This window comes from Enterobacter sp. 186315, from assembly GCF_053290175.1.
The window spans coordinates 57,672-168,449 of record NZ_JBPTTK010000008.1 but is presented as its reverse complement, the minus strand read 5'-3'; the positions used below and the strand labels follow the sequence as shown (position 1 = coordinate 168,449).

The following is a 110,778-nucleotide window of genomic DNA, read 5'->3' as shown; positions in this document are numbered from 1 at the left end:
GCGACATTGAAGCCATCTTCCACGAAGGCGCGTGCTCTTCCACCACCGAGTGGGACGGCAAGTACATGATGGATAACAACTATCAGTACTCCAAAGAGATCCTGCACTACTGCCTGGAGCGTGAAATTCCGTTCCTGTACGCCTCATCGGCGGCCACTTACGGCGGGCGTACCTCTGACTTCATCGAATCCCGCGAATACGAGCAGCCGCTGAACGTTTACGGCTACTCCAAGTTCCTGTTCGACGAGTATGTGCGTCAGGTCCTGCCAGAAGCGAATTCGCAGATTGTCGGCTTCCGCTACTTCAACGTCTACGGGCCGCGCGAAGGCCATAAAGGCAGCATGGCGAGCGTGGCGTTCCATCTGAACACCCAGCTGAACAACGGCGAAAGCCCGAAACTGTTCGAAGGCAGCGACGGCTTCAAGCGTGACTTCGTCTACGTGGGCGACGTTGCCGCAGTCAACCTGTGGTTCTGGGAAAATGGCGTGTCCGGCATCTTCAACCTGGGCACGGGCCGCGCGGAGTCCTTCCAGGCGGTGGCAGACGCGACGCTGGCATACCACAAAAAAGGCAGCATCGAGTACATTCCGTTCCCTGACAAGCTCAAAGGCCGCTACCAGGCGTTCACTCAGGCCGATCTGACCAATCTGCGCGCAGCAGGTTACGACAAGCCGTTCAAGACCGTTGCCGAAGGCGTAACGGAGTATATGGCCTGGCTGAACCGCGACGCGTAAGGCAGACAACCAATGAGGATACTGGTGATCGGCCCGTCATGGGTGGGCGACATGATGATGTCGCAAAGTCTCTATCGCACGCTCAAGGCGCGCTATCCCCAGGCGATAATCGACGTGATGGCACCCGCATGGTGCCGTCCGCTGCTGTCGCGTATGCCGGAAGTCAACGACGCGATCCCCATGCCGCTCGGCCACGGGGCGCTGGAAATTGGCGAACGCCGCAAGCTCGGCCTTAGCCTGCGCGATAAGCGCTACGACCGCGCGTATGTCCTGCCTAATTCGTTTAAATCCGCGTTAGTCCCTTTCTTTGCGGGCATTCCGCATCGCACCGGCTGGCGCGGCGAAATGCGCTACGGCCTGCTGAACGACGCCCGCGTGCTGGATAAAGAGGCCTGGCCGCTGATGGTGGAGCGCTACGTGGCGCTGGCCTACGACAAAGGCGTGATGCGCAGCGCGAAGGATCTGCCGCAGCCGCTGCTGTGGCCGCAGCTTCAGGTAAACGACGGCGAAAAATCCCAGACCTGCAACGCGTTTGGACTGTCGTCTGAACGCCCGATGATCGGCTTCTGCCCTGGCGCCGAGTTCGGCCCGGCGAAGCGCTGGCCGCACTATCACTACGCCGAGCTGGCGAAGCAGCTGATTGACGAAGGCCATCAGATTGTCCTGTTCGGCTCTGCGAAAGATCACGACGCGGGTAACGAAATCCTGGCCGCGCTGAGTATTGAGCAGCAGGCCTGGTGCCGCAATCTCGCCGGGGAGACCCAGCTGGAGCAGGCGGTCATTCTGATCGGTGCCTGTAAAGCCGTGGTCACCAACGATTCCGGTCTGATGCACGTTGCCGCCGCGCTTAACCGCCCGCTGGTTGCCCTGTATGGCCCTAGCAGCCCGGACTTCACCCCACCGCTGTCGCACAAAGCGCGCGTGATCCGCCTTATCACCGGCTATCACAAGGTGCGTAAAGGGGACGCAGCAGAAGGCTATCATCAGAGCCTGATCGACATCACGCCCGAGCGCGTGCTCGAAGAACTCAACGAACTGCTGTTGAGCGAAGAAGGATAACGGATGCGGGTATTGATCGTTAAAACCTCTTCGATGGGCGATGTTCTGCATACGCTGCCGTCGCTGACGGACGCCATGCGGGCCATCCCCGGCATTCGTTTTGACTGGGTGGTGGAAGAGGGCTTCGCGCAGATCCCCACCTGGCACGACGCGGTCGACCGCGCGATCCCGGTAGCGATCCGCCGCTGGCGCAAAGCCTGGTTCTCCGCCCCGATTAAAGCCGAGCGCAACGCCTTTCGCGAAGCGGTGCAGGCAGAGCGTTACGATGCGATTATCGACGCGCAGGGGCTGGTGAAAAGCGCGGCGCTTGTGACGCGTCTGGCGCACGGCGTAAAGCACGGCATGGACTGGCAAAGCGCCCGCGAACCGCTGGCGAGCCTGTTCTACAACCGCCGTCACCACATTGCAAAGCAGCAGCACGCCGTGGAACGCACCCGGGAGCTGTTTGCCAAAAGCCTCGGCTATGCGAAACCCGAAACCCAGGGCGATTACGCAATATCGCAGCATTTTCTCCACCCTTCGAAGCAAGAAGCCGCGCCTTATCTCATTTTTCTGCACGCCACTACGCGCGACGATAAACACTGGCCGGAAGCCCACTGGCGCGAGCTTATCGGCCTGCTGAGCACGTCTGGCCTGCGCATCAAGCTCCCGTGGGGTGCGCCGCACGAAGAAGCGCGCGCAAAGCGCCTTGCGGAAGGCTTTGATTTCGTGGACGTCCTGCCGCGCATGAAGCTCGACGGCGTGGCGCAGGAGCTGGCTGGCGCAGCGGCAGTAGTCTCTGTCGATACCGGCCTGAGCCACCTGACGGCGGCGCTGGACAGACCTAATATTACGCTTTACGGCCCCACGGACCCGGGCCTTATCGGCGGCTATGGAAAAAATCAATATATCTGCCGCCCGGAACATTCATCGCAGCTGAGCGACCTCAGCGCCGCTGCGGTATTTGCGCAATTAGAGCCTTTGCTGGCAGCAGAGAGAGCCTATGTCTGATTTTTTCTCAGCGGAGCGCCCACCGAAGCGCGTGCTGATTATTAAGCTGCGTCACCACGGTGACGTGTTGCTGACTTCACCGGTGTTTACCGTGCTGAAGAAGAACTGGCCTAACGTTGAGGTCGACGCCCTGGTGTATGACGACACCCAGGCGATGTTGACCAGCCATCCGTATATCGATCAAGTGCATACTATTGGCCGCAACTGGCGCAAGAAGGGCTGGTTCGAGCAGTTCCGTCTGTACCGCGCGCTGGTAAACACCCTGAAAGGCCGTCAGTACGACGTGCTGATCAACCTGACCGAACACTGGCACGGGGCGCGTCTGGCGCGTCGCCTTAAGCCGCGCGTCTCCGTGGGCTTTAAGCCGGACAAACGCGGCGGCCTGGCGCGTCGTCGCTGGGTGAAATCCTTCACCACGCTCTACCCGGCGATTCAGGACAACAGCCGCCATATGGTTGAAGTGAACCTGGACGCCCTGCGCCGCATCGGCATCCATCCGCAGTCCGACGAAGACAAACACACCCTGTTTGTGCCGGGCGAGGCCGCCGAAGCCTCCGTGGCGGAAAAGCTGGCGGCTTTCGGCCTTGCGAGCAAATCCTACATTCTGGTGCATCCGACCTCGCGCTGGATGTTTAAAGCCTGGGATATCAACAAGCTGGCCGCCACGATTGATAATTTAGCGGCACGCGGCCTGCCGATTGTTCTTTCTGCGGCACCGTCGAAAGAAGAGCAGGCCTACATGGACGCGCTGCGCGCTGCGCTCACCCAGCCGGTGTTTGATTTAAGCGGTCAGCTGAACCTGAAAGAGCTGGGCGCCCTGATGAAGCACGCGCGGATTTACTTCGGCGTGGACTCCATGCCGATGCACCTGGCCAGCGCGGTGGGTACGCCGACGGTCGCCATCTTTGGCCCGACCGGAGCGATTAAGTGGGCGCCGTGGGGCGTGAACTATCGCGTCATCACCGCCGGGTTTACCTGCCAGCCCTGCGGTAAAGCGGGCTGCGGCGACAGCGGCGTGTCTGACTGCATCACCGCCATTACCCCGCAGCAGGTATTAAGCGCCATCGACACGCTGCTGCTGGACGCTCCGGCATGAAGCTGGCTATCGTCCGACAGACCTACAACCCCAACGGCGGCGCGGAGCGGTTTGTCTCCCGCGCGCTGAACGTGCTGGCGCAGGATACGTCCCTCGACGTCACGCTGATCGCCCGCCAGTGGGAAGACGCCTCCGGCTGGAAAACCCTGACGGTCAATCCGCCGTTTCGTAACCGCATCGCCCGGGAATCCGGCTTTGCGGCGGAAGCGGCCTCGCATTTTGCGCAGTTCGATATTGTGCAAAGCCACGAGCGCATTCCCGGCGCGACCATCTTCCGCGCGGGCGACGGCGTTCACGCCACCTGGCTTGAGCAGTATGGCCGCATCCTGTCGCCGCTGGCGCGCTGGACGCAGTCCTTCAGCCGCTATCACCGCTACATTTTGCAGGCCGAAGCGCAGATGTTTACCCATCCGCAGCTGCGCACCGTGATCTGCAACTCGAAGATGGTGCGCGACGATATCGCCCGCCGCTTCGCGCTGACGGATGACAGGCTGACGGTGATCTACAACGGCGTGGACACGGCGCATTTCAGCCCCGACGTGCGCGCGCGTTCGCAGCGCAGCGCGCTCGGTATCCTCGAGAGTGCTCCGGTGCTGGCGTATGTCGGCTCTGGTTTTAGCCGTAAAGGCGTTGCCACCGCGCTGCGCGCTATCGTGCCGCACCCGGACGTCTGGCTGCTGGTTGCCGGGCGGGACAAACATGCGCGGAAGTTCGAAAAGCTGGCGCAGACGCTTGGCGTGGCAGCGCGCGTGCGCTTCCTCGGCCCGGTTTCCGACGTGCGCGAGGTGTATGGCACGGCGGACGCGCTGATCCTCCCAACGCTTTACGATCCGTTCCCGAACGTCTGCGTCGAGGCGCTGGCCTGCGGTCTGCCGCTGCTGACCAGCCACGGCTGCGGCGCGGCGGAGTGGATAATCGAGGGAGAAAACGGCTGGGTGCGCGACGCGCTGGACAGCACCGGCTATCAAGATGCGATCGCCAGCTGGCTCAAGGGGCGCAGTGAGGGGGTTAACTATTCAGCCGCCGCGCGCGCAACGGCTGAACCTTATACTCTGGAGCGGATGGCAAAAGAGCTACAGGCGCTTTATCGCGATCTGCTGCGCTGAGCCGCATCGGAGAAAACCTTCTCCATTGCGTCGAGCATACATTCGCGGGTGAAGTGAGTGGTCAGGTAATCGTAACCCTGCTGCGCCAGCGTCTCACGAAGCGCCGCGTCATCACAGAGCGTCACAATCGCATCGTGCAGCGCTTTTTCATCGCGCTGCGCGATCAAGATCCCCGTCTGACCGTTAATCACCGCATCCCCCGTGCCGCCCGCATCGGTGGCAATAGTGGCGATCCGCGACGCCAGCGACTGCAAGACGCCCTGCGGCACCCCTTCCATGTCGTGCGACGGGCTAAGGGCAATATCAAACGCCGGGAACCAGCGCTCCGGATCGGGCTGATGCCCCGCCATCGTCACGCGCTGCTGTAGCCCCAGCGCTGCAATTTCCTGTTCCAGCGTCGCTCTATGCGGGCCTTCCCCGACAATCGCCAGCTTGATCTGCGGATTATCAATCGCCGCCAGAGCACGCAGCAGCACGCTGTGGCCTTTATTTGGGCGCAGATGCGACACCACGCCAAGCCAGATATCGTCCTGCGATAAGCCACAGTGGGCGCGAGCCTCGTGCTTATCCGCCGGATGGAAACGCTGCGTATCGACACCGCTCGGCACCGAGGTGCTCTGGGACATCGGCACGCCGATATTCGCGACCTGATGGCGCAGCGCCTCGCCGGTAGTGACGATATGCGCGCAGGCTTTGCGGAACAGCCAGCGGGTGGTCCAGTTGTTGCGCGGCACGCCGGAAGCGTGACGCGTTCGCACCAGCGGCACCGGGTTCGACAGGGTCAGGTTTGCCAGCGCCACCAGCCAGGTATCGGCGGAGTTATGGCTGTTAATTACATCAATAGACTGGCGGTTGTCCTTCAGCCAGCGGCGCAGCTGTTGCAGGTTTTTGAGATTTTTACGCTTTAACGGCAGGGTGACCACCGTTAATCCGGCACTGCGCGCCATCGCGTTGAGCGGCGCGGTATCCGGGCAAAGTACGGTCACCTGATGGCCACGCTGAATCATCCCTAACGATTCGTTAATAATGCGCAAAGGCTGTCCGCCTTTACCACCGTCTGCTTCAGTGTGAACAATATGCATACATTTCCTGTTAAGAATCTCGCCAGCGTGACGCTAATTTGCCGCCCGACGGGATCTTTGTCCCTCCAGGCATATGTTTTTAGTATCCACCCGATATAATACAGCACGAATGGTATCACCAACATGGGTGGCCTGCCCTGAACACAACGGAGAAAGCATGTCCGACACACCTTTATTGAGCCTTGTCGTCGCCGTATATAACGGTGAAAAATTCCTGAGCGCATTTTTCGACAGCATCAAAGCTCAACATCTGGACAGTCTGGAACTCGTCGTTGTGAACGATGGTTCAAGCGATAACTCCGCTGCCATCATCGCGCAGTACGCCAGTGAATTCCCTTTTTATAAAGTCATCGACCAGGCCAACCAGGGCGTATCTGCCGCGCGTAATACCGGCCTCGCCGTGGCGACCGGCGAATACGTTGCCTTCCCGGACATCGATGATGTGATTTACCCGGGCATGTACCCGCGCCTGCTTGAGATGGCGAAAAAGAACGATCTTGACGTCGCCACCTGTAACGGCACCTACATCTACGATGACGGAAGACCGTCGAAAAAAATCTTCCCGTCTGACAAGCTGCAATCCACCGACGTGCTGGACGGCCCAACCTGGCTGCAACGCGCGCTGGCGTCGCGTAAGTTCCTGCATGTAACCTGGCTGAATATCTATCGCCACGCGTTTATCAAAGAGCAGGGCTTCACCTTTGAACATGGCCTGCGCCATCAGGATATTCCGTGGACCACCGAAGTGCTGCTGACCGCTAAACGCGTGCAGTACACCGACGAAACCTTCTACGACTATCTGATCCATTCAGCCTCGGTTTCCCACACGCCGGGCACGGACGACACGCGTATGCGCAACGCCCGTCATTACATGAAAATCCTCGAAATGCTGGACGCGATTAACAAGCGCCACCCGGACGCCGTACGCCGTGTACCGGCCTGCCAGTGGCAGATTGCCAAAGAGGGTCTGGGCATCCTGCACGCCATCAACAATATCGGCGATCTGAGCAAAAAGCGTGAAATCATCCGCGAACTGTTTGACCGCGGCATCTGGACGCTGATCTGGAAAAACGCCCGCGGGCTGCGCCAGCACTGGCGCCTGGGCCGACGCTATTTCCGTTTGAAGCGGTATCTGGCATAAGAGATAGCTTTACCTGGCCTAAATGCTTAGAATTTGCCCGCCGAAACTAAAAAACGGATAAATCGCTTGGAATTGTTGTATACCGCCCTGCTCTACATCATTCAGCCACTGGTGTGGCTGCGACTGTTGCTTCGTAGCCGTAAAGCGCCTGCGTACCGAAAACGCTGGGCTGAACGCTATGGCTATTGCCGCAACAAAGTCGTGCCGGACGGTATTTTGCTGCACTCCGTTTCTGTTGGCGAAACCCTGGCGGCGATCCCGCTGGTTCGCGCCCTGCGCCACCGTTATCCGTCGCTGCCGATCACCGTCACCACCATGACGCCGACCGGCTCCGAGCGCGCCCTCTCCGCATTCGGCAAAGACGTGCATCACGTCTATCTGCCTTACGATTTGCCCTGCGCCATGAACCGCTTCCTGAACACCGTCAGCCCTAAGCTGGTGATCGTGATGGAAACCGAGCTGTGGCCAAACATGATTTCCGCGCTTCACGCCCGTAAGATCCCGCTGGTTATTGCCAACGCCCGCCTCTCTGAGCGCTCGGCGAAGGGCTACGGCAAGCTGGGCAAATTTATGCGCCGACTGCTCAGCAAGATCACGCTGATTGCCGCACAGAACGAAGAAGACGCCGCGCGCTTTGTGGCGCTTGGCCTGAAGCGCAACCAGCTTGCGGTCACAGGCAGCCTGAAGTTTGATATTTCGGTCACCCCTGAACTCGCTGCCCGCGCGGTCACGCTGCGTCGCCAGTGGGCACCGCGTCGTCAGGTCTGGATCGCGACCAGCACCCACGACGGGGAAGAGGAGATCATCCTCCAGGCCCACCGCAAGCTGCTGGAAAAATTCCCGGATTTACTGCTGATTCTGGTGCCTCGCCACCCGGAGCGTTTTAAAGACGCCCGCGAGATGGTGCAAAAAGGCGGCTTCAGCTTCACCCTGCGTAGCAGCGGTGAAATCCCGTCCGGCAGCACCCAGGTGGTGATTGGCGATACGATGGGCGAGCTGATGCTGCTGTACGGCATTGCGGATCTCGCCTTTGTGGGCGGCAGCCTGGTCGAGCGCGGCGGTCATAACCCGCTGGAGCCAGCGGCACACGCCATCCCGGTGCTGATGGGGCCGCACACGTTTAACTTCAAAGATATCTGCGCTAAATTGCAGCAAGCCGACGGCTTAATTACCGTGACCGACGCGGACTCGGTGGTCAAAGAGGTTTCAACCCTGCTGACCGACGAAGATTACCGCCTGTGGTACGGCCGCCACGCCGTCGAAGTGCTGCACCAGAACCAGGGCGCATTGACCCGTCTGCTGCAACTTCTTCAACCTTATCTGCCTCAGCGGAGCCACTAATGTCTACGCGTCTGTCGGTCGTGATGATCGCCAAAAACGCCACCGACCTGCTTCCCGATTGCCTGGCCTCTGTGGACTGGGCCGACGAAATTGTCCTCCTCGATTCAGGCAGTGAGGACAACACGGTGGAGGTCGCCCGCGCGGCAGGTGTGAAGGTCCACAGTAACACCGACTGGCAGGGTTACGGTATTCAACGCCAGCGCGCCCAGTCCCTGGCCTCCGGCGACTACGTGCTGATGATCGATACCGACGAGCGCGTTACCCCCGAGCTTCGACAGGCCATTCAGACCGCGCTCGCCTCGCCTCAGCCCGGGGCGGTCTACAGCATCGCGCGCCGTAACTATTTCCTGGGCCGCTTTATGCGCCACAGCGGCTGGTATCCGGATCGCGTGATGCGCCTGTATGAGCGCGAACGCTATCAGTACAACGCCAACCTGGTGCATGAATCCCTGGCCTGCGATAACGCGCCGGTGATTGCGCTCTCTGGCGACCTGCTGCACCTCACCTGTCGCGATTTCGCCAGCTTCCAGCGTAAACAGCTCAACTATGCGACCGCATGGGCGCAGGAGCGTCACCAGCGCGGCAAGAAGGCCACGCTGGGCGGGATTTTTACCCATACGCTGGGTGCGTTTCTGAAAACGCTGCTGCTGCGCGGCGGCGTGCTGGACGGGAAACAGGGCTGGTTACTGGCGGTGGTGAATGCCCAGTATACTTTCAACAAATATACCGAGCTGTGGGCGCTTAGCCGCGGCTACTCAGAGAAAACGTGAGCCATGAGCACAAAAGCGATTTATCCGGGTACCTTCGATCCCATCACTAACGGGCATCTTGATATCATCACCCGTGCGGCCAGCATGTTCGATACGGTGATCCTGGCGATTGCCGCCAGCCCGAGCAAAAAACCGATGTTCGATCTCAACGAGCGCGTTGCTCTCGCTACCGAAGCTATCGCCCATCTGCCGAACGTCGAGGTCGTCGGGTTCAGCGATCTGATGGCGAATTTCGCCCGTGCGCAGCAGGCTAATATCCTGATCCGTGGGTTACGCGCGGTGGCAGACTTCGAGTATGAAATGCAGCTGGCGCACATGAACCGCCACCTGATGCCGGAGCTGGAAAGCGTGTTCCTGATGCCGTCAAAAGAGTGGTCGTTTATTTCATCGTCGCTGGTTAAAGAAGTGGCGCGCCATGCCGGCGATGTGACCCATTTCCTGCCGGCAAACGTGCATCAGGCGCTGATGGCAAAGCTTCAGTAAGCGTTTTGATTGCCCGGTGGCGCTGCGCTTACCGGGCCTGCGCCGAGTTATTTCTGGCAGTTACGACAGTAAAACGTGGCGCGCTGGGCGTGCTTCGTGGCAATAATCGGCGTTCCACACACTCTGCACGGCTCGCCTTTACGGCCATAAACCTGTAGCTCCTGGGCAAAATAGCCCGGCTTACCGTCGCTTTGCAGGAAGTCTTTCAGCGTTGTCCCGCCCTGCTCAATCGAGCGCAGCAGCACCGCTTTAATCATTCTCACCAGCAGCTCGCACTCCTGCGCCGACAGCGATGACGCCAGACGGTCAGGATGAATACCGGCCGCAAACAGCGATTCACTGGCGTAGATGTTTCCCACGCCCACCACCAGCTTGTTGTCCATCAGCCAGGGCTTGATCGGGGTTTTCTTCTTCGCGCACTTCGCCTGCAAGTACTGTGCGTTAAACGCCTCTGACAGCGGCTCTGGCCCCAGGTGCGCCAGCACGCTGTGCCCCTCAAGCTCTTTGGTCCACAGCCACGCGCCAAAGCGGCGCGGATCGGTGTAGCGCAGCACTTTGCCATTGCTCATCACCAGATCAACGTGGTCATGCTTTTCTGCGGGCAGCTCCTCCGTGAGAATGCGCAGGCTGCCGGACATCCCCAGGTGGATAATTATCCAGCCGTCGGGCAACTCCAGCAGGAGGTATTTCGCGCGGCGCTGGACGCTGAGGATCGGTTTGTCGCTTAAGGCATGGATCTCATCGGAAACCGGCCAGCGAAGACGACCGTTACGCACGACAGCATGAAGAATGGTCGCACCCACAAGGTGAGGTTCGATACCGCGTCGGCTGGTCTCTACCTCTGGTAATTCAGGCATGGTTCCTCCGTTGAGAAAGTCAGAAAGCAGAATGCAAAAAACCCCGCAGATGCGGGGTTTTTCAATACAAGGAGACTAAAATTATTTGATTTTAGCTTCTTTGTACAGTACGTGCTGGCGTACAACTGGATCGAACTTTTTCAGTTCCAGTTTTTCCGGCTTAGTACGTTTGTTCTTCGTGGTGGTGTAGAAGTGACCTGTACCAGCAGAAGAAACCAGCTTGATTTTCTCGCGAATACCTTTAGCCATGATTTATTTCCTCTTTAAGTACTTAGTACTTTTCGCCACGGGCACGCAGTTCGGACAGAACTGTATCGATGCCTTTCTTATCAATAACACGCATACCTTTAGCAGATACACGCAGGGTGACAAAACGCTTCTCGCTCTCAACCCAGAAACGGTGAGAGTGCAGGTTCGGCAGGAAACGGCGTTTAGTCGCGTTCAGTGCGTGGGAACGGTTGTTACCGGTCACCGGACGCTTGCCAGTAACTTGGCAGACTCGGGACATGTCTATTCTCCAAAAATCAAATTAGCTCGAGCTTCGTATGGGGTATCGGCGCCTCGTCAGGCTTTACAGCCCGGTCATCGCATAGTTCTAAGTGAACTCTCGATTGCCAGGCCCAAATGCCAAACCCGAGATTCTCAAAGGTGGCGTAGTATACGCTGACTCAGCGATGTGCTCAAGTCCCGAACAGACAAAGATCCCGATGGATCGCGTGAAATGGTCTAAATCCAACCATGTTCTGCAAAAGAAACGTACTCACCGCGACCGATTATCAAATGGTCAAGGACACGAATGTCCATGAATTGACAGCATTTGATGATGCGCGCGGTGATCTCTTTGTCGGCTCTGCTCGGTTGCGCACAGCCAGACGGGTGATTATGCGCGAGGATCACGCCCGCTGCATTCACTTTTATCGCTTCCCGCACAATTTCTCGCGGATGCACCTCAACGTGGTTCAGCGTTCCCGAGAACAGATGGCTGTGTTTCAGCACCCGATTTTTATTATCAACAAAGATCACCATAAAGATCTCGCGTTCGGCATCCGTCAGCTGGCTTTGCAGAAAATCGAGCGTCATTTCAGGGGTTAATAGCGGGTTATCCTCCAGCATTCGCACGCTATGAAAACGCCGGGCCAGCTCCGCGATAGCTTTTAGCTGGGTATATTTCGCCACGCCGATGCCCTCGACGTGCTTAAAATCCGCAAGCTCGGCGGTCAACAAGCCCGAGAGCGAACCAAAATGATGCAGTAGCTCGCGCGCCAGCGTAAAGACCGTCTTCCCCGGGCTTCCCGTGCGTAAAAAAAGGGCCAACAGTTCATCATCCCTGAGCGACGTGACGCCAAAGTTAAGCAATTTTTCACGCGGCAGCATCGGTAAAACGCTTTCCATATCCCTGTCTCCTTGTGTCTGCCGTTATGCTGCCACAGCCTACCCCGGCCTTCGACGCGCAGTTTTCATTCTTGCGTAACACCTCGCAAAGTGACCGAAGGACAAAAGCACCCCACATTTTGGATTGTGATAAAATGCCCGCTCTCTGGTGAAACCCAACAGGAAAGAATCATGATGAGCCTGGCCGGTAAAAAAATCGTTCTTGGCGTAAGCGGCGGCATCGCTGCCTATAAGGCGCCGGAGCTGGTACGCCGTTTGCGCGAGCGCGGGGCCGATGTGCGGGTCGCGATAACCGAAGGCGGCAAAGCCTTTATTACTCCACTGAGCCTGCAAGCCGTGTCGGGATACCCGGTATCCGATAGCCTGCTCGATCCCGCTGCCGAAGCCGCCATGGGGCATATTGAGCTCGGCAAGTGGGCCGACTTGGTGATTCTGGCACCGGCAACCGCTGACCTTATCGCCCGCGTTGCCGCCGGTATGGCGAACGACCTGGTCTCGACGATCTGCCTTGCAACGCCCGCGCCGGTCGCGGTTGTGCCTGCTATGAATCAGCAGATGTATCGCAACGCCGCCACCCAGCACAATCTGGACACGCTCGCCTCGCGCGGTCTGCTGATCTGGGGGCCGGACAGCGGCAGCCAGGCCTGTGGCGATGTCGGCCCGGGGCGAATGCTCGATCCGCTGACCATTGTCGACATGGCCGCCGCCCATTTTTCGCCTGTAAACGATCTGCAACATATCAACATCATGATTACCGCGGGCCCAACGCGCGAGCCGCTGGATCCGGTGCGTTACATCACCAATCACAGCTCCGGCAAAATGGGCTTTGCGATCGCGGCGGCGGCGGCGAAACGCGGTGCAAACGTCACGCTGGTGAGCGGCCCGGTTTCATTACCGACACCCCCTTTTGTCCAGCGTATTGACGTCACCACGGCGCTGGAAATGGAAGCAGCGGTACAGGCACACGCGCAAAATCAGTCGATTTTCATCGGCTGTGCGGCGGTTGCTGATTACCGTGCAGAGACCATTGCCGATGCAAAAATTAAAAAGCAAGGCGATGAATTAACGATAAAAATGGTCAAGAACCCGGATATTGTTGCCGGTGTCGCCGCATTAAAAAACCATCGTCCTTACGTTGTTGGGTTTGCCGCAGAAACAAATAATGTGGAAGAATATGCCCGGCAAAAACGTACCCGCAAAAACCTCGATTTGATTTGCGCGAACGATGTATCGCTGTCCACGCAGGGATTTAACAGCGACAGCAACGCACTGCACCTTTTCTGGCAGGATGGAGATAAAGTCTTACCGCTTGAGCGCAAGGAACTCCTGGGCCAACAATTACTGGACGAGATCGTTACCCGTTATGATGAAAAAAATCGACGTTAAGATTCTGGACCCGCGTGTTGGCCAGCAATTCCCGCTGCCAACCTATGCCACCTCCGGCTCTGCCGGTCTTGACCTGCGCGCCTGTCTCGATGACGCCGTAGAGCTGGCGCCGGGTGCGACCACCCTGCTCCCGACCGGCCTGGCAATCCACATTGCTGACCCGTCCCTGGCAGCGGTGATCCTGCCGCGCTCTGGCCTGGGCCATAAGCACGGCATCGTGCTGGGTAACCTGGTCGGCCTGATCGACTCTGACTATCAGGGTCAGCTGATGGTTTCCGTCTGGAACCGCGGTCAGGACAGATTCACCATTGAACCGGGTGAGCGTATCGCACAGATGGTCTTTGTACCTGTCGTGCAGGCAGAATTTAATCTGGTGGAAGAGTTTGATGCCACCGACCGCGGCGAAGGCGGCTTCGGCCACTCCGGGCGTAAATAACCCGCCGATAAACACGCGTTCCACAGCGCCATAATGCAATAACAAACCGCAGACGTCAGTTTGCGGTCGCTGTGTGGATGCCAGCCTGGCAAGTGATTATTTTCAGGGGTATTTTGTAACATGGCAGAAAAACAAACCGCGAAAAGGAACCGTCGCGAAGAAATACTTCAGTCTCTGGCTCTGATGCTTGAATCCAGCGATGGAAGTCAGCGCATCACCACCGCAAAGCTGGCGGCCTCGGTTGGCGTATCTGAAGCGGCGCTCTATCGTCATTTTCCCAGCAAAACCCGCATGTTTGACAGCCTGATCGAGTTCATCGAAGACAGCCTGATCACGCGCATCAATCTGATACTGAAAGACGAAAAGGACACTACCGCTCGTCTGCGCCTGATTGTGCTGTTGATTCTGGGCTTTGGTGAACGTAATCCAGGTTTGACCCGCATCCTCACTGGCCACGCGCTGATGTTTGAACAAGACAGACTTCAGGGCCGCATTAACCAGCTTTTTGAGCGTATTGAAGCGCAGTTGCGCCAGGTGCTGCGCGAGAAAAAAATGCGCGAAGGTGAAGGGTATGTCACTGACGAAACGCTGCTGGCAAGCCAGGTGCTGGCCTTCTGCGAAGGGATGCTCTCCCGCTTTGTGCGCAGCGAATTCAAATATCGTCCAACGGACGATTTTGACGCCCGCTGGCCGTTAGTGGCTGCTCAGTTGCAGTGATCCGTAGGCCCGGTAAGCGCTAGCGCCACCGGGCAAAAAAATTAAACGCCAAACTCTTCCCGATACGCACGCACCGCCGCCAGATGATCCGCCATCTCAGGCTTCTCTTCCAGATAGGCAATCAGGTCTTTCAGGGTGATGATTGAGGTCACTTTGCAGCCGTAGTCACGCTCCACTTCCTGAATTGCCGAGATCTCGCCACGCCCGCGCTCCTGACGATCTAAAGAGATCAGCACACCCGCAAGCGTTGCGCCGTTGGCCTGAATGATCTCCATAGATTCGCGGATTGCCGTGCCTGCGGTGATCACGTCATCCACCAGCATCACGCGCCCTTGCAGCGCGCTGCCCACCAGGTTGCCGCCTTCACCGTGGGTTTTGGCCTCTTTACGGTTAAAGCAGTACGGCACATCGCGATCGTGATGTTCTGCCAGCGCGACCGCCGTGGTGGTCGCAATCGGGATGCCCTTGTAGGCCGGACCAAACAGCAGGTCAAAATCAATCCCTGAATCTACCAGCGCTTCCGCGTAAAAACGGCCTAACAGTGCCAGATCGCGCCCGGTATTAAACAGCCCGGCGTTGAAGAAATAGGGGCTTTTGCGCCCGGATTTCAGCGTAAACTCGCCAAACTTAAGTACCTGCTTGTTAAGCGCAAACTCAATAAACTGGCGCTGATACGATTTCATGGATTTGCTCCTTTGGTTTTTTCTGTCTTACAGGCAAAAAAAAGGCGACTCATCAGTCGCCTTTAAAATCAATTTTCTAACGCCGCCTTCTGCGTCGTTACAATGGATTCGATTCCCCCTCGGGCCAGCGCCAGCAGGGTGAGTAGCTCTTCGTGGGTGAACGGCTCGCCTTCCGCCGTGCCCTGCACTTCAATGATTCGACCGTCTTCGGTCATCACCACGTTCATGTCGGTTTCGGCTGCGGAATCTTCGACATATTCCAGATCGCAAAGCGCTTCGCCGTTAACGATGCCAACAGAAACCGCGGCAACCATCCCTTTCATTGGGTTGGTTTTGAGCTTGCCTGCGGCAACCAGTTTGTTCAGGGCATCGGCCAGCGCAACGCAGGCACCGGTAATAGACGCCGTACGCGTACCGCCGTCAGCCTGAATCACATCGCAGTCCAGGGTAATGGTGAACTCACCCAGCGTTTTCAGATCAACTGCCGCGCGCAGCGCACGGGCGATAAGACGCTGAATTTCCATAGTACGGCCACCCTGCTTACCCTTCGCCGCTTCACGGGCGTTACGGGTATGGGTTGCGCGCGGCAACATGCCATATTCAGCGGTGATCCACCCCTGGCCCTGGCCTTTCAGGAAACGCGGGACGCCTTCTTCAATGGACGCGGTGCAGAGAACTTTGGTATCACCAAATTCAACCAGCACGGAGCCTTCAGCGTGTTTTGTATAGTTACGGGTCAGGGTGACGGGGCGCACCTGATTAGCGCTACGGCCTGCTGGACGCATGATGAATTCTCCGGCTTGAAACGAATGTGGCTGCGCATTATACGGATTAAACGCGCTTATTCCTATCCTGACAAAGCCCTGAAAGCTATAATCCCCCCATCTCTCCTTTAAAAACGGGAATGTCTATGATCCGCAGTATGACCGCCTACGCCCGGCGTGAAATCAAGGGCAGCTGGGGCAGCGCGACCTGGGAAATGCGCTCGGTAAACCAGCGCTACCTGGAAACCTATTTCCGTATGCCGGAGCAGTTCCGCAGCCTTGAGCCTGTTGTGCGCGAGCGTATCCGTACCCGTCTGACGCGCGGCAAAGTGGAATGTAATCTGCGCTTTGAGCCAGATGCCAGCGCGCAGGGCGAGCTGATCCTCAATGAAAAACTGGCAAAACAGCTCGTAAACGCGGCGAACTGGGTCAAAATGCAGAGCGACGAGGGTGAAATTAACCCCGTTGATATTCTGCGCTGGCCTGGCGTTATGGCTGCCGGTGAACAGGATCTGGATGCCATCGCCTCTGAAATTCTTGCCGCGCTCGACGGCACGCTGGATGACTTTATCGTTGCCCGTGAAACTGAAGGTCAGGCTCTGAAAGCCATGATCGAGCAGCGTCTTGAAGGCGTAAGCACCGAAGTCGCGAAAGTGCGTACCCACATGCCAGAAGTGCTGCAATGGCAGCGCGAGCGCCTGGTTGCCAAACTGGAAGAAGCGGAAGTACAGCTGGAAAACACCCGTCTGGAACAAGAGCTGGTGCTGATGGCGCAGCGCGTTGACGTCGCCGAAGAGCTGGATCGTCTGGAAGCGCACGTTAAAGAGACCTACAACATTCTGAAGAAGAAAGAAGCGGTTGGCCGACGCCTCGACTTTATGATGCAGGAGTTCAACCGCGAGTCGAACACCCTGGCGTCCAAGTCGATTAACGCCGAAGTAACCAACTCTGCGATCGAGCTGAAAGTGCTGATTGAGCAGATGCGCGAGCAGATCCAGAACATCGAGTAATGCTTAACGGGTGGTGTCGCTCGATGCCACCCATTATTATTTCTAATCCTCTTTATCCTGAAATTTTTCCTGCTACCGCTAGTCTCAAGCCTCTTCCTGGCGTTATTGATAAAAATTTATAGGGCAAATTGATTCGCCTTAGAAAATCTCAATCGTGATCCTGCGCACAAATCGTTAACCTCCAGCCCTACATACCGGAGGTTATATGCTGCTTCACATTCTTTATCTCATTGGCATTACCGCAGAAGCGATGACCGGGGCGCTGGCTGCCGGACGCCGCCGCATGGATACCTTCGGCGTGATCATCATCGCTACGGCGACCGCACTCGGCGGCGGCTCCGTGCGCGATATGCTGCTGGGCCATTATCCGCTCGGCTGGGTGAAGAACCCTGAATACGTCATCATCGTGGCAACCGCTGCGGTATTAACCACCATTGTGGCACCCGTGATGCCCCATCTGCGTAAGCTATTCCTGGTACTGGATGCGCTGGGGCTTATCGTCTTCTCTATCATCGGCGCGCAAATCGCGCTGGATATGGGTGAAGGCCCGGTTATTGCGACCATCGCCGCCGTGGTCACCGGGGTATTTGGTGGCGTGCTGCGGGATATGTTCTGCAAACGCATCCCGCTGGTTTTTCAGAAAGAGCTGTATGCGGGGATCTCTTTTGCGGCGGCGGTGCTTTACGTTGCGCTACAGCACTATGTCTCTAACCACGATGTCGTGGTTATCTCCACGCTACTGTTCGGCTTTACTGCCAGAATGCTGGCGCTGCGCCTGAAGCTCGGCCTGCCCGTGTTTCATTACAAGCACAACGCCCACTGAGTTAAAACCCGGTAATGCGCTGCTTCGCAAGCCAGTTAGCCAGCGCATCGATCTGTGGCTGATGGATCCAGTGAACGATTTGCTGTGATTTCTCTTCCCCGGTTCCCGGCAGCGCTCGCCAGTCCGTCACATTTTGCCTTCGCATTTCCTGCCATGACATACCCGCCACGGCGTTTAATGAAGCGCGAGCCAGCGGTAGCCCCATCGCTGTCACCCACCGGATAAAGGGTTTATCGCGCGTCAGATTAAAACGATGCCATAGCGCTTCTCCCCGCGCAGGAGAAAACCCCGGAGTCGCCCGTAGCTGAGCCTGCGTTAACAACAGCCACGAGAAAATATGCTCAAAACGGTGCGCCTGATGAAGCGCACGCCAGCCGGACTCCCCCACGCCGTCGATATCCAGCACCTGCTTCGAGCTTAGCCACGTCAGCCGGGCAATAAACTGCTCCATGCATCCAGGTGAGGCATAAAAACAGGTCAGCGAATTGAAGCGCCCCGTGGGTGGCTGCGGCTTTTGTCTGTCCTGCCCCCGCCAGACCACCTTATCGAACCGGGGGATCCCCTGCCCGGCAAGGCTCAGTTGGATCTGATCCCCTGGCGCGATATCCAGCCTCTGCCAGCGTTCGACCGAGCCCAGGCTCACCCGCTGCACGCGCTTATCATCAAGCAGTACCGGCTCGAGCGTAGCCACCACGGATATCTTGCCCGTTCTTCCCACCGTAAATTGAATATCGTTCACCTGTGCGACTTGCGAAACCGGGTCATACTTCCACGCAGCCACCCAGTGCCCTTCACCCGGTAGCCAGCGTTCACCCGATGGCTCGCTCCCAGAGCGAACGATAATGCCATCCGTTGCAAACGGCAGTGGCGATGTCAGCCAGTGCGCGCGCTGTTTCCCGACGCCCTCAACGGAGCGTGCTGGCAACGTATAGCGCACCGTATGGCTGAAACCGGCATTCTCAAAGATTGCAAGGCGCTGCTGCATCGTTGCCGGGCCGTCCGGCCAGGCCCAGATAAACAGACCGATACGGCTCAACAGTGATTTATCCGTTTGCCGCATCATGGCTCCCGCCACTTTCGCGCGGGCGTTCATGCCACCCATTTGCTGCTGGATGTGCCCTTCGCTCAACAGAAAAAGCTCCCCCTGTAATACGCTGTTTGCCAGCGCACCTTGCAGCATTTTGGGGATAGAAGGTATTAAGCGCACCTGTTCGGTCCAGTCTTCGCCCTGAATGCCATTGCCCCGACTCACTGCCCGAGCGAGTGTGCCGTTGCGATACTCCAGCGTCACCGCAACGCCATCGACTTTTGGCTGCATCCACAGATCGCGACGCGCGCGCATCCATTGCGAAAGCGCCACTTTACTGGAAACCTTTTGCACACCCGTATGGGCAACGGGATGCTTTACGCTGCCGGTAAGCGCGGGGATCGCAAGTTCCGGGGACTCGCTGTCAAAGCAGCGCTGCCACTGCTTCAGCCGCGCGTTAAGTCGATCGTAAACGTCGTCATTGACCTCACTCACGCCCTGTTTCCAGTAGGCATCATCCCAGCGCTTGATCTGCGCCCCCAGCATCGCCATCTCTTTTTCTGCTTTTGCCGGTGACCAGACCGGACACACCGCCTGGCTATAGCCGCACCACAACAACATTACTGAGCTTATCCATCGCCACATCGAACACCTCCTTTAACGGACGAGAGGTATAACGCGATGCGCATCAGAGCGCTAACGCCAAAAGCGCAGTTTGCGAGGCGTTATCCAGGGATTATTTTTGTTGCAGCAAAACGGGCGTAAAACCGGAAAACGGTACGCAAAATTCAACAATCCAGGGGAAAAAGTGTGACAAAGGCTACGTCACAGAGCGGCGACGTGTATAATAAACCCGTATGTAAGACTTCTTCGCTAACACATACAAAAGACTCTCATGGCTCAAGGCACGCTTTATATTGTTTCTGCCCCTAGTGGCGCGGGTAAATCCAGCCTGATTCAGGCGCTGTTAAAAACCCAACCGTTGTACGACACACAGGTTTCTGTTTCTCACACCACGCGCGCGCCGCGTCCTGGTGAAGTGCACGGTGAACACTACTTCTTTGTGGATCACGACGAATTTCGGGCGATGATTAACAGAGATGCGTTTCTTGAACATGCCGAAGTGTTCGGTAATTACTACGGCACCTCGCGTGAAACCATCGAGCAGGTTCTGGCGACAGGCGTAAACGTGTTCCTGGATATTGACTGGCAGGGTGCGCAGCAGATTCGCAAGAAAATGCCTGATTCCCGCAGTATCTTTATTTTACCGCCGTCGAAAGACGAGCTGGATCGCCGCCTGCGTGGGCGCGGCCAGGACAGCGAAGAAGTGATTGCAAAGCGTATGGAGCAGGCAGTTGCAGAAATGAGCCATTACGCGGAATATGATTACCTTATTGTGAATGATGATTTTGATGCCGCACTCAGCGATCTCAAAACCATTCTTCGTGCAGAACGTCTGCGTATGAGCCGCCAGAAGCAGCGACATGACGCATTAATCACCAAACTGTTGGCAGACTGAACCCACTTTCAGTATCATGCCCAGTCATTTCTTCACCTGTGGAGCATTTTAAGTATGGCACGCGTAACTGTTCAGGACGCTGTAGAGAAAATTGGTAACCGTTTTGACCTGGTGCTGGTCGCCGCGCGTCGCGCTCGTCAGATGCAGGTAGGCGGCAAAGATCCGCTGGTACCGGAAGAAAACGATAAAACCACCGTTATTGCACTTCGCGAAATCGAAGAAGGTCTGATCAACAATCAGATCCTCGACGTGCGTGAGCGCCAGGAGCAGCAAGAGCAGGAAGCCGCAGAATTGCAGGCCGTCACCGCCATTGCTGAAGGTCGTCGTTAATTAAACCTGCGGGTCGCCCTTGTATCTGTTTGAAAGCCTGAATCAGCTGATTCAAACCTACCTGCCTGAAGACCAGATTAAGCGTCTTCAGCAGGCTTATCTCGTTGCACGTGACGCTCACGAGGGCCAGACACGTTCAAGCGGTGAACCCTATATCACGCACCCGGTAGCGGTGGCCTGTATTCTGGCCGAGATGAAACTCGACTACGAAACGCTGATGGCCGCCCTGCTGCATGACGTGATCGAAGATACCCCCGCCACCTACCAGGATATGGAACAGCTGTTTGGCAAAAGCGTTGCCGAACTGGTGGAAGGGGTCTCTAAGCTTGATAAGCTTAAATTCCGCGACAAGAAAGAGGCGCAGGCCGAAAACTTCCGCAAGATGATTATGGCGATGGTGCAGGATATCCGCGTCATACTCATCAAACTCGCAGACCGTACCCACAACATGCGCACGCTGGGCTCACTTCGCCCGGATAAACGTCGCCGCATTGCCCGTGAAACTCTCGAAATTTACAGCCCGCTGGCACACCGTTTAGGTATTCATCACATTAAAACCGAGCTGGAAGAGCTGGGTTTTGAAGCGCTGTACCCAAACCGCTATCGCGTGATTAAAGAGGTGGTGAAAGCCGCACGAGGCAACCGTAAAGAGATGATTCAAAAGATCCTCTCTGAAATCGAAGGACGTTTACAGGAAGCGGGAATTCCGTGCAGCGTTAGCGGGCGCGAAAAACATCTGTACTCCATCTACTGCAAAATGGTGCTTAAAGAGCAGCGTTTTCACTCGATTATGGATATCTACGCCTTCCGCGTGATCGTCCGTGATTCCGACACCTGCTATCGCGTTCTGGGCCAGATGCACAGCCTGTACAAGCCGCGTCCGGGTCGCGTCAAAGACTACATTGCCATTCCAAAAGCGAACGGCTATCAATCTTTGCACACCTCGATGATCGGTCCTCACGGCGTGCCTGTTGAGGTGCAAATTCGCACCGAAGACATGGACCAGATGGCAGAAATGGGTGTGGCCGCACACTGGGCTTATAAAGAGCACGGTGGCGAGAGCAGTACCACGGCGCAAATCCGTGCGCAGCGCTGGATGCAAAGCCTGCTGGAGCTGCAACAGAGCGCCGGTAGCTCGTTTGAATTTATCGAGAGCGTTAAATCCGATCTCTTCCCGGATGAGATTTACGTTTTCACACCAGAAGGGCGCATTGTCGAGCTGCCTGCTGGTGCAACGCCGGTCGACTTCGCCTACGCGGTGCACACCGATATCGGTCATGCCTGCGTTGGCGCGCGCGTCGACAGACAGCCTTATCCGCTGTCTCAGCCGCTTTTCAGCGGCCAGACGGTCGAAATTATTACCGCGCCGGGCGCCCGTCCGAACGCGGCGTGGCTGAACTTTGTCGTCAGCTCCAAAGCGCGCGCAAAAATTCGTCAGCTGCTGAAAAACCTCAAGCGCGATGATTCCGTCAGCCTGGGGCGTCGTCTGCTCAACCACGCGTTGGGCGGCAGCCGTAAGCTCGCTGAGATCCCAAAAGAGAATATCCAGCACGAGCTGGAGCGCATGAAGCTGGCGTCGCTTGACGATCTGCTTGCTGAAATCGGTCTTGGCAACGCCATGAGCGTGGTGGTAGCGAAGAACTTGCAGCAGGCCGATGCGGCTGCCGTACCGTTGACCGCTCAGGGTCACGGTCATCTGCCGATCAAAGGCGCTGACGGGGTGCTTATCACCTTCGCCAAATGCTGCCGACCTATTCCGGGCGACCCGATTATTGCGCACGTCAGCCCTGGCAAAGGGCTGGTGATCCACCACGAGTCCTGCCGTAACATCCGTGGCTACCAGAAAGAGCCTGAGAAGTTCATGGCGGTTGAGTGGGATAAAGAGACCGCGCAGGAATTTATCACCGAAATCAAGGTGGATATGTTTAACCATCAGGGCGCGCTGGCGAACCTGACGGCGGCGATCAACACGGCGTCTTCCAATATTCAAAGCCTGAACACGGAAGAAAAAGATGGTCGCGTATATAGCGCGTTTATCCGTCTGACCGCCCGTGACCGTGTGCATCTGGCGAACATCATGCGCAAAATCCGCGTCATGCCGGATGTGATTAAAGTCACCCGTAACCGAAACTAGTGCTAAACACAAAATCATTCGAATTGCATCAAGGCGGCAAGCGAATGAATCCCCAGGAGCGTACAGAAGTACGTGACTGGGGTGAATGAGTGCAGCCAACGCCGAGGCAATTTGAAGGATGACGTGTTTATGAATTTAAAACGTTACGAGCGTATCAGTGAAATGCTCGCCAGACGCCAGCCCGATCTGACGGTCTGCATGGAGCAGGTTCATAAGCCTCATAACGTTTCTGCCGTTATCCGTACCGCAGACGCCGTGGGCGTGCATGAAGTCCACGCCGTCTGGTCCGGTCACCGTATGCGTACCATGCTGTCCGCCGCCGCAGGCAGCAACAGCTGGGTATCGGTTAAGTCCCATCAGACCATTGGCGACGCCGTATCGCATCTGAAAGGCCGCGGTATGCAGATCCTCGCGACCCATCTCTCCGACAACGCCGTTGATTTCCGCGAAATAGACTACACCCGCCCGACCTGTATTTTGATGGGTCAGGAGAAAACCGGGATCACCCAGGAAGCGCTGGATCTGGCGGATCGGGACATCATCATCCCGATGATCGGCATGGTGCAGTCGCTGAATGTCTCCGTGGCCTCTGCGCTCATTCTGTATGAAGCGCAGCGCCAGCGTCAGAACGCCGGGATGTACGAACGCAGCAACAGTATGCTGCCGGAAGACGAACAGCAGCGCCTGCTGTTTGAAGGCGGCTACCCGGTGCTGGCTCGCGTGGCGAAGCAGAAACAGCTCCCTTACCCCCACGTCAACGCGCAGGGCGAAATCGAAGCCGATGCCGAGTGGTGGGCCACCATGCAGTACGCAGGGTAATTGATGAAAGGCCGCCTGCTGGATGCCATTCCGCTCAATACGCTGACCGGCGTGGGCGCAGCGCAAAGCAGTAAACTGGCGAAGATTGGCCTGCATACGGTGCAGGATCTCCTGCTCCACCTCCCCCTGCGTTACGAAGACCGCACCCAGCTTTATAAAATTGGCGATCTGCTGCCGGGCATTTATGCCACCGTGGAAGGCGAGGTGCTGAACTGCAACATCACCTTCGGCGGACGCCGGATGATGACCTGCCAGATCAGCGACGGGACCGGCATTCTCACCATGCGCTTTTTCAACTTCAGCGCGGCGATGAAAAATAGCCTGGCGACGGGCCGACGCGTGCTGGCCTATGGCGAAGCCAAGCGCGGCAAATATGGCGCAGAGATTATCCATCCGGAATACCGTGTGCAGGGCGATCTCAGCACCCCGGAGTTGCAGGAAACCCTCACCCCGGTCTACCCGACCACCGAAGGCATCAAGCAGGCGACGCTGCGCAAGTTGACCGATCAGGCGCTTGAGCTGCTGGATACCTGCGCCATCACCGAGCTGCTGCCGCCCGAGCTGGCGCAGGGGATGATGAGCCTGCCGCAGGCCTTGCGCACGCTGCACCGTCCGCCGCCGTCGCTCCAGCTGAGCGATTTAGAAAGCGGCCAGCATCCGGCCCAGCGGCGGCTTATCCTTGAAGAATTACTGGCGCATAACCTGAGTATGCTGGCGCTCCGTGCAGGCGCGCAGCGCTTCCACGCTCAGCCCCTGAGCGTCCGCGATGATTTAAAAGATAAGCTGCTGGCCTCGCTGCCGTTTAAGCCGACCGGCGCGCAGGCGCGCGTGGTTGCAGAAGTGGAACGGGATATGGCGCTGGATGTGCCGATGATGCGCCTGGTGCAGGGCGATGTCGGCTCCGGGAAAACGCTGGTTGCTGCCCTTGCCGCCCTGCGCGCCATTGCCCACGGCAAACAGGTGGCATTGATGGCACCAACGGAACTGCTGGCCGAGCAACACGCCAACAACTTCCGCAGCTGGTTCGCCCCGCTTGGCGTTGAAGTGGGCTGGCTTGCGGGTAAACAAAAGGGTAAGGCGCGGCTGGCGCAGCAGGACGCGATTGCCAGCGGCGCGGTGCAAATGATCGTCGGGACCCACGCCATCTTCCAGGAGCAGGTGCAGTTTAACGGCCTGGCGCTGGTGATTATCGACGAACAGCACCGCTTTGGCGTGCATCAGCGTCTGGCGCTGTGGGAAAAGGGGCTGCAACAGGGCTTCCATCCGCATCAGCTGATCATGACCGCAACCCCGATTCCGCGCACCCTGGCGATGACGGCCTATGCCGATCTGGATACCTCCACCATCGACGAACTGCCGCCGGGCCGAACGCCTGTCACCACCGTTGCCATCCCGGACACGCGCCGCAGCGATATCATCGACCGCGTGCGCAACGCCTGCACGCAGGAAGGACGTCAGGCGTACTGGGTCTGCACGTTGATTGAAGAGTCTGAACTGCTCGAAGCGCAGGCCGCCGAGGCCACGTGGGAAGAGCTCAAACTGGCGCTGCCGGAGCTGAACGTGGGTCTGGTTCACGGGCGCATGAAGCCTGCCGAGAAGCAGGCGGTAATGCAGTCTTTCAAGCAGGGAGAGTTGCATCTGCTGATCGCCACCACGGTGATCGAAGTGGGCGTGGACGTCCCGAACGCCAGCCTGATGATTATCGAGAACCCGGAGCGTCTGGGTCTTGCGCAACTTCACCAGCTGCGCGGTCGCGTCGGGCGCGGTGCGGTGGCCTCCCACTGCGTATTGCTCTATAAAGCTCCGCTGTCAAAAACCGCGCAGATGCGTTTGCAGGTGCTGCGCGACAGCAACGATGGCTTCGTGATTGCGCAAAAAGATCTGGAGATCCGCGGCCCTGGCGAACTGCTCGGCACCCGCCAGACCGGGAATGCGGAATTTAAAGTGGCCGACCTGCTGCGCGATCAGGCCATGATCCCCGAAGTTCAGCGCCTTGCGCGGCATATTCACGAACGCTACCCCGAACAGGCGGCAGCGTTAATTGAACGCTGGATGCCGGAAACCGAACGTTATTCCAACGCCTGATATCAGCCGAAAATCGGCAGCATCAGGTACAGCTTGATCACCAGCGCGTTGACGATATCAATAAAGAACGCGCCGACCATCGGCACCACCAGAAACGCCATATGCGATGGCCCGAAACGTTCAGTGATGGCCTGCATGTTGGCGATAGCCGTTGGCGTCGCCCCCAGACCAAAGCCGCAATGCCCCGCCGCCAGCACCGCCGCATCGTAGTTTTTGCCCATCATCCGCCAGGTGACGAAGATGGCATAGAACGCCATAAACAGCGTCTGCACCGCCAGAATCGCCAGCATCGGCAGCGCCAGTGAAGCCAGCTCCCACAGTTTGAGGCTCATCAGCGCCATTGCCAGGAACAGCGACAGGCAGACGTTACCCAGCACGGACACCGCCCGCTCAAACACGCGGTAAAAGCCCATCAGCGCCAGACCGTTGCTGAGGATCACGCCGATAAACAGCACGCAGACAAAGGTCGGCAGCTCGAAGGCCGTGCCCGCCAGCCATTGCGCAACCAGCTTCCCGACCGTCAGGCAGATGGCAATCATCGCGATGGTTTCAATCAGCACCAGCGAGGTGATCACGCGCCCGACGTCCGGTTTTTCAAAGGCCGTCGGCACCAGCTCATCGTCCGGTCTGCCGTCTGGCGTGGTGGAGTGCTTAACCAGATAGCGCGCTACCGGGCCGCCAATCAGCCCGCCCAGCACCAGGCCAAAGGTGGCGCAGGCCATCGCCACTTCGGTCGCGTTTTCAAAACCGTAGCGCTCGATAAACAGCTTGCTCCACGCAGCGCCCGTACCGTGGCCGCCCGACAAGGTAATTGAGCCGGCCAGCAGACCCATTAACGGATCCAGCCCCAGCAGGGACGCCATGCCGATACCAATAGCGTTTTGCATCAGCAGCAGCCCCACCACCACAATCAGAAACACGCCGAGCACTTTACCGCCGGAGCGCAGGCTCGCGAGGTTGGCGTTCAGGCCGATGGTGGCGAAGAACGCCAGCATCAGCGGGTCTTTCAGGGACATATCAAAATCGATTTCCCAGCCCATGCTCTTTTTCAGCACCAGCAGGGCTAGCGCCACCAGCAGTCCACCGGCGACGGGTTCAGGAATGGTGTATTTCTTCAGAAGGGAAACGCTATGCACCAGCTTGCGGCCAAGCAGCAAGACCAGCGTTGCGGCAACAAGCGTCGACAACGTATCGAGATGAATCATAGAAGGCTCCTTTTATGCGCGTGTTCCATGCACACGCGGCGTTATCCTGGCCGATTTGCGATCGTCATGAACCGTCGGCGCGAAAAGTGTAATTTCTTTTTTTCCCGGATTGTAGAAAACCTGCTCGAAGTGCGGGAATTTGTCGCTTTTTTTGCTGGCAATCGTTTGCTTTTACCAGGTGGTCAGCTAAAATGCCCGCTTTTCACCCTGGGATTGCCGCCGATGTCCGCTAACACCATAGAATCTCCCGATGCGCAACCGATTGCGCAGAAGCATAACAGTGAACTGATTTATCGCCTTGAAGATCGTCCGCCGCTGCCGCAGACGCTTTTTGCTGCCTGCCAGCATTTACTGGCGATGTTTGTGGCGGTGATCACCCCGGCTCTGCTGATCTGCCAGGCGCTCGGTTTACCGGCTCAGGACACGCAGCACATCATCAGCATGTCCCTGTTTGCCTCCGGCGTGGCGTCGATTATCCAGATCAAGGCCTGGGGTCCGGTGGGATCGGGTCTGCTGTCGATTCAGGGCACCAGCTTTAACTTTGTCGCCCCGCTGATTATGGGCGGCACGGCGCTGAAAACCGGCGGGGCGGATGTTCCGACCATGATGGCGGCGCTGTTCGGCACCCTGATGCTGGCAAGCTGCACGGAGATGATTATCTCCCGCGTTCTGCACCTGGCGCGTCGCGTGATCACCCCGCTGGTGTCCGGCGTGGTGGTGATGATTATCGGCCTGTCGCTGATTCAGGTGGGCCTGACCTCTATCGGCGGCGGCTATTCTGCGATGGCAGACCACACCTTCGGCGCGCCGAAAAACCTGCTGCTGGCGGGCGTGGTTTTAGCTCTGATTATTCTGCTTAACCGCCAGCGCAACCCGTACCTGCGCGTTGCCTCGCTGGTGATCGCCATGGCCGCAGGCTATCTGGTGGCGTGGGCGATGGGCATGTTGCCGGAAAACACCGCGCCAGCTAACAGCCCGCTGATTATGGTGCCAACCCCGCTCTATTACGGCCTGGGCATTGACTGGAGCCTGCTGCTGCCGCTGATGCTGGTCTTTATGATCACCTCGCTGGAAACTATCGGCGACATTACGGCGACGTCCGACGTTTCCGAGCAGCCGGTCTCGGGCCCGCTGTATATGAAGCGCCTGAAGGGCGGCGTGCTGGCCAACGGCCTGAACTCGTTTGTTTCGGCGGTGTTCAATACCTTCCCGAACTCCTGCTTCGGCCAGAACAACGGCGTGATCCAGCTGACCGGCGTCGCCAGCCGCTACGTGGGCTTTGTGGTGGCGCTGATGCTGATCGTCCTCGGCCTGTTCCCGGCGGTGAGCGGTTTTGTTCAGCACATCCCTGAGCCGGTACTGGGCGGCGCGACGCTGGTGATGTTCGGCACCATCGCGGCCTCAGGCGTGCGTATTGTCTCTCGCGAGCCGCTGAACCGCCGCGCGATCATGATTATCGCCCTGTCTCTGGCGGTCGGTCTGGGCGTGTCTCAGCAGCCGATGATCCTGCAATTCGCTCCGGACTGGGTGAAAAACCTGCTCTCTTCCGGCATCGCGGCGGGCGGTATCACGGCTATCGTACTGAACCTCGTCTTCCCGCCTGAAAAAAACTGATCCCCATCACGGCAGGCAGTCAATGCCTGCCGTGACATCTAATTACACCATTCCCGCCTTGAGGATTGCGCATAAATCGTGCATAACTCCTTTATGTGCGTTCTACGGGATGGAAGACCATGAAATTTATTGGAAAGCTGCTCGTTTATCTTTTGATAGCCCTGTTGCTTGTCGTTCTGGCATTTTATTTTCTGCTCCAGACCCGCTGGGGCGCGTCGCAGGTCAGTAGCTGGGTCACGGCGAATACCGATTACGAACTCAGTTTCGACCTGATGGATCACCGTTTTTCATCGCCTTCCCACCTTATTCTGGAAAACATCACCTTTGGCCGCGACGGACAACCCGCCACGCTGGTCGCCAAAAAAGTTGATATTGGCCTGAGCAGCCGCCAGATAACCGATCCGCTGCATATGGACACCATTACGCTGGTCGACGGCACGCTTAATCTCTCGCCGCAAACCGCGCCGCTGCCCTTCCAGGCGGATCGGCTCCAGCTCAACAACATGGCGTTTAACAGCCCGAATACCGAATGGGATCTGAGTGCGCAGAAGGTGACGGGCGGCGTCAGCCCGTGGCAGCCGGAAGCGGGCAACGTGCTGGGCAAAAACGCGCGCATTCAGGTGAGCGCAGGCTCCCTGACCCTGAACGGCGTGCCCGCCAGCAACGTGCTGATTGAGGGGCAGCTCAACGGTAAAGAGGTGGTGCTGAACACCATCGGTGCGGACATGGCGCGCGGCTCGCTGACCGGCTCGGCGCTGCGCAACGCTGACGGGAGCTGGGTTATCGACTCCATGCGCCTGAATGAGATCCGTCTGCAAAGCGATAAGTCGCTGCTGGACTTCTTTGCCCCCATCACCACCCTGCCGTCGTTGCAGATTGGCCGTCTGGAAGTGACCGACGCGCGTTTGCAGGGGCCGGACTGGGCGGTGACCGATCTCGATTTAAGCTTGCGCAACCTGACCCTCAGCAAAGGGGACTGGCAGAGCCAGGACGGACGTTTGTCGATGAACGCCAGCGAGTTTATTTACGGTTCGCTGCATCTGTTCGACCCGATCCTGAATGCGGAATTTTCCCCGCAGGGCGTTGCGCTGCGCCAGTTTACCTCGCGCTGGGAGGGCGGCATGGTGCGCACCTCCGGCAACTGGCTGCGCGACGGTAAATCGCTGGTGCTGGACGATGTCGCCATCGCCGGGCTGGAATATACCCTGCCGCAGAACTGGAAAACGCTGTGGATGGATCCTCTGCCGGAGTGGCTTAACAGCGTGACGCTGAAGAAATTCGGCCTGAGCCGCAACCTGGTGATTGATATCGATCCCGCCTTCCCGTGGCAAATCACCTCTCTCGACGGCTACGGCGCGGGATTAAAACTGGTGCAAGACCGCAAATGGGGCGTGTGGGGCGGGAACGCCACCCTGAACGGCGCGGCGGCGACCTTTAACCGCGTGGACGTGCGTCGCCCTTCGCTCTCCCTGAACGCCAACGCCGCCACGGTTAACGTGACCGAGCTGAGCGCCTTTACCGAGAAAGGAATTCTGGAAGCAACGGCGACGGTTTCACAGCTTCCGCAGCGCCAGACCACCGTCAGCCTGAACGGGCGGGGCGTGCCGCTGAACGTTATCCAGCAGTGGGGCTGGCCCGCGCTGCCGATTAGCGGCGATGGCAATCTCCAGCTCACCGCCAGCGGCAGCGTGCAGGCGAATGCGCCGCTCAAACCGACGGTGAACGGCAGGCTGAATGCGGTGAATATGGATAAACAGCAGGTGCAGCAGACGATGGCGGGTGGCGAGGTGAGTACAGTTGCCGCCGCACCAAACCCGCAGGCCCGGTAAGCGCTAGCGCCACCGGGCATCAGACTGCACCGCATCGCCGGGTGGCGGCTATGCCTTACCCGGCCTACGAACCCGTGTAGGCCCGGTAAGCGAAGCGCCACCGGGCAGTTTTTTCCCGCTCAGAGGTGAACCACCACCTCATTCCCCTGCGCTTTCACCACTACGCCCCATTCGCTTCCGGCGTGTGAGCCGCCCTTCACGCCGCTAATCTGCGGCACGTTACGCAGGCACACCGACCAGTCCTGCGCCTCGCCGCTGGCGGTGAGCGTCACGGTATCGCCGCTGCGGGTCGCTTTCAGGGTAAACACCACGGAGCCATCCGCCGCAGGCACCTCGCTGACGGCGGTTGCGCCATCGCTCAGGTTAAACAGCTGGAAGGCCGTCCCCACGTTCCAGGCGTAGTCCGGTTTTTGCGTGTTGTTGCCCAGCGCCAGCAGGGTATTTTCACGCACGTAGACCGGCAGGCTCTGGAAGTCGTGCTGCTGCTTATGCCAGCGGCTGCCCTGGATTTCATCGTTGTGCCACAGGTGCGTCCAGCGCCCTTCCGGCAGATAAAACTGCACGTCGCCGGCTTCGGAAAACACCGGCGCCACCATTAGCGCATCGCCCAGCATGTACTGGCGGTCGAGATAATCACACGCCGGATCGTCCGGGAACTCCAGCATCATGGCGCGCAGCATCGGCGTGCCGACTTCACGGGCCAGCGCCGCCTGGCGATACAGATACGGCATCATCCGGCATTTCAGCTGGGTAAAGTGGCGCACCACGTCACAGGACTCGTCATCGTACGCCCACGGCACACGGTAGGATTTGCTGCCGTGCAGGCGGCTGTGGCTGGAGAACAGTCCGAACGCGCACCAGCGTTTGTAGACGTGCGCCGGGGCGGTGTTTTCGAACCCGCCGATATCGTGGCTCCAGAAACCAAAGCCGGACAGGCCGATCGACAGCCCACCGCGCAGGCTTTCCGCCATCGATTCGTAGTTGGCGTAGCAGTCGCCGCCCCAGTGAACCGGGAACTTTTGCGCGCCCACGGAGGCGGAGCGGGCAAACAGCACCGCCTCGTCTTCGCCGACGGTCTCTTTGAGCACGTTCCACACCAGCTCGTTATAGATGTAGGCGTAGTGGTTGTGCATTTTCTGCGGATCCGAGCCGTCAAACCACTGTACGTCGGTCGGGATACGTTCGCCGAAGTCGGTTTTGAAGCAGTCGACGCCGATATCAACCAGCCCTTTCAGCTTGTCGGCGTACCATTTGCAGGCGTCCGGGTTGGTGAAGTCGTAAATCGCCAGGCCCGGCTGCCATTTATCCCACTGCCACAGCGAGCCGTCCGGACGCTTGAGCAGGTAGCCCTTCTCTTTCAGCTCCTGGAATATCGGCGATTTCTGCCCGATATACGGGTTGATCCACACGCAGACCTTCAGCCCTTTCTCTTTCAGGCGGCGGATCATCCCTTCCGGGTCCGGGAAGGTGACCGGATCCCACTCAAAATCACACCACTGGAAGGCCTTCATCCAGAAGCAGTCGAAGTGGAAGACGTGCAGCGGCAGGTCGCGCTCGGCCATGCCGTCGATAAAGCTGTTAACCGTCGCTTCGTCATAGTTGGTGGTGAACGAGGTGGTGAGCCACAGGCCGAACGACCAGGCTGGCGGCAGCGCTGGGCGCCCGGTGAACCGGGTATAGCGGTTGAGCACCTCTTTCGGCGTCGGGCCGTCGATGACGAAGTACTCAAGGTATTCACCCTCCACGCTGAACTGCACTTTGGAGACTTTTTCGGAGCCGATTTCAAAAGAAACGTTCTCAGGATGGTTCACCAGCACGCCGTAGCCGCGGTTGGTCAGGTAGAACGGGATGTTTTTGTAGGACTGCTCGGTGCTGGTGCCGCCGTCGCGGTTCCAGGTATCGACCGTCTGCCCGTTGCGCACCAGCGCGGTAAAGCGTTCGCCGAGGCCGTAGACCGTTTCCCCGACGCCAAGATCCAGGCGCTCAAACAGGTAGTTGCGCCTGGTGTTGTCGTCCTGCACGTAGCCGTTGTTTTTCAGCTGGCTGCCGGTCATGCGCTGGCCGTTGCGCAGGAAATCGAGCGCCCAGACCTCGCCTTTGGTAACGCGCACGCTGATGTTGCCGCTTTTCAGCTCGGCGAACCCGTCGTTGTTTTCAATCTCAACCTTCACATCCTTCAGCACGTTGAGCGGATAGTGCGGGCCGTTATTAAGCGCGCCCTGGAAGTGCTCGATACGCACCCCGACAATCCCCTCCTGCGGCGCAAACAGGCGCACGGTAAACATCAGGCTGTCGAGCTGCCAGGCGCGTTCACGCACGTCGCGCGGCGCCACGTACACCACCAGGTCGTTGCCCTGCTGCTCCACGTCGAACACCTGCACTGGATAGGTTACGTTCAGACCAGGCTGAATCAGCCAGTTTCCATCACTGATTTTCATCGTATCGTCCTCTTAGTTCTGTAATTCTTTGCTAATCGGCAGGTTCTCAAACTCCTGCTGATTGCGACGCGCACCCTGCGCCAGCTCGCCCATGATTTTGGTCAGGAAGGGGGTTTTGAGCGTGTAATAGCGTTTGGCAATAATGGCGCTGAGCACGTAGCAGACCGCCGGGGCCAGGGTAAACAGGCCAATGATGATGCTGATGGTGGTGCTGTTCTGCGTTTTCGCGGCGGCGTCGTAGCCCCCGCCTGCCAGCATCCAGCCGATGAGCGCGCCGCCCAGCGCCAGGCCCAGCTTGAGCACGAAGAGCGTGCCCGCGAAGCTGATGCCGGTCAGGCGTTTGCCGTTGGTCCATTCGCCGTAATCGACGGTGTCGGACATCATCACCCACTGGATCGGCGTTACCAGCTGGTGCAGCACGCCAATCACAAAGATGAAGATAAACATGGTGACAGTGGCGTGCATCGGCACGAAGAACATCGCCACGCTCGCCACCGCCAGCAGGGCGTTGGTCCACCAGAAGATGCTGACCTTGCACTTCCAGTCGGTGAGCGGTTTCGCCAGCGCCGAGCCGATCAGGTTGCCGACGCAGTAGGTGGTGAGGAAGGCGACGAAAATTTCCGGCGAGCCCATAATCCAGGTGCAGTAGTACATCATCGCGCCGCCGCGCACGCAGACGGCGAGGATATTGAGGATGGTGAGCACCCCGACGATGCGCCACTGGTCGTTTTTCCAGATATCACGCAGATCTTCACGCATGGAGGTGGTGCTCGGCGGCACCTGGATGCGCTCTTTGGTGGTGAAGAAGCAGAACGCCAGCATCAGGAAGGCGACCACCGACAGCACGGCGATACCGCCCTGGAAGCCAAAGGCTTTGTCGTCGCCGCCGATCAGGTTCACCAGCGGCATCATCAGCACCGTAGAGAGCATCCCGCCCGCCGTCGCCAGCACAAAGCGCCAGGACTGTAACGAGATACGCTGCGTCGGGTCGTTGGTGATGACCCCGCCGAGCGCGCAGTACGGGATGTTAACCACGGTATAAAGGAGGGTGAGCAGCGTGTAGGTCACGGCGGCGTAGATCAGCTTGCCGTTATGGCTGAGGTCCGGCGTGGTGTAGGCCAGCACGCAGACGATACCGAACGGGATGGCACCGAAGAGTATCCACGGGCGGAACTTGCCCCAGCGGCTGCGGGTGCGGTCGGCAATCAGCCCCATGCAGGGGTCGGAGATCGCGTCGAGAGCGCGGGCCAGCAGGAACATGGTCCCGACAAACCCGGCGGGAATGCCGAAGATATCGGTGTAGAAAAACATCATGTACAACATAACGTTATCAAAAATGATGTGGCTCGCGGCATCACCCATGCCGTAGCCAATCTTCTCTTTAACGGACAACACTTCGCTTTTCATCGTTTTTATCCTTCACGCTGTAGGGGGCGCTGAGACCGGTTGCAGATGTTGTAAACCATTGATGGGTGGGCGGGTATTCTGATATCTGGTTAGCAGGTTATGTTTCTTCTTTTTTGTGATCGCGTTAAAAGTTGAGGCGCACAAATTGCTAACCTGAGGATTTCCTTAGAGATTAATGGCAAGAGGGGAATGCAGGTCAAAAGAGGAGTGAAAAAAGTGGGTCTGGGTATGTGGTAAATGACTGAAAGTAGCTATAATGCGCCCGCCTCCATGTAGCAATCGAGGCGCGGAAGATCGTCATCTCCGGTGAGGTGGCTGGACTTCAAATCCAGTTGGGGGCGCCAGCGTTCCCGGGCAGGTTCGACTCCTGTGATCTTCCGCCAAAATTTACCACAGATGCTCTTATGACATATTCCCTGACGTCATTCTTATATAGTTTTGCAGCTTGATTAAAAACAATGTGAATTTGATCACTTATTGTATTAAGTGGCAAATGTTATTCTTCTAATTGCTTTAGATAACAGTTAGTTAAGGAAAGACATTGTGGAATGGATTATTGGTGGCATAGTTTTATTAGGTATTATTGGTGCTATATTTAAACCCAGTCGATGTGATATATGTGGCATCTCTTTCAAAAAAAAATATCATACCTGGACTATCGAAGGTAAAAAACAACATTTATGTCCTAACTGCAATGGGAAAATGAACCGTCGGGTTAGCTCTCAGAAATTCAAGGATAAATTTGGCTGACAATAATTGATCCCAATAATAATTAAATACATTGATTAATTAATCATAGCTAATAATAACGTTATTGTTAGCTATACCAACCTTTAATAAAAAAATCACACCAATCTTTAACGTTACTTTTAATTATTCTTTTGAGAGCCGTAATCTACATGCCTCTTTAACCCACTTGCTAAAATTCCCCTTACCCGCAGCTTTCTCAATCTGCTCCAAAAGCTCATCCTCAAATCGAATGTTCTTCATGGTGCTTTTGGTGCGGTCAAAATTTGGTTTCTTTTTCTCTTGCATGGTAGGTACCACTTCGGTTAGTTTATCTGCATGTGGTACCTACCACATGGATTCAGGATTCTACAACGCCCAGAAGTGTTGGAGCACCAAAGGGCGTCTAACCTCACCAACTATCAAGGAGTTGATTATAGCTGATTCGCATTCTACCCCAGACACCGACGAAACCGGAACCGAGCGTTCGTTAATTGTGGGATATCGCCCGAAGGTTCGCGACAAATCCACGCCGAATATCACGCTTTCCGGCAAATGGCTGCGCGCGGCGGGGTTTGAAACCGGGCATCAGGTCACGGTGAAGGTGATGAAAGGCTGCATCGTTCTGATGGCATATAGCGAGACAGAGCAAAAGCTGCTGGAGGAGAACAAACGCGCGCAGGCTTGGTTGCGAGAAATACAGGGGGCACTGGCACATTAGTTATTGAGGAAGGATCTCTGACAAATAACAATATTCAGGCGGCAAAATGAAAACATTGGACGACGCGATTGCATCCCGCTCAGAAGCAAGCCAGCAGCGTGTGAAAAAAATGGCGGATGAATTAATCCAAACTACTGACCGAATACTCAAGCAGGACGAGAGAAAGCCGCAGCAAGAAACGTGTAAGCAAGGCTTACCCGTTCAACCTGAGCCTGAAGGCTAATTATAAAAATCCTTAGTTATGCCAGGTGAGATGCTTGTCCCCTCACCCCAGCCCTCTCCCAAAGTGAGAGGGAGCAAACCCTATTTACCCAACCGCATATGCAGCAACGGAAACGGATTCCCCTGCCCGTCCACTTCTGAGCGGCCGATCTGCTCAAACCCCATGTGCCGATAAAAGGCGACGCCCTGCGGGTTTTGCTCGTTCACGTCCAGTTCATTCGCGCCAAAGTGTTCTACCGCATAATTCAGCAATAATTTACCCACGCCTTTGCCGCGGCTCGCGTCATCGACAAACAGCATTTCAATACGGTTTTCGTCGACGCCTAAAAAGCCGTGAATAACGCCGGATTCATCGCGAGCAATCACAACCTTGAGGTTGGGCAAATACGCGTTGAGCAGCAGCGGACGCAGGGCGGCAATATCGCTTTCCTGCAAGAAGTGGTGAGTGGCGCGAACGGAGGACTCCCAGATCGCGACGAGTCGTTCAAATTGTGAGGGGACTGCGGTTTCTATTTTCATGGTGAAGATGATGATATAAAAATCCGTCTAAATCAAAACACAACCAGCCTAAACCCATACTTCCGGCTCCGCATCTCCCCACCCTCGGTATCGTTACGTCAGTTCTGCAACGTTCGCCATACCCCTGGCGTACAGCCGTACTCGGTCTGAAAATGACGAATAAAGTGGGCGCAGTCGCTAAACCGCATCCGCCTCGCGATATCCGTCACGCTTTGCTGGGAGTTTTTCAGCAGCCAGCAGGCGTAGCGCAGCCTGGCGCTGCGAATAAATTCCCGCGCGGTTTTGCCAAACTCGGCGTGGAACAGGCGGTTAAGCTGCCGTTCGCTCAGCTTAACGTCCTCGGCGAGCCGGGCGGCCGTGAGCGGGTGCGTCAGGTACTGTTCGACAATCGTCACCGCCCTGCGCAGCCGCGAATCGGGGATCAGAGAGATGTTCGCCGGTCGCGGCGTAACGGGAGTATGGGGGGACAGAGAGAGGCGTCGGGAGGTGGTGGTCGCAATGTCGTTACCCGCGTGGTCGCGGATCAGCGCCGTGACCAGCGTCAGCGTCGAGATCCCACCGGGGCAGGTCAGCACGTCGCCTTCATCGATAAAATCGAGGCCCTGCTCGGCGTAAACCAGCGGGAACCGCTGCGTGAAAACGTCGTATTGGTGAGGGTGAATCGAGGCGCGTCGCTCGGTCAGCAAGCCCTCCTCTGCCAGAATAAAGCTGCCGGTGCCAATACCTATCAGGGGGATGTTGTGGCCATGGGCCTTAGCGAGAAACGCTCTGTCGCCGGGATGCCCCCGGTGGAGATGGTCCAGGCTGCCGCCGATCACCGCGACGTAGTCGAAGGCGTCGGGAGGGGCATGGGGGGCCTCCGGCAGCACGCTGATACCAGAACTGCTTACCACCGGCTCGTCAGGGGAAATACTTATCAGGCTGAGCTTAAAGGTTATTTTCTTACTGCGCTTCTGGGCGCTGGAGGCAATGCGTAACGCCTCCAGTAACCCTGCAAAAGCCAGAAGCGAGAACTGGGGCCACAGGAGTAAACCCATATTCAGGGATTTATTCCGCGCAGGCGCCATCCTGCCGCGATCATCAATTAAATTTTTCATTACCTTGCCGAAGAATAATACTTACATTATCGCAACATTATTGCTGCTATTATATTTCTAAGGTATATCTTAGCTATTCAATCAAGCATAAATGACGACGGCAAAAATAAGAAATATTTTTTGCTACTCGTTTTTAGACTTATGGCAGACATAGGTCGGCAGCGTGCCCAGAATAAATAAATAGCTATCATTCTGCTGCGGCTTAATTCGCATATAAATACTCTTATTGGGGTAGATAAAAAATAACGGCTCGTACTTCTCCAGCCAGCTGTTGCTGATGGTGTCATCAGGGAAAGCCATATTACGAACGGACGTCAGGGTATAGACGCTGTCTTTACGCTCCACCTGAAAGAAAATTTTACGATTCAGGACCTTCTCAGGGTCGCTTTTCAACCGACCATTCATACTGAGTATGCCGGTGCTGCCCTCCACCGTGTAGTTCAGCCACAGAGAGAGCGTTTCATCAGGATGATGCTGGATAAAGTTCGCCTGGCAGGCGAAGGGCTGAATGTAATGGCGATGCCAGAGATAATACCCCGCCACCACCGCCCCCATCAGTAGGCACAGACCCAGCGCAAAGAGCATTTGACGGTAGCGAACCATACTAACGATCCTCGATAAAATAATCAGACATACAGCGGTTGGGTTCGGTCATCGGCCTGTCGCAGCGGATCACCGAAGCTCGCGGCAGTAGGGTGTATCCGCTCACGTATACCCAGGGATAGTTCACGCATTGATCCTTGAAGGGTGTGGCGTACGCCAGCGCCTTATCCCGATCGCGCTGGGTTTCAATATCACGGGTTAAATAAAGCCGACATTCGCCCAGCATCGTCGTGAAGCGATACCCGTCGACAAAATAGCTGTCGCGCAGCCGGCTGTGGCTGAGCACGCTTATGCCCGCCAGCACCAGCAATGCCACCAGCGCGCCCGGCAGCCAGAAGCGGCGCGTCGATGCCGCCGGAGCAGGGGCCTCTTCAGCGCTCTCCAGTGCAGCAGGTTCTTCCACCGCGGGGGGGACGTTCTCCGCGGCGTCTGTATTCTGCGGCGGCGTCTGTTTAATAACGATTTTGGTATCGCTTGCGAGCGTCAGTCCAATGCGCGGGATGGTCACGATCGGGTCGTTTTCAAAACCCACTTTCTTTAACCCTTTACGCAGAATAGAAATATTCTGGTAATAGGTATTTGGCGAAACCAGCATCCCCCGACGCTGCCAGACAATATCCATACACTCCTGTTGCGTCACAATGGTTCCGATTCGATCTATTAATAACAACAAACAACGGCCCGCCGGGGAATTTAATACCACCACCCGGTCTGGATTGTTGAGATCGCGTAACGTGCTGGCAGCCGGGTGAAACTCTACCTGGCCATTAATAATGTAATGCTTGTGCATAGATTGGGCTTAATACCTCCGGCCAGCGCCTGTGACTCATGTAGCTTCCCTTTACGGTTAACCGACGTATCCTTTACCTGATTAAGATTAATGTGACGGATTAGTGCGCGACTGTATATCCCGGCACCTGGCGAAAAATCTTAATTTTCTTACGCGTTTCTCAGGCGCTTCTGAAGTTTTCTTAACCGCCATTTCAGCTGTCTTGACACTGACAAAACTCGACAAAAGCCGCCGTTGAACGCCCCAGACATCGCTGTCTGAATTATTCAGAAAGCCTAATTTGTGACTTTTAGCGAAAAGCAGACTTCATGCGCCATGCGGGCGAATTTCAGCATCGTTGCCGTCTTCAAACCGGGTCTCTTAGTTAACAATTTCAACGCTAAACTGTTAGTTACCGTCAGTAACCAGGGCCATCCCATGACGCGATCGGACTATTTCCTTACAAAACATTTATTAACGTTAACTTTTCATTAAAAAGTCCGGGTATGCTTATTTTTAAGCAAATTAGCAAGCGCCGGTTCATTGAAGAGAGTATTCGCCGCGGGTAAATTGCACTTAAAACAAATTAAGATTTATTCAGATTACCTCTTTCACGCCTTTAGTATAGTTAGCTCACAACGTGCAATGCTTAATTGCTTCGAAAATACAGGCATCGTTCTGCCGGACAGGCGTGTCTCATTACAATTATAAATCGAGGGAATAACATGGCGAACACACGCAGCGAACGCCGCCATTTAAATATCGCACTATTGGGCGGAGATCACTTAGCACGCCAGGGGATTACTGCGCTATTAAAAAATATCGCCCCGCATATACAAATAAAAGCGTCTGGCGATGATTACGCGGAGATTGAAACAACGCTGGCGGCAACCTCTTTAGACGTGATTTTTTTGTCCGGCACGGATAAATATCACGCGGGATATGACTGCCTGAAATATATCAGAAAGATGCGCGTTCTCTTTCCCGGCGTGCTTATTTGCATGTATTCCGCACCGGCGAATTCCTGGCTGTGGATCCGGGGAGATATTGACGCCTATATCTCGCTCCAGGAGCCGCTTTATTACTGGCGAGCCACCTTATTAAAAATGGTCGATAACCGCTATCGCCCAGTGAAGAAACCCGCGGCGTTATCGCTGACGCCGGGTGAATGGAGAGTATTGAAGGAACTGCGAAAGGGTCTGGATATGCGTTACATCGCCGAAACAGAGCAGCTTTCTTACCGTCGTGTCAGCGCGTTAAAAAGCTCAGCGATAAGAAAACTGGGGCTCAGGAACAAGACAGATTTGCTGGTCTTTTTAACCAGTTAGGCCTGCTGCTTTCAGAGCAACTCTCGACATAACAACATAATGGAATCAAGACAATGAAAGCTCAATGTACTACCAAAACGCTGCTCGCGGTCGCTATTGCTGCATTACTGCCAGCAGGAACCGCGCTCGCGGCCAGCACCAGCGGCGGAACCGTGAACTTTAGCGGCAAAGTGGTGACCTCCGCCTGCGCCATCAGCGCAGGCAGCGCCAACATTGACGTTGATATGGGTGAAGTCCGTACCGCGACGCTGGCGGCTGCGGGCAGCGAAGCCAGCACGGCAAAAGCCTTTGCCATCACTCTGGAAGAGTGTGAAATCGCCGATACCTCGGCCTCAACGGAAACCAACCCGATTGCCGCCACCACCGTGGCGGTGACCTTCACCGGTACGCCGGATAACGCGGATGCCAACAGCCTGGCCGTTGGGGCAAACGGCGGCGCGAACTCCGCGCAGCACGTGGCGATCCGCCTCTATGACGAACAGGGCAACGTGGTGAAGCTGGGTGAACCGGCTGCGGCCATCCCTCTGCGTAAGGGTGAAAACACCCTGAACTTCAGCGCGAAGTATTACTCGCCGGAGGGCAACGCCACGGCGGGTGATGCCAGCGCTGTCGCCACCTACACCGTGACCTATTCGTAACGTTCAGGCCCGGTAAACGGCCGGGCCTGACCTTTCTTTCAGGAGAAGCACTATGCGCGTAAATACATGGATTTGCCTGGCGGGCGCGTTATGTTCTTCCGCCGCGTATGCCGGCGGCGTGGGGTTGGGCGCGACGCGAATGGTCTACTCCAGCGCCACCACCCAGTCAATGATGCAGGTGAGAAACACCCATCCCGACGCGACGTTCCTGATCCAGTCGTGGATGGAGAACGAGAAAGGGGAACGCACCAACGACTTCGTGATTACGCCGCCGCTGTACGTCATGAAACCCGCCAGCGAAAGCGCGGTGAAAATCATGTTCAACGGTAAGGCGCTGCCCGGGGATCGGGAAACGCTCTACTGGATGACGGTAAAAGCCATCCCGCAGCAGGTGAAAAACGGCGCCGGGAATTCACTACAGTTTGCCTCGGCCAATCGCATCAAGGTCTTTTATCGGCCGGACAACCTCGCAGAAGGCGCAGCGGAAGCCTGGAAAAGCCTGACGGGCGCGTATCGCGCGGGAAGAGTCACGCTCACGAACCCAACGCCGTACTACCTCACCACCATCAACGTCAACATCGACGGTCGGCCCGTGCAGCCGGTGATGGTGCCCCCGAAAAGCAGCGTGACCCTGGCCGAAAGCTTTCGCCACGCGGGCAGCATGAGCTATCAGACAATTAACGATTTTGGGGCATGGACCCCCGCCACGCGCGCGTCGTTGTCCCAATAATAAAAACAGTAAGGCGTGACCACGTGAAAATAAAAATCCTGTGCGCCACGGCGATCTCTCTGGCGATTCAGCAAGCCGTGGCTGCCGAAAGCGAACTGCGGTTTAACCCCGCGTTTCTCAACGGCGAGAGCGCTAACGGCGCCGATCTCGCCTGGGTGACCGCAGGGAGCGCGCTGCCGCCGGGCGATTACAACCTCAACGTGTATATCAATACCCAATACGCGTTCACGGGAAACGTCACGTTCCTTATTGCTGAAGACGGCGCGGGAGAAGCGCTCCCCTGCCTCACCCCTGAACAATTCGCCGCGCTGGGCATCGATAGTCGTCAGGCGAAAGGCGGCGCCCTGCCGTCGACCCAGCGCTGCATCGTCTTGAGCAAGGCGTATGCGGACACGCACTTCGATCTGGACCAGAAGACCCTCACCCTGAGCTTCACCGTGCCCCAAAGCGCAATGCGCAATCTGCCGCGCGGGTACGTCAGCCCGGAAAGCTGGGAAGAGGGCATTCCCGCCGCGTGGCTGAACTATGTGGTGAATGGGTCCAACAATGTCTATCAGGGCGAAACGCGCACGCGGGATCGGCAGCTGTTTGCAAGCCTCAACAGCGCCATCAACCTGGGCGCGTGGCGGCTGCGTGATTTCACCACCTGGACGAAAGAGAGCAATGAACTCACCCACGTGCAAACCTGGCTGCAACGGGACATCCGCATCCTGCGCGCGCAGATGTACGCCGGGGAAACCTATACCTCATCGCAGGTTTTCGACTCCGTAGGCCTGCGCGGTATCGCCCTGAAAACCGATGATAACATGCTCCCGGCCAGCCTTAGCGGGTATGCGCCGGAGGTGCGCGGTATCGCGCGCGGCAACGCCACCGTGACGGTTCGCCAGAACGGCAACATTATCTATCAAACCTCCGTTCCGCCGGGGGCCTTTGTGCTGAAAGATCTCTATCCAACCTCGTCGGGGGGCGATCTGGCGGTCACCATTGAGGAGAACGACGGCAGCAGGACGCAGTACACGCTTCCCTTTGCCAGCGTGCCAAACCTGGTGCGCAACGGGCAGATGAAATATGCCCTGGGCGCCGGGAAATACCGCCCGACGGGCGATCAGGACGCGCCCTCTTTTGCCCAGGGCGAACTCTTTTACGGCTGGCGCTACGGCCTGACGTTTTACGGCGGGGCGCAGTTGGCCGATCGCTATAACGGCTTAGCCTTCGGTTTTGGGCAAAACCTGGGGCGGTTTGGCGCCTACTCCATTGACCTGACCCACGCCCGCAGCCAGCTGGCGGACGATCGGCACTACAGCGGCGATTCGGTGCGCCTGCGCTACAGCAAGCTGCTGAACGACATCGGCACCCGGGTTAACTTCTTCTCGCTGCGCTACTCCACGAAGGGGTTTTATACCCTGAGCGACACCACCTACAGGGGAATGGCGGGCGGAGCGCCGAAGCAGGTTGTGGAGGACGATGGCACCGTCACCACGCACTACGACAAGGTGTATAACCTGCGCATGTCGCGCAAAGCTAAAAACCAGCTGCTGCTCTCGCAGCCGATGGGGCAATACGGCTCGCTGTCGCTGTCGTGGGATCAGCAAACCTACTGGAACACGTCGAAAACCACGCAAAGCCTACAGTTTGCGTGGAATGCCACGTTCCAGAACGTATCGCTTGGCGTGAGCGCTCAGCGCAGCACCAGCCTGTACGACAATAGGAAAGACAACATTGTGGCGCTGTCCGTTTCGGTGCCGTTTGGCAACCCGCAGCTGGCCACCCGCGCCCGGTTTACCACCACCCACGCGGATTCAACCGGCACCACCGCCAGCACGGGCGTGAGCGGTTATCTGCCGGGCGAAGAGAACCTGTATTACAGCGTTAACCAGCGCTACAGCCGACAGCAGCAGTACGGCGGCGATGTCGCGATGCAGTACGAAGGCGCGCGCGGGGACGTTAACCTCGGCTACAGCTATACCCGTGACTCCCGCAACCTTAGCTACGGGTTGAGCGGCGGTGCGGTGCTGCATGAAGACGGCCTGACCCTGAGCCAGCCGCTCGGCAATACCAATATTCTGGTGAAGGCGCCGGGCGCCAGCGACGTTTCCGTGCTTAACCATAAGGGCATCAAAACCGACAGCCGGGGCTACGCGGTGATCCCCTACGCCACGCCGTACCGCGTCAATCAGGTCGCGCTGGACGTTACCACGGTGGGTAACGACGTGGAGCTGGAAAACGCCATCGCCAACAAAACGCCTACCGACGGCGCGCTGGTGCGCGCCACTCTCGTCACGCACAAAGGGGCAAAAGCGATGTTCGTCGTGCGGCACGGCAAGGACGTGCTCCCGTTCGGCACGCTGGTCTCGCTGAATGATGACAAAACCAGCGGCATCGTCGGGGACGGCGGCAGCCTGTATCTGTCCGGCCTGTCCGAAAAGGGCACGCTGAGCGCCGTGTGGGGTCGCAACAGCGGCCAGCGCTGCACCATTCACTACGCGCTGAATAAGCAACACTATAACGCCCGCACCGGCCTTTATTCACAGGAGGCGGTATGTCAGTAGCGCTTCGGACGATCGGCACGGTTTTGCTGCTGGTTTTCACGCTCCCCGTGCGCGGCTACGACGTGCTGGTTTCCGTCACCGGAAATTTAATTGGCAATACCTGCATCGTCGCGGCGGATTCTCAGGAGCAGGACGTTCCGCTGGGCACCATCGGCGCGAAGCAATTCACCCGCCCGGGGGCGGTCAGTAATATCAAAACCCCCTTTGTGCTGACGCTTGAAGAGTGCGGGCCAACCTTCGCGGGGGTAAAAATTCGCTTTAGCGGCACGCCGGACGATGACGATCCGCAGCTGCTGAAAATTGCCGACGGCGGCGCAACCGGCGTGGCGGTGCAGATCCTCGATAAAGACAGCGTGCCGATCCCGCTCGAAACCCAGACCGTCGCCTACGGCTCTGCGGGGGACGGCAGCGTAAAAATGACCTTCTATGCGCGGCTGGCCGCCACGGGCGCGCCAATCAACACCGGAGAGGTTTCGGCAATCGCCACCTGGACCACGGAGTATCAATAATGCGTTTCGCGTTTTTTATTCTCGGATTACTGCTCTGCGCCAGCGTACAGGCGCTGGAATGGAAATCAGACATCACCCTCTCTCCTCAGCCGATGACCTACAGCGGGCCGGCAGATTCGGTCATACCGGGCAATATTATCGGCTCAACGTGGAGCGCCACCGCCAGCGTACAGCAGGTGTTTTGGTGCGGCTGGGTTTTTACCTGCTCCAAAGGCACGCTGGAACCCGGCAGCAGCGCTATTTCAACCGGCATGACGGTCACCCTTGACGGGGTGAACTACACCCTCTTTGAAACCGGGGTGCAGGGGGTGGGCTATATCATTGGGTTGAAGGACTTTAACGGCTCGGCCTGGATACCTCTGCAAAGCGGAATGACGCAAAGCTATCCGGCGGACGGAACCAACGGCTATGCGTCCGATCTGGGCTGGTCTGCCAAGGTGACCTTTATTAAAACCGGCATGCCTTTGAAATCAGGCGTTTATCAAATCCCCGCCATCAACGCCGCCATCCTGACCGCGTATAACAACGAGGTGAAAACGGCACAGGTGATCATCAGCCCAACCACCATTACGGTGACCGCAAGCGGCTGTACGGTGGGCACCAAAAGCGCGAACGTCGAGCTGGGCAATATTGATATTCATACGCTGCCCGCCGTGGGCAGCACGTCCCCGTCGGGATCGTTTAACGTCAGCCTGACCTGCGACGCGAACGTGGCGGTTCACGCGGTGATGACCGATCAGACCACGCCGTCGAATACCTCATCGGTGGTGACGTTAACCGGCGACTCAACCGCGTCCGGCGTAGGGGTGCAGTTCTTTTATAACGGCACCGGGCCACTGATGATGGGGCCAGACAGCTCGGCGGCGGGCACCGCTAACCAGTTCTTTATCCAGAGCACCTCGTCGGCACAAACCCTGTCCCTGCCCTTCCAGGCGAACTATATCCGCACGGGGGAACTGGTGCCCGGCACGGCCAACGCGCTGGCCAGCATCACGTTTTCGTACCAGTAGGGATTACTGTTTCACCCAAATCAGCTTATCGACGTTAAAGCCCAGGCTACGCGCGGTGTTGACGTAATCCTGCTTCACCGATTCCGGGATAGACGGGGTGCGCGACAGGAGCCACAGATAGTCACGGTTCGGGCCGCTGACCAGCGCGTACTGGTACTTATCGTCCAGCTTGATCACGTTATAGCCGCCGTAGAACGGGCCGAAGAACGATACCTTCAGCGCGGCGGTGGTTGGCGCGCCGGTAAAGTAGGCTTTGCCGTCGCTCTCGTTCCACTCCTCTTTCACCGGATCGTAGCCCCGGTTGAGCACGCTGATGCCGCCGTCGCTGCGCTCGCCGTAGGTGGCGGTCACCTGCTCCAGCCCGCGCTCAAAGCGGTTTTCCAGACGCGCGATCTCATACCATTTGCCGAGATAACGGCTGGCGTCAAAACCGGAAATAGGCTCTACGCCCTTCGGCGGCGTGGGGGATTTACAGGCCACCAGCGTGAGTGCAATGGCGACACCGGTCACAACAGGCCATAGCTTCATGAGAATTCCTTTCAATTGTGCGGTTGGATGTTAAGTGTAGTGCACCGCTGCGGCGCGACATCGCGTCCGGGTAAATTCGTAGTATATTGAGACTATTCTTCCCTATCGGAAACTGACATGGCCTACTCGATTGGCGAATTCGCCAGACTCAGCGGGATCACCGCCACCACGCTGCGCGCATGGCAGCGTCGCTACGGATTGCTCAAGCCGCAGCGCACGGAGGGCGGCCATCGTCAGTACAGCGAAGAGGACGTTCAGCAGGCGCTCAAAATCCTCGACTGGGTGAAAAAAGGCGTGCCCATCGGACAGGTAAAATCCCTGCTCGAGCGCCCCGCTTCGGGCCGCACCAACAACTGGCAGACCCTGCAACACACCCTGCTGCAACGGCTCCAGGAGGGCAAAATCGAATCCCTGCGCCAGATGATTTACGACGCGGGGCGCGAGTATCCGCGACCGGAGCTGGTGAAAAACGTCCTGCGCCCGCTGCGCAGCCAGGTGTCGGCTAACGTGCCCGCCGCCATGACCCTGCGCGAGATCCTCGACGGCATTCTCATCGCCTATACCTCGTTTTGCCTTGAAGGCGACAAAAAAGCGCCGGGCGATAACAGCCTGCTCGCGGGCTGGCACCTGAACGACCCGACCGAAATCTGGCTCGAAGCGTTAATGCGCACCGGACAGGGCCACCGTATCGACATACTCCCTACGCCTCCCGCCGCGCTTGCGCCGGAAATTTTCCCGGATCGCAAATGGCTGCTGGTCACCAGCGGCAAGCTGACGGCGGCGCGAAAAAAGCAGGTCGAGCAGTGGCAGCAGCAGGTTTCCCTTGAGGTAATTATCCTCTGATTATTTTCTCCTGCGGGAATGTTCACGAAAAGTTGAATATTTTCTCGCGCCACGAGTGCTAACGTTTTCCTGTGACTGACCACTTAACAGGAAAATGACAATGAAAAAAACGCTCCCTCTGCTGCTGCTGGCCTCTGCGGCCTTTTCCCCTGCTGCGTTTAGCGCCCCTGCCGGTACGCTGAGCGTTCACGTTCTCGACCAGCAAACCGGTACGCCACCGCCGGGCGTGACCGTGACGCTTGAAAAGCAGGACCAGGATAAATGGACCCCGCTTGCCAGCGGCAAAACCGACCAGGACGGACGCATCAAGTCGCTTTATCCACAAGACCAGGATATGCAGCCGGGCGTCTACAAAGTGACCTTCAAAACCGCCGATTACTTCCACGGCAAAAAGCTGGACTCCTTCTTCCCGGAAATCCCGGTGCTGTTCACCGTGACCCGCACCAACGAAAAGCTGCACATCCCGCTTCTGCTTAGCCAGTACGGTTACTCGACCTACAAGGGAAGCTAAATCATATTGATTTAAAAGGACTTTAAAAAATAACGCCTCCAATACTTGGACAAATATGCCATGTTGTGTAAGTTTTAATGATATGAACTGGAGGTACACACCATGACAACGAAACCGGTACTGGGTATTAGCGGATGTTTGACCGGATCCGCCGTTCGCTTCGACGGCGGGCACAAGCGGATGGGCTTTGTCATGGACGACCTGGCCCAGTGGGTGAGCTTTCGCCCGGTGTGTCCTGAAATGGCCATCGGGCTGCCGACGCCGCGTCCGGCCCTGCGCCTGATTAACGCCGCCGACGGCACGACCGAGCTGCGGTTCAGCAAGCCGCCTCACGACGACACCACGCAGAAAATGGCCGACTTTGCGGCAGGTTATCTGCCAAAAACCAGCGATCTGGCCGGGTTTATCGTCTGCGCAAAATCCCCAAGCTGCGGCATGGAGCGCGTGCGCCTGTACGATGAAAAGGGTAATGCAGGCCGCAAGGAGGGTGTCGGGCTGTTCACCGCCGCCCTCCTGAAGGCCAGGCCGTGGCTGCCCGTCGAGGAGGACGGTCGTCTGCATGACCCCGTGCTGCGGGAGAACTTTGTCGAGCGCGTTTTCGCCCTCCACGAGCTGAACACCCTGCGCGCCAACGGCCTGACCCGGCGCGGGCTGATGGAATTTCACACGCGCTACAAATTACAGCTGCTGGCGCACCATCAGGCGGGCTATCGGGCGATTGGGCCGTTTGTAGCCTCTATGCACCAGTGGGACGATCTGGACGCGTTCTTCGTGGTTTATCGCGAAAAGCTGATGGAAATCCTCAAGCAGCCTGCGTCGCGGAAAAACCACACTAACGTGCTGATGCATATACAGGGCTATTTCCGTGACCAGCTCAACAGCCGCCAGCGCGGCGAGCTTCGCGACGTGATCCTGCACTATCGCGACGGGCTGCTGCCGATTCTCGCGCCGCTGACCCTTCTCAAGCACTACATGGCCGAATACCCGGATCGGTATTTGATGACGCAAAACTACTTCGATCCGTACCCTGACACGCTGGCTCTCCGACTGGCCGTTTCGTAAAGGGCAGTATGCAAGGGCCCACATTGACCCACAGAGGCCCAAGGCAGTACCCCGTTTAGACGACACCTCACTGTCGTCTTTTTTTTGCGCTCGGCTTAAAACACTGTAACTATATACAGGCCATATCCCCAAACGCTGAGTACCACGATGATCAAAACCCTGCACATTGATAACTACCGCTCGATCCGCCGGATGTCGCTGGAGCTGGAACAGCTCAACATCGTCTTTGGCCCCAACGGTACAGGAAAATCAAATATCTATAAGGCGATCCACCTGATGCACAGCGCCGCGCAGGGGCAGTTTTCTCAGGCGCTGGCGAACGAAGGCGGGATTTTAAAGGTCTTCTGGGCGGGCAAGACCCGTAGCGACCAGCTGCGGCGCATGAGCCTGGCGGTGGAAACGGAAACCTACGAATACGAATTGCAGGTGGGGTTTGTCGAAAAGCTCCCCTACCCGTCGCAGTTTCAGCTCGACCCGGTGATCAAAGAGGAGTCTATCTGGCTGAGCGGCCAGCACCGCCGCCCCTCGGCGCAGCTAATGAAGCGTAAGAATCAGGCGGTGTTTCTGAACAACGTGCATCACGAAAAGGTGACCCACAGCGGCACGCTGTATGAGAACGAGTCGGTGTTCGGGCAGCTGGGTGAACCGCACCTCTATCCGGAAGTGTCGCAGATGCGCGAGTCGCTGCGTAACTGGCGTTTTTATCATGAGTTTTCGGTGTCATCCGGCTCGGCCATCCGCGCGCCGCAGGTGGGATTTCGCTCCCCGGTGCTGGCCAGCGACGGCGCAAACCTGGCGGCCGCGTTTCAGACCATCGTCGAAATTGGCGACGAACTGCTGCTGATGCGTATCCTCGATCAGGCCTTCCCCGGCTGCGTGTTTTACAGCGACAACACCGGCGGCCGTTTCCGGATGATGATGCAGCGCGAGGGGCTGTCCCGCCCGCTGGAGCCCGCCGAGTTCTCCGACGGCACGTTGCGCTTTTTATGCCTGGCGGTGGCGCTGTTAAGCCCGCGTCCGCCCGCCTTTATCGCCCTCAACGAGCCGGAAAACAGCCTGCATCCGCAGATGCTGCCCGCCCTCGCAAGCCTGATCGCCGAGGCCAGCCGCTACTCGCAAATCTGGCTCACCAGCCACTCGCCGGAGCTGGCGCAGCTTATAGAAAAGCACCGTTCGTTTTCGCTCTACCAGCTGTCGATGGTCGACGGGGAAACGCGGATGGAAAAGCTGGGGTAAACGCCGGGTGGCGCTGCGCTTACCCGGCCTACAAACGAGTCCGAAAGGTCTTGCGCCACTCCGCCGGGCTGACACCAAAGCGCGCCTTAAAGTGCTGTCGCCAGGTGACGGCGGAATTAAACCCTACCAGCTCCGCCACGCTCTCAATCGGCATGTTCCCGGCTTCAAGCAGAAGCTGGCTGCGGCGCAGGCGCTCGGCGGTAAGCCAGTCGGCGACGCTCATCCCCGTGGCTTTAACAAAATGGCGGGTCAGGGTACGGCGGCTCATTGAAACCACCTCCGCCAGCGAGTCCAGGCTATGGGGTTCGGTAATGTGCTGCTGAAGATAGTCGATCAGGCAGTTGATTCGCCCGTCCCGGGTATCTTTCGGCACCGGCTGGGCGATGAACTGTGCCTGCCCGCCCTCGCGATGCGGCGGCACGATCATCCGCCGGGCAATCTGGTTGGCGACCATGCTGCCGAAACGCTGGCGAATGATGTACAGGCAGCAGTCCAGCGCGGCGGCAGTGCCTGCGGAAGTGATGATATTGCCGTCATCTACGTAGAGGGCGTTGATATCCAGCCGCACGTTCGGGAAAAGCGACTGAAACTGGCGTTCGAACTCCCAGTGGGTGGCCGCGCGCTTGCCGTCGAGAATGCCTGCATAGGCCAGCACAAATGACCCCAGGCACAGACCGACGATTTCCGCGCCCTTATCTCTTGCCCGCACCAGGCCGTCGAGCAGCGCCTGGGGCGGACGTTCAAGGACGTGCTGCCAGTAGGGAACGACGACGATATCGGCCCGATCTAAGGCGGAGTAATCCTCTGTTGCGTTGAGGCCAAATCCGTCTTTTGACGTCAGAAAACCGGGCGTTTCGGCGCAGATCGTGACGTTAAAGCGCTTTTCGCCACAGACCGAATCGCCAAACAGAATGCAGGGAACGGAGTAGTGAAACGGGCTGAACCCGTCCACCGCCACAATGGCAACGTTGATTAGCGACATCTGTCCCCTCCCTTCCCTTTAATACGCTCAGAATATAACGGTTTCACCATCCTGGGGAATGCTCACCGCGTCACTCACCTGGTTGGCTTCAACGTATTCACGCAGCGCGCTGCGGGTCAACAGGCAGTGGTTAATGGCCTCCATATGGATCGCCACAATGCTGGCCTGCGGCAGCAGGAAATGGACGTTGAGCACGTCTTCCTGGCCCATGATGATTGGCCCAAAACCAATGACGTGGGCATAGCCGGCGTTCAGAACCACCACGTCCGGCTGGTGCTTTTGCAGATCGGCTGCCACCTCGTCGCGCCAGACGGTATCCCCGGCAAGACAGAGCGTCTTCTCAGCGGGATGGCGCAGCACCACGCCGCAGGCCTCGCCCAGCCGCTCCGCCAGCTCCGGCACGGCGTAAGCGCGGTCGGTGCCGTGCTGGCCGCCGTGGGTTTTGATGATGCGGATATCGCCAAATGCCGTGTCGTCGGTCATCACCGTCAGGTTGGTAAAGCCCTGGCTGCGCAGCAGCGCGGCATCGCGATCGTTTTGCACGTAGATCGGCTTGTCTTTGGCGATCAGATCAATAGCGGTTTGATCCCAGTGATCGTCATGGGTGTGGGTCACAATCACCGCGTCGGCGTCCAGCAGCGTGTTGACGTCAACGGGAAGCTCGACCGTGGGGTTACGAATATCCGCATGTGCCGTGCCGGGGAAACCCGGGTAAGCCCCTTTCGGCGCGAGCATGGGGTCTACTAAAAAACGTTTTCCGGCGTAGGTAATCAGCTGGGTGGCGTTACGAATATGGGTGATGTTCATGGGCTATCCTCCGGTTGGTGTGATAAGGAGGATAGCCCGGTGCCCCGCTTAGCAATGTGGGCTAAAGGGCGATAACCGATGAAATCGGGTCAATCAATAAACCGCTTGCGCACCCGCTCCAGCGGCGCGATCAGCAGGTTGATGAGCGGCTTACGATCGATAACGATATCGGCATTGACCGTCATTCCGCCCATCAGCAGGCGCTTTTTCTTGTCCGGGTCGGTAAACCACGACGGCACCCGCACTTTGGCAAGGTAGTAGTTCTGCCCTTCCTGAAGCGGGATCAGCGCCGAATGGGCGTCGATATTCACCTCGTAAAAATCGGATAACGTGGCCTCTACCGATCCATATTTATCCACCGGCCAGGAGTCAAAGCGCAGCTTCACCTTATCCCCCTTCGCGACCCGGCCGACCCCCGTGGCGGGCACGTAGAGATACCCCTCCATCGAGGCGGCGGTGTTTTTACGGATCACCACCACCACTTCGCTGTTTTGCGTTATGGCCCGGCCCGGCGGGATGTTGATCGCCACCACGTAGCCATCGGCGGGCGCCAGCATGGCCATGGTTGAGCTGCCCCGGCTGGAGAGGTTACGTTCGATTTCGCTGATGCGGTTCTTCACGTACAGCTGCTCCTGGCTCAGGGAGTCAATTTGCGACTGGGTGCTGTCGGTCAGGCTGGTTTTGCGCGCCTCAAGGTCGAGAATGGTGCTCTCTTCCAGGGTCAAATTAAGCTGGGCGTTGAGCACGTCGTTGTGGCTTTTATCCAGATCCACCTTTGAAACATACCCTTTGCCGGATATCGCTTTCCACGCCTCATAGGTGTCGGTGCTGTTTTTGAGCAGCGCGCGCAGCTTTTTCACCTTATCGCGGGAGACCACTATCTGCCGATCGGCAATGTCCAGCTGCTGCGCCAGGTTTTTGCGGTACGCCGCAATCGAATCCTCGATGGTCTGCACGCGCTGCTCGCTGCGCTTTTTCTCCGCCTCCATCTGCTCGCGGTCGAACTGCACCACCGACCCCTGCTTGCCGCCGTAGTCCTGCGAAACGGTAAAAAGCGGGTCATTCTCTTTCACGTACTGGCCCGGACGCACCGCAAAATCCACGATGGTGCCGGACTCTCTGGCGCGGACTTCCACATCGCCCTGGGCCGGGATCAGCACGCCGCGCGCCAGGGTGGTCTCCGAAAAATTAAAGACGATGGAAAAGATCAGCAGGCAGAGAAAAAAGGAGATAAACAGCGTCAGCACGCCCTTCAGGCGCGGGGCGTTGATCTCGTAGCTCTTTGAAAAATGGTGCGGAATTAGCGCCCGACGTTGTCGGTTTCGGTTTTTTAATTTCACGACATGTCATCCATGATAAATCACTGAAAGATCGTCCCATGCACTCCAGAGCGTGGGGGCGTTACGCAGCGCGTTCAGCGTGGCGGTGGCGGCCTGGCGGTAGTCCGCGGGGGCATACGTCTGGCTCTCTAACCCAAACTCCGCCGCGTGCAGCGAGCAGGTGGGCACCAGCGTGCGAACCGCGTATCCGTAGCGCGTTAAAAAACGCGTCGGGACATCCGTTAGCCACGCCTTCTGGTCGCCCGCGCGGGTCATGAACAGCGGCGCATCCGGGAGGCGTTCATCCATCAGCAGCACGGTTACCAGCCGATGCGGCGCGAAAAACGATCCGGCGCGCCGCCCTTCGTGAGCGGCCATCAGCTTGTGCAGCGCGGGATGGCGGGTGACAAACTGAAAGCGCACGTCTTCCGGCGCGGTGGCGAGCAGCGCATCCGCGATCAGGCCAAACCCGGCCCAGCGCATGCCAAGCAGCAGGGTGCGCGGCCGGGCATAGAAATCCTGCTCGCGGGTGAAGTCCGCCACGCGGGCGTGGAGATCGAAGCGCACGTTGCGCCGCCACAGCGCGGGCGGGAAGATCTGCTCCACGAAGTTAAAACCGCTCATCTCCCGGGCGTTCTGGCGCAGGAAATCGGCCGGGACGTCAGCCTCCGGGCAGCGCATAAACTGGCTGTAGTTTTGCGTTATCCGGCCTGCCAGCAGGGTGCGTCCGGCCTGCCGGGCGCAAAGCCGGGCGTAGAGTCGGGGCAGAAACATCATTGCTCACTCTCCCGCAGCGTGCCGTTTTCCATGGTGTAGAGCCGTCCGTGGCAGCCGACCACCTCCGGGGAGTGGGTGACAAACACCAGGCCAATTCCCAGACCGCGCAGGTTCGCCAGCACCTTCTGGGCGGTGGTTTTATCGAGGTTTGCCGTCACTTCATCGCACAGCAGCAGCTTCGGCTGGCTGTAAAGAGCGCGCGCCAGCACCAGGCGCTGCATCTCCCCGGCGGAGAAAAAGGTGTTCCCCGGCAGCAGCTCCGTTTCATAGCCGTGCGGCAGACGCGCCACAACGTGGTCGATCTCCGCCAGGCGGCAGGCGGCAATCACCCGCTCTTTGTCCGGGGCGCTGTCGAAACAGGAGAGGTTATCCAGAATTGATCCGGTAAAGAGAATATCGTCCGCGTGCACGATGCGGATATGCTGGCGCAGCGAGGAGAGATCGCATTCGGTAATGGGGATCGCGTTGATCCGCAGGCTGCCCGAGGTAGAGAGCAGCATCCCGGAGATCAGGCGCAGCAGCGTGGTCTTCCCGGAACCGCTCTGGCCGACAATCACCGCCTCTTCCCCCTGCTTCAGCGTCATGTTGATGTGCTGAAGCGTCGCCTCGCGCCCCGGATAGGCAAAAGAGACATCCTCAAATTCCAGACTGACGGGCGAGGTCACAATCTTCCGGCCAAACTGGCTGGCTTCTGAGGGGGCAAACAGCAGGTCGCCAACGCGATCCAGCGGCCCTTTGAGCGCATTTTTGTCCAGTAGCTTTTGCGCGACCTGCACCATCGCATCGGAGAAATAGCGTTTGTAGCTGATGTAGGCGTAAAGCATCCCGATGCTCATCTGCCCTTCCAGAATCAGCCAGGCGCCGAAGCAGACCACCAGCAGCTGCTCGGCGTTGATCACCAGCAGCGAGGCGACGTCAAAACGGGCGAGCAGGCGCTCTTTGCGCATCAGCCCGGCAATGTGTTCGCGCTGGGATTTGTCCATCACCGCGTCCCGGGCCTGCTCCATATTGTTGGCCTTCAGGGTGATAATCCCCTTCTGCGTTTCCACCAGCAGCGACTCATACTTCGCGGTGCGCTCGATGGAGTCGTCCACCGCGCGCTGGTAAGGGCCAATCAGCGAAAAGCGGATCAGGAAGAATACCCCCATCAGCAGCATCGTCAGTACCGCGATTTTCACGTTATACAGCAGCATAAACAGCAGGCTGGTAAAGGCGATCAGGCTGGAAAAGAGGATCTGCACATAGCCGTTGCTGATGAACTCCGCGCAGGCGTGGAGCGATTTTTCAATCGCCAGCACGATGCCCGGCGGGCGGCTGCGGAACCAGCCGGTCTGGGTGCGCAGCATATAGCGGCGAACCGACTGGCTGAGGTCGTCATAGGCAATGTTGCGCATCAGGATCTCAAGTATCTGCTTGAGGAACTTACCGATGACTTCAAAAATAAAGACGATGGCGAAAATCGCGGTGAGTAAAATCACCAGATCGTTGTCGTTGCGCGAGATGGCCTCGTCCATGATCAGCTGCACGTAGGTGGGGCTGGCCAGCATGGTGATGAGGGTAAAAATCGAGAGCACAAACAGCAGCACCTGCCGCTGGAACAGGCTCGGGGATTTGTTGGCCAGCCGGCCCAGCGTGAGCGTGTCGTCAGGCGATTTTTTGTCGAAACGCGGCGTTGGCTTGAGCTCCAGCACGTAGCCGGAAAAGAGTTTTTGCGCCTCCTTGAGGCTGTAGCGTCGCACGCCGCTGGCCGGGTCGTGAACCGTGACGCTGCGGCCGTCGACCTTCACGATCACCACGAAGTGATTGCCGCGCCAGAAGGCGATGAGCGGCAGTTCGGCGCTTTCAATTTCAGTGATTTCGCCCTTAAGCACCCGACCCGTCATATTTTTATCGCTGGCGAGGGTCATTAACTCCGCCATCGAGGTTCCCGCTTCAGCAGAGACCGACAGTTCCCTGCGCAGCTGGCTGACGGAGACATGGTGTTCATAGTGCCCCAGCACCATCGCCAGGCAGGCCAGCCCGCACTCGGTAAATTCATGCTGGCGAATAACGGGTGTCTTACCCTTTTTTTTATACTGAAAAAGCGAAAACATAATTATCCGTGGCTGAAATAAAAAAATGGCCCGGCAATGCGGGCCATACTTACAACGTTCTACAGACTTATGCGCTGAAGAAACCGCCGATGAAGCCGCCCACCAGGCCAAACACGCCGCCGATGGTGCCGCCCAGCGCGCCTAACATCTGGCTGCCCGCGTTATAGCCAGCGCTTGCGCCCTGAAGCGCAGCAGCGAACGGATCCCAACCACCGATGATGGCCTGTGCTTTTTTGAAATCGATAACTTGCATGATTGTCTTCCTGTTAATCTGAATTAGTTGTAGCTGCCAACCAGCGCGCCCAGGAAGCCCATTGCGCCACCCAGAACTCCGCCAACCACGCCACCTACCATGCCCATGATGCTTGCACCGGTGTCATAACCCAGCTGTGCACCTTTAACGAGGCCAGCGAACGGGTTTAATGCACCACCGATAATGTCTTTCGCTTCTACGAATGAAATTGCTTTCATTTTATTCTCCTGTAGTTGTAAATCTTCAGCTTGCGCCAAAGGTTAATTTCCTTTTATGAAGGAAGCGGTCGTTACGGGCAGCTTGAAAGCGGAATGATTTTATTGCCATAAATAATCATCCGCCTTGCGGGCTGCGCGTAATTGTCTATTTCCAGCCGTTGACCCGGCGGAAGATATTTTGAATCGTTATATTGTGAGCTACATCCCTGCGAGGAGACATATTTAAACCAGGTATTCCCAGTATTACTCACCACCCCGTTGCTAAACGCATAATCAAAATGTCTTGTCCATGGGCGGACAATTAAAATAGCCTCAAGCGAAACCACCACATCCGACTGGATGCGTTGGCCTTTGCTCATTACAACCCGCGCCTGGAGCGGCGTTTCGGTGAATTTAACGCGGTAATAGCGCTCTTTACTGTCGTGCGGACCGGTGTAATAAAACTTAAAACCGGCCCGCTCGCCGCTCTCCAGCGTTAACTGTTTAGGCGAGAACATCACCTCACCATCTTTTATTTCAGTCTCTTTTCCGTGCTCTTTTGGCACATCGACCTGAATAAGCGAAACAGTATAATTCTGCCGGACGCTGGTATCATTTTTTATTGGCTGAAATACAACTTCTTTTTCGGGTAGAAAATCAATATTTAGACTTTCAATAATTAAAGCATTTGCGCTTACGGAAATGAAGTAATTTATTGCGAAAATAGCCAGGAATTTTCCAGTCGTCATTGTTTAATTCCAGGATGCGCTGACGTCAATTCGTCCCTGCGCCGTCACTTCGCCAAACCAGCTATTACCGTCATAGGTTGTTTTCGATACCGGGTTATTCATCACAAACTGTAATACCAGCGGCGTTTTCCACAGCCACATGTCCGTTACGCCGGAGCTTACCTTGTCCCACTCTTCCGCATGGGTGGCGGGAGCGGGAATGGACAGCGCTTCGCCTTTGCAGTTATGCGCCATCAGCGCCTGGCTTTTACCCACCAGCACGTTGCCGGGGATCGGCACGGTGAAGCCGTTGCCGCTAAATGCGCAGTAGTCCACACCGTTCAGGCTCTGCGTCGGCCCGGTGACCTTCACCGTGACCGCAATGGCCGCGTCTTTTTGCGCGCCGCTGTAGGTAATGGTGTAAGGGATCTCAATCGGCGCTTCGCCAATGGTCCCCTTTCCGGAGCCACCGAGGCCGTTAGGGTCAAGCGTGTAGTCCGGGCTATCCGGCACAATCGCAAGCCCTGGCTGGATAGGATTAATGACCAGCCCACCGCCAGGCTGGAAGCAGAAGTCCGCCGCCAGCGAGCTGTTGCCCGGCGTCAGGCACAGGCTGACGATATTGCCAATGTTGCTACCATCCCCCGCCTGCGCCACGCTCAAAATCAGCGCCTTCGGTAAAAAGATTTTCAGGTACGCCTTGCCGCCGTTCTTTTGCGGCGCGGCGAGGAAGGTATTCGCCAGCACGCGGGTGTCGCTCAGGATGCCGCCGGAGATGCTGTACCAGTTGCTCTCGTCAAAGGTGATTTCCGCCGCCAGGCCCGTTCCACCGTTCATGTGCGATTGCAGCACGCCGTTAACGCGGGATGACGTCAGCGCCAGTCCCGGGTTATAGCCGGTGATATCCTCCCCGACAAAGGTATATTCCAGCAGTTCGCAAAGCACGCCCGACACCGTATTACGGGTGTACTTAGTACAGGTCGCCCCGGTGGAACCATCGACAATCGTGACCTCGCCGCTGATGGGGTCGATCCCCAGATCCAGCGCCCGCGAGTTGGTCATGGTCAACGTTCCCACCTTGTGCAGCGTGTTGGTGGTGGTCACCTTATTGATAGAGCTGATCTGCGGCGTTGAGGTAATCGTCACCTCGTTGCCGGGCGCGGCGTTGAGAAGATACTCAAAGAACGGATCCCCCAGCACCCAGCGGCCATAGGAGGTGCCGGGCTCGATGACCGGCGGTTTCACCACCATAGCGGTGTCGCTGTAGCTGGTCGTCGCGGTATAGCCCGTGGTGCCGCAGCTTGAAGAGCACGCGGTGCCTTTAAAGAACGGGGAGGCGCTGGAGCCGGTGACGCTGAAGTTGATGGTCAGCGCGCTGCCCGCGGGGCCGGTAAAGCTGTTGTCCGGAATGTAGGTGGCAATCCCGTTGTTGGTTTTGGCGCTCAGGGTCGGCCACTCTCGCGATCCGTGCAAAAACGCGGTCGAGGTACTGTTCAGACTGAACAGCGCCGCCGTGTTGCCCGTCCCGTTGTTGTCCGGGTTGTTGATCGCGAAGTAGGGCATCTGCTGCGCCTGCGCAGCCGCGCTTAACAGCAGCAGATTAAGAGCGAATATCTTTTTCATCTTCACGTTCCCGTGTTCCTTTTGCTTCCTGCCAGACGAAATCGCCCTTATCGCAGGAGATGTCCCCAAGCCACAGCGCGCCGCGGTTGGACTCGATATCCAGACGCACCTCGCAGACGCTGTCGTCAGGCGTGGCGATGCTGAGCACCGGATTGTTCTTGTCCACGTCAATCACGAAGCGACCGTCGTTTTCCGTGCGCGTCAGCCCGACGTGGTTTTTGATTTGCGTGGCGCTCACCGGGTTGCCGCTGGCATCAACAAGGCGACCAAACAGGGTGACGATTTTTTTCACCTGCGGCTTCATCACCACCGTGTTCCCCGGGTAGACCGTGATATGCCGACGGGCATTCGCGCCGATGTCATAGCTTTCGGTGCCGGTTTCGCTGTTCATCACCTCAAGGTCATACGCCTGGTAGGCCGGCAGCGACAGCCAGGTTTTATCGCCCTTGATGCGCTCCGTGCGGCCGTTCAGCTTCAGCGTGAGCGACTCGTCGGACTTCAGCCCGGTGCTAACAATCACCCCGGCGCTGTCGGTCCCTTTACCCGCCGCAATCGCCTCTTTTGACCAGCCGACGCTGCCGTCGCTGGTCAGCGTGGAGTTCCAGCCTTTGCTGGTGCCGCTCTGCACGCTGAGGATGTTGCTGTTCCACGGCGTGTCGAAGCTCACGCTGCCGCCGCCGCTCACCGTGCGATCCTGGCTGCTGCTAAAGGCTCTTGAAACGTTGGCGGTGACCGACTTCAGGTAATCCCCTTCAAACTGGCGGCTGGCGCTGACGTTGAGCGCCGTGCCGGTATCGCGGTTATGGGACACGCCCACCGACACCGTGTTACCCAGCGGGATCGAGAAGTCGAGCATCACGTAGCGGTCTTTCTCTTCGTAGTACCCTTCGTACTTATTGCGCGACATCCCCACCCGCAGGCGCGCCGTGCCGTAACGACCGGCATAAAGCCCCTGGGAGTAGTCAATCTGATAGCGTTTATAGCGGTAGACGTCGTCTTCCTGACGCATCAGGCTCAGGTTCCCGGCGGAAGGCAGGCCAAACGACGGCAGGCTGAACGACGCGCCCCACGTGTTGCCTTTGTTTTCATAGATATCGAGGAACTTGCCGCTGGAGAGCTGCTCGTGGGAGTACCAGACGGAACCGATATTCCACGGCAGGCTGAGGTTAGCCCCGTAGTTGGCGCGGTACGTGCCGTCAGAGGCGGCCATCGTCTGGGTATTCACCGAGAAATACCCGGTCAGGTTCAGGGAGGCCCACAGTTCGCTGACCACATGTTCGCGCATCATATAGCCGGACGCGTTCCAGTCGACTATCCCGCTGCGCTTGCTGAAGGAGGCGCCCACCAGCGACATGGTGTCTTTATGTTTGGTGTCGTAATCGTAGTAGTAGGTGTTGTCCTGCTCGTTTTTCTTTTTGGCGTACTTCTTATAGTTGACGACGGATTTGTCGCGGCTATAAATACCGCCCCAGGTCTGCCAGCGCAGCGATTCCGACACGTTATTGGTGAACGGTTTATTCACCGTGTACATGCTGCGCGACACGGTGCGGCTGCCGCTGACCACTTCGACTTCCACGCTGTAGATCCCGTAGGGCAGCGCGCTGGTGTCGATTTCGTGGTTACCCACGTCAAAGCGCTGAATGCCGATAAGCTGGCCGTCGCGGCGTATGCGGGCTTCCCCGGCCGTCGGGAAATAGACCACCACCGGCGTCAGGGAGAGGGTGTTGTCCCGCTTGCGCGAGTTGGCCTGGTTCCCCACCGATACGCCGTACACTTCGCCACCGGAAATCCCGCTGACGCTGGCCAGCGACTGCATTGCCCAGCCGTTCAGCATCCCGGCGGCGTAGCGCATCCCCTGGTAGTCACGCTCCCACATCACCGCGTTCATCTGGGTGTCGCTGCTGCTCTCGTTAACATAGCCGGAGCCATCGACCAGCAGGTGATCGACCCCCATAGAGATCCAGCTTTTGGCGTTGAGATAGCCGGATGACCAGCTATTGCCGTAGCCGCTCTCGGTGTGATACGCGCCAAGGTTATAGGAGAACGTGCCGCTCAGATCGTCCGACTCGGGGGCATCGATATCGACCTCGCGCGGACGGATATTGACGCCGTAGTCGCGCCGGGAGAGGTTAAGCAGCAGACGCATCTTTTTCTGATCCAGCTCGAACGCCGATCCGGCGCTCACCGGAATACGCATATGCTCGTCAAACTGTTTGCCGTTGATGCTTTGCAGCAGCGTCCGCATCTCCTTCGACAGACGGATACCGTTGTCAGACTCCTGAACCTGCACGTCGCGCAGCCCGAGCTGGAGATCTTTCGCGTAAATCGTCACGTCGCCAATACGGACATAGTCGCTCACGTCACGCGCGCCGCTCGCCTTTTGCGCTGCATTCGGACGGGTATTAACCAAATAGACAGGGATTTTGATCCCCTGCTCCAGCAGGGCATAGAGCGCGTCGGGAAAACGGTAATTAGCGATAACCACGGAGCTGGAGGCAGCATGCGCATACGCGGGCAGGAGGCCGGATGTGCACGCCATCATCACCGGCAACACTAATTTATTTTTCACCATGCATCCTTACTTAACAGGAATGAACTGTTTCAGGTCCCAAATTCCGAGATGAAAATGGCTGTCCGTAACGTTGATATCCTCGATCGCGCGTGAGGTATCCGGCATCAGGTAAAAGTTTTTGACGCACGGCGTGGTCGGCGATTCCGGATTAGGCTTCAGGCATGTCCCGCTCGCGTTCACGCGAAACGCGGTGTTGCCTTTATTGGTTATTTTTCCGGCTACGTAGACGAAATCGAGGTTCTTCTTGCGGGGCTGTACCACCAGAATGGTGCTCACCACGGCGCGGGTCATGCCTTTGCCATTCTTTTGCGAGCCGTTGTCCCGATCTTCGCTAACCCCTTCATCAATGAAGGTCACGCGGTAGTAGCGCTCCCGGTCATCCTCATTACCGTGGTAGTAAAACTTGACGATATTGCTGGTCCCGGCGGGCATGACCATACGCGTGGGCGTCAGCAACAGTTCGTCTGTTTTCTCCGGATTAATCACCACGCCTTCATCCATCGGGCTGCTGATACGCTGGGCGCTGACGGAAATAATGCGCACGCTGTCCGCTTCGTTTTTTATTTCCTTGGCGATGGAGTCCGCATCGGCTGGAATAATCGTGGTGACTTTGCCCACGTTAATCGCCAGCGCGGAAGAAGAGACAAATAATAAAAAGAAGAAAATGGGTTTGAGGCTAAACATGATATTTCCCTAAACAGGGGCTTACGCCCCTGTAACTGTCAGCTCTTAGCCCCAGGTTGCGCGGAACGCAACGGAGACAGTACCTTCCCACAGGCTGTTGGTCAGGTCTTTGAACTCTTTCGCCGCACCGGTGCTGTCCTGTGCGGAGTCGACGTAGAACACGAATTTGTCCTGACCGGTCACTTCGGTATCCGCCGCCGCACCTGCGCTGGTGGTCAGGTTCCACAGGCCTGAAGAAACGCCAGTGTTGTTGGAAGAGTCAACCAGGGTTGTCCATGCGGTTGATTTCGCACCCACTGTGCCACCGATTGAGCCCAGATCGGTCCCACCAAAGCGCGCGCCCACTTTCAGCTTGGTGGATTCACCGCCAACGCTGAACAGGGTGTTGTCAGAGTCGTCGACAATCGCTTCCAGCTTGAAGCTGGTTGCAGAAGAGTGATCGCCACGAATAACCACATCAAACAGACCGGTGTCGGTGTTAAAGGCTTTCGTATTTGCGCTATAAACAAAGTTAAGCGCACGCGTTGGCGTAATAACCAGATCGGAATCGCTGTCTTTCGTTGCAGAAGCCTGCCAGGTTGCAGAAGCGGTAGTTTCCGCTGCATTAACAGCGCTCAGGGCAGAAAGAGACAGCAGTGAGCCCAGAACGATAGCGTTCAGTTTATTCATTTATTTAGTCCTTCAAAAAAGAATCCAGATGTTTAAAAAAGGGGAGCCCCTTTTTCGGGGTGGAGTATAGGCAGCCGAAAAATAGCGAGGCAATACAGAAAATTTCAGCCCTCTCTGGAGAAAGGATTAAAAATAACAAAACGCGGCCGCATCTTGTTGTTACACAATGAATAAAACGCTCACTTTCCGACTAATCGAAAAACATCTATTTTTATCTTTTGGAGAATATCAGGAGGTCGGCACGGCTACACACATCATTATCGGCAGCACCAGCCCTTTAATTATCCACGCCTGGTTCTTGATTTTAGAAACATAAAAAAAGTCGATGTTATCCAGAAGCAGTTCATTGACGACTCCGTCCGGCGCTTCATCATCTTCAGATTTATTCAGCTTCTTTCCTTTAATATAGTAAATATCACCACCGGCAACTTTCTCAACGTTGAGAACGTAGTTTCGATCAATGAGAAAGCGTTTATCGCCTCGGGTGAATACCCCTTTGTGAATTACCGTGGCAACATCCTTGCTGTTAAAAAGAAACAGCGTCGTTAATGACATACCTGCTGAATTTCCCGTTGAATACGTTTTCCATGCGACCGTATCCGACTGGCAGCCAAATCCCTCTTCCTGGTGTCTTTCAGGGTGGAATAAGAAAAGGCTAACCGCAGAAATCAGTACGACCATGCCCAGTAATAGGCTCAGGTTTATCTTCGACATAATCTTAACTCCCTGTCAGGCTTCGGTAAGAGATGCAATTTTTGTAACTGTCCACGCTATCCTGCAAATAGCAGATAGCCAGAAAGTCATTTTCAAGCTGTGGCTTTTTGAATTTTGAATAGTAGGCATCAGCAGCCTGATGTTTACAGTCGATGTGCTGACGCGCGATGAGCTCTTTTGCCCGGTTAAAGTAAGCCTGCCGCGGCTGATACATGTTGTTGTCGATAAGATAAACCGTACAGCGTTCAATTTTGCCCAGCAGGTGAATATCGTCATCTTTAGATTTGTCGGCAACGCGCGTCATTTGATAGAAAAACAGCGCCGCAATGCCGGCAATCGCGACCAGCGCCATCACGACAGGTGAGGTAAAGCCTCTGTCCCGACGCTGTAAAGGGGCAGGTGCGTCCCGCCGTTGAGTCGCGATATCGGGCACCTCCACCGCGATTTTCTCCGGAGCAGGCGCAACGGGTGGCCTCACCGTGTGATGCTCAATATGCGCGGCCAGGCTAAAACCTTTACCCCGAATCGTTTTAATCAGCAGAGGATCGCGGCCTAAACTGCGAAAAGCTTTCCTGATTTCACTTATGGCAACATTCAGGCTGACCGAGGAGCCGGTATATCCGTGGTCTTCCCATACTTTCTTAATCAGGTCGTCCCTGTCGAGGGTTTTGCCATTATTAATGACAAGTTCATATAACAAACGTGCCGCCTGGCTGGATAACTTAATTGAAGATTCTTCTTCTCCATTAATCATGATCACACCGGCGTCCACTTCGTAAAGCATTGCGAGATCAATAAGATACTTCATATGATTATTACACCATTGTCTTAAAAAGCCGTATTTGCCTCGCAATAATAGGTGTAATGAATGTGTGGTCAAGTCATGAAATATTAATTAAGTACTTTCTATAGAAGACTTCATTAATTAACAATTATTAATCCATTAATAAAAATCACCGGAAGGTGCTCTCTGGATTATGATCTTAAAAATAACATTATAGCAAGATTATAATCTTATAATATCGTGATAACCAAAATAATATTTTGTTATGGGCATTTTTGCTGCAACATAATATCGTCAAGGCTCGTACTCAGGTCGCTATGTACGTTAACTGTTAACAATATGTTGCGCAGCCGGGAAGTATTCTTTTTTCTATATAAAACAAAACATTATGGAGTTTATCATGTTCAAAACGATCATGACCGTATCTGTGCTTAGCGCAGCCATTGCCTCTACTCACGCGATTGCCGCGGATAATTCAGCCGGTGGCGTGATTAATTTCACCGGCGCCATCACCGATACCACCTGTACTATTAATGGCGGTAAAAGCGCCGATATGACCGTCGCGCTCTCTCCTATTTCGGTTAAGGACGCCGGGACCACGGTTGGCCTGATTACAAAGAATAAAAAATCCATTTCGTTAACCTTCTCGGGCTGTACCCCAGCGGCCGGAAATACCGGCACGCCGCTGAAGGTATACTTCTCCAGCGCCGATAATATTTCTACCGACGGTAAATACCTGCTGAACAACAGCGTGAATGAAAACGATGCAAGCGTGGCGCGTAACGTAGGTTTCGCCTTGGTAGAACCGGGTAAATCAACGCCTGTCACGCTTAATCAGGCATACACCACCAGCATTATGGGCACCGCAGCGGCACCTGATTCAGAAACGCTGACCCTGGACGTTTATTACTACAAAACGAACGCCGCTGCCGCAACGGTAGGTGCGCTGAGCTCTAACGTGACGTACACCATTTCCTACCTGTAATTTCAGTTAATCAGGCTTCGTTTCTGCGGAGCCTGTTCTAAAGGTTACCATTATGCGTAAGGTTATTTTGCTGGCATTCCTGCTGCTCAGCGCGGGCAACTCATGGGCCAATATTGTTATTAATGGCACGCGTGTCCTTTATTCTGAGAATAACAAAGAGGTTATTGTTCAGCTAATCAATACGGGAGATGCTCCTGCGCTGGTGCAATCGTGGATCGATGACGGCGATATCAATTCGACGCCGGAAACGGCAAAAGTGCCTTTCCTTTTATCCCCTCCGGTGGTGAAGGTTAACGAACATAATGGTCAGCAGCTGCGGATAAAAAAACTGCCTGCGAATTTGCCCGCCGATCGCGAGTCGGTCTTTTTCCTGAACGTGCTCGATATTCCGCCGAAGCCGGAAAATATGGAAAACCAGAATACCGTTCAGCTGGCGATTAAATCACGCATAAAACTCTTTTATCGCCCGGCCGCATTAACCGGCACGCTGGACGACGCGGCGGGAAAACTGACGCTGATTTCCAGCGGTCAGCAGATCCGTATATTAAATAAGAGCCCTTTCCATATTACCGTGGCCAATATTTCCCAGGGTAAAACCAAATTATTGCAGGAATCACCGATGGTCCCGCCATTTGGTGAGATCACCGTTGCGACCAGGGCAGCGGTTAAACGCGGCCAAACCTACCAGCTGATGTACGTGGACGATTTGGGTGCTTATAAGACCCACACGCTCATCAGCCAGTAACCGGAATGACTCGCCATGAAATTGAAACCAAACAGGCTGTGCCTGCTGGCCGTCTGCTCGCTTCTGCTGTCGCAAAAATCGGGTGCGGTCTCTTTTGATACCTCCCTGCTTGCTGGCGCATCCGGTGAGTCCGATTTGTCGCGCTTTTACGTCAATAACGCCATGCCTGCCGGTCCACAGGAGATGGATATTTACGTCAACGGAGACTGGAAGGGGCGCTATACGGTGACCTACGGCGAACAGCAGGATGACGTGCGCCTTGCGTGGAAAGATGCCCTGATGCTGGGGATCAACACCAAGGCCATTCCGGCGCCCGCCATTGCGCAGGGACAGGTGCAGCTGCGCGACATGGTTCAGGGCGGCGAGGTGAAGACCGACACCGGCACCCTGAGCCTGGCGCTCACCGTGCCGCAGGCCGCCGTGTTGCGCACCGAAGAGGGCTATGTTGCCCCTCAGTTCTGGGATGAAGGGATCCCGGCGCTCATGCTCTCCTGGAATACCACCTGGTACAACACGCGGACGAAGGGCTCAGAAAAAGAGACCAACGACGATGTTTACGCCGGGCTGGATTCCGGTGCCAACCTGCTGGGCTGGCAGTTTCGCGACAGCAGCACCTGGCGCAAATCCGCGAGCGGCGACAGCAGCTGGCAGAACAACACCCGCTACCTGCGCCGTCCGCTGGCGGCGCTGAAATCCAACCTGACGCTGGGCGACTTTTATATTCCAGGCGATCTGTTTGATTCCCTGCGCGTGCGCGGCGTTTCGCTGGCGTCCGATCTGAAAATGCGCCCTAACTCGCAGCAGGGCTTTTCGCCGGTGGTACACGGAGTGGCGCGCACTAACGCCCTGGTAAAAGTGATCCAGAACGGTAACGTGATCTATCAGGAGAACGTGCCGCCAGGACAGTTTACCCTCGACAGCATTCAACCTACCGGGTCGGCAGGCGACCTGCTGGTGGTCGTGCGTGAAGCCGACGGTTCACAGCAATCCTTCACCGTGCCCTTCTCTGCCGTGCCCGGCATGCTTAAAGAGGGCGTGAGCGAATACAGCGTGGTCGCGGGTAAAGTACATCAAAACGCCCTCGAGGCTGAGCCCGCCTTCATGCAGGCCACGCTGCGCTATGGCTTTAATAACCTGATGACCGGCTATACCGGCACCATCGTGAGCGATAACTACCAGGCCGGGCTGATCGGTACGGGCTGGAATTTGCCGTTCGGGGCGGTCTCCGTTGACGTGACCCACGCAAAAACGACGCTACAGGACAGAACCGACAGCGGCCAAAGCTTTCGCGTGTCGTACAGTAAATTTATCGATACCACCGCCACCAACTTCACGCTGGCGGCCTACCGCTATTCCACAAAAGGCTATTACAGCTTTAGCGACGCGCTCTACTCCCGGGAAGGGTATCAGCGCCTGAAAGCGCAGTATGACGACTATAAGGATCGCTTCGGGGTCGCCCCAGAGATGACGATGAGCACCTGGGATGCCCTGCGCGCCGCGCAGCCTAAGAATACCTTCACCCTTAACCTGAACCAGCGCCTGCTCAACAACTGGGGCACGGTCTTTATTTCCGGCACGCAGCGCGACTACTGGAACGCCACGCAAACCTCGCGCGAATATCAGGCTGGCTATTCCAACGCCATCGGCCGGGCCAGCTATACCGTATCCGCCAGCCGGGTGCGCAACAGCGAGCGTGAAGAAGAAACGCGTTTTTACCTCTCCCTCAGCCTGCCGTTCTCAATGTTTGATAACAACGCGTGGATCACCTCCAGCCTGACGGCCAGCGATTCGCACTATGAGCAGAGCAATATCAGCATGAGCGGCAACGCGCTGGAGTCGAACCGCCTGAGCTATACGCTCTCCGGCAGCAATGCCCGGGGCGGAAACAACACGGCCAGCGTGAACACCGCCTACCGCGCGAACGTCGCCACGCTAGGGGGGTCGTTCAGTGAATCCTCCGACTACCGCCAGACCGGGCTGAACGGGCGCGGCAGCCTGGTGGCCGTGCCGTGGCATCTGCTTGCCTCGAACGAAACCGGCACCACCATGACGATTGTGGATGCGCCGCACGCGGAAGGGCTGATGATCAACGGTGATGAAAGCATCGTGACTAACCGTGACGGCGTGGCGCTGGTGCCTTATGCCACGCCGTACCGTAAAAACGCCATCACCCTGTCCGAAACGGCGAACAGCCGCGGGGCAGAAATACGCGGCAACATCGCTAACGTGGCGCCCTACGATGGCGCGGTGAATTACGTCCGCTTCGACACCGACCAGCGCCAGTCCTGGATGCTTCGCGCCTCCCGTCCCGACGGAGCCCCCCTGCCGTTCGGCACCGAGGTGCTGAATGAAGGCGGCGAGTCGGTGGGCTATGTCGGTCAGGCCAGCGTGCTCTACATCCGCGCGGAACAACAGCCACGCGCGCTAAACGTTCATCTGCGCGGCGGTAACTGCACCATCGCCGCACCGGCGTGGGGGCTGGATAGCCCACCTTCTGTTTGCCATTACTAACGGAACATCAACATGATACGGTTACTCACCTTTCTGTTTCTCACCTGCGTCAGCGGCGCAAGCTATGCCACCTGCGCCGGGGGCAGCATATCCTATGGCCCGCCAATCAACGTCGACCTGTCGGATAAGCTCACGCCGGCCACGCCAACCTGGACCGGTAGCTTCACCACCCAGTACAGCGGATCGTTCAACTGCTCAACCGGTGACAGCGAGTTTTCCTACACGCCGATCCTCTCGACCGACAGTAGTTACGCCACCGTTCTGGGCTTCAGCAACGATAAATATAGGGTGCGGGCGGAGATCACCAGCACGCATCCCAACAAGAAGCTGGCCGCCAGCGGTAACCATACGGCCTCGGAGCTGAATACCCCTTTTACAGTGCGCTTTACGCTGGTAAACCAGAGCGGCACTACGCTTACGGGCGACACGGCGAATATGAGCGATGTGATGTTCGTCAGCGATATGAGCGGCATGTCGCTGTGGGAGATCATTACCTGGCCGATAAACCAGCTGGTGAAAATTGTGCAGTGGCTGTTTAACGGCTTTAAGTGGCCATACGATAACCGCGACATGTTTGGCCAGCCGATGACCGTCAAATATGCACCAAAGCTGACGACCTGCTCGTTCGACAACGCCGGGCTAACGGTGGCTCTGCCTACGCTCGGCATTCCCCAGCTTAGCGCCTCTGCGCAGCCGGGGCTGACCCCCTTCACGCTCAACATGAGCTGCCAGAACCTGAGCACCAGCGGCAACTCTGACCGGGCCATCGAGATGTTCCTCTCCAGCAATCAGCTGCTCTCCACCGACAGCTCGGTACTGGTCGATACCAGCAGCAGCGCGGCGCAGGGCGTTGGTCTGCGGCTGATTCAGCGCAACAATCCGCAGCAGCCGGTGGTCTTTTCGACCTCAACAGCCAGCCGCGGCAACGCCACGCTGCTGTTTAGCGTGGCCGCGGGTGGGGCATTGAATAAGACGTTTACCCTGCCAATGGCGGCATCGTATTATGTCTGGGCACCGGCGAAGGTAAGCCAGGGCAAGCTGAATACCTCGGCCACGCTGAATATTATCTATCCATGAGGGGCCTGGTGCGGAACTCAGTCGCTTAATTCCCAATCTTCCCCGCCATCTGTAGGTATTTGATCAGTTCACTGTGGTTGGCGAGGTTGAGCTTCTTCATCGCATTGTGCTTTTGAGTCGCAATGGTACTGACCGAGCGGCTTCGCAGCCGGGCGATTTCGGTCACCGTGTAGCCTTCCACAATAAGATGCAGCACCTCCCATTCCCGCGCGGAAAGCACCGAACGCGAACGCGCGCCGGTGCGCATCATCCCTTTAAGAAAAGATGATATCCGCGGCTTAACGTCCTCCGTTCCCAGCAGCGCCAGTAATTGCCCTCTCAACTCTGCGGGGGTGTCCTGCAAAGAGAGCGTCACCTCATACTTCATTTCCAGAACTTTTTTTAATAACCCGTACTGTAATTCTGGAACAAAAAGAACGCGCTTAACGTTGTGCATATGACATAGCGCATTCAGTCTGTTACTGGTTTGCACTCCCCCCGATCTATGGTTAAAAAGATGACTGAAGTCGACAATCACAATATCAACCTGGTTATCGTCTATTGCATCAAAAAGCTGATCTATTGATTCTGCTATCGATACGCTCAGGGAATATTCAGGCAGTAATTTTTGCAGCGCATCGCCGATCGTCTCGTGCAGAATATTGATTCGATAAAACACAATAACCCTGACGGTTAACTCAGTACAAATCATATAGTTTCATTGTTAAGACGAATAAAGAGGAGTGATAGTAATTTAATACAACCGCGCTCACAACTTATTCCCTCCAGGATTTTAGCGGTAGTAATGATAAAAATCCGTAACTGATAAACGTCACTGTCTTAAATTAAGTTAAACAGGGCCGAAAAATGCATAAAACCCGCCCAAAGCGGCCTGCGAAGCCCTTCTGAACCATAGCAAATATTAAAATCCGCGACTTTCCAGAATAAAACCCTGCCCCTGTCGTTATAATAAGATTAAAGACATTAGTTCTGCCGTTAAAATATCTTTTCAATTTTATTTTTTACCAATAAAAAACATCCTCTTTACTCGATATGTTTCCCTGGCATACATTTTACGCATCATCCCGCCACACAAATAATGGGTGAACACAACATTCAAAGACAGTTTTTCTTACAGGAACATGGTGCTCAGAGAAAGGAGAATGACCATGAAAGAAAAAATATATGTTGCCGTGGTTGATAGTTGTGAATTCACAATGATTGGCCTGCGATATCTTGGCGATCGCGAACCTGACGAGCATCGGGATATTGTTTTTCAGGGATTTAGCAACATTGAAAGTTTTCTTCTCAGCAAACGGACATGGGACGTCGTAATATACGATCCGCTGAACCCTGGCAATTTTATGATTACGCCGAATGAGGACATTCTGCGCATTAAAGAAATACAGCCCGATGCGCGGATTTATATTTACTCATTATCTGCCGGTTTTCTGAAGTTTAAGCATGTAGAGGGGGTCATCAACAAACGCGTTTCGCTGGGAGATATCAAAGCGATGTGGCAAATTCTGATGAGCCAGACGCCCAAATCGTTGAACAATTACAACGTAAGCATCACGACGCAACAGCGCCCTGCAAGACTTTCCAATGAGGAAGCCAGCGTGCTGAGGGGTTACTCATCGAATCTGAAAACCAAGCAAATTGCCCGCCAGCTGGGCTGTAACGTCAGGCTGGTTTACTTCTATAAAAACAGCGCCATGTATAAGCTCAAGGCCGTTCGGGGCCCTTCGTTCTACGAGAGCATTCGCTGGATATTGAATTGACCGTTCGACCGTGTGTCGTTTGCTTTTGTTCCCGCGTCCGCGGGAACCTTTTTTTTGAAGGTCTCGTCATGTATACCGTGCTTCCCTCACCCATACTGCATACCATCACGGGGCTGCGGTTTCAGCCAGTCGTGGACTTTCATTCCGGCCAGGCCGTGGCGCATGAGGTTCTCGTGGAGATCCGCAACGTCAATCTTGATGTGCTCTTCGCCTCGCTGCCCACCCGCTGTGCGCTGCAAATATTTTTCTGGCAGGCCAATACGCTTTTAAAGATGCAGGACCAGGGCCAGTGCTGGCTTAACTTCCCGGCAGATAAGCTGCTCGATCCCAGAGCGATGGAACTGCTGCTTGCGCTACGCCATCAGCGGCGATTAACGATTGAGATTCAGGATCCGCTCACCCTGACCCGTATGAGTAAGCTTGAGCAAGACAGCGTCCATAAAAATCTGCACCGGCTTAAAGCCGCGGGCTGGAAAATCTGGCTGGACGATCTGACCTGTGAGCTGGCAGACGACTATGCGCGGCTTGCCCTGCCGTTTGACGGCATCAAAATCGACCGCTCGGAGCTAAGCCTCCCCGGCCGATTCGACGCGCTCGTTCACTTCGTCAGAGAGAAGATTGCCGGAGCTATCGTTGTTGAAGGGATTGAAACCGCGCAGGATCTACAGCGAGCCTGCGCGTCGGGAGCCCAATTTGGCCAGGGGTTCCTCTGGCCGGAAAGCCGGATAGACGCCGTCGTGACGGCGTAAAATCCGGCGGCATCGGGTTCGCATTTTTACGGTATTACCAGCCCGGTACCGCGCCGCCGTTAAAGATCGTTTCCGCCGCTTTCGCCACTTCCGGCGACTGGTACGACTGAATAAATTCCTTCACGTTTTCCGCGTCTTTATTATCTTCACGCGTCACCACGATGTTGACGTACGGCGAGTCTTTATCCTCGATAAATACGCCATCGTGCACCGGCGACAGCCCGGTCTGTTGGAGATAGGTGGTGCTGATGATCGCCACGTCGACTTTCGGGTCGTCCAGCACGCGCGGCAGCTGCGCCCCTTCAAGCTCCATGATGTTCAGCTTTTTCGGGTTCGCGGTGATATCCAGCGAGGTTGGCAGCAGTCCCACGTTCGGCTTCAGTTCGATCAGCTTCTGCTTTTGCAGGAGCAGCAGCGCGCGACCGAGGTTGGTCGGGTCGTTTGGTATGGCAATGGTGGCGCCGTCTTTTAGCTCGGACACGGATTTAATCTTGCGGGAGTAGCCGGCCATCGGGAAGACAAAGGTGTTGGCGACCGCCACCAGCCTGTAGCCGTGGGCCTTGTTATCTTCCGCGAGGAACGGACGATGCTGGAAGACGTTCGCATCCAGCTCACCGTGACTTGTGGCGTCGTTCGGCAGCAGAGAGCCGCTAAAGCCCACCAGCTCTACGTCGAGACCGTATTTCTCTTTTGCCACTTTTTTAGCGACTTCGGCGACATCCTGCTCCGCGCCGTTGATGACCCCGACTTTAATGTGTTTGGCATCGCTGCCGTTCTGGTCACAGCCCGCCAGCAGCAGGCCCGCGAGAACCAGAGCACCCAATCGACATTTCACAAGACAGTTCCTTTTGATAAATGATGTAGTGACTATATCGACAACGAGACGCTGAAATAAAAACCGAAAAAGAATCAATAAGAAGGATAAGTTATATGCGGTCTGTTGCCGGGTGGCGCTGCGCTTACCCGGCCTACATCACTAAAGCCCTTCCAGAGGATTTCTCGTGGTATAGCTCTGATTTCGCTCCTCCTTACTCAGAAATGAATCCGGAACATGTGTAGTTTTCAGTAAGCGCAAAAAGTTATCCCGGTGGCGTTCTTTCTCCGATCTTGCCGTCAAAACCACATTCCCCGCTTCATCCCGCCTGATGTAGACGCTCTCAGCATCAAACGCGAACTCATCAGGCAGTATCACTGCCTGTTTTTTTCCCTTTTTAAACAGTTTTGCCGTGCGTTCCATTGCTACCTCTGTCGTTTTATTGACCAGGCCGCATCATGCGTCAGCGGCGCGCTGCAAGACAAGCGCCGCCGCTGAAAATCGGAAAGCGACTCGCAATAAATAGGGGAACCGCTACTCTCTGGCCTCGCCCCTGCGCAGCGGCGCTTCGCGTAAAAACCACGACAGCACAAACGCCAGCACCATGATGGCGGCCGCAAGGATGAACACGGCGTGGATAGCCGAACCAAACGCGTCGAGATAATCGAGGCGCAGGGCGTCGGGCAGATGGTGGATCGCCGTTGGGTTCAGCTCGCGCGGCAGCTCAGCCCCCTCGGGTAACCGTGCGATCAGGCCCGATTGCAGAACGTGCGTGAAGACCGCGCCGAACAGCGCAACGCCAATCGCGCCGCCGATGGAGCGGAACAGCGTGACCCCGGAGGTCGCCACGCCGTATTGATCCGCCGATACGCTGTTTTGCACCGCCAGCACCAGCACCTGCATCACCAGCCCAAGCCCCATGCCCAGCACGCCGGTAAACAGGTATAGCTGCCAGGTCGGGGAGTGGATCGAAATACGCGTCAGCAGGAACATCCCCACCACGCCCAGCAGCGTTCCGAGGATCGGGAACAGGCGGTAGCGCCCGGTATGGCTGATGATGCGTCCGCTGATAATCGAGGTCAGCAGCAGGCCGCCCATCAGCGGGATCAGCTGCAACCCGGCCTGGGTCGGCGTGGCGTCTTTCACCACCTGCAAATAGAGCGGCAGGAAGGTCACCGAGCCAAACAGCGACATGCCGATAATAAAACCGATCAGGCTACAGAGCAGGAAGCTGCGGTCGCGGAACAGCGACAGCGGGATTATCGGCTCCCAGGCTAAACGCTCCTCGTAGATAAACCCGGCGATCCCCGTCAGACCAAAGGCCAGAATGCACCACAGCTGCGGGTCGCTCCACGGGCGGATCGTCCCGCCTTCGGTGGTGAACAAAATGATGCACAGCAGCGCCATGCTGAGGTAAATCGCCCCCAGATAGTCGATTTCATGCTCGCTGCGCCGGGCGCTGCCGCGGAATACCGCACCGATAACCAGCAGCGCAAACAGGCCGAGCGGCAGGTTAATGTAAAAAATCCAGCGCCAGGAGGCGTGCTGCACGATAAAGCCGCCAATCAGCGGGCCGATCACCGTCGCCAGCCCAAACACGCCGCCAAACAGTCCCTGATAGCGACCGCGATCCGCTGGCGGGATAACGTCTGCCACCGCCGCCATGCTGATCACCATCAGCCCGCCGCCGCCCAGCCCCTGAAGGGCGCGCATCAGCACCAGCTGCGTCATGTTTTGCGCCAGCCCGCAGAGCACGGAGCCTGCCAGGAACAGCACGATCGCGATTTGCAGCACGATTTTGCGGCCAAACAGATCGCCGAATTTACCGTACAGCGGCACCACGATGGTGGAGCTAAGAATATAGGCCGTCACCACCCAGGAGAGCTTATCCAGCCCGCCCAGCTCGCCGACGATGGTCGGCAACGCGGTGGAGACAATGGTCTGGTCGAGCGCCGAGAGCAGCATTACCAGCAGCAACGCGCTAAACAGCAGTTTGATCGACGGCGCTTTTTTCTCCGCCGTCGCTTGAGGTTGAGTCATCAGGTCGGACTCCATAAGACATCACTTGAAATTAATTAATCACATAATTAATATTTGTGTAAGTGATGAATAAGATCAAGAGAAACCGCCGCCATGTCAGCACAAAAAGATAATTCTGAACCGCGCCGTCCCGGCCGCCCGCGCGGTGGAAAACGCGTCACCGCCAGCCGTGAACAGCTGCTGGATCTCGCTCTCGACCTCTTCTCCCGTCAGGGGATTGCCCGCACGTCCCTCAACGCCATTGCCAAAGAGGCGGGCGTGACGCCCGCGATGCTGCACTACTATTTCAACTCCCGGGAACAGCTGCTGGACGCGATGATTGAGGAGCGCTTCCTGCCGCTTCGCAACAGGATCGGTGCGATTTTCGCGGAGAACCCGGATTCGCCGGTGACGGCGCTGACGCAAATGGTGGAAGTGCTCGCAGACCTGGCGCAGCAGCACCACTGGTTTGCGCCGCTGTGGATGCAGGAGGTGATCGGTGAAATGCCGGTGCTGCGCACCCATCTGCACGCGCGCTTTGGCGAAGATAAGTATCAGGCAACGCTGGCGACGGTTAAACGATGGCAGCAGGAAGGGAAGCTCAATCCTGAGCTTGCCCCCGAGCTGCTGTTCACCACTCTGCTGAGCCTGGTGCTGGTGCCCTTCTCGCGCATGCGCAACGACGAACGGCTCCATACCCTCTCGCGGGAGAGCGTGGTCCGCCACGTCTTAGCGGTGATCGGCCACGGGATTGGGGCTTAAAGCGCGCGGGCCAGATAGTGTCTCTGCATGCCCTGCAACGGATAGTCTTGCAGGGAAAACTGTAGCTGATAGCCCTGCTTTTCATAGAACGGACGCGCCTGGAAGCTGGCGGTGTCGACCAGCGCGTGCTTACAGCCCTGGCGTCTGGCTTCCTCCTCGGCGGCCCTGATGAGCTGGCTGCCCACGCCCGAACCCCGCACGGTGTCGCTGACCCACAGAAAATCGATATTCAGCCATTCCCCTTTGCGGGTGCCAATTAACCCGCCCAGCATCACGCCCTCTTCGTTGCGCACGTAAACGCCGATATCACAGCTAAACGTCGCCAAATCCAGGAACTGCGCGTTGAACGATCTCAGCCCCACTAAAAGCTCTTCTTTTTCTTCCGGTGTGACCTTATGGGTAATATTAAGCTGCATATTTTTCTCCTTATTTTTCAGCAATCCTACTATCGCACAGCCTCGTCAGGAGATGCACATAAGCAATATGAATAAATTCATACTTTCGGCTGGCGTCGCCACACTGAATGTAACGATATATTTCAGGGGAAAGACGTGTCTTTTAAACGGGGGTTTCAATGAAATTTGCACACCTTTTTTGCCTGGTCGTCTGTCTGCTGGTTGCCGCGTTCGTTCATGCTCAGGATGAGGAGAGCCCGGCAAAGGACGCACAAATTAAACAGCAGGTTATGAAAGATCTGAAAAAAGTCTGTACGCCGCAAAAAAAGCAGAGCGATAAGCAATGGCAGACTATGATTTTGTCGTCGGAAGCTAATCAGCTGCTGATCAAAAATGCGATCACAGCGATGAAGCGCGACAACCTGGATGGCTACTGGGATGCGGTGAGTCAGGTAGATTGTATGGAAGATTACTGAGTTTCACGTCAATTGCCTCCCCGTGTATAGCGACCTTAGCCACCTTAATCCTGGGCGTTAACTGTGCCCACTATCCCTATTTTTTCGCCAGATAACCGTGATTAACAATGAGGTTTTCCTTATACGTTCCATTGATGAGGTCAATTGTACGAGCGGCCCGGCGAGGCGTAGGGTTCTCCTTAGCCGGACGGAAAAGCATCAGCCCTTCAGGTGCTTTTCTCCACTGACTGGAACGTAATCCGGCTATTTCAGGACGATAAATACAGGAGTAATTGTTATGGCATTTGTAACCACAACCGACGGTGTTCATATTTTCTATAAGGACTGGGGCGATAAATCGGCTCAACCTATCGTGTTTCATCATGGATGGCCTTTAAGCGCGGATGACTGGGATAACCAGATGTTGTTCTTCCTGGCTCAGGGCTATCGCGTGATCGCCACTGACCGACGCGGTCACGGGCGCTCGGACCAGGTGAGTGAAGGGCACGATATGGATCACTACGCGGCGGACGTGAACGCAGTGGTTGAACACCTGGATCTGAAAAATGCTATCCACGTTGGGCACTCAACCGGTGGCGGACAGGTCGCGCGCTACGTTGCCCGCTACGGCCAGCCTCAGGGGCGCGTGGCGAAAGCGGTACTGATCAGCTCTGTTCCCCCGCTGATGGTCAAAACCGACAGCAACCCGGGCGGCACTCCCATCTCCGTATTCGACGGATTCCGCAAGGCGCTGGCCGCTAACCGCGCGCAGTTTTACCTGGACGTCGCCTCCGGCCCGTTCTACGGCTTTAACCGCGAGGGCGCTGAAGTTTCTCAGGGCACCATTCAGAACTGGTGGCGTCAGGGGATGATCGGCGGCGCGCTGGCCCAGTACGAAGGGATTAAAGCGTTTTCAGAAACGGACCAGACTGACGATCTCAAAGCGATAACCGTACCGGTTCTGGTAATGCAGGGGGATGACGATCAGGTTGTTCCGTATAAAAATGCGGCCATCCTGCAAGATAAACTGCTCAGCAACAGCACGCTGCGCATTTATCCGGGCTATCCGCACGGGATGCATACCACCCATGCAGACGCGATCAACGCGGATATCCTGACGTTTATCCGTAGCTAATCGCTCGTCAATACAGGCAGGGTAACGCGCAGTTACCCTGCTTTTTTTATCGCTTACGCATATCCGGGATAATTAAATCCCCGCGCAGAACGTACGACCCCAGCATCTGCGTTTTCTCATTCAGCCAGGTCACAATTCTTGCGGCCATAGCGTCCATCGAATACTCAATCGCCGGGATGACCGGAATGCCCGGCAGTTGCAGCGATCCGGCCAGGCTAAAGACCATAATGTCGTCCGGCACCGATTTATTAAACGCCTGAAGCTGCGGGATCACCCGCTGGGCTTCCTGTTCGTCGGCCACCAGCAGGGCGTTGAAGTTCAGGGTGCTCGCATTGTTGAGCAGCTCCTGCAAGGCAACCGACGAGGAGGTGGCGTCCATAAACACCAGGCTGCGGTTAAACGGCAGGAAATTCTTCTCCAGCGCGTGCTTATAGCCCAGCAGCACCTGGTCAGCGAAACCGCTGCCGTGCGGGTGGATCAGCGCAATCTGGCGTCGCCCCTGGCTGGTGAGGTAGTTACAGGCGGTTTCGGCGGCAAAGGCGTGATCGAACTGGATGCTGTTGGCGTTATCCGACTCCATGCAGTCGACCAGAATGACGTTTTCCATATCGATATCGAGCGGGAAACGCGCGCCGATCACCAGGATGTCGTCGCATAAACCGCAGGAGAGTTCATCGAGGGCGTTCATCACTTCCGCTTTGGTATTGGCGAACCGCAGCAGCAGATGCTTTTGATGCTGGCTGAGCTGTTTTTCCAGCGCGTACAGGTAACCGGTGGTCTGGTTAATATTGTCCTGCGCGCAAATTACCCCGATACAGCCGGTAGACTGGCTCAACAGCGACTGCGCAATCACGTTTGGGCGATAGTTCAGCTCATCCACCGCTTTTAAAACGGCCTGACGGCTGGCTTCCTTTACGCCACGCGATCCGCTCAACACCCGTGATACCGTGGCTTTGGACACCCCGGCCAGACGCGATACATCGTTGATTGTAGACATCTCTCTCCCCTGGCAGGCAGTCCTCGCGCCTGCAAATTCCATTACCGCTTCGGCTCACATTATAGCCAGAACGGAGTATATCCGTTTCCGTTTTTCATGGAAACCGATTTTCCGTTTCCACTCCAAATGGCGTCCGGATCGCCAAATTTTGTGAAGCAGATCGTGCTACAAAGCCCCATAAGGACAGCTTCTTGATGGTGGTCACATTTCTGTCTTTTATAAATGGAAACCGGTTTCCGTATGATGTCCAATCATCCTCGCAATAACTTTTTACACTTTGAGGATGGATGTCGATGTTCAAGATTATGCTGTGCTGCTCTGCCGGGATGTCCACCAGCCTGCTGGTCAGCAAAATGGTCGATGTAGCAAACGAGCGCGGTTTATCGGTGAAGATTGATGCGTACGGCGTTTCCGAATTTGATACGCAGTTTCCGCAATACCAGGTCGTGCTTCTCGGACCGCAAGTGAAATACATGTTAAAGACACTCTCAGACAAGGCGGCGACGCAAGGCATTCCGGTGCAACCCATTGATATGATGGATTACGGTATGCAACGTGGCGATAAAGTACTGGACTTTGCACTGTCGCTCATCGAGGCGGCACACTAAAAGGTGTTCACATGAGTTCGTTATATCAATCAATGGTCGCGGTGATTGAGCAGTCAATTACCCCGCTGGCCGCAAAACTGGGTCAGCAAAAATATGTGATTGCTATCCGCGACGGCTTTACCGCCGCGCTGCCGTTTATGATCATCGGCTCGTTTATGCTGGTGTTTATCTTCCCGCCGTTCTCGGCGGATACCACCAACAGCTTCGCCCGGGGCTGGCTCGATTTCTCCGAGACCTACCGCGAACAGCTGATGCTGCCGTTCAACCTCAGCATGGGCGTGATGACCTTCTTCATTTCGGTGGGAATTGGGGCGAGCCTGGGGCGTCAGTTTAACCTCGACCCGGTGATGTCCGGCCTGCTGGCCTTTATGGCCTTCCTGCTGGTGGCCGCGCCCTATGCGGACGGCAAGATTTCCACGCAATATCTCTCCGGCCAGGGCATTTTCACCGCGCTGATCACCGCGATTTACTCGACCCGCGTTTACGCGTGGCTGAAGCAGAACAACGTGACCATTCGCCTGCCCAAAGAGGTGCCCACCGGCGTGGCGCGTTCGTTTGAGATCCTGATCCCGGTGATGGTGGTGATCGGCACCCTGCACCCGCTCAACCTGTTTATCGAAGCGCAGACCGGGATGATCATCCCGCAGGCGATCATGCATCTGCTGGAGCCGCTGGTCTCCGCCTCTGACTCCCTGCCCGCCATTCTGCTCTCCGTGCTGCTGTGCCAGATCTTCTGGTTCGCGGGTATCCACGGCTCGCTGATTGTGACCGGCATTATGAACCCGTTCTGGATGGCAAACCTGTCGGCAAACCAGGCCGCGCTGGCGGCGGGCGCCGCGCTGCCGCACGTCTACCTGCAAGGCTTCTGGGATCACTACCTGCTGATTGGCGGCGTAGGCTCCACGCTGCCGCTGGCGTTCCTGCTGCTGCGTAGCCGCGTCACCCATCTGCGCACCATCGGCAAAATGGGCGTGGTGCCGAGCTTCTTTAACATCAACGAACCGATTCTGTTCGGCGCGCCGATTATCATGAACCCGATGCTGTTTATCCCGTTCGTGTGCGTTCCGCTGATCAACGCCTGCCTGGCCTATGCCGCCACCCGCCTCGGGTGGCTTGCGCAGGTGGTCTCGTTAACGCCGTGGACCACCCCCGCGCCAATCGGTGCCTCGTGGGCGGCAAACTGGGCATTTAGCCCAGTTGTGATGTGCGTCATTTGTATGGTGATGTCAGCTGTGATGTATTTACCTTTCCTGCGCGCTTATGAGCGAACGTTGATGAAAAACGAAGAGCAAAAAGCCCAGGCTTCTGTAGGTTCTGCTGAAACAGCGAGCAATTAAGTCAAAGAGGAAGCGTTATGAAATATTCATTTCCCGAGCATTTCTGGTGGGGCAGCGCAAGCTCCGCTCTCCAGACCGAAGGATCACGAGAGGGAGAAACCACATGGGATTACTGGTTCTCCCGCGAGCCGAACCGTTTTCACAATGGCGTGGGGCCGCAGCACACCTCCACGTTTTACGAGCACTGGAAAACGGACGTTCAGCTGTTAAAGCAGCTGAACCACAACAGCTTTCGTACCTCGATTAGCTGGGCGCGCCTGATCCCCGGCGGTATCGGTGAAGTGAACCCGGAAGCGGTCGACTTTTATAATCAGGTCATCGACGAGCTGATTGAGCAGGGTATCACGCCGTTTATGACCCTGTTCCACTTCGACATGCCGATGGCGATGCAGGAGATTGGCGGCTGGGAAAACCGTGACGTGGTGGAGGCTTACGCCCGCTATGCGCAGATTTGCTTCGAGCTGTTTGGCGACCGCGTACTGCACTGGTTTACCTTCAACGAGCCGATTGTCCCGGTGGAGGGCGGTTATCTGTACGACTTCCACTATCCAAACGTGGTGGATTTCCGTCGTGCCGCGACCGTGGCGTTCCACACCGTGCTGGCGCACGCGAAGGCGGTTCGTGCCTATCGCGCCGGGCATTACGCGGGTGAAATCGGCATCGTGCTGAACCTCACCCCGTCCTACCCGCGCTCGCAAAATCCGTCTGACGTGAAGGCGGCGCATATTGCGGATCTGATGTTCAACCGCAGCTTCCTCGACCCGGTGCTGCGCGGGGAATATCCGGCGGATCTGGTCGCGCTGCTGAAATCGCACGGCCAGCTTCCGGCCTGCAACCCGGACGACAGCGCGCTGATCGCCGAAGGGAAAATCGACCTGCTCGGCATTAACTATTATCAGCCGCGTCGCGTGAAGGCGCGCGACAGCGCGGTAAACCCGCAGGCGCCGTTTATGCCAGAGTGGTTCTTTGATAATTACGAAATGCCGGGCCGCAAGATGAACCCGTACCGGGGCTGGGAAATTTACGAGCCGGGTATTTACGATATTCTGATCAACCTGCGCGATAATTACGGCAACCCACGCTGCTTTATTTCTGAAAACGGCATGGGTGTTGAAAATGAACAGCGCTTTATTGAAAACGGCCAAATAAACGATCAATACCGTATTGATTTTATTTCCGGCCATCTCCAGTGGCTGCATAAAGGCATTAGCGAAGGCTGTAATTGTCTTGGCTACCATATGTGGACATTTATTGATAACTGGTCATGGTGTAATGCGTATAAAAATCGCTATGGATTTATCCAGCTCGATTTAGATACGCAGCAGCGGACCATTAAAAAGAGCGGAGAGTGGTTTGCTGCCACTTCTCTAAACAATAGTTTCGATAAATAGAGAACCTGATGATGATTGCCTTAGAAGACGCAGTAATGGAAATCATCGTCAATGCTGGTCAGTCGCGCAGCCTGTGCTTTGAAGCACTGCATGCTGCGCGGCAGGGCAACCTTGACGAGGCCAAGAGCCTGCTGCGCGAAGCCGACGGTTACGCGCGCCAGGCCCACAAAATGCAAACCAAACTCATCGAGCAGGATGCCGGCGAAGCCCGCCAGCCGATGACCTTAATTATGGTTCACGCGCAGGATCATTTAATGAACTCCCTGCTGGCGCGTGAATTATCCGAAGAGATTATTCATTTATATCAGAGATAATCTATGGCGAAATAACGTTACTGTAATACCTCTGTACCTTAATTATAAATCCTCTTGTTCTGATGATAGCGACATATTCTGTCAGATCGGAGCGGGATGGTTATTGTCTGAATAAAATTAAACTATATTGAGATAACCATGACGACTATTAAAAAACTTCCATTAACCATGGCGGTTATCGCCGCGCTTTGCCCAATTTCCGTGCTCGCCCAGGAATTCACGCAGGAGCAAATCGACGCCATTGTGGCCAAAGCGGTGGATAAAGCCCTGGCCGAGCGCCAGGCCAAAATGGATGCTGCGGTCGCGAAAAAAGCGGACGTGGTGACCGAGCCGCAAAGCGCGGCGCAGTCCCCGGATATGGCGATTCCGTTCGGGATTAAATTTACCGGTTACGCCCGCTACGGCGCGCACTTCCAGGCCGCCGATCAGAAATACGTGGCGGTAGACGGCTCCTACAACGGCGCGTCCGCCATCGGTCGTCTGGGTAACGAAGGCAACGGCGGCGAGTTCCAGCTCTCTAAAGCCTTCAAGGGCGAGAACGGCGCTATCTGGGACATCAACGTGATGATCGACCACTGGGGCGACGAGGTTAACCTGAAAAAAGCCTACGCGGGCGTGACCAACATTATGGCCTCCAACCCGAACGCCTACTTCTGGGCGGGCCGTGATTTCCACCAGCGTCCGCAGCAGGGCATCAACGATTACTTCTGGATGAACCACGACGGCCAGGGCGCCGGGGTGAAGAACTTCGACATCGGCGGCGTGCAGTTTGACGTGGCGGCCGTGGCGGCAGTGGAATCCTGTAGCCCGGAAGTGATGGAAGACGAAGCCAACCCGTCGCGCATCACCTGTACCGGCGGCTCCGGCACGGGGGATAAAGGCAACTACGCGGCGACGTCGAAAATCCACGGCATGAAGCTCGGCCCGCTCGACCTGGAGCTGTACGCCAACTACGGCTTTGACTCCAAAGCGGTGGAGAGCGACGAGCGTCTGAACGCCTGGCAGGGCGGCGTGGTGCTGAGCCACACCAACGACAGCGGCGTGAACAAGGTGATCGCGCGTTACTCCGATAACTCGGACAACAGCGTGTTCAACAAAACCGAGGATTTAACCACGGTCTACGCCAGCTTCGAAGGTCTGTACAAATTCACCCAGGCCACGCAGGTGGAGTACATCCTCGCCTTCCACGACTACGACAACAGCCGCGACAACACCGACAACCGCAAGAACTACAACGCCATCGTGCGCCCGATGCACTGGTGGAACGACGTTCACTCCACCTGGCTGGAAGCGGGCTGGCAGCACGTTGACTACGACAACGGCGGCGATAACAAAGGCTGGAAGCTGACCCTGTCGCAGAACATGTCTATCGCCATGGGCCCGGAGTTCCGCCCGATGCTGCGCTTCTACGTGACCGGCGGCAAAGTGGATAACGAACGCACCGCGCGCGTGAACAACACCAAAGACGAAACGCTCGACGACTTCAACGTCGGCGCCATGTGGGAGGCGTGGTTCTAAGGTAAACGCAAAACGGCAACGAGCGTTGCCGTTTTTAGTGTTTGCTCCCTCTCCCCGTGGGAGAGGGCCGGGGTGAGGGCATCAGGCCGCACACAACCATGCTATGCTGTTGACCGAATTAACGACAACATACCAGGGGAGTACATGGGTTCCACACGTAAAGGGATGCTAAACGTCCTGATCGCCGCCGTTTTATGGGGAAGTTCAGGGGTTTGCGCGCAGTACATCATGGAGAAAAGCCACATTTCTTCGCCTTACCTGACCATGATCCGCCTGCTGTTTACCGGCGTGATCCTGCTGACGCTCTCCTTCGTTCACGGCGACAAAATTTTCTCGGTCATCAAACATCGCAAAGACGCCATCAGCCTGCTGATTTTCTCGCTGGTCGGCGCGCTCACCGTGCAGCTCACCTTCCTGCTGACGATTGAAAAATCCAACGCCGCGACCGCCACCGTGCTGCAATTCCTGTCACCGACGATTATCGTCGCCTGGTTCGCGCTGGCGCGGAAAAAACGCCCCGGCGTGTTCGTGTTATCCGCGATCATGACGTCGCTGATCGGCACCTTCCTGCTGGTGACGCACGGCGATCCGACATCCCTGTCCATCTCGCCTGCCGCGCTGTTCTTCGGCATCGCCTCGGCCTTCGCCGCCGCGTTTTACACCACCTATCCGTCGACGCTGATCGCCCGCTATGGCACGCTGCCGATCGTCGGCTGGAGCATGCTGATTGCGGGATTAATGCTGACGCCGTTCTACGCCGGGCGCGGCACGACGTTTGTCATCGACGGCAGCCTGCTGCTGGCGTTCTTCTATCTGGTGGTGATCGGCACGGCGCTGACCTTCAGCCTGTACCTGAAGGGCGCACAGATGATCGGCGGACCGAAGGCGAGCATCCTGAGCTGCGCCGAACCGCTGAGCAGCGCGTTGCTGTCGGTGATTTTGCTTGGCGTGGCGTTCACCCTGCCGGACTGGCTGGGCACGCTGCTGATTGTGTCGTCGGTGGTGTTGATTTCGATGGATTCGCGTAGAAGGGTTAAGGCATCGGCGTAGCCTGATGCCCCCTCACCCCGGCCCTCTCCCCAAAGGGGCGAGGGTGAAAAGACAGCACCGAGCAGTCCCCTCTCCCCTACGGGGAGAGGGTTAGGGTGAGGGGGGAATTTCCTACTTCGCCTTAACCTTCCCCGCCACCAGCAGCGCCGTCATGAGCATCAGCGTGCCGGAAATCACCAGCGGCGAGGTCAGGCCCAGATGGTCGAGCGCAACGCCGCCTACCGCGGCGCCGCAGGTGTTTGCCAGCTGGATCACCGCCACCTGAATCGACCCGGCTTTTTCCGCCTGATCGGCAAGCGAGCGGGTGATCCACGTCGACCAGCCCACCGGCACCAGCGCAAAGGCAAAGCCCCAGATAATCGCAATCGCCGACGCAACCCACTTATCGCTCCCCCACAGCACCAGCACTGCCGCGCCGATCGCCAGCACCAGCGGCGCGCCCGCGAGAGCGACTTTCAGAGAACGTTTCAGGAACTGGGACGACAGCGACGTGCCGACAAAGCTGGCGATACCGAAGCTCAACAGCACCAGCGTCAGGCCGTCGACGTCAAAACCGGCCATGGTCATAAACACCGGGCGGATATAGGTAAAGAAGGCAAACTGCCCGGCGAAGGCCATAAAGATCGCGGTCATCCCCGCCATCACGCCCGGGCGTTTCAGCAGCGCGAACATGTTCTGTTTGTGGTGCGCCGCTTCGCCCGGCAAGGACGGGAGCGCTTTCCACACCCAGATAATGCACAGCAGACCCATTACCGCCGCCGCGTTAAAGACGTTACGCCAGCCGATGATCCCGCCGAGGAAACTGCCCAGCGGCGCGGCGATCACCAGCGCGATAGACACGGCCCCGAAAATCACCGACAGCGCTTTGGGCACGGTACGCGCGGGCACCAGACGCATGGTGAGCGACGCCGACATCGCCCAGAAGCCGCCCAATCCCAGCCCCAGACAGGCGCGGCCCAACAGCAGCAGCGTGAAGTTTTCAGCGAACGAGACCAGCAGGCAGGAGAGCGTCAGCAGTACGCTGAACAGAATCACCACCTTGCGGCGGTCGATAGTGCCAATCACCTGGGTGATAAACAGGCTGGCGAACATCGCCACAAAGGCGGTGACGGTAACGGACTGCCCCGCCACCCCTTCGGAAATCCCCAGGTCCTGCGCCATTGGCGTCAGCAGGCTGACCGGCAGAAACTCAACGGTGATCAGGCAGGCCACGCAAAATGCCACGGAGAAAACCGCCGACCAGTTAGGGCGTGATACCTCTTTGGTCTGCGGTCTGGTCGTGGGTTGGATCTGTTCTGTCATGGCGTCACCTGAAGATAAACGTGCGGAAAAGTCGCGCAGTTTATCATCAAAAATGTGACGAATTTAACGTTTCGACAACTTTTCTTGCATCGCCGCCTTCGCCAGCCCGACGATCCACTCCTGATGGCCGTTAATCATCGGGTTGGGCACCGTGCGTGCAAGCTCCTGCGCCGGAACGCCTTTCTGAGATTCCTGCGTCAGAATGCGCACGCGCTTGCCCGGCAGATCTTCAAACAGCCAGGCGTGGATCACGTCCAGACGCGAACTTGCATCCCCTTCTACCCAGCCGTGCCACGCAATGCGCGCCGCTTCGCCGTCAACGGGCGGAACGTATTCCGTCACCAGCGCCTCAACCGGGAAGCCGAAGGTCGTGAAGCGGAAGCGGGCATTAGCGCTCAGTTCCGGGCCGCTGCCGTCGTGGAAACGGATATCCTCGGCGTTGCTGTAGTAATTCGGCCACAGGGTCGTGTCGTTAAGCTGCGCCCAGACCTCTTTGGCCGTCAGCCCGGCGACGATGATTTCGTTGGAGGCAAAGTTGTCGGTTGTGCCGGGCAGATAGTCGTTCGGCCAGTGAATTGCGGACTGTTTCATGGTTTACCTCGTCATGGGGTTGATGAGGTGATGTTGCGCTCGCGAGTGTTATAAATCTAATGACGATGCTTTATAATCTTCATCACGCCTGGTGATATCAGTGCAGATAAAAGACGCCCTCTTCCGGCAGGAAGAGCTGGTTGTAGCGCAGCTGGAAGGCGTTTAGCTCCTGCGGATCGGGCTCCATTTCGCGCATAAAGCCGAGCGTCAGGCGGATTTGCGCATCGGTGATGGGCGCTGCCAGCCGCGCCTTGCGCAGCAGGCGATGCCAGGTGAGGAGATTCTCTTCGCTGCCGTTAACGATGCAGACCTGCCAGATCAGCAGCACCTGCGCGGCGTTTTGCAGATGGGCCTCATCAGGGCGTTCAAGGTAGCGGATAAACTCATTGCCGGGCGTTTTACCGAACTGGTCGATCATCGACTCTACCGGAACCGGGGTGACGCCCAGGCGCTCGCTTAATCGTTTAATCGCGCGACGGGAATCGGAGGTTAGGACGCGAAATCCCACCACGAACACCACCACGAGGGTTGCCAGCATTATCCAGACCATGCGTTCTCCTTAGAATAGCCGCTCATCATAGCGGGAAACGCGCGGCCTCAACAGCGGGCAACGGCATAATAGTGAATTGAAAAAAGGGTGAAAAACCTCATGAAAGCGGATCTGCGCACGCTGGATCTCAACCTGCTAAAAACGCTCGACGCCCTGCTGGACGAACGCAGCGTCACCCGCGCGGCGGCGCGTCTTTCCCTCACCCAGCCTGCGGTCAGCGGGATGCTCAACCGCCTGCGGGATTATTTCGACGACCCGCTGTTTATCCGCGTGCCGCACGGCATTGTGCCCACCACCCGCGCGGAAGAACTGGCGACACCGATAAAACGCATTCTCGCGGACATCAACGTGCTGTTGCAGCCCGTCGCTTTTGATCCGCTCACGGCGAACCTGACCTTCACGATTGCCGCTACGGATTATGCACTTCGAGCGGTTGTTGTGCCGTTTATCGCCGCCCTTAAAACACAGGCGCCGGGCATACGCGTGCGCGTGGTGCCCGTTACCCCCGGTAGCCTTGTCAGCCAGCTTGAGCAGGGCAATATTGACGTGGCGCTTATCACCCCCCACACCACGCCCGATGAGCTTCACAGCCGTGCGCTTTATGATGAACGGTACGTATGCATGATGCGCGCCGATCATCCAAATGCCGGAGAGCCAATGACGTTAGACCGATTTTGCGCCCTTGAGCATGTGCTGGTCTCTTACGAGGGAGACGGCTTTCGCGGGGTAACCGATAGCGCGCTGGAGAAAATTGGCCGGACGCGTCACGTGGGACTCTCGGTAAGCCACTTTTTGGTTCTGCCGGACGTGCTGGCCCTTAGCGATATGATTGCCGTCGTGCCGGAACGCATCGCGGAAAATCAAACGGGGATGTTCATCTGCGAAACGCCAGTTCCCGTACCTGGCTTTACCAAAAGCATGGCCTGGCACGGCAGAACGCACCGCAATCCCGCGCAGGCGTGGCTGCGCGGGCTGTTACTGCAAACCAGTCAGCGGTCCTGAAGCCCTTTCAGCAGCGCTTCATGAAAGCGCTCAGGATCCTGCATCTGCGGCGCGTGGCCCATGTCGTTAAATTCCACCAGGGTCGCATGCGGGATGCGTTTCGCCGTCTCCTTCCCCAGCACCGCATAGTTGCCCAGCGTTTTGCGGATCTCAGGCGGGGCGAGGTCTTTACCGATGGCGGTGTTGTCCTTCGTGCCGATCATCAATAATGTCGGCATCTTCAGCTCGCCGAATTCGTAGATAACCGGCTGGGTATAAATCATGTCGTAGAGCAGCGCCGAGTTCCACGCCACGCGCGCTTTGTCCGGCCCGTTGTTCAGCCCGGCGAGCATGGTGACCCAGCGCTCGTATTCTGGCTTCCACTCTCCGGCGTAGTAAGTATTTTTCTCGTACTGCCGAATGCTATCCGCGCTGACTTTCAGCTCTCGTTGATACCACTGGTCGACCGTAATAGACGGCACGCCGCGCGCTTTCCAGTCTTCCAGGCCAATCGGATTGACCATCACCAGCTGTTCCACCTGCTGCGGCCACATCAGCGCGTAGCGGGTCGCCAGCATACCGCCGGTTGAGTGTCCAATGACCGTGACGCGATCGACATCCAATGATTCAAGCAGCGCGTGGGTATTGTTCGCCAGCTGCTGGAAGGTGTACTGGTAATGCTCTGGCTTAGTGGATTTACAGAAACCAATCTGATCGGGAGCGATAACGCGATAACCGCTTTGGGTAAGCGCCCGAATCGTCCCGTTCCAGGTGCCGGCGCAGAAGTTTTTACCGTGCATCAGCACTACGGTGCGGCCGTTAGATTTTTCCGGCTTAACGTCCAGATAGGCCATGTCGAGCGGCTGGTTTTGCGAGGTAAACGTGAAATGCTTTACCGGCCAGCCGTAGTCGAATCCTTCCAGCTTTTCACCATAGGTAGGGGCATCAGCGGCTAGCGCAGGGGAAGCCAGCGCCATGAGCAGCGCAAGGCAGGACAATCGTTGGGTCAACATGCAGGCTCTCCGTTAGCAAAAGGGCTAAGGCTGCACGAAAGGCGGCAGCAAAAAAAACTGTAGAGCATGGAGAGAAGCGGGTGTGTAAAGCGGGGTAAAGGTGGCGGGTTCGGCAAAAAAAAGCCCGGCGGTCAGCCGGGCAAAGAAGTCACCTGCACACTCAGGCTGTTTTCAATTTCTGCTTCTGCGCACGATTTTCACGGCGAATTTTACGTTCTTCCAGCACCGCGACCATCGCCATCAGGACGATACAGCCGATAGCAGCCGCATCCAGCGCCGCGAAGGTGCCCGCCCAGCCGGTGAGGCCGAAAATTGGCGTGCCGTCGGCGATCATTCCCAGACCCAGCTTGGCGAAGCTGTCGCCGATCAGGTAGGCGAAGGTGCCCTTAATCCCATCGGCAGCGCCGATCGCTTTTTTCGGTACGAAGCCGACTGCCGCCACGCCGATCAGCAGCTGCGGGCCGAACACCAGGAAGCCGAGCGCGAACAGGGATGCCAGGTAAACGTACTGGTTGCTGGCATGCTGGTACACGCCGAGGGTGGCGATGATCAGCGCCAGCGCGACGCAGGCCACCAGCGCACGACGGCCGTTGGCGAGATCTGAGAGCCAGCCCCACAGCAGCGTGCCGACCAGCGCGCCCACTTCGAACAGGGTAAAGCCCTGAATCGCCACCTCTTTGGAGAGCTTCAGCTCCTGGAACGCATAAACGGTGGACCACTGGTCGATACCGATACGCACCACGTACAGGAAGATGTTCGAGAAACATAACAGCCAGATCACTTTGTTTTTCAGCACGTACTCAACAAAGATCTGCCATTTGGTCATCTCGTTCTCTTCGGTCTCTTTGTCCTCTTCGCTGATCTCCTCGCCGAACAGCTCTTCGGCTTTGCCGAGGCCGTAAGATTCCGGGGAGTCGCTGCCGAAGCGCAGGCCGATAAAGCCCACGATCAGGGCGATAATCGACGGGAAGATAAACATGCCGATGACGTGGCCGTCGAACAGGTAGTTCGCGCCGAACAGCGCCACGCCTGCCGCACCCGCCCCGCCGAGGTTGTGGGAGATGTTCCACATGCCCAGGTACGACCCACGCTTGCGGCGCGGCGTCCATTTGGTGATGGTGGAGTAGCTGCACGACCCGCCGGTACTCTGGAAGAAACCGCTCAGCGCGTAGAAGGCGATCATCAGGAACAGGCTGACGGAGCCCGCGCCCATGCTGGCGCTAAAGCCGAGCATACAGATGGCGGAGAGGATCAGCATAAACGGCAGGAACTGCTTGGTATTTTTGCCGTCCGCGTAGTACGACACCAGCGTTTTCCCCACGCCGTAGGTGATGGAAAAACCCAGGCCGATCATCCCCAGCTGCGTCATGCTCAGCCCGTAGGTCGAGATCATGTCGTTCTGCGCGATGTTAAAGTTTTTGCGGATCAGATACATCGTCAGGTAGCCGATAAAGACCACCAGATAGGACTGCATGAAGGGTTTGAACCACATTTTGCGCCGCACGTCGAGCGGCAGATCCAGGGTCGGTTTACGTACCTGATTTAAGAAGGCCAGCATGATTGAGTCACTCCCGGGCTGATTTTTGCAGCATTGTAAAAACCAGCCGGAAGAGATGCCTGAGACAGCGTCCCGGTGAAACCGGGAAAATGTCTTAGTTTTGCGCCATTCGGGGTGAAAAGGTGAGGCGCATCACATCACGCGGGCCTCGCGCGGGGCCTGGGCGTTCAAAAACGGCAGCAGCAGCAGGGCAGAAATCCCCGCCGCGATAGCGATCACCGCGAAGAATCCGCTCCAGTGCCAGGCGTCGATCACCCGCGCCAGCGGCCAGCCGGAAAGCGATGCCCCAAGATAGGCAAACAGCCCGACAAAGCCCGTCGCCGCTCCGGCCGCCTCTTTGTGCGAGCACTCCGCCGCCGCCATGCCGATCAGCATCTGCGGGCCAAACACGAAGAAACCGGTGGTGAAGAAGCAGGCCGCCTGCATCACGTAGCTGGCAAACGGCATCAGCCACAGCGAGCCGACGGAGAGCAAAATCCCGGCGGCGAAAATCAGGTTCATCGGGCCGCGGTTGCCGTTAAACAGCTTATCCGATCCCCAGCCCGCCACCAGCGCGCCGATAAACCCGCCCAGCTCGAACATCGTCACCGCCGAGTTGGCGGTCACCAGATCCACGCCGAGGGTTTCGGACATGTACAAATTGCCCCAGTCGTTGATCGCCGCGCGCACCACGTAGACCAGCACGTAGCAGAGCGACAGCAGCCATATGTAGGGGTTTTTGAGCACGTAACGGGTGAGGATCTCTTTGCGCGTCAGCCCCGCCCCTTCCTGCTGCTGGGCGATCTCCATCTCGTCGTGACGCCAGTCGCCCACCGCAGGCAGCCCCACGGTTTGCGGCCTGTCGCGCAGCCGCCAGCAGAGGAACAGCCCGGCGATAATCGCCAGCCCGCCCGCAATCATCATCCCCACCCGCCAGCCGTAGTGCAGCGCCGCCGCGCCGACCACGATGGGGATCAGCGCCCCGCCGACGTTGTGCGCGGTATTCCAGATAGCCCACCAGCCGCCGCGCTCGTTGCGCGAGTACCAGGCCGTCAGCAGGCGCGCGCAAACCGGCGCGCCCCAGCCCTGGAAAAAGGCGTTCAGCGCCCACAACAGGGCAAAGGCCCACAGCGAGGTCGAGAAGCCGAACAGGATATTCACCACCCCGGTGGCTATCAGCCCGAAACCCATAAAATAGCGGGCGTTGGAGCGGTCGCTGACGATGCCGGAGAAGAACTTCGACAGGCCGTAGGTGATGTAAAACAGCGTCGCCAGCAGGCCGATATCGGTGCGGGTCATCACGCCGCTGGCGAGGATCTCCGGCGCGGCGGCGTTGAAGCTTTTGCGGGTGAAGTAGAACAGCGCGTAGCCGAGCCAGATGGTGATCAGAATATGGCGTCGCCAGTAGCGGTAGCGCGCGTCGATCTCCGCCTTATCGTTGATGGGCGCCGCGCTGGCGGGCGTTTTAAACATGGTGGCTCCTTAGCGGCAGGCTGACGCTGACGCGCGTTCCGTGGGTGCAGGAGATATTCAGCGTGCCGCCCAGCGCCTTCACGCGCTCGCGCATCCCCGCCAGGCCAAAGCCCTGCTGACCCGACCCCGGCGGCAGGCCGCAGCCGTCGTCTTCAATTACCAGCCTGATGCTCTCATCCTGCTGCCAGCCCTGTAGCGTCACGGCGCTGGCGTTAGCGTGCTTAACGATGTTGTTCAGCCCCTCCTGACAGACGCGGAACAGCGTCACGCGCTGGCCTTCGCTCAGGAGCGATTCATCAATGCGCCAGTCGAGATGGCTGACGATGCCGCGGCTTTCCAGCTCCATCTCGCGCATCAGGGAACGCACCGCCTGCTCAAGCGACAGGTCGTCAAGCTGGCGCGGACGCAGCCTGCCAAGCAGCCGACGCACCGAGTCGTATACGCCAAGCGAGAGCTGTTCGATATGCGCGCCGCCCTGCTTCACCCCCGCGTTTTCTGCCGCCAGCCGCTGGACGATGCCCGCCTGGGTGCGGATGGCGGTGATGGTCTGGCCGATATCGTCGTGCAGCTCGCGGGCGACCTCCTGCCGCACGCTCTCTTCGGTCTCCAGCAGGCGCTCCGCCAGACGGCGATTGCGCGCCAGCTCGGTTTGCAGAGACTGGTTCAGCTCGCGCAAACGCTGGATCCCCGCTCCCAGCAGCAGCCCGGTCAGGCTCTGCGCCAGCAGAGAAAGCAGTAAATCAACGGGATGATCGTGCCAGGTCTGGCTGGCTATCAGGGCGATGGCGTTCATCAGGGTGGCGATCAGCGCCCCCTGCCAGCCGTAGTGCCAGGCCAGCGCGATGATCGGCAGCGCCAGGCAAAACGGCGTAAAGCGCGACAGCTCGGCGGGCAGGCCAAGCTGCAACCACAGGCTCACCACAAACAGCAGCAGATACCAGATGAGATGCCGCGCGCGCCAGTTTACCGGCTGAGAGACCAGCGCCGGGCCAAGCGGCTGCCAGACGGTGCTGGTGAGGTAATGCCAGATCACCAGGCAGGTCGGGGCGAGGGTCAGGCCGCCGGTCAGGGTCAGCAGCAGGGCGTTGAGCATCTCTTTTTCGCCCACCCACGGCAGGGACTGCAACAGCGCGGCGGCAATCAGCACCGCCCCTTGCCGCAGCAGGGTGCGCCAGTCGCGCTGGTGGCGATAGCGGGAGATAAGCGCCACGGGCAACAGCGTGAGCACGCTTCCGGTCATCAATAATGGCAGATGCGCGAGGGCCACTTCCTGCGAGAGCCAGAAGAGCATCAGCCACTCGGCGCCGAGCAAAACCGGCCAGTAGCCGCGCGGGCATTGCAGCATCAGCCCCAGACGCAATCCAAAGGGGAACAGCAGCACCGCCAGTTCGGGCCGTTCAACCAGATGCAGGCTGATGCTCCACAGGCAAAACCAGGCGGCGGAGAAGATAAAGAAGCTGGCGAGAACGGCGATCAGCCGCGAAAAGAGGGAGTTCATTGCCAGCTGTCGAACATCCGGCGCGCCAGTTCGACGTCGTTGCTGACCCCGAGTTTTTCCATCAGGTTGGCGCGATGAACGTGAACGGTTTTCGGCGAGAGCGCCAGTTCAGCGGCAATCTCTTTTACCGACATCCCCTGGGCGAGTTTTTCCGCCACCTGACGTTCGCGTTTCGTCAGCGGATCCTGCCGCCCTGCCGCCAGCTTGATGGCGATATCGGGCGTCAGGTAGCAGCCGCCCGTCGCGACGGTGCGCACGGCGGCGATCAGCTCGTCCGGGCTACAGCGTTTGGAGAGGAATCCGCGCGCCCCCGCGTTGAGGGCCTGCTCCACCAGCGCCGGGCTATCGTGAACCGAGAGCATGATGGTCGCCATCCCTTTCGGCAGCTGGCCGAGCAGCTCCAGGCCGGAGAGGTCAGGCATCGAAATATCGCAAATACAGACCTGCACCCCGCGCCCCGGCAGGCCCGCCAGCGCCTCGCGACCGGAGCCAAACTCGGCCACCACCTGAAAATCAGGCTCAAGGCTCAAAAGCTGGGCAAATCCGGAGCGGACGATGAGGTGGTCGTCGATAAGGGCGATGGTGGTCATGTGTGTTCCTGCGGTCTGAAAACGCCGGATGGCGCTGCGCTTATCCGGCCTACAAGAGCGAAAGACGCTTACCTTAAGCGATCTATTCGAAGAACACCGCAATTTTGTTAAACATGGTGGGATCGGACTGGTTGCGCACCACTTTGGCGACGTCTTCCAGCTTGTCGATCTGGGCCATCATCTGTTCAAGACGCTGATCGTCGTTGACCAGCAGCCAGATGCGGCTGTGCTCGCTGCCCTGAATTGGCAGACAGAGAATGCCTTCCACGTTAAACGCGCGGCGGGCGAACAGCCCACAGACGTGGGTCATGACGCCAGGATGGTTGCGGACGGTGAGTTCAAGAATGACGTTATCGTGTTGTTTCTGCATGGCTTATTCCCCCACCATCTCAGTATTGGCCGCGCCCGGCGGCACCATCGGATACACTTTTTGCTCAGGGTCGATACGCACGTGGATCAGCGCCGGGCCCGGGCGGTCGATCGCCGCCTGCAACGCCGCGTGGGCGTCCTCTTCCGCGTTCAGATCGCAGGTGTGCAGGCCAAAACCGGCGGCAATCTGCATAAAGTTAATCATCCCCGGATAGGTCGCGGCAAACACGCCCTGCTTGTAGAACAGGCTCTGCTGCTGGTGGACCAGCCCCAGCGCCTGGTTGTTCATCAGGATGATTTTTACGTCTAACTGGTTTTCAGCGGCGGTCGCCATCTCCTGAATGTTCATCATCAGGCTGCCGTCGCCGGAGAAGCAAATTACCTTGCGATCCGGATTCGCCAGCGCCGCACCTACCGCCGCAGGCAGGCCAAAGCCCATCGTCCCCAGCCCGCCGGAGGTCAGCCACTGGCGCGGACGGTTCAGCGGATAGGCCTGCGCGGTCCACATCTGATGCTGCCCCACGTCGGTGGTGATGATGGCGCTGTCGTCCACGCAGGCGGCCACCGCGTTGATCAGGCCATAGTGGCTCAGCGGATCGCCCTCGGTCGGGATAGCGCCCGGGAACTCGCGTTGCAGATCGGCCACCAGCTGACGCCAGTCGGCGCGGTCAGCCGCGTCGGTCTGCGGGATCAGCTGCGCCAGCACCTCGGCCACATCTCCCTGAATCGCCACGTGCGGCTGTTTGATTTTGCCCAGCTCCGCGCGGTCGATATCCACGTGAATGATTTTCGCGTTCGGGCAGAATTCTTCGGTTTTACCAATCGCCCGGTCATCAAAACGCGCGCCCATGACAATCAGCAAATCCGCCTCTTGCAGGATGTAGTTGGTGCTGCGCGCGCCGTGCATCCCCAGCATGCCCAGAGAGAGCGGATGTGCTTTGGGCAGCATGCCCAGCGCCATCAGGGTCATGGTGGTCGGCAAGTTAGCTTTCTCCGCCAGCTGGCGCACTTCATCTGCCGCGTTGATTGCCCCGCCGCCCAGATAGAGCACCGGGCGTTTTGCGGCGTTAATCATCGCGGCGGCGTCGCGCACGCTATCGGCGTTAAACTCTGGCGCAGGGGCGCGATCGCCCGGCTCCGGCAGCACGTCGATCTCAATTTCTGCGGTCTGGACATCCTTAGGAATGTCTATCCACACCGGGCCTGGACGGCCGGACTGCGCAATGCGAAACGCATCGCTGATAACCTGTGGAAGCTCGGCGATATCGCGAACTAAGTAGTTATGCTTGGTGATGGGGATAGAGATGCCGTAGGTGTCGACTTCCTGGAAGGCGTCGGTGCCGATCATTGACGACGGTACCTGCCCGGTAATGCAGATCAGGGGAATCGAGTCGAGGCGCGCGTCGGCAATGGCAGTCACCAGGTTGGTTGCGCCCGGCCCGCTACAGGCCATACAGACCGCCGGTTTGCCCTGCGTGCGCGCCATGCCCTGAGCGATAAACCCGGCGCCCTGCTCGTGGCGCGCCAGCACGTGGCGGATCTGCGTACTTTGGCTTAACGCGTCATACAGCGGCAGCACCGTCCCGCCGGGGATACCCGCAACGGTAGTGATGCCCTGTCGTTCCAGCAAATGAACGATTAACTGCGCGCCCGTGAAACGCGTCTTGGTGGATGTTGTGCCCGAAATTGCCATGCTCCAGTCCTTTTATGGGCCGACTTTCCGGGGAGGGGTCTTTAACGAAAAACCCCGCCCGGTTTGCGCCGGCGGGGTTTTGGATTCGTGTGTTGATCCAGTCCCTACGGCGCATTGCCGACGACCACCACCACACGCACGACGACCACTGCGGCTGGTTGCGCAGTTTTTAGTAGGGTCGAAGTCAGCATGGATGAAGTCATGGGGGACCTGTGTTTGGAATCATTGATAGAATTTATACAAACACAGGTTTTTCGGCGTGACAATGGAAATATTTTCATCCGCACAAAAATGCGTCAGAGATCACGTTTCGGTTGTTGGGTGATGAAAACAAAAAACCCCGCCTAAGCGAGGTTTTTTTTCAGGGTTTGCGGCTGGTGACCGCAGAACACACTGTGTTACGTCAACGCGAAAAGTATACGCGATCGAAGACGAACGCGCAATTTCGGGCACGGATTTTGACGTTTTTGAGTATGGATGGCATCCCGGTTTTTGTCCATAAAATACTGTTCATACATACAGTATTTATCTATACTGGAGGTGTTCGCAGTGCGCGAGGGGGCCGCTGATTTACCGGCGCAACGAAAGTCCTGGCTGAAACGGGTGGTGCCGTCAGTGCCTTAACCCCCGAAGTGAGCACACTGTGTTACGTCAATCCAGGTGCTGGTAACAGGCGGCGGAAAGGTACGCCAGCACCGTGCTCCTTTTACTAAAAGGAGATGCGTATGAGCGTCGTGGATATGGTTGTACTGATCCTCAAACTCATTGTTGCTGTTCTGCAACTGCTTGATGCCGTCCTGAAATACCTCCGGTGATTCAGGTTCAAGTCGCACCTGAGAGGGGCGGGCAACCGCCCCTCTTTAATAACGAGGGAATGCTATGTCGCGTCTGTTAATCGAACCTATTACGCCGGACGAACCGGGCTATATCGCCCTGAAGGCGGAAAGTATCGCACTCAATTTCAATATGCTGCGCAGGCTGGAAGAGAACTGGCTGCGCGGTGAAAACCGCTTTAACGCGCCGGGCGAAAAACTGCTGGGGGCGTTTCTCAACGGGAAGCTGGTGGGCGTGTGCGGCTTAAACCGCGATCCCTTCAGCCAGCAGCCGCGCGCCGGACGTATTCGCCATCTTTACATCAGCGAGAAATGCCGTGGTCTGGGCATTGGTCAACAGCTGCTGTCGGTGGTGATGGCGGATGCCAGCATCTGGTTTGATTTTCTCAATACCCATGCGCCGGACGCCGCCTGGCGATTCTATCTCCGTGCAGGGTTTACCCCGGTCACCGACGAACCTCGTGTCACGCATCGGCTTTTCTGCGCGGTGTAGCGCACTGGCAGCATCCGGATCTGAATGTTACAGTCGTATGACATTTAACCGACAGACACGCCATGACTATCACCGTTTTCTGCATTCTGCTTTTCGCCGCGCTGCTTCATGCCAGCTGGAACGCCATCGTCAAAGCCGGTACGGATAAACTCTATTCCGCCATTAGCGTTAGCGGCTCTGCCGCGCTGATCGCCCTGATCTTGCTCCCGTTCTCCCCCCAGCCTGCCGTCGAAAGCTGGCCGTTTTTGGTGGTCTCCTGCGCCTTACAGGTGGTGTATACGGTACTGGTAGCAAAGACCTATCAGGTTTCTGATATGAGCCAGACCTATCCCCTGATGCGCGGCACCGCGCCGCTGCTGGTTGCGCTCATTAGCGTGCTGGTGCTGGGTGATTCGCTCTCCTGGAAGGCCTGGTGCGGCATCGGGGTTATCTGCCTGTCGATTCTGGCGATGGCAACGAACAGCCGTATTCAGTCCCGCCGGGGGATTTGGCTGGCGCTGCTGAACGCCTGTTTTATCGCCGGATACACGCTGGTGGACGGCACGGGCGTGCGTCTGTCGGACACCGCGCTCGGCTATACGCTGTGGACGTTTTTCATGAACGGCTTCTGCCTGCTCGCCTGGGCGATGGTGGCGCGCCGCCGCGAAGCGTCCGGCTATCTGCATCGACACTGGAAAAAAGGGCTGCTGGGCGGCGTGGGAACGATGGGCTCTTACGGGCTGGCATTATGGGCGATGACCCAGGCCCCGCTGGCCATCGTAGCCGCCCTGCGTGAAACCTCGATCCTCTTCGGCGCGCTCATCGCCTTTGTGCTGTTAAAAGAGAAAGTGTCCGGACTGCGCGTTGCCGCCGCGCTGGGCATTGCGGCTGGCGCGATATTGCTGCGTATAGCCTGATCCACTGGCAACATTAGTTGCCGAAACGGGTTTACAAAACCGCCTCTCTCAAAATTGTCCATTCTGGTTACGATACCTTTTTTTGTCATTTGACTGTGGTAGATTCCTCGCGCGTTTATGGGAAAGCCCAGTGACTTATTCTTAATTTCTCTCTTTTAGCAAAAGTATTCAGCGACATGAAAAAACAAAGGAACGTTAACTTATTGTTGATGCTGGTGTTACTGGTCGCCGTCGGTCAGATGGCGCAAACCATCTACATTCCGGCGATTGCGGACATGGCAAAGGAACTTAACGTTCGTGAGGGCGCCGTTCAGAGCGTCATGGCCGCCTATCTGCTGACCTACGGTGTCTCTCAGCTGGTCTATGGCCCCCTGTCCGACCGCGTCGGGCGCCGCCCGGTGATCCTGGTTGGCATGTCCATTTTCATGGTGGCGACGGTAATTGCCATCACCACCCACAGCCTGACCGTATTGATTGCCGCCAGCGCCCTTCAGGGTGTCGGTACGGGCGTGGGCGGGGTGATGGCGCGAACCCTGCCGCGCGACATGTACGAAGGCTCACAGCTTCGTCATGCCAACAGCCTGTTAAATATGGGTATTCTGGTCAGCCCACTCCTCGCTCCGCTGATCGGCGGCCTGCTGGATACGATGTGGTCGTGGCGCGCCTGTTACGGCTTCCTGCTGGTGCTGTGCATGATTGTCACCTTCAGCATGGCGCGCTGGATGCCGGAAACCCGTCCGGTGGACGCGCCGCGCACCCGGCTTATCGCCAGCTACAAAACCCTGTTCGGCAACGGCGCGTTCAACTGCTACCTGCTGATGCTGATCGGCGGTCTGGCCGGTATCGCGGTGTTCGAAGCCAGCTCCGGCGTGCTGCTGGGCGCAGGGCTTGGCCTGAGCAGCATGGTGGTGAGCATCCTGTTTATTCTGCCGATCCCGGCGGCGTTCTTCGGTGCCTGGTTTGCCGGGCGCAGGAACAAGCGTTTTTCCACACTGATGTGGCAATCGGTGATTAGCTGCCTGCTGGCAGGGCTGATGATGTGGATCCCCGGCCTGTTCGGGGTGATGAACGTCTGGACGCTGCTGATCCCGGCGGCGCTGTTCTTCTTCGGCGCGGGGATGCTGTTCCCACTCGCCACCAGCGGCGCAATGGAGCCCTTCCCGTTCCTCGCCGGTACGGCGGGCGCGCTGGTCGGCGGCTTGCAGAACATCGGCTCCGGCGCGCTGGCCTGGCTCTCAGCGATGCTGCCGCAAAACGGTCAGGCTAGTCTGGGTTTGCTGATGACGCTGATGGGGCTGCTGATTTTGCTGTGCTGGCTGCCGCTGGCGTCCCGTGTCCCGCATCACGAGCAGCCGGTTTAACGCTATGATGGCCCGGTTTATCGCCGGGCTTTTCACACTGCGGCGCAATCATCGCCTGCAATAGCGGCTCTGGCCCCGGTCGCCATGCCCCCTCTTCCCCGTCATAAAACTGAAAATCAGCGTTGATCGCGTAGGGGATTTTCGCCTTTTGCAGCTCGCAGGCCATAAAGGTGGCGAACGCCATCTGCGAGGCGGTGGGCGTAACGCGGCTCGACTCGCCGACGCCCCAGCCCCCTACCCAGCTGACGTGCCCGGTCTTTTGCTGCCAGCGCAGCGCCGTGCTGATGCGGTTATGGATCGCCGCTTTTTCCGCCGCCGTCCCGGACGTCCACGGGTATCTCCCGTTACTTTTCAGCGGTCCCCACGGGAAGATATGCCACTCCGCCAGCAGGAAGTTTTGGCTGTGCGCGGGCAATTTGAGGCTGGATAAATCCTCGGGTACCGCACGAAGGCGCGGGGCGATAAAAATCATGCGGTTGGCATCAATGGCATGAATGATTTTGATCGTTTTTTCGTAGACGCGGTTCAGCGAGGCCTGATTGTGATTGAGCTTATCCGCCGGCTCGTAAATCAGGTCAAACCCCAGCAGCGGCGAGTGCTGGCCGAAATAGTGCGCCACGGCAATCCACCAGTTGATCACCTCTTTTTCAGTGTCTGCTTTCGGGTCGTTTTTATATTCATCAGCCTGATAGGCAATGATGGGGATCACGCCATACTGTTCGCACGCCTCCACCAGCTTACGCAGATGGATAAGCCTGGCCTCCGTCGGCTCATCGGCCACCCGGATGCGCACATGGGTGATGCCTTTGGCCTGGAAATCCCGCACCACCAGCGGATCGAACTCGCGAATGCCGCGCTCGGTACGCGCCCAGTCAACGTCCATCCCTACCCCCAGCTTCTGCGCGTAAAGCGCAGCCGTCAGCGGCGGCTCGGCGGCAACGGCCCAGCCGGACGTGAGTAATAGCGCAGCGGTGATGAGGGGCTTAAACACGATGTACCTTGCGAGAAATAAAAAGGAATAACCTGTATTTAGCATGCTTTTTCACATTTGGTGTAGAGCGAAAGCGTAATAAATCTTCATCGCGCCTGCTCCTGTAGCCAGGCGATAAACGCGTCGATTTTGGGCCACTGCCGCCCGGTCGGGGTAGAAACGTAATAGTGCTGATCGCATTTCAGCGTTTTGTCGCCAAAAGGCGCAATCAGCTCGCCGCGCTCCAGCTGCTTTTGCACCAGCCGCTTACGCCCCATCGCCACCCCCGCGTGGTTCGCTGCCGCAATGAGCGCTAAATCCGAACGATCGAAGCTTATTCCCGACGATAGCGGCATAGTCACCGCAAAATGCTGCGACCAGCTTAGCCACTCGTCGGTGCCGGTGTCATGACGCCACGCCTGACGATCGTGAAGCAGCGTGCAGTGGCGGAGGTTATCTGGCGCCTCAACGAGCGCATGGTGCTCTGCATAGGCCGGGGAACAGACCGGCAAAATCGCTTCATCCATCAGGAAGCGATGGGTCTGGTGAGATGGCGGCGTATCGTCGAAATAAATCGCCAGATCGACGCCTTTTTCCTGCATATCGACACGTTCGTTACCGGTGAGGATCGTCAGCGCAACGGACGGATAGCGGCGGCTAAAGTCCCCCAGCTTCGGCACCAGCCAGCTCTGGGCAATCGACGGGCGCGAATAGACCGTTAACGTACCGGACAGCGCCTGATTTTTGATGTCCAGAATCTCCTGGTTCAGGGCGTCCAGCGACGACTTTAGCGTGCAGTAGACCCGTCTGCCCTCCTGCGTCAGCGCCACTTTTCGGTGCAAGCGGGTAAACAGCGTGATACCCAGCTCCTCCTCCAGCAGGTTGATGCGGTGGCTTACGGCGCTCGGGCTAAGGGACAGCTCCTCAGCCGCCAGCGCAAAAGATTCGTGCCGCGCCGCCACCTCAAAGGTATGCATCTTCGATAGTTGCCAGCCGTTGAGCAGGCGGTTTCCGGAATCATTCATGGTCGTTCTCACTTGATGCAATCTGGCTCACCTGAACCCTAATTTATATCATTTGTCAGTCGGAGCGTTTTTTCGTCCAATAGCTGCACGATCCACGGTGAGACATTTATGATGAAAAACGCCACTCTCTCCACGCTGGCCGCCCGCTTTCCGCTGGTCAACGACCTGATTGCCCTGAAAGAGACCACCTGGCTAAACCCGCGCACCACCTCGCTTGCAGAGGGGCTGCCGCACGTCGGTCTGACCCAGGCCGATGTCGACGATGCCCACGCGCGGCTGGCCCGCTTTGCGCCGTACCTTGCCAAAGCCTTCCCGGAAACCGCCGCCAGCGGGGGGATTATCGAATCCGAACTGGTGGCGATCCCCGCGATGAAAAGACGGCTGGAGCAGGAATTTGATCGCGAAATACCCGGCACGCTGCTGCTGAAAAAGGACAGCCACCTGCCGATCGCCGGCTCGATTAAAGCGCGCGGCGGCATTTATGAAGTGCTGGCCCACGCCGAAAAGCTGGCGCTGGAGGCCGGGCTGCTAAGCCTTAACGATGACTACAGCATCCTGCTGGAGCCGCGCTTCACCGCGTTCTTCAGCCAGTACAGCATTGCCGTGGGGTCGACGGGCAACCTCGGGATGTCTATCGGCATCATGAGCGCGCGGATCGGCTTTAAGGTCACGGTTCACATGGCCGCCGACGCCCGCGAGTGGAAAAAGGCCAAATTGCGCAGCCACGGCGTAACCGTCGTCGAATATGAGCAAGACTACGGCGTGGCGGTGGAACAGGGGCGCAAGGCGGCGGAGAGCGACCCTAACTGTTTCTTTATCGACGATGAAAACTCCCGCACGCTGTTTCTGGGCTATGCGGTGGCGGGCGAGCGCCTGAAGGCGCAGTTCGCCGCGCAGGGCCGCGTGGTGGACGCCGACCATCCGCTCTATGTTTATCTGCCGTGCGGCGTGGGCGGCGGCCCCGGCGGAGTGGCGTTTGGCCTCAAGCTGGCCTTTGGCGACCACGTTCACTGCTTCTTCGCCGAGCCGACGCACTCCCCCTGTATGCTGCTGGGCGTCTACACCGGGCTGCACGATGAGATTGCGGTGCAGGATCTGGGTATCGATAACGTCACGGCGGCGGACGGGCTGGCGGTAGGCCGCGCGTCGGGCTTTGTCGGACGCGCGATGGAACGCCTGCTGGACGGGTTCTACACCCTCAGCGATCAACGCATGTACGACCTGCTCGGCTGGCTGGCGCAGGAAGAGGGGATCCGGCTCGAGCCCTCGGCGCTGGCGGGAATGGCCGGGCCGCTGCGGGTACACGCCGATGCCCGCGTTACGCATCTGGTGTGGGCGACCGGCGGCGGCATGGTGCCGGAAGAAGAGATGGCGGCCTATTTAGCGAAAGGACGTTAGGGGTTTTATTTATCCCTCTCCCGTAGGGAGAGGGATCGATTTTTTTAGAGATTCAGGATCTGCTGGACGTGCGTCACCGCAAACAGCAGCGACAGCGACAGCACCGCCAGCGCAATCAAGAACTTATCGCGCACCGCCTTTGGCTGCACGAAATCATCCTGCGCGACGTCCATCAGGTTACGGCTGCGGGTATAGCGCCACAAAATGATGGCGACCAGCGCCAGTACCACCAGTGAGATCCAGAACGGAACTCCCGTCCGGTGCCAGTTGTGCTTAATCGCCAGGGCGATCAGCGCCCCGTATCCCAGCAGCGTGCGCAGCCAGGCAAGCGAGGTGCGCTCCGGCTGAAGACCGGGATCGGCTTCGCGGCGCGCCTTGCGGCTATCCGCCATAGAACACCAGCACCATCACCACGCCCGCCACCGCCAGCAGCATCCCGCTGACAATCAGCAGACCGCGCGTATAGGGGAGATCCTGCTTCAGACGCATCGCCTTTTCGTTACGCAACCAGCGCAGATACCCGTAGATCGCCAGCACCCCGGCAAACAGGCACAGCAGCAGGGCCAGCACTTCACGAATCAACGGGGTCGCAAAATCCGGGGCCAGCTGATCGAGCCCGACGCCTGCCGCCAGAAAGCCGAGCGCGGTGCGGATCCAGGCCAGAAAGGTGCGCTCATTAGCCAGCGAAAAGCGGTAGTCCGGCGCTTCGCCGAGGCGGGAGATGTTCATAAATGTTCCTTGTCGTTCCTGAGGCAGGCTTCAGCATAGCCTAATGGCGGGCAAGCCGTTAGCCTATCCCCCAGAACAGCACCGCCAGCAGCTGCGGAGTGATGATGCGCAGGAACATCACCAGCGGGTAAACCGTGGCGTAAGAGAGCGCCGCCGCGCCGCTGGTGGCGTGCAGGTTATTGGCAAAGGCCAGCGCGGGCGGATCGGTCATCGAGCCTGCCAGCATGCCGCAGAGCGTCAGATAGTTCATCTTCGCGAACATCCGCGCCAGAATGCCCATCGTCAGCAGCGGGATGGCGGTAATCAAAATGCCGTAGCCGATCCAGCTGATGCCTTCACCCTGAACCAGCGTATTGACGAAATCCCCGCCGGACTTCAGCCCGACGACCGCCAGAAACAGCACGATGCCCAGCTCGCGCAGCGCCAGATTAGCGCTCGGCGGCATAAACCAGTACAGCCTGCCGATACAGCCGATGCGCCCGAGGATCAGCGCCATAATCAGCGGGCCGCCCGCCAGCCCAAGCTTGAGCGCCACCGGGAACCCCGGCACGTAAAGAGGGATGGAGCCCAGCAGCACGCCAAGCCCGACGCCGATAAACACCGGGAGCATCTGCACCTGCTGGAGTTTTTGCTGGGCGTTACCCACCATATCAGCCACCGCATCAATCGACGCAGAGCGCCCGACCAGGTTAAGAATATCGCCGAATTGCAGGCTGGCATCCGGGCTGGCGACCAGTTCGACGCCCGCGCGATTCAGACGGGAGATGACCACGTCATAACGCTCTTTTACCTGCAAATCGCGGATTTTCTTGCCCAGAACCTTTTCGTTGGTGACGACGACGCGCTCGACGCGCATGTCGGTGCCGCGCGTGGAGAGCGAGGTGTCGACCTCCTGGCCTATCACCAGCTGCGCGTTGTGCAGATCGCCCGGCTGCCCGACCAGATGCAGCAGATCCCCCAGCTGGATCAGGGTGCCGGGGGACGGCACCATCAGCATGTCGTCGCGCTTGAGGCGGGAGCAGATGATATTGACGCTGTTCAGGATGGGCACATCCTGAATCGCCATTTTGTCGAGGTTGGGGTTATCGACCCGAATATTGATGGTTTTGATCAGCGTATGGCCGAAGGTCTGCGTGGATTCGTGCTCCTGCGCCTCTTTTTCCACGTTAACGCGAAACAGCACCCGCACCAGCCACATGGAGAGCAGAATGCCGCAGATGCCGAACGGATAGGCCATCGCGTAGCTCATCCCCATCTGGTCAACGACGTCGGGCGCAATGCCCAGATCGCGCAGAATTTGCTGTCCGGCACCCAGCGCGGGCGTGTTGGTGACCGCGCCGGAGAAAATCCCCAGCACCACGGGGAGCGGAATGGCAAAGAGCTTATGCAGAATGGCGGTGACCAGCCCGCCCATCACCACAATGCCGAGGGCAAACAGGTTCAGGCGCAAACCGGACACGCGCAGCGAGGCGAAAAAACCCGGCCCGACCTGAATACCGATGGTGTAAACAAACAGGATCAGGCCGAACTCCTGGATGAAGTGCAGCATGTCAGCGCTCAGCGCCAGCCCGAGCTGGTCGGCAAAGTGGCCGACAAATATCCCGCCGAACAGCACCCCGCCGATACCAAACCCGATGCCACGGATTTTGATATTGCCGATCCACAGCCCGACCACCGCGACCAGGGCCAACACGCTAACCGTTAACGCGATATCACTCATGAGTCACTTCCGTTGTATAACCTGAGTTATTTTAAGGATTCTCTCAGAGCGGGATGCGGTTGTATGGGCGATGGCGCACAAAAAAGCCCTGCCGTGGCAGGGCTTTATCTTTTCACCCTCTCCCTGTGGGAGAGGGCCGGGGTGAGGGCATCCGCCCGCACACAATTAACTATTCAACGCCGGGCGCTCGCTAATGGCGATGCGCTGCGGGGCAATGGCCTCCGGCACGTTGCGGGTCAAATCAATATGCAACAGCCCGTTGTTAAAGGTCGCACCCGAAACTTCCATATGATCGGCGAGGGTAAAGCTCAGGCTAAACGGCTGCATGACCAGCCCCTGATGAAGCCATTTGGTTTCGGTTTCCTGTTTTTCCGGCGTACCTTTAACGCTCAGGCGCGTGCCCTCGAGCTGAATATCCAGATCGTCCTGGCGGAATCCGGCCAGCGCCAGCGTGATGCGATAGTGGTTATCATCGCTCTTTTCGATGTTGTACGGCGGAAATGTCTGCTGTTCGCTGCCGGATTGCAGCGCGTTAGCCAGTTTGTCAAAACCAATCCACTGACGCAGCAGGGGGGATAAATCGTAGTTACGCATACTAAATCTCCTTCTGAGAAGCGAGTTCGGCACAGTTTAATTTTGTGCGCAGTTGTTCCTGCAAATCCTGATGGATTCGCATATGCTCCCGGTTCGGCAAGCAATTCTGGGTGGGCCGCCAGCGCGACCCGCTTAATTAGTTAATTTCGATACGACGCGGTTTTTTCTCTTCCGGAATTACACGTTCCAGATCGACAAACAGCAGGCCGTTCACCAGGTTCGCGCCTTTAACGTGAATGTTCTCAGCAAGCTGGAACTTACGTTCAAAGTTACGCTCGGCAATGCCCTGGTAAAGGTAAGTACGTTCTTTCTGCTCAGCCGCATGGGAACCTTTCACCACCAGCAGGTTGTCCTGCGCGGTGATCTCCAGTTCGTTTTCTGCAAAACCGGCGACGGCAATGGCGATGCGATAGTGGTTTTCATCCACCAGCTCAACGTTGTATGGAGGGTAGCCGTTACTCTGGCTTTGGTTATTTTCTAAATGGTTAAACAGGCGGTCAAAACCAATTGCAGAACGGTATAACGGAGAAAGATCGAAGTTACGCATAATTAAAAGCTCCTGAAATCAGCGAGAAATTTTAGCCTTCCACCATGGACAGGCTGCTGCCCCCCACCAACACCCCGCAGGCGTGTCCGTTTCAGGGGGACATTCTTAAAATGGGTCTGTATACGGGCTTTTCAAGTCTCTGGATGCGAGATTTTTTTGCACTTTACCAGGACTCGCATAGACTGGGACTACAGCACAAAGGGTTAAATTGCGATGGCCGCCACAGAGCGGCGCTTTTACACTATTCAATTCGAACATGGCTCGCTATAAACCCCCATGCAGGTTTTATCCGCGCCATTAGCGATGATTAAAGACGATGAAAAATGTTCTGATTAAGCTGACAACGTTCAGCGTAGTGGTATTACTTTGCGGGTGTTCGAGCGTGATGTCTCACACTGGCGGTAAAGAAGGAACATACCCAGGCACGCGCGCCAGTGCCCAGATGATCTCGGATGACGACACCAACTGGGGCACCAAATCTCTGGTCATTCTGGATATGCCGTTTACGGCCGTTGCGGATACGCTGCTGCTGCCGTGGGATCTGTTCCGCACCGACAGCTCGGTACGTTCGCGCGTTGAGAAAAGCGAGCAGGAAAATCTGGCCACGAACTCGGTTATCCCGCCCGCAGCCCTGCCTCTTGAGTAATACTATGCGGTTTCCGTCGCCCAAATCTGACGGAAACCCGCAGTCTCTTCCATCCACGCCACCCGCGCCCCATCAGGCGAAAACACAACCGCATCCCCGGATGGCGGGTTGCCATGATCGGACGTCAAAAACGTCACCTTGCCCGTTGCCGCATCGCACTGGGCGATTCTGTTTTCGAGCACAAATCCCAGCATGTTCCCGGATGGGTGCCAGTTGAACGCCGACTGAATATCGCTGGCGTTATGCGTAAGCTGGCGCGGCTCGCCGCCTTCAGGGGCGATCAGCCACAGCTGAACCACACCCTTATCGTCGCGCATCAGAAACGCAATCTGCGTGCCCTGTGGATGGCTGCGCACCCAGTGGCGCGGCACGTTGACCAGCCCCGGATACGCCTTCTTGTGGGTAAAGGTTAAGCGGCGCTGCGCCACGCTCGCAGGCGGCGCGGGCATATTGTCTGGTGTTCCCTGTAAGGGCCGTTCTCCCGCGCGTTTCCAGCCCTGCTCATCCTGCGGCAGTTCGACGATAAACAGCTCGGGCACCTTTTCGCCCTTCGCAGAGAGCGTGTCGCCGATAAACGCCAGGCGGTTATTGCCCACCCAGCCCTCTTCATAGGCGCGGTTGATCTCATCGCTGCCCGGCACGGGCGTGGGCGTTGTATGGCTCACCAGCACGCTCCAGTATGTGCCAGCATACTCGCGCGGATGCTGCCCCTGCGGCGTCACCGGGCCAAACGGCGACGCCACGCCGACGTTACGCAAATCCAGCGCCGGATCGCGCTCGTGCAGCACGTGGTCGTTATAGGTGAAACTCACCAGCCGTCCGTTCGGGCTGAACACATGGACATGGCTGCCGCCGCGCAGCGCGCCGGGCGTGTAGGGCGCGGTGATATCCATCGCATCCAGATTATCGACCTGCCCGTTGTGCGCCACCACGCCCTGACGATGATGGAAATCATACTGCCAGGCGGCGTCCGGGTTTTCCGGGCCTTTGATAAAAACATATTTTTCCTGCACCGGATGAACGGTCACCACGCCGACGTGCGCCCCGTGGCGGGCGCGGTAAATCACCTCAACCTCACCCGTTTCGACATTCACCCGCTCGATGGTTTCACCGGTAAAGGAGGCCCCGGACGGGCGCACGTCGAATGCCAGCCACCGGCTGTCTGCCGTCCAGGTGTTGGTATTGGTGAGCTGATGGTTGCGGGAGGCGAAGGTGACTTGTTTCATGGGACGATCCGTTGAGGACAATTTTCCCCATCATACTTCACAAGGACTTCACTTTCAGGCTCTAGCATCGCGCCATCTGAATTTTTACGGACATAACGATGGAACATTTCGACGCGGCAATTATTGGCCTGGGGCCAGCGGGCTCGGCGCTGGCGCGAAAGCTCAGCGGCAGGATGCGCGTGATTGCGCTGGATAAAAAACGCCAGTGCGGGAATGAGGGGTTCACCAAACCCTGCGGTGGCCTGCTGGCGCCCGACGCCCAGCGGTCGTTCATCCGCGACGGCATTACGCTGCCCGTTGAGGTGATAGCCAATCCGCAAATTTTCAGCGTTAAAACGGTGGACGTCGACGCGTCGTTAACGCGAAATTACCAGCGCAGCTATATCAACGTGAATCGCCATGCCTTTGATTTATGGATGAAATCGCTTATTCCTGACGACGTGCTGATTTACCACGACAGCCTGTGTCGAAAAATCTGGCGGGAAGACGATCGCTGGCACGTCGTTTTCCGCGCCGACGGCGTGGAGCAGGAGGTCACCGCCCGCTATCTGATTGGCGCGGACGGCGCAAACTCGCTGGTGCGCCGCCATCTCTATCCGGAACATAGCATTCGTAAATACGTCGCCCTGCAACAGTGGTTTGTCGAGCAGCATCCGGTTCCGTTTTATTCCTGCATTTTCGATAACGCCGTGACCGACTGTTACTCGTGGAGCATCAGCAAAGACGGCTATTTTATCTTTGGCGGCGCTTACCCGATGAAGGACGGCCAGGCCCGCTTCGACGCGCTGAAATCGAAGATGGAGGCTTTCCAGTTCCGGTTCGGTAAGCCTGTTAAAAGCGAGAAATGCACAGTGCTGTTCCCCTCCCGCTGGACGGATTTTGTCTGCGGCGAACGGAACGCGTTTCTGATTGGCGAAGCCGCCGGGTTTATTAGCGCCAGCTCCCTTGAAGGCATCAGCTATGCGCTGGACAGCGCCGATATCCTGAGTCCGATCCTGATGGCAGAGCGCGACGCGGCAAACGACGCGTACCGAAAAGCGACCCGCAAACTGCGGATAAAGCTTTACGGAAAGATTATTAAAAGCAGGATGTTAACGTCGGCGCTGAGCAGAAAGTGGATCATGCGAAGCGGCGTGGCGCACATTCCGCAGACTGAAGGCTAAAATCGGGCAAATACCGCATCGTATTTGCCCAAGCCGGTTTTAGTTCAGGACAAACTTCTCAATGGCGTAGGCGACGCCGTCTTCGAGGTTGGATTTGGTGACGAAGTTAGCCACCTCTTTCACCGACGGGATGGCGTTATCCATCGCCACGCCCATGCCCGCGTATTCCAGCATCGCGATGTCGTTTTCCTGATCGCCGAGGGTCATGATCTCCTCAGGCTTAATGCCCAGCACGTCCGCCAGCGATTTCACGCCGGTGCCTTTATTGACGCGTTTATCGAGGATTTCGAGGAAGTACGGCGCACTTTTCAGCACGGTGTATTTCTCTTTCACCTCTGCCGGAATGCGCGCGATGGCTTTATCCAGGATCTCCGGCTCGTCAATCATCATCACTTTCAGGAACTGGGTGTTCGGATCCATGTTTTCCGCTTCGCAGAAGACCAGCGGAATGGTCGCCACGTAGGATTCGTGCACGGTGTAGTAGCTGATATCGCGGTTAGCGGTGTAGAGCGTGTTGCGATCGAGCGCGTGGAAGTGGGAACCCACTTCGCGGGACAGCTTTTCCAGGAACCGGTAATCATCATAGTTCAGCGCGGTTTGTGCCACCGTGCTGCCATCCGCCACTTTCTGCACCAGCGCGCCGTTGTAGGTGATGCAGTAATCATCCGGCTGATTCATGTGCAGTTCTTTCAGGTAGTTATGCACGCCAGCGTAGGGACGACCGGTGGTCAGCACGACCTTCACCCCTTTTTCGCGCGCAGCCGCGATCGCGTTTTTTACAGCCGGTGAAATAGTGTGATCGGGCAGGAGCAAGGTGCCGTCCATATCGATTGCAATGAGTTTGATAGCCATGAGGTCCCCGGGATAAGTGAGTGCTG

The 110,778-nt window shown here is 57.3% G+C and carries 114 protein-coding genes, 1 tRNA gene and 1 other annotated feature (1 of these 116 cut by a window edge); of the genes, 58 read left to right on the top strand and 57 right to left on the bottom strand.

Annotation, left to right across the window (positions count from 1 at the left end; genetic code table 11):
- The 5 genes in view from rfaD to ACSVHP_RS11775 are tightly spaced (at most 12 nt apart) and all read left to right on the top strand, a layout consistent with a single transcriptional unit that may run on beyond the window.
- Nucleotides 1-734, top strand: the 3' portion of a protein-coding gene (gene rfaD, locus ACSVHP_RS11795) for an ADP-glyceromanno-heptose 6-epimerase (protein ID WP_234674164.1). 199 nt of this gene lie to the left of the window's left edge; 734 of the gene's 933 nt are visible here — the last part of the coding sequence; the start codon falls outside the window, past its left edge; its stop codon occupies nucleotides 732-734.
- Nucleotides 735-746: 12 nt separating this feature from the next.
- Entirely contained in the window at nucleotides 747-1,793 is a 1,047-nt protein-coding gene (gene rfaF, locus ACSVHP_RS11790) for an ADP-heptose--LPS heptosyltransferase RfaF (RefSeq protein WP_234674163.1), read from the top strand.
- 3 nt (nucleotides 1,794-1,796) lie between these two features.
- On the top strand, nucleotides 1,797-2,783 hold the full coding sequence (gene rfaC / locus ACSVHP_RS11785; protein WP_417313607.1) for a lipopolysaccharide heptosyltransferase RfaC: 987 nt from the start codon (nucleotides 1,797-1,799) through the stop codon (nucleotides 2,781-2,783).
- Complete coding sequence (rfaQ, locus tag ACSVHP_RS11780; RefSeq protein ID WP_447552008.1) at nucleotides 2,776-3,879, top strand: putative lipopolysaccharide heptosyltransferase III; 1,104 nt, start codon at nucleotides 2,776-2,778, stop codon at nucleotides 3,877-3,879. Before rfaC ends, rfaQ begins: the two co-directional genes overlap by 8 nt.
- Nucleotides 3,876-4,985: a glycosyltransferase family 4 protein gene (locus ACSVHP_RS11775; RefSeq protein WP_447552007.1), complete on the top strand. Its 1,110-nt coding sequence runs from the start codon at nucleotides 3,876-3,878 to the stop codon at nucleotides 4,983-4,985. Before rfaQ ends, ACSVHP_RS11775 begins: the two co-directional genes overlap by 4 nt.
- Here ACSVHP_RS11775 and ACSVHP_RS11770 read toward each other — a convergent pair.
- Entirely contained in the window at nucleotides 4,964-6,067 is a 1,104-nt protein-coding gene (locus ACSVHP_RS11770; protein ID WP_417313610.1) for a glycosyltransferase family 4 protein, read from the bottom strand. The two genes, ACSVHP_RS11775 and ACSVHP_RS11770, sit on opposite strands and share 22 nt — an antisense overlap.
- Before the next feature lie 157 nt (nucleotides 6,068-6,224).
- Here ACSVHP_RS11770 and ACSVHP_RS11765 point away from each other — a divergent pair, with 157 nt between their 5' ends.
- From ACSVHP_RS11765 to coaD, 4 genes are all read left to right on the top strand, one after another.
- On the top strand, nucleotides 6,225-7,208 hold the full coding sequence (locus ACSVHP_RS11765) for a glycosyltransferase (RefSeq protein ID WP_234674158.1): 984 nt from the start codon (nucleotides 6,225-6,227) through the stop codon (nucleotides 7,206-7,208).
- A gap of 66 nt (nucleotides 7,209-7,274) precedes the next feature.
- Nucleotides 7,275-8,549, top strand: coding sequence for a lipid IV(A) 3-deoxy-D-manno-octulosonic acid transferase (gene waaA, locus ACSVHP_RS11760; RefSeq protein ID WP_234674157.1), 1,275 nt, complete (start codon nucleotides 7,275-7,277; stop codon nucleotides 8,547-8,549).
- Complete coding sequence (locus ACSVHP_RS11755) at nucleotides 8,549-9,319, top strand: glycosyltransferase family 2 protein (protein WP_447552006.1); 771 nt, start codon at nucleotides 8,549-8,551, stop codon at nucleotides 9,317-9,319. The genes waaA and ACSVHP_RS11755 overlap by 1 nt, the downstream gene beginning before the upstream one ends.
- A gap of 3 nt (nucleotides 9,320-9,322) precedes the next feature.
- Nucleotides 9,323-9,802: a pantetheine-phosphate adenylyltransferase gene (gene coaD / locus ACSVHP_RS11750; RefSeq protein ID WP_447552005.1), complete on the top strand. Its 480-nt coding sequence runs from the start codon at nucleotides 9,323-9,325 to the stop codon at nucleotides 9,800-9,802.
- Nucleotides 9,803-9,849: 47 nt separating this feature from the next.
- Here coaD and mutM read toward each other — a convergent pair whose 3' ends face one another.
- From mutM to radC, 4 genes are all read right to left on the bottom strand, one after another.
- Nucleotides 9,850-10,659, bottom strand: coding sequence for a bifunctional DNA-formamidopyrimidine glycosylase/DNA-(apurinic or apyrimidinic site) lyase (gene mutM / locus ACSVHP_RS11745; protein WP_447552004.1), 810 nt, complete (start codon nucleotides 10,657-10,659; stop codon nucleotides 9,850-9,852).
- Nucleotides 10,660-10,740: 81 nt separating this feature from the next.
- A complete protein-coding gene (gene rpmG, locus ACSVHP_RS11740) occupies nucleotides 10,741-10,908 on the bottom strand; it encodes a 50S ribosomal protein L33 (protein ID WP_003024094.1) in 168 nt (55 codons plus the stop codon).
- A 22-nt stretch (nucleotides 10,909-10,930) separates the two neighbouring features.
- Nucleotides 10,931-11,167 carry a 50S ribosomal protein L28 gene (rpmB, locus tag ACSVHP_RS11735; RefSeq protein ID WP_002436699.1) on the bottom strand — a complete coding sequence of 79 codons (237 nt, stop codon included), beginning with the start codon at nucleotides 11,165-11,167 and terminating at the stop codon, nucleotides 10,931-10,933.
- 218 nt (nucleotides 11,168-11,385) lie between these two features.
- Entirely contained in the window at nucleotides 11,386-12,051 is a 666-nt protein-coding gene (gene radC, locus ACSVHP_RS11730) for a RadC family protein (RefSeq protein ID WP_234674153.1), read from the bottom strand.
- 174 nt (nucleotides 12,052-12,225) lie between these two features.
- Between radC and coaBC the strand changes: the two genes are divergently transcribed.
- The 3 genes from coaBC to slmA all read left to right on the top strand — a co-directional run bounded on the left by coaBC (nucleotide 12,226) and on the right by slmA (nucleotide 14,590).
- Nucleotides 12,226-13,437 (top strand): bifunctional phosphopantothenoylcysteine decarboxylase/phosphopantothenate--cysteine ligase CoaBC, encoded by a 1,212-nt coding sequence (coaBC, locus tag ACSVHP_RS11725; RefSeq protein WP_447552041.1) that lies wholly within the window; start codon nucleotides 12,226-12,228, stop codon nucleotides 13,435-13,437.
- Nucleotides 13,415-13,873, top strand: coding sequence for a dUTP diphosphatase (gene dut / locus ACSVHP_RS11720; RefSeq protein WP_447552003.1), 459 nt, complete (start codon nucleotides 13,415-13,417; stop codon nucleotides 13,871-13,873). The genes coaBC and dut overlap by 23 nt, the downstream gene beginning before the upstream one ends.
- Nucleotides 13,874-13,993: 120 nt before the next feature.
- Nucleotides 13,994-14,590, top strand: coding sequence for a nucleoid occlusion factor SlmA (slmA, locus tag ACSVHP_RS11715; protein ID WP_234674151.1), 597 nt, complete (start codon nucleotides 13,994-13,996; stop codon nucleotides 14,588-14,590).
- A 41-nt stretch (nucleotides 14,591-14,631) separates the two neighbouring features.
- Here slmA and pyrE read toward each other — a convergent pair whose 3' ends face one another.
- Entirely contained in the window at nucleotides 14,632-15,273 is a 642-nt protein-coding gene (pyrE, locus tag ACSVHP_RS11710; RefSeq protein WP_120158955.1) for an orotate phosphoribosyltransferase, read from the bottom strand.
- Nucleotides 15,274-15,341: 68 nt separating this feature from the next.
- The gene (gene rph / locus ACSVHP_RS11705; RefSeq protein WP_013094888.1) at nucleotides 15,342-16,058 is read right to left on the bottom strand and encodes a ribonuclease PH; all 717 of its coding nucleotides are present in this window, start codon (nucleotides 16,056-16,058) and stop codon (nucleotides 15,342-15,344) included.
- Between the two features lie 125 nt (nucleotides 16,059-16,183).
- Between rph and ACSVHP_RS11700 the strand changes: the two genes are divergently transcribed.
- Nucleotides 16,184-17,047 carry a YicC/YloC family endoribonuclease gene (locus ACSVHP_RS11700; RefSeq protein WP_234674150.1) on the top strand — a complete coding sequence of 288 codons (864 nt, stop codon included), beginning with the start codon at nucleotides 16,184-16,186 and terminating at the stop codon, nucleotides 17,045-17,047.
- Nucleotides 17,048-17,252: 205 nt separating this feature from the next.
- On the top strand, nucleotides 17,253-17,870 hold the full coding sequence (locus ACSVHP_RS11695) for a trimeric intracellular cation channel family protein (protein WP_234674149.1): 618 nt from the start codon (nucleotides 17,253-17,255) through the stop codon (nucleotides 17,868-17,870).
- A 1-nt stretch (nucleotide 17,871) separates the two neighbouring features.
- On the opposite strand, the gene ligB is transcribed toward ACSVHP_RS11695, so the two are convergent.
- A complete protein-coding gene (gene ligB, locus ACSVHP_RS11690; protein ID WP_447552002.1) occupies nucleotides 17,872-19,542 on the bottom strand; it encodes an NAD-dependent DNA ligase LigB in 1,671 nt (556 codons plus the stop codon).
- A 250-nt stretch (nucleotides 19,543-19,792) separates the two neighbouring features.
- Between ligB and gmk the strand changes: the two genes are divergently transcribed.
- The 5 genes from gmk (at nucleotide 19,793) to recG (ending at nucleotide 25,784) form a co-directional block, all read left to right on the top strand.
- Entirely contained in the window at nucleotides 19,793-20,416 is a 624-nt protein-coding gene (gmk, locus tag ACSVHP_RS11685) for a guanylate kinase (RefSeq protein WP_234674147.1), read from the top strand.
- A gap of 54 nt (nucleotides 20,417-20,470) precedes the next feature.
- Nucleotides 20,471-20,746, top strand: a complete 276-nt coding sequence (gene rpoZ, locus ACSVHP_RS11680; RefSeq protein WP_000135058.1) for a DNA-directed RNA polymerase subunit omega — start codon at nucleotides 20,471-20,473, stop codon at nucleotides 20,744-20,746.
- A gap of 19 nt (nucleotides 20,747-20,765) precedes the next feature.
- A complete protein-coding gene (gene spoT / locus ACSVHP_RS11675) occupies nucleotides 20,766-22,880 on the top strand; it encodes a bifunctional GTP diphosphokinase/guanosine-3',5'-bis pyrophosphate 3'-pyrophosphohydrolase (RefSeq protein WP_447552001.1) in 2,115 nt (704 codons plus the stop codon).
- 129 nt (nucleotides 22,881-23,009) lie between these two features.
- Nucleotides 23,010-23,699: a tRNA (guanosine(18)-2'-O)-methyltransferase TrmH gene (gene trmH, locus ACSVHP_RS11670; RefSeq protein ID WP_447552000.1), complete on the top strand. Its 690-nt coding sequence runs from the start codon at nucleotides 23,010-23,012 to the stop codon at nucleotides 23,697-23,699.
- A gap of 3 nt (nucleotides 23,700-23,702) precedes the next feature.
- Nucleotides 23,703-25,784, top strand: a complete 2,082-nt coding sequence (recG, locus tag ACSVHP_RS11665) for an ATP-dependent DNA helicase RecG (RefSeq protein ID WP_417313616.1) — start codon at nucleotides 23,703-23,705, stop codon at nucleotides 25,782-25,784.
- Nucleotides 25,785-25,786: 2 nt separating this feature from the next.
- Here recG and gltS read toward each other — a convergent pair whose 3' ends face one another.
- Entirely contained in the window at nucleotides 25,787-26,989 is a 1,203-nt protein-coding gene (gene gltS, locus ACSVHP_RS11660; RefSeq protein WP_447551999.1) for a sodium/glutamate symporter, read from the bottom strand.
- 222 nt (nucleotides 26,990-27,211) lie between these two features.
- On the opposite strand from gltS, the gene ACSVHP_RS11655 reads away from it, so the two are divergent.
- Together ACSVHP_RS11655 and ACSVHP_RS11650 are read left to right on the top strand one after the other, a co-directional pair.
- The gene (locus tag ACSVHP_RS11655) at nucleotides 27,212-28,603 is read left to right on the top strand and encodes a nucleobase:cation symporter-2 family protein (protein WP_417313423.1); all 1,392 of its coding nucleotides are present in this window, start codon (nucleotides 27,212-27,214) and stop codon (nucleotides 28,601-28,603) included.
- A gap of 119 nt (nucleotides 28,604-28,722) precedes the next feature.
- Complete coding sequence (locus ACSVHP_RS11650) at nucleotides 28,723-30,432, top strand: AsmA family protein (RefSeq protein WP_447551998.1); 1,710 nt, start codon at nucleotides 28,723-28,725, stop codon at nucleotides 30,430-30,432.
- Between the two features lie 119 nt (nucleotides 30,433-30,551).
- Here the strand turns inward: ACSVHP_RS11650 and yicI are convergent, their stop codons facing one another.
- Both yicI and ACSVHP_RS11640 read right to left on the bottom strand, forming a co-directional pair.
- Entirely contained in the window at nucleotides 30,552-32,870 is a 2,319-nt protein-coding gene (gene yicI, locus ACSVHP_RS11645; protein ID WP_447551997.1) for an alpha-xylosidase, read from the bottom strand.
- A 12-nt stretch (nucleotides 32,871-32,882) separates the two neighbouring features.
- Nucleotides 32,883-34,277, bottom strand: a complete 1,395-nt coding sequence (locus ACSVHP_RS11640) for a glycoside-pentoside-hexuronide family transporter (protein ID WP_447551996.1) — start codon at nucleotides 34,275-34,277, stop codon at nucleotides 32,883-32,885.
- 288 nt (nucleotides 34,278-34,565) lie between these two features.
- Between ACSVHP_RS11640 and ACSVHP_RS11635 the strand changes: the two genes are divergently transcribed.
- Both ACSVHP_RS11635 and ACSVHP_RS11630 read left to right on the top strand, forming a co-directional pair.
- Nucleotides 34,566-34,660, top strand: a tRNA-Sec gene (locus tag ACSVHP_RS11635).
- Between the two features lie 160 nt (nucleotides 34,661-34,820).
- Nucleotides 34,821-35,027: a hypothetical protein gene (locus ACSVHP_RS11630; protein WP_447551995.1), complete on the top strand. Its 207-nt coding sequence runs from the start codon at nucleotides 34,821-34,823 to the stop codon at nucleotides 35,025-35,027.
- Nucleotides 35,028-35,150: 123 nt separating this feature from the next.
- Here ACSVHP_RS11630 and ACSVHP_RS11625 read toward each other — a convergent pair whose 3' ends face one another.
- Nucleotides 35,151-35,312 (bottom strand): YlcI/YnfO family protein, encoded by a 162-nt coding sequence (locus ACSVHP_RS11625; protein WP_234674137.1) that lies wholly within the window; start codon nucleotides 35,310-35,312, stop codon nucleotides 35,151-35,153.
- A 127-nt stretch (nucleotides 35,313-35,439) separates the two neighbouring features.
- Here ACSVHP_RS11625 and ACSVHP_RS11620 point away from each other — a divergent pair, with 127 nt between their 5' ends.
- Nucleotides 35,440-35,724: a SymE family type I addiction module toxin gene (locus tag ACSVHP_RS11620; protein ID WP_447552040.1), complete on the top strand. Its 285-nt coding sequence runs from the start codon at nucleotides 35,440-35,442 to the stop codon at nucleotides 35,722-35,724.
- A gap of 46 nt (nucleotides 35,725-35,770) precedes the next feature.
- On the top strand, nucleotides 35,771-35,947 hold the full coding sequence (locus ACSVHP_RS11615) for a hypothetical protein (RefSeq protein ID WP_447551994.1): 177 nt from the start codon (nucleotides 35,771-35,773) through the stop codon (nucleotides 35,945-35,947).
- Nucleotides 35,948-36,027: 80 nt separating this feature from the next.
- On the opposite strand, the gene ACSVHP_RS11610 is transcribed toward ACSVHP_RS11615, so the two are convergent.
- The 4 genes from ACSVHP_RS11610 to ACSVHP_RS11595 form a co-directional block, all read right to left on the bottom strand.
- Complete coding sequence (locus ACSVHP_RS11610) at nucleotides 36,028-36,465, bottom strand: acetyltransferase (protein ID WP_447551993.1); 438 nt, start codon at nucleotides 36,463-36,465, stop codon at nucleotides 36,028-36,030.
- A gap of 98 nt (nucleotides 36,466-36,563) precedes the next feature.
- Entirely contained in the window at nucleotides 36,564-37,562 is a 999-nt protein-coding gene (locus ACSVHP_RS11605; RefSeq protein ID WP_447551992.1) for a GlxA family transcriptional regulator, read from the bottom strand.
- 123 nt (nucleotides 37,563-37,685) lie between these two features.
- A complete protein-coding gene (locus ACSVHP_RS11600; RefSeq protein WP_234674132.1) occupies nucleotides 37,686-38,165 on the bottom strand; it encodes a hypothetical protein in 480 nt (159 codons plus the stop codon).
- A gap of 1 nt (nucleotide 38,166) precedes the next feature.
- On the bottom strand, nucleotides 38,167-38,955 hold the full coding sequence (locus ACSVHP_RS11595) for a winged helix-turn-helix domain-containing protein (protein WP_447551991.1): 789 nt from the start codon (nucleotides 38,953-38,955) through the stop codon (nucleotides 38,167-38,169).
- Nucleotides 38,956-39,659: 704 nt separating this feature from the next.
- On the opposite strand from ACSVHP_RS11595, the gene ACSVHP_RS11590 reads away from it, so the two are divergent.
- Genes ACSVHP_RS11590 through ACSVHP_RS11565 form a run of 6 tightly spaced genes read left to right on the top strand, consistent with a single transcriptional unit; the run spans nucleotide 39,660 to nucleotide 45,698 of the window.
- A complete protein-coding gene (locus ACSVHP_RS11590) occupies nucleotides 39,660-40,262 on the top strand; it encodes a LuxR C-terminal-related transcriptional regulator (RefSeq protein WP_447551990.1) in 603 nt (200 codons plus the stop codon).
- A 53-nt stretch (nucleotides 40,263-40,315) separates the two neighbouring features.
- Nucleotides 40,316-40,900 carry a fimbrial protein gene (locus ACSVHP_RS11585; protein WP_447551989.1) on the top strand — a complete coding sequence of 195 codons (585 nt, stop codon included), beginning with the start codon at nucleotides 40,316-40,318 and terminating at the stop codon, nucleotides 40,898-40,900.
- Between the two features lie 52 nt (nucleotides 40,901-40,952).
- Nucleotides 40,953-41,630 carry a fimbria/pilus periplasmic chaperone gene (locus ACSVHP_RS11580; protein WP_447551988.1) on the top strand — a complete coding sequence of 226 codons (678 nt, stop codon included), beginning with the start codon at nucleotides 40,953-40,955 and terminating at the stop codon, nucleotides 41,628-41,630.
- A 23-nt stretch (nucleotides 41,631-41,653) separates the two neighbouring features.
- Complete coding sequence (locus ACSVHP_RS11575; protein ID WP_447551987.1) at nucleotides 41,654-44,179, top strand: fimbria/pilus outer membrane usher protein; 2,526 nt, start codon at nucleotides 41,654-41,656, stop codon at nucleotides 44,177-44,179.
- Entirely contained in the window at nucleotides 44,170-44,688 is a 519-nt protein-coding gene (locus tag ACSVHP_RS11570) for a fimbrial protein (protein WP_447551986.1), read from the top strand. Before ACSVHP_RS11575 ends, ACSVHP_RS11570 begins: the two co-directional genes overlap by 10 nt.
- On the top strand, nucleotides 44,688-45,698 hold the full coding sequence (locus ACSVHP_RS11565; protein ID WP_447551985.1) for a fimbrial protein: 1,011 nt from the start codon (nucleotides 44,688-44,690) through the stop codon (nucleotides 45,696-45,698). The genes ACSVHP_RS11570 and ACSVHP_RS11565 overlap by 1 nt, the downstream gene beginning before the upstream one ends.
- Nucleotides 45,699-45,701: 3 nt before the next feature.
- On the opposite strand, the gene ACSVHP_RS11560 is transcribed toward ACSVHP_RS11565, so the two are convergent.
- A complete protein-coding gene (locus tag ACSVHP_RS11560) occupies nucleotides 45,702-46,226 on the bottom strand; it encodes a lipocalin family protein (RefSeq protein WP_234674124.1) in 525 nt (174 codons plus the stop codon).
- Between the two features lie 117 nt (nucleotides 46,227-46,343).
- Between ACSVHP_RS11560 and ACSVHP_RS11555 the strand changes: the two genes are divergently transcribed.
- From ACSVHP_RS11555 to ACSVHP_RS11540, 4 genes are all read left to right on the top strand, one after another.
- The gene (locus ACSVHP_RS11555; protein ID WP_417313527.1) at nucleotides 46,344-47,069 is read left to right on the top strand and encodes a MerR family transcriptional regulator; all 726 of its coding nucleotides are present in this window, start codon (nucleotides 46,344-46,346) and stop codon (nucleotides 47,067-47,069) included.
- 100 nt (nucleotides 47,070-47,169) lie between these two features.
- Nucleotides 47,170-47,580, top strand: coding sequence for a hydroxyisourate hydrolase (gene uraH / locus ACSVHP_RS11550; protein WP_417313528.1), 411 nt, complete (start codon nucleotides 47,170-47,172; stop codon nucleotides 47,578-47,580).
- Between the two features lie 102 nt (nucleotides 47,581-47,682).
- The gene (locus tag ACSVHP_RS11545; RefSeq protein WP_417313529.1) at nucleotides 47,683-48,642 is read left to right on the top strand and encodes a YbgA family protein; all 960 of its coding nucleotides are present in this window, start codon (nucleotides 47,683-47,685) and stop codon (nucleotides 48,640-48,642) included.
- 147 nt (nucleotides 48,643-48,789) lie between these two features.
- Complete coding sequence (locus tag ACSVHP_RS11540) at nucleotides 48,790-49,878, top strand: AAA family ATPase (protein ID WP_417313530.1); 1,089 nt, start codon at nucleotides 48,790-48,792, stop codon at nucleotides 49,876-49,878.
- Nucleotides 49,879-49,906: 28 nt separating this feature from the next.
- Here ACSVHP_RS11540 and ACSVHP_RS11535 read toward each other — a convergent pair whose 3' ends face one another.
- From ACSVHP_RS11535 to ACSVHP_RS11470, 14 genes are all read right to left on the bottom strand, one after another.
- A complete protein-coding gene (locus tag ACSVHP_RS11535; RefSeq protein ID WP_447551984.1) occupies nucleotides 49,907-50,860 on the bottom strand; it encodes a GlxA family transcriptional regulator in 954 nt (317 codons plus the stop codon).
- A gap of 27 nt (nucleotides 50,861-50,887) precedes the next feature.
- Complete coding sequence (locus tag ACSVHP_RS11530; RefSeq protein WP_447551983.1) at nucleotides 50,888-51,667, bottom strand: MBL fold metallo-hydrolase; 780 nt, start codon at nucleotides 51,665-51,667, stop codon at nucleotides 50,888-50,890.
- Nucleotides 51,668-51,756: 89 nt separating this feature from the next.
- Nucleotides 51,757-53,007 (bottom strand): HlyD family secretion protein, encoded by a 1,251-nt coding sequence (locus tag ACSVHP_RS11525; RefSeq protein ID WP_417313533.1) that lies wholly within the window; start codon nucleotides 53,005-53,007, stop codon nucleotides 51,757-51,759.
- Nucleotides 53,008-53,013: 6 nt separating this feature from the next.
- Nucleotides 53,014-53,763: a hypothetical protein gene (locus tag ACSVHP_RS11520; protein WP_417313534.1), complete on the bottom strand. Its 750-nt coding sequence runs from the start codon at nucleotides 53,761-53,763 to the stop codon at nucleotides 53,014-53,016.
- Nucleotides 53,760-55,856, bottom strand: a complete 2,097-nt coding sequence (locus ACSVHP_RS11515; RefSeq protein WP_447551982.1) for a peptidase domain-containing ABC transporter — start codon at nucleotides 55,854-55,856, stop codon at nucleotides 53,760-53,762. The genes ACSVHP_RS11520 and ACSVHP_RS11515 overlap by 4 nt, the downstream gene beginning before the upstream one ends.
- A gap of 67 nt (nucleotides 55,857-55,923) precedes the next feature.
- Nucleotides 55,924-56,109 (bottom strand): hypothetical protein, encoded by a 186-nt coding sequence (locus tag ACSVHP_RS11510; protein ID WP_013094847.1) that lies wholly within the window; start codon nucleotides 56,107-56,109, stop codon nucleotides 55,924-55,926.
- A gap of 23 nt (nucleotides 56,110-56,132) precedes the next feature.
- On the bottom strand, nucleotides 56,133-56,327 hold the full coding sequence (locus tag ACSVHP_RS11505; protein ID WP_022646586.1) for a hypothetical protein: 195 nt from the start codon (nucleotides 56,325-56,327) through the stop codon (nucleotides 56,133-56,135).
- Between the two features lie 71 nt (nucleotides 56,328-56,398).
- On the bottom strand, nucleotides 56,399-57,055 hold the full coding sequence (locus tag ACSVHP_RS11500; protein ID WP_234674112.1) for a hypothetical protein: 657 nt from the start codon (nucleotides 57,053-57,055) through the stop codon (nucleotides 56,399-56,401).
- A 3-nt stretch (nucleotides 57,056-57,058) separates the two neighbouring features.
- Complete coding sequence (locus ACSVHP_RS11495) at nucleotides 57,059-58,657, bottom strand: receptor (protein ID WP_447551981.1); 1,599 nt, start codon at nucleotides 58,655-58,657, stop codon at nucleotides 57,059-57,061.
- Nucleotides 58,635-61,229 carry a CS1-pili formation C-terminal domain-containing protein gene (locus tag ACSVHP_RS11490; RefSeq protein ID WP_447551980.1) on the bottom strand — a complete coding sequence of 865 codons (2,595 nt, stop codon included), beginning with the start codon at nucleotides 61,227-61,229 and terminating at the stop codon, nucleotides 58,635-58,637. Before ACSVHP_RS11490 ends, ACSVHP_RS11495 begins: the two co-directional genes overlap by 23 nt.
- Nucleotides 61,230-61,235: 6 nt before the next feature.
- Nucleotides 61,236-61,913, bottom strand: coding sequence for an EcpB family pilus assembly chaperone (locus ACSVHP_RS11485; RefSeq protein ID WP_234674109.1), 678 nt, complete (start codon nucleotides 61,911-61,913; stop codon nucleotides 61,236-61,238).
- 45 nt (nucleotides 61,914-61,958) lie between these two features.
- Entirely contained in the window at nucleotides 61,959-62,582 is a 624-nt protein-coding gene (locus ACSVHP_RS11480; RefSeq protein ID WP_234674108.1) for a common pilus major fimbrillin subunit EcpA, read from the bottom strand.
- Between the two features lie 228 nt (nucleotides 62,583-62,810).
- Nucleotides 62,811-63,296, bottom strand: coding sequence for a hypothetical protein (locus ACSVHP_RS11475; RefSeq protein WP_447551979.1), 486 nt, complete (start codon nucleotides 63,294-63,296; stop codon nucleotides 62,811-62,813).
- Between the two features lie 4 nt (nucleotides 63,297-63,300).
- Nucleotides 63,301-64,104, bottom strand: coding sequence for a winged helix-turn-helix domain-containing protein (locus ACSVHP_RS11470; RefSeq protein ID WP_447551978.1), 804 nt, complete (start codon nucleotides 64,102-64,104; stop codon nucleotides 63,301-63,303).
- A 376-nt stretch (nucleotides 64,105-64,480) separates the two neighbouring features.
- On the opposite strand from ACSVHP_RS11470, the gene ACSVHP_RS11465 reads away from it, so the two are divergent.
- From ACSVHP_RS11465 to ACSVHP_RS11450, 4 genes are read left to right on the top strand one after another with little or no spacing between them, the layout of a single operon-like run.
- A complete protein-coding gene (locus ACSVHP_RS11465) occupies nucleotides 64,481-65,065 on the top strand; it encodes a fimbrial protein (protein ID WP_234674105.1) in 585 nt (194 codons plus the stop codon).
- 52 nt (nucleotides 65,066-65,117) lie between these two features.
- The gene (locus tag ACSVHP_RS11460) at nucleotides 65,118-65,810 is read left to right on the top strand and encodes a fimbrial biogenesis chaperone (protein ID WP_234674104.1); all 693 of its coding nucleotides are present in this window, start codon (nucleotides 65,118-65,120) and stop codon (nucleotides 65,808-65,810) included.
- Between the two features lie 15 nt (nucleotides 65,811-65,825).
- Nucleotides 65,826-68,321, top strand: a complete 2,496-nt coding sequence (locus ACSVHP_RS11455; protein WP_447551977.1) for a fimbria/pilus outer membrane usher protein — start codon at nucleotides 65,826-65,828, stop codon at nucleotides 68,319-68,321.
- Nucleotides 68,322-68,333: 12 nt separating this feature from the next.
- Nucleotides 68,334-69,398, top strand: coding sequence for a fimbrial protein (locus tag ACSVHP_RS11450; RefSeq protein WP_447551976.1), 1,065 nt, complete (start codon nucleotides 68,334-68,336; stop codon nucleotides 69,396-69,398).
- A 25-nt stretch (nucleotides 69,399-69,423) separates the two neighbouring features.
- Here ACSVHP_RS11450 and ACSVHP_RS11445 read toward each other — a convergent pair whose 3' ends face one another.
- Entirely contained in the window at nucleotides 69,424-70,089 is a 666-nt protein-coding gene (locus ACSVHP_RS11445; protein WP_417314344.1) for a response regulator transcription factor, read from the bottom strand.
- A 457-nt stretch (nucleotides 70,090-70,546) separates the two neighbouring features.
- Between ACSVHP_RS11445 and ACSVHP_RS11440 the strand changes: the two genes are divergently transcribed.
- A complete protein-coding gene (locus tag ACSVHP_RS11440; RefSeq protein WP_447551974.1) occupies nucleotides 70,547-71,158 on the top strand; it encodes a helix-turn-helix transcriptional regulator in 612 nt (203 codons plus the stop codon).
- Nucleotides 71,159-71,226: 68 nt separating this feature from the next.
- On the top strand, nucleotides 71,227-71,907 hold the full coding sequence (locus ACSVHP_RS11435; protein WP_447551972.1) for an EAL domain-containing protein: 681 nt from the start codon (nucleotides 71,227-71,229) through the stop codon (nucleotides 71,905-71,907).
- Between the two features lie 34 nt (nucleotides 71,908-71,941).
- Here the strand turns inward: ACSVHP_RS11435 and nlpA are convergent, their stop codons facing one another.
- The 3 genes from nlpA to ACSVHP_RS11420 form a co-directional block, all read right to left on the bottom strand.
- On the bottom strand, nucleotides 71,942-72,760 hold the full coding sequence (nlpA, locus tag ACSVHP_RS11430; RefSeq protein WP_447552039.1) for a lipoprotein NlpA: 819 nt from the start codon (nucleotides 72,758-72,760) through the stop codon (nucleotides 71,942-71,944).
- 123 nt (nucleotides 72,761-72,883) lie between these two features.
- Complete coding sequence (locus ACSVHP_RS11425; RefSeq protein ID WP_234674097.1) at nucleotides 72,884-73,144, bottom strand: AbrB/MazE/SpoVT family DNA-binding domain-containing protein; 261 nt, start codon at nucleotides 73,142-73,144, stop codon at nucleotides 72,884-72,886.
- Between the two features lie 111 nt (nucleotides 73,145-73,255).
- Complete coding sequence (locus ACSVHP_RS11420) at nucleotides 73,256-74,776, bottom strand: MDR family MFS transporter (protein WP_447551970.1); 1,521 nt, start codon at nucleotides 74,774-74,776, stop codon at nucleotides 73,256-73,258.
- A gap of 78 nt (nucleotides 74,777-74,854) precedes the next feature.
- Between ACSVHP_RS11420 and ACSVHP_RS11415 the strand changes: the two genes are divergently transcribed.
- On the top strand, nucleotides 74,855-75,502 hold the full coding sequence (locus ACSVHP_RS11415) for a TetR/AcrR family transcriptional regulator (protein WP_447551969.1): 648 nt from the start codon (nucleotides 74,855-74,857) through the stop codon (nucleotides 75,500-75,502).
- On the opposite strand, the gene ACSVHP_RS11410 is transcribed toward ACSVHP_RS11415, so the two are convergent.
- Entirely contained in the window at nucleotides 75,499-75,918 is a 420-nt protein-coding gene (locus ACSVHP_RS11410) for a GNAT family N-acetyltransferase (protein ID WP_417314354.1), read from the bottom strand. The genes ACSVHP_RS11415 and ACSVHP_RS11410 overlap by 4 nt on opposite strands.
- 158 nt (nucleotides 75,919-76,076) lie before the next feature.
- On the opposite strand from ACSVHP_RS11410, the gene ACSVHP_RS11405 reads away from it, so the two are divergent.
- Nucleotides 76,077-76,373 carry a YicS family protein gene (locus ACSVHP_RS11405; RefSeq protein WP_447551967.1) on the top strand — a complete coding sequence of 99 codons (297 nt, stop codon included), beginning with the start codon at nucleotides 76,077-76,079 and terminating at the stop codon, nucleotides 76,371-76,373.
- 277 nt (nucleotides 76,374-76,650) lie between these two features.
- Nucleotides 76,651-77,487 (top strand): alpha/beta fold hydrolase, encoded by an 837-nt coding sequence (locus ACSVHP_RS11400; RefSeq protein ID WP_234674092.1) that lies wholly within the window; start codon nucleotides 76,651-76,653, stop codon nucleotides 77,485-77,487.
- A gap of 46 nt (nucleotides 77,488-77,533) precedes the next feature.
- On the opposite strand, the gene ACSVHP_RS11395 is transcribed toward ACSVHP_RS11400, so the two are convergent.
- Nucleotides 77,534-78,484, bottom strand: coding sequence for a LacI family DNA-binding transcriptional regulator (locus ACSVHP_RS11395; protein ID WP_447551966.1), 951 nt, complete (start codon nucleotides 78,482-78,484; stop codon nucleotides 77,534-77,536).
- A gap of 293 nt (nucleotides 78,485-78,777) precedes the next feature.
- On the opposite strand from ACSVHP_RS11395, the gene ACSVHP_RS11390 reads away from it, so the two are divergent.
- From ACSVHP_RS11390 to ACSVHP_RS11365, 6 genes are all read left to right on the top strand, one after another.
- Entirely contained in the window at nucleotides 78,778-79,092 is a 315-nt protein-coding gene (locus ACSVHP_RS11390) for a PTS sugar transporter subunit IIB (protein ID WP_447551965.1), read from the top strand.
- Between the two features lie 11 nt (nucleotides 79,093-79,103).
- Nucleotides 79,104-80,429, top strand: coding sequence for a PTS sugar transporter subunit IIC (locus tag ACSVHP_RS11385; protein WP_234674089.1), 1,326 nt, complete (start codon nucleotides 79,104-79,106; stop codon nucleotides 80,427-80,429).
- A 17-nt stretch (nucleotides 80,430-80,446) separates the two neighbouring features.
- On the top strand, nucleotides 80,447-81,820 hold the full coding sequence (locus ACSVHP_RS11380; protein WP_447551963.1) for a glycoside hydrolase family 1 protein: 1,374 nt from the start codon (nucleotides 80,447-80,449) through the stop codon (nucleotides 81,818-81,820).
- Nucleotides 81,821-81,831: 11 nt separating this feature from the next.
- Complete coding sequence (locus ACSVHP_RS11375; protein WP_417314373.1) at nucleotides 81,832-82,134, top strand: PTS lactose/cellobiose transporter subunit IIA; 303 nt, start codon at nucleotides 81,832-81,834, stop codon at nucleotides 82,132-82,134.
- 138 nt (nucleotides 82,135-82,272) lie between these two features.
- Nucleotides 82,273-83,652: a carbohydrate porin gene (locus tag ACSVHP_RS11370; protein WP_447551961.1), complete on the top strand. Its 1,380-nt coding sequence runs from the start codon at nucleotides 82,273-82,275 to the stop codon at nucleotides 83,650-83,652.
- Between the two features lie 144 nt (nucleotides 83,653-83,796).
- Entirely contained in the window at nucleotides 83,797-84,702 is a 906-nt protein-coding gene (locus ACSVHP_RS11365) for a DMT family transporter (RefSeq protein WP_447551960.1), read from the top strand.
- A gap of 111 nt (nucleotides 84,703-84,813) precedes the next feature.
- Here the strand turns inward: ACSVHP_RS11365 and nepI are convergent, their stop codons facing one another.
- From nepI to ACSVHP_RS11350, 3 genes are all read right to left on the bottom strand, one after another.
- Nucleotides 84,814-86,004 (bottom strand): purine ribonucleoside efflux pump NepI, encoded by a 1,191-nt coding sequence (gene nepI, locus ACSVHP_RS11360; protein WP_447551958.1) that lies wholly within the window; start codon nucleotides 86,002-86,004, stop codon nucleotides 84,814-84,816.
- Between the two features lie 63 nt (nucleotides 86,005-86,067).
- Nucleotides 86,068-86,595: an SRPBCC domain-containing protein gene (locus tag ACSVHP_RS11355; RefSeq protein ID WP_447551957.1), complete on the bottom strand. Its 528-nt coding sequence runs from the start codon at nucleotides 86,593-86,595 to the stop codon at nucleotides 86,068-86,070.
- Nucleotides 86,596-86,692: 97 nt separating this feature from the next.
- Entirely contained in the window at nucleotides 86,693-87,145 is a 453-nt protein-coding gene (locus tag ACSVHP_RS11350) for a DUF1198 family protein (RefSeq protein WP_234674083.1), read from the bottom strand.
- A 99-nt stretch (nucleotides 87,146-87,244) separates the two neighbouring features.
- On the opposite strand from ACSVHP_RS11350, the gene ACSVHP_RS11345 reads away from it, so the two are divergent.
- Nucleotides 87,245-88,147, top strand: coding sequence for a LysR family transcriptional regulator (locus tag ACSVHP_RS11345; RefSeq protein ID WP_447551955.1), 903 nt, complete (start codon nucleotides 87,245-87,247; stop codon nucleotides 88,145-88,147).
- On the opposite strand, the gene ACSVHP_RS11340 is transcribed toward ACSVHP_RS11345, so the two are convergent.
- The 8 genes from ACSVHP_RS11340 to ivbL all read right to left on the bottom strand — a co-directional run bounded on the left by ACSVHP_RS11340 (nucleotide 88,135) and on the right by ivbL (nucleotide 96,502).
- Nucleotides 88,135-89,139, bottom strand: coding sequence for an alpha/beta fold hydrolase (locus tag ACSVHP_RS11340; RefSeq protein ID WP_447551953.1), 1,005 nt, complete (start codon nucleotides 89,137-89,139; stop codon nucleotides 88,135-88,137). The genes ACSVHP_RS11345 and ACSVHP_RS11340 overlap by 13 nt on opposite strands.
- A gap of 160 nt (nucleotides 89,140-89,299) precedes the next feature.
- A complete protein-coding gene (uhpT, locus tag ACSVHP_RS11335) occupies nucleotides 89,300-90,697 on the bottom strand; it encodes a hexose-6-phosphate:phosphate antiporter (RefSeq protein WP_234676179.1) in 1,398 nt (465 codons plus the stop codon).
- Between the two features lie 132 nt (nucleotides 90,698-90,829).
- A complete protein-coding gene (uhpC, locus tag ACSVHP_RS11330; RefSeq protein ID WP_447551952.1) occupies nucleotides 90,830-92,149 on the bottom strand; it encodes an MFS transporter family glucose-6-phosphate receptor UhpC in 1,320 nt (439 codons plus the stop codon).
- Nucleotides 92,142-93,647 (bottom strand): signal transduction histidine-protein kinase/phosphatase UhpB, encoded by a 1,506-nt coding sequence (gene uhpB, locus ACSVHP_RS11325; RefSeq protein ID WP_447551950.1) that lies wholly within the window; start codon nucleotides 93,645-93,647, stop codon nucleotides 92,142-92,144. Before uhpB ends, uhpC begins: the two co-directional genes overlap by 8 nt.
- Nucleotides 93,644-94,237, bottom strand: coding sequence for a transcriptional regulator UhpA (uhpA, locus tag ACSVHP_RS11320; RefSeq protein WP_234676174.1), 594 nt, complete (start codon nucleotides 94,235-94,237; stop codon nucleotides 93,644-93,646). Before uhpA ends, uhpB begins: the two co-directional genes overlap by 4 nt.
- An 82-nt stretch (nucleotides 94,238-94,319) precedes the next feature.
- A complete protein-coding gene (gene ilvN / locus ACSVHP_RS11315) occupies nucleotides 94,320-94,607 on the bottom strand; it encodes an acetolactate synthase small subunit (RefSeq protein ID WP_006177620.1) in 288 nt (95 codons plus the stop codon).
- 3 nt (nucleotides 94,608-94,610) lie between these two features.
- On the bottom strand, nucleotides 94,611-96,299 hold the full coding sequence (gene ilvB / locus ACSVHP_RS11310) for an acetolactate synthase large subunit (protein ID WP_447551949.1): 1,689 nt from the start codon (nucleotides 96,297-96,299) through the stop codon (nucleotides 94,611-94,613).
- Between the two features lie 104 nt (nucleotides 96,300-96,403).
- On the bottom strand, nucleotides 96,404-96,502 hold the full coding sequence (ivbL, locus tag ACSVHP_RS11305) for an ilvB operon leader peptide IvbL (protein WP_103177650.1): 99 nt from the start codon (nucleotides 96,500-96,502) through the stop codon (nucleotides 96,404-96,406).
- A 522-nt stretch (nucleotides 96,503-97,024) separates the two neighbouring features.
- Between ivbL and tisB the strand changes: the two genes are divergently transcribed.
- From tisB to emrD, 4 genes are all read left to right on the top strand, one after another.
- Entirely contained in the window at nucleotides 97,025-97,114 is a 90-nt protein-coding gene (gene tisB / locus ACSVHP_RS11300) for a type I toxin-antitoxin system toxin TisB (protein ID WP_071599731.1), read from the top strand.
- A 64-nt stretch (nucleotides 97,115-97,178) separates the two neighbouring features.
- Nucleotides 97,179-97,625, top strand: a complete 447-nt coding sequence (locus ACSVHP_RS11295; protein WP_417314108.1) for a GNAT family N-acetyltransferase — start codon at nucleotides 97,179-97,181, stop codon at nucleotides 97,623-97,625.
- A 62-nt stretch (nucleotides 97,626-97,687) separates the two neighbouring features.
- A complete protein-coding gene (locus ACSVHP_RS11290; protein ID WP_447551947.1) occupies nucleotides 97,688-98,521 on the top strand; it encodes an EamA family transporter in 834 nt (277 codons plus the stop codon).
- 176 nt (nucleotides 98,522-98,697) lie between these two features.
- The gene (emrD, locus tag ACSVHP_RS11285; protein WP_417314106.1) at nucleotides 98,698-99,882 is read left to right on the top strand and encodes a multidrug efflux MFS transporter EmrD; all 1,185 of its coding nucleotides are present in this window, start codon (nucleotides 98,698-98,700) and stop codon (nucleotides 99,880-99,882) included.
- Here the strand turns inward: emrD and ACSVHP_RS11280 are convergent.
- Nucleotides 99,785-100,873: a cellulase family glycosylhydrolase gene (locus ACSVHP_RS11280; protein ID WP_447551946.1), complete on the bottom strand. Its 1,089-nt coding sequence runs from the start codon at nucleotides 100,871-100,873 to the stop codon at nucleotides 99,785-99,787. The two genes, emrD and ACSVHP_RS11280, sit on opposite strands and share 98 nt — an antisense overlap.
- An 86-nt stretch (nucleotides 100,874-100,959) precedes the next feature.
- Nucleotides 100,960-101,877, bottom strand: a complete 918-nt coding sequence (gene dsdC, locus ACSVHP_RS11275; protein ID WP_447551944.1) for a DNA-binding transcriptional regulator DsdC — start codon at nucleotides 101,875-101,877, stop codon at nucleotides 100,960-100,962.
- A 111-nt stretch (nucleotides 101,878-101,988) separates the two neighbouring features.
- Between dsdC and dsdA the strand changes: the two genes are divergently transcribed.
- A complete protein-coding gene (gene dsdA, locus ACSVHP_RS11270) occupies nucleotides 101,989-103,275 on the top strand; it encodes a D-serine ammonia-lyase (RefSeq protein ID WP_447552038.1) in 1,287 nt (428 codons plus the stop codon).
- Nucleotides 103,276-103,319: 44 nt separating this feature from the next.
- On the opposite strand, the gene ACSVHP_RS11265 is transcribed toward dsdA, so the two are convergent.
- The 5 genes from ACSVHP_RS11265 to ibpA form a co-directional block, all read right to left on the bottom strand.
- On the bottom strand, nucleotides 103,320-103,667 hold the full coding sequence (locus tag ACSVHP_RS11265; RefSeq protein ID WP_447551943.1) for a DUF202 domain-containing protein: 348 nt from the start codon (nucleotides 103,665-103,667) through the stop codon (nucleotides 103,320-103,322).
- The gene (locus tag ACSVHP_RS11260; protein WP_234673709.1) at nucleotides 103,657-104,004 is read right to left on the bottom strand and encodes a YidH family protein; all 348 of its coding nucleotides are present in this window, start codon (nucleotides 104,002-104,004) and stop codon (nucleotides 103,657-103,659) included. The genes ACSVHP_RS11265 and ACSVHP_RS11260 overlap by 11 nt, the downstream gene beginning before the upstream one ends.
- A 58-nt stretch (nucleotides 104,005-104,062) precedes the next feature.
- Nucleotides 104,063-105,724 (bottom strand): putative transporter, encoded by a 1,662-nt coding sequence (locus tag ACSVHP_RS11255; RefSeq protein WP_447551941.1) that lies wholly within the window; start codon nucleotides 105,722-105,724, stop codon nucleotides 104,063-104,065.
- 165 nt (nucleotides 105,725-105,889) lie between these two features.
- Nucleotides 105,890-106,318: a small heat shock chaperone IbpB gene (gene ibpB / locus ACSVHP_RS11250; RefSeq protein ID WP_234673711.1), complete on the bottom strand. Its 429-nt coding sequence runs from the start codon at nucleotides 106,316-106,318 to the stop codon at nucleotides 105,890-105,892.
- 136 nt (nucleotides 106,319-106,454) lie between these two features.
- Entirely contained in the window at nucleotides 106,455-106,865 is a 411-nt protein-coding gene (gene ibpA / locus ACSVHP_RS11245) for a small heat shock chaperone IbpA (RefSeq protein WP_234673712.1), read from the bottom strand.
- Nucleotides 106,859-106,931: a sequence feature (ROSE (Repression Of Heat Shock gene Expression) occurs in the 5'-region of heat shock genes and acts as an RNA thermometer to modulate expression.), on the bottom strand. Its footprint overlaps the gene before it by 7 nt.
- A gap of 250 nt (nucleotides 106,932-107,181) precedes the next feature.
- On the opposite strand from ibpA, the gene ACSVHP_RS11240 reads away from it, so the two are divergent.
- On the top strand, nucleotides 107,182-107,511 hold the full coding sequence (locus ACSVHP_RS11240; RefSeq protein WP_234673713.1) for a YceK/YidQ family lipoprotein: 330 nt from the start codon (nucleotides 107,182-107,184) through the stop codon (nucleotides 107,509-107,511).
- Between the two features lie 2 nt (nucleotides 107,512-107,513).
- Here ACSVHP_RS11240 and ACSVHP_RS11235 read toward each other — a convergent pair whose 3' ends face one another.
- Nucleotides 107,514-108,737, bottom strand: a complete 1,224-nt coding sequence (locus tag ACSVHP_RS11235; protein ID WP_447551940.1) for a DUF3748 domain-containing protein — start codon at nucleotides 108,735-108,737, stop codon at nucleotides 107,514-107,516.
- 98 nt (nucleotides 108,738-108,835) lie between these two features.
- Here ACSVHP_RS11235 and cbrA point away from each other — a divergent pair, with 98 nt between their 5' ends.
- Complete coding sequence (cbrA, locus tag ACSVHP_RS11230) at nucleotides 108,836-109,900, top strand: colicin M resistance lipid reductase CbrA (protein WP_447551939.1); 1,065 nt, start codon at nucleotides 108,836-108,838, stop codon at nucleotides 109,898-109,900.
- A gap of 39 nt (nucleotides 109,901-109,939) precedes the next feature.
- Here the strand turns inward: cbrA and yidA are convergent, their stop codons facing one another.
- On the bottom strand, nucleotides 109,940-110,752 hold the full coding sequence (yidA, locus tag ACSVHP_RS11225) for a sugar-phosphatase (protein WP_447551938.1): 813 nt from the start codon (nucleotides 110,750-110,752) through the stop codon (nucleotides 109,940-109,942).
- Nucleotides 110,753-110,778 lie beyond the last annotated feature (26 nt).

What these genes read in the sequence shown, in the direction of transcription:
- rph (WP_013094888.1), bottom strand. Translation starts at nt 16,058, where the DNA reads ATGCGTCCAGCAGGCCGTAGCGCTAATCAGGTGCGCCCCGTCACCCTG.
- ACSVHP_RS11565 (WP_447551985.1), top strand. Translation starts at nt 44,688, where the DNA reads ATGCGTTTCGCGTTTTTTATTCTCGGATTACTGCTCTGCGCCAGCGTA.
- uhpB (WP_447551950.1), bottom strand. Translation starts at nt 93,647, where the DNA reads ATGAACTCCCTCTTTTCGCGGCTGATCGCCGTTCTCGCCAGCTTCTTT.
- rfaQ (WP_447552008.1), top strand. Translation starts at nt 2,776, where the DNA reads ATGTCTGATTTTTTCTCAGCGGAGCGCCCACCGAAGCGCGTGCTGATT.
- uhpA (WP_234676174.1), bottom strand. Translation starts at nt 94,237, where the DNA reads ATGACCACCATCGCCCTTATCGACGACCACCTCATCGTCCGCTCCGGA.
- ACSVHP_RS11260 (WP_234673709.1), bottom strand. Translation starts at nt 104,004, where the DNA reads ATGAACATCTCCCGCCTCGGCGAAGCGCCGGACTACCGCTTTTCGCTG.
- radC (WP_234674153.1), bottom strand. Translation starts at nt 12,051, where the DNA reads ATGGAAAGCGTTTTACCGATGCTGCCGCGTGAAAAATTGCTTAACTTT.
- ACSVHP_RS11490 (WP_447551980.1), bottom strand. Translation starts at nt 61,229, where the DNA reads ATGGTGAAAAATAAATTAGTGTTGCCGGTGATGATGGCGTGCACATCC.
- ACSVHP_RS11510 (WP_013094847.1), bottom strand. Translation starts at nt 56,109, where the DNA reads ATGCAAGTTATCGATTTCAAAAAAGCACAGGCCATCATCGGTGGTTGG.
- ACSVHP_RS11530 (WP_447551983.1), bottom strand. Translation starts at nt 51,667, where the DNA reads ATGAACATCACCCATATTCGTAACGCCACCCAGCTGATTACCTACGCC.
- ACSVHP_RS11545 (WP_417313529.1), top strand. Translation starts at nt 47,683, where the DNA reads ATGACAACGAAACCGGTACTGGGTATTAGCGGATGTTTGACCGGATCC.
- gmk (WP_234674147.1), top strand. Translation starts at nt 19,793, where the DNA reads ATGGCTCAAGGCACGCTTTATATTGTTTCTGCCCCTAGTGGCGCGGGT.
- ACSVHP_RS11340 (WP_447551953.1), bottom strand. Translation starts at nt 89,139, where the DNA reads ATGTTGACCCAACGATTGTCCTGCCTTGCGCTGCTCATGGCGCTGGCT.
- uhpT (WP_234676179.1), bottom strand. Translation starts at nt 90,697, where the DNA reads ATGCTGGCCTTCTTAAATCAGGTACGTAAACCGACCCTGGATCTGCCG.
- ACSVHP_RS11615 (WP_447551994.1), top strand. Translation starts at nt 35,771, where the DNA reads ATGAAAACATTGGACGACGCGATTGCATCCCGCTCAGAAGCAAGCCAG.
- ACSVHP_RS11515 (WP_447551982.1), bottom strand. Translation starts at nt 55,856, where the DNA reads ATGTTTTCGCTTTTTCAGTATAAAAAAAAGGGTAAGACACCCGTTATT.
- ACSVHP_RS11520 (WP_417313534.1), bottom strand. Translation starts at nt 53,763, where the DNA reads ATGATGTTTCTGCCCCGACTCTACGCCCGGCTTTGCGCCCGGCAGGCC.
- ACSVHP_RS11465 (WP_234674105.1), top strand. Translation starts at nt 64,481, where the DNA reads ATGTTCAAAACGATCATGACCGTATCTGTGCTTAGCGCAGCCATTGCC.
- ACSVHP_RS11445 (WP_417314344.1), bottom strand. Translation starts at nt 70,089, where the DNA reads ATGATTTGTACTGAGTTAACCGTCAGGGTTATTGTGTTTTATCGAATC.
- ACSVHP_RS11625 (WP_234674137.1), bottom strand. Translation starts at nt 35,312, where the DNA reads ATGCAAGAGAAAAAGAAACCAAATTTTGACCGCACCAAAAGCACCATG.
- ibpB (WP_234673711.1), bottom strand. Translation starts at nt 106,318, where the DNA reads ATGCGTAACTACGATTTATCCCCCCTGCTGCGTCAGTGGATTGGTTTT.
- ACSVHP_RS11585 (WP_447551989.1), top strand. Translation starts at nt 40,316, where the DNA reads ATGAAAGCTCAATGTACTACCAAAACGCTGCTCGCGGTCGCTATTGCT.
- ACSVHP_RS11540 (WP_417313530.1), top strand. Translation starts at nt 48,790, where the DNA reads ATGATCAAAACCCTGCACATTGATAACTACCGCTCGATCCGCCGGATG.
- ligB (WP_447552002.1), bottom strand. Translation starts at nt 19,542, where the DNA reads ATGTGGCGATGGATAAGCTCAGTAATGTTGTTGTGGTGCGGCTATAGC.
- ilvB (WP_447551949.1), bottom strand. Translation starts at nt 96,299, where the DNA reads ATGGCAATTTCGGGCACAACATCCACCAAGACGCGTTTCACGGGCGCG.
- tisB (WP_071599731.1), top strand. Translation starts at nt 97,025, where the DNA reads ATGAGCGTCGTGGATATGGTTGTACTGATCCTCAAACTCATTGTTGCT.
- trmH (WP_447552000.1), top strand. Translation starts at nt 23,010, where the DNA reads ATGAATTTAAAACGTTACGAGCGTATCAGTGAAATGCTCGCCAGACGC.
- ACSVHP_RS11460 (WP_234674104.1), top strand. Translation starts at nt 65,118, where the DNA reads ATGCGTAAGGTTATTTTGCTGGCATTCCTGCTGCTCAGCGCGGGCAAC.
- coaBC (WP_447552041.1), top strand. Translation starts at nt 12,226, where the DNA reads ATGAGCCTGGCCGGTAAAAAAATCGTTCTTGGCGTAAGCGGCGGCATC.
- ACSVHP_RS11240 (WP_234673713.1), top strand. Translation starts at nt 107,182, where the DNA reads ATGAAAAATGTTCTGATTAAGCTGACAACGTTCAGCGTAGTGGTATTA.
- ACSVHP_RS11505 (WP_022646586.1), bottom strand. Translation starts at nt 56,327, where the DNA reads ATGAAAGCAATTTCATTCGTAGAAGCGAAAGACATTATCGGTGGTGCA.
- ACSVHP_RS11255 (WP_447551941.1), bottom strand. Translation starts at nt 105,724, where the DNA reads ATGAGTGATATCGCGTTAACGGTTAGCGTGTTGGCCCTGGTCGCGGTG.
- ACSVHP_RS11435 (WP_447551972.1), top strand. Translation starts at nt 71,227, where the DNA reads ATGTATACCGTGCTTCCCTCACCCATACTGCATACCATCACGGGGCTG.
- ACSVHP_RS11610 (WP_447551993.1), bottom strand. Translation starts at nt 36,465, where the DNA reads ATGAAAATAGAAACCGCAGTCCCCTCACAATTTGAACGACTCGTCGCG.
- ACSVHP_RS11375 (WP_417314373.1), top strand. Translation starts at nt 81,832, where the DNA reads ATGATTGCCTTAGAAGACGCAGTAATGGAAATCATCGTCAATGCTGGT.
- recG (WP_417313616.1), top strand. Translation starts at nt 23,703, where the DNA reads ATGAAAGGCCGCCTGCTGGATGCCATTCCGCTCAATACGCTGACCGGC.
- pyrE (WP_120158955.1), bottom strand. Translation starts at nt 15,273, where the DNA reads ATGAAATCGTATCAGCGCCAGTTTATTGAGTTTGCGCTTAACAAGCAG.
- dut (WP_447552003.1), top strand. Translation starts at nt 13,415, where the DNA reads ATGATGAAAAAAATCGACGTTAAGATTCTGGACCCGCGTGTTGGCCAG.
- ACSVHP_RS11400 (WP_234674092.1), top strand. Translation starts at nt 76,651, where the DNA reads ATGGCATTTGTAACCACAACCGACGGTGTTCATATTTTCTATAAGGAC.
- ibpA (WP_234673712.1), bottom strand. Translation starts at nt 106,865, where the DNA reads ATGCGTAACTTCGATCTTTCTCCGTTATACCGTTCTGCAATTGGTTTT.
- ACSVHP_RS11695 (WP_234674149.1), top strand. Translation starts at nt 17,253, where the DNA reads ATGCTGCTTCACATTCTTTATCTCATTGGCATTACCGCAGAAGCGATG.
- ACSVHP_RS11640 (WP_447551996.1), bottom strand. Translation starts at nt 34,277, where the DNA reads ATGAAAAGCGAAGTGTTGTCCGTTAAAGAGAAGATTGGCTACGGCATG.
- ACSVHP_RS11290 (WP_447551947.1), top strand. Translation starts at nt 97,688, where the DNA reads ATGACTATCACCGTTTTCTGCATTCTGCTTTTCGCCGCGCTGCTTCAT.
- yidA (WP_447551938.1), bottom strand. Translation starts at nt 110,752, where the DNA reads ATGGCTATCAAACTCATTGCAATCGATATGGACGGCACCTTGCTCCTG.
- ACSVHP_RS11475 (WP_447551979.1), bottom strand. Translation starts at nt 63,296, where the DNA reads ATGTCGAAGATAAACCTGAGCCTATTACTGGGCATGGTCGTACTGATT.
- ACSVHP_RS11350 (WP_234674083.1), bottom strand. Translation starts at nt 87,145, where the DNA reads ATGGTCTGGATAATGCTGGCAACCCTCGTGGTGGTGTTCGTGGTGGGA.
- ACSVHP_RS11570 (WP_447551986.1), top strand. Translation starts at nt 44,170, where the DNA reads ATGTCAGTAGCGCTTCGGACGATCGGCACGGTTTTGCTGCTGGTTTTC.
- ACSVHP_RS11650 (WP_447551998.1), top strand. Translation starts at nt 28,723, where the DNA reads ATGAAATTTATTGGAAAGCTGCTCGTTTATCTTTTGATAGCCCTGTTG.
- uhpC (WP_447551952.1), bottom strand. Translation starts at nt 92,149, where the DNA reads ATGTTTAAAACGCCCGCCAGCGCGGCGCCCATCAACGATAAGGCGGAG.
- ACSVHP_RS11500 (WP_234674112.1), bottom strand. Translation starts at nt 57,055, where the DNA reads ATGACGACTGGAAAATTCCTGGCTATTTTCGCAATAAATTACTTCATT.
- ACSVHP_RS11365 (WP_447551960.1), top strand. Translation starts at nt 83,797, where the DNA reads ATGGGTTCCACACGTAAAGGGATGCTAAACGTCCTGATCGCCGCCGTT.
- yicI (WP_447551997.1), bottom strand. Translation starts at nt 32,870, where the DNA reads ATGAAAATCAGTGATGGAAACTGGCTGATTCAGCCTGGTCTGAACGTA.
- ACSVHP_RS11480 (WP_234674108.1), bottom strand. Translation starts at nt 62,582, where the DNA reads ATGAATAAACTGAACGCTATCGTTCTGGGCTCACTGCTGTCTCTTTCT.
- ACSVHP_RS11495 (WP_447551981.1), bottom strand. Translation starts at nt 58,657, where the DNA reads ATGAAAAAGATATTCGCTCTTAATCTGCTGCTGTTAAGCGCGGCTGCG.
- rpmG (WP_003024094.1), bottom strand. Translation starts at nt 10,908, where the DNA reads ATGGCTAAAGGTATTCGCGAGAAAATCAAGCTGGTTTCTTCTGCTGGT.
- emrD (WP_417314106.1), top strand. Translation starts at nt 98,698, where the DNA reads ATGAAAAAACAAAGGAACGTTAACTTATTGTTGATGCTGGTGTTACTG.
- ACSVHP_RS11385 (WP_234674089.1), top strand. Translation starts at nt 79,104, where the DNA reads ATGAGTTCGTTATATCAATCAATGGTCGCGGTGATTGAGCAGTCAATT.
- ACSVHP_RS11555 (WP_417313527.1), top strand. Translation starts at nt 46,344, where the DNA reads ATGGCCTACTCGATTGGCGAATTCGCCAGACTCAGCGGGATCACCGCC.
- ACSVHP_RS11370 (WP_447551961.1), top strand. Translation starts at nt 82,273, where the DNA reads ATGACGACTATTAAAAAACTTCCATTAACCATGGCGGTTATCGCCGCG.
- ACSVHP_RS11775 (WP_447552007.1), top strand. Translation starts at nt 3,876, where the DNA reads ATGAAGCTGGCTATCGTCCGACAGACCTACAACCCCAACGGCGGCGCG.
- ACSVHP_RS11535 (WP_447551984.1), bottom strand. Translation starts at nt 50,860, where the DNA reads ATGTCGCTAATCAACGTTGCCATTGTGGCGGTGGACGGGTTCAGCCCG.
- ilvN (WP_006177620.1), bottom strand. Translation starts at nt 94,607, where the DNA reads ATGCAGAAACAACACGATAACGTCATTCTTGAACTCACCGTCCGCAAC.
- nepI (WP_447551958.1), bottom strand. Translation starts at nt 86,004, where the DNA reads ATGACAGAACAGATCCAACCCACGACCAGACCGCAGACCAAAGAGGTA.
- mutM (WP_447552004.1), bottom strand. Translation starts at nt 10,659, where the DNA reads ATGCCTGAATTACCAGAGGTAGAGACCAGCCGACGCGGTATCGAACCT.
- ivbL (WP_103177650.1), bottom strand. Translation starts at nt 96,502, where the DNA reads ATGACTTCATCCATGCTGACTTCGACCCTACTAAAAACTGCGCAACCA.
- dsdA (WP_447552038.1), top strand. Translation starts at nt 101,989, where the DNA reads ATGAAAAACGCCACTCTCTCCACGCTGGCCGCCCGCTTTCCGCTGGTC.
- ACSVHP_RS11485 (WP_234674109.1), bottom strand. Translation starts at nt 61,913, where the DNA reads ATGTTTAGCCTCAAACCCATTTTCTTCTTTTTATTATTTGTCTCTTCT.
- cbrA (WP_447551939.1), top strand. Translation starts at nt 108,836, where the DNA reads ATGGAACATTTCGACGCGGCAATTATTGGCCTGGGGCCAGCGGGCTCG.
- coaD (WP_447552005.1), top strand. Translation starts at nt 9,323, where the DNA reads ATGAGCACAAAAGCGATTTATCCGGGTACCTTCGATCCCATCACTAAC.
- dsdC (WP_447551944.1), bottom strand. Translation starts at nt 101,877, where the DNA reads ATGAATGATTCCGGAAACCGCCTGCTCAACGGCTGGCAACTATCGAAG.
- ACSVHP_RS11605 (WP_447551992.1), bottom strand. Translation starts at nt 37,562, where the DNA reads ATGAAAAATTTAATTGATGATCGCGGCAGGATGGCGCCTGCGCGGAAT.
- ACSVHP_RS11355 (WP_447551957.1), bottom strand. Translation starts at nt 86,595, where the DNA reads ATGAAACAGTCCGCAATTCACTGGCCGAACGACTATCTGCCCGGCACA.
- ACSVHP_RS11390 (WP_447551965.1), top strand. Translation starts at nt 78,778, where the DNA reads ATGTTCAAGATTATGCTGTGCTGCTCTGCCGGGATGTCCACCAGCCTG.
- ACSVHP_RS11470 (WP_447551978.1), bottom strand. Translation starts at nt 64,104, where the DNA reads ATGAAGTATCTTATTGATCTCGCAATGCTTTACGAAGTGGACGCCGGT.
- ACSVHP_RS11600 (WP_234674132.1), bottom strand. Translation starts at nt 38,165, where the DNA reads ATGGTTCGCTACCGTCAAATGCTCTTTGCGCTGGGTCTGTGCCTACTG.
- ACSVHP_RS11405 (WP_447551967.1), top strand. Translation starts at nt 76,077, where the DNA reads ATGAAATTTGCACACCTTTTTTGCCTGGTCGTCTGTCTGCTGGTTGCC.
- ACSVHP_RS11560 (WP_234674124.1), bottom strand. Translation starts at nt 46,226, where the DNA reads ATGAAGCTATGGCCTGTTGTGACCGGTGTCGCCATTGCACTCACGCTG.
- ACSVHP_RS11415 (WP_447551969.1), top strand. Translation starts at nt 74,855, where the DNA reads ATGTCAGCACAAAAAGATAATTCTGAACCGCGCCGTCCCGGCCGCCCG.
- ACSVHP_RS11580 (WP_447551988.1), top strand. Translation starts at nt 40,953, where the DNA reads ATGCGCGTAAATACATGGATTTGCCTGGCGGGCGCGTTATGTTCTTCC.
- ACSVHP_RS11425 (WP_234674097.1), bottom strand. Translation starts at nt 73,144, where the DNA reads ATGGAACGCACGGCAAAACTGTTTAAAAAGGGAAAAAAACAGGCAGTG.
- ACSVHP_RS11595 (WP_447551991.1), bottom strand. Translation starts at nt 38,955, where the DNA reads ATGCACAAGCATTACATTATTAATGGCCAGGTAGAGTTTCACCCGGCT.
- ACSVHP_RS11755 (WP_447552006.1), top strand. Translation starts at nt 8,549, where the DNA reads ATGTCTACGCGTCTGTCGGTCGTGATGATCGCCAAAAACGCCACCGAC.
- slmA (WP_234674151.1), top strand. Translation starts at nt 13,994, where the DNA reads ATGGCAGAAAAACAAACCGCGAAAAGGAACCGTCGCGAAGAAATACTT.
- ACSVHP_RS11295 (WP_417314108.1), top strand. Translation starts at nt 97,179, where the DNA reads ATGTCGCGTCTGTTAATCGAACCTATTACGCCGGACGAACCGGGCTAT.
- rpmB (WP_002436699.1), bottom strand. Translation starts at nt 11,167, where the DNA reads ATGTCCCGAGTCTGCCAAGTTACTGGCAAGCGTCCGGTGACCGGTAAC.
- ACSVHP_RS11655 (WP_417313423.1), top strand. Translation starts at nt 27,212, where the DNA reads ATGTCCGCTAACACCATAGAATCTCCCGATGCGCAACCGATTGCGCAG.
- ACSVHP_RS11265 (WP_447551943.1), bottom strand. Translation starts at nt 103,667, where the DNA reads ATGGCGGATAGCCGCAAGGCGCGCCGCGAAGCCGATCCCGGTCTTCAG.
- ACSVHP_RS11420 (WP_447551970.1), bottom strand. Translation starts at nt 74,776, where the DNA reads ATGGAGTCCGACCTGATGACTCAACCTCAAGCGACGGCGGAGAAAAAA.
- ACSVHP_RS11450 (WP_447551976.1), top strand. Translation starts at nt 68,334, where the DNA reads ATGATACGGTTACTCACCTTTCTGTTTCTCACCTGCGTCAGCGGCGCA.
- ACSVHP_RS11455 (WP_447551977.1), top strand. Translation starts at nt 65,826, where the DNA reads ATGAAATTGAAACCAAACAGGCTGTGCCTGCTGGCCGTCTGCTCGCTT.
- ACSVHP_RS11700 (WP_234674150.1), top strand. Translation starts at nt 16,184, where the DNA reads ATGATCCGCAGTATGACCGCCTACGCCCGGCGTGAAATCAAGGGCAGC.
- ACSVHP_RS11765 (WP_234674158.1), top strand. Translation starts at nt 6,225, where the DNA reads ATGTCCGACACACCTTTATTGAGCCTTGTCGTCGCCGTATATAACGGT.
- rpoZ (WP_000135058.1), top strand. Translation starts at nt 20,471, where the DNA reads ATGGCACGCGTAACTGTTCAGGACGCTGTAGAGAAAATTGGTAACCGT.
- ACSVHP_RS11345 (WP_447551955.1), top strand. Translation starts at nt 87,245, where the DNA reads ATGAAAGCGGATCTGCGCACGCTGGATCTCAACCTGCTAAAAACGCTC.
- ACSVHP_RS11235 (WP_447551940.1), bottom strand. Translation starts at nt 108,737, where the DNA reads ATGAAACAAGTCACCTTCGCCTCCCGCAACCATCAGCTCACCAATACC.
- ACSVHP_RS11440 (WP_447551974.1), top strand. Translation starts at nt 70,547, where the DNA reads ATGAAAGAAAAAATATATGTTGCCGTGGTTGATAGTTGTGAATTCACA.
- rfaF (WP_234674163.1), top strand. Translation starts at nt 747, where the DNA reads ATGAGGATACTGGTGATCGGCCCGTCATGGGTGGGCGACATGATGATG.
- ACSVHP_RS11410 (WP_417314354.1), bottom strand. Translation starts at nt 75,918, where the DNA reads ATGCAGCTTAATATTACCCATAAGGTCACACCGGAAGAAAAAGAAGAG.
- ACSVHP_RS11380 (WP_447551963.1), top strand. Translation starts at nt 80,447, where the DNA reads ATGAAATATTCATTTCCCGAGCATTTCTGGTGGGGCAGCGCAAGCTCC.
- rfaC (WP_417313607.1), top strand. Translation starts at nt 1,797, where the DNA reads ATGCGGGTATTGATCGTTAAAACCTCTTCGATGGGCGATGTTCTGCAT.
- ACSVHP_RS11770 (WP_417313610.1), bottom strand. Translation starts at nt 6,067, where the DNA reads ATGCATATTGTTCACACTGAAGCAGACGGTGGTAAAGGCGGACAGCCT.
- gltS (WP_447551999.1), bottom strand. Translation starts at nt 26,989, where the DNA reads ATGATTCATCTCGATACGTTGTCGACGCTTGTTGCCGCAACGCTGGTC.
- ACSVHP_RS11590 (WP_447551990.1), top strand. Translation starts at nt 39,660, where the DNA reads ATGGCGAACACACGCAGCGAACGCCGCCATTTAAATATCGCACTATTG.
- ACSVHP_RS11395 (WP_447551966.1), bottom strand. Translation starts at nt 78,484, where the DNA reads ATGTCTACAATCAACGATGTATCGCGTCTGGCCGGGGTGTCCAAAGCC.
- uraH (WP_417313528.1), top strand. Translation starts at nt 47,170, where the DNA reads ATGAAAAAAACGCTCCCTCTGCTGCTGCTGGCCTCTGCGGCCTTTTCC.